Source organism: Pseudoalteromonas sp. NSLLW24, from assembly GCF_015864725.1.
GTDB classification, from domain to species: Bacteria; Pseudomonadota; Gammaproteobacteria; order Enterobacterales; family Alteromonadaceae; genus Pseudoalteromonas; species Pseudoalteromonas arctica.
The window spans coordinates 1-115,343 of sequence record NZ_JADYWQ010000001.1 but is presented as its reverse complement, the minus strand read 5'-3'; the positions used below and the strand labels follow the sequence as shown (position 1 = coordinate 115,343).

90 protein-coding genes, 4 tRNA genes and 1 rRNA gene (1 of these 95 running past the window's edge) are annotated in these 115,343 nt (G+C 38.9%); 41 read left to right on the top strand and 54 right to left on the bottom strand.

What is annotated here, in order from left to right:
- The 6 genes from I6E72_RS00475 to I6E72_RS00450 form a co-directional block, all read left to right on the top strand.
- Positions 1-1,486, top strand: partial view of a DUF3413 domain-containing protein gene (locus tag I6E72_RS00475; protein ID WP_007585701.1) — the 3' portion only. Its footprint begins 11 nt before the window's first position; 1,486 of the gene's 1,497 nt are visible here — the last part of the coding sequence; its start codon lies beyond the left edge, outside the window; the stop codon is at positions 1,484-1,486.
- Between the two features lie 91 nt (positions 1,487-1,577).
- Positions 1,578-2,057, top strand: coding sequence for a DUF4124 domain-containing protein (locus tag I6E72_RS00470; RefSeq protein ID WP_197101829.1), 480 nt, complete (start codon positions 1,578-1,580; stop codon positions 2,055-2,057).
- Positions 2,058-2,160: 103 nt separating this feature from the next.
- Positions 2,161-3,879 carry a bifunctional isocitrate dehydrogenase kinase/phosphatase gene (aceK, locus tag I6E72_RS00465; protein WP_007585698.1) on the top strand — a complete coding sequence of 573 codons (1,719 nt, stop codon included), beginning with the start codon at positions 2,161-2,163 and terminating at the stop codon, positions 3,877-3,879.
- A 16-nt stretch (positions 3,880-3,895) separates the two neighbouring features.
- Positions 3,896-4,834 carry a LysR family transcriptional regulator gene (locus I6E72_RS00460; protein ID WP_002961484.1) on the top strand — a complete coding sequence of 313 codons (939 nt, stop codon included), beginning with the start codon at positions 3,896-3,898 and terminating at the stop codon, positions 4,832-4,834.
- Between the two features lie 177 nt (positions 4,835-5,011).
- Positions 5,012-5,455, top strand: a complete 444-nt coding sequence (locus I6E72_RS00455; RefSeq protein ID WP_007585695.1) for a ferritin-like domain-containing protein — start codon at positions 5,012-5,014, stop codon at positions 5,453-5,455.
- A 314-nt stretch (positions 5,456-5,769) separates the two neighbouring features.
- Positions 5,770-6,165: an ExbD/TolR family protein gene (locus tag I6E72_RS00450; RefSeq protein WP_165735391.1), complete on the top strand. Its 396-nt coding sequence runs from the start codon at positions 5,770-5,772 to the stop codon at positions 6,163-6,165.
- A 72-nt stretch (positions 6,166-6,237) separates the two neighbouring features.
- On the opposite strand, the gene I6E72_RS00445 is transcribed toward I6E72_RS00450, so the two are convergent.
- Genes I6E72_RS00445 through I6E72_RS00435 form a run of 3 tightly spaced genes read right to left on the bottom strand, consistent with a single transcriptional unit; the run spans position 6,238 to position 10,925 of the window.
- Positions 6,238-9,273 (bottom strand): TonB-dependent receptor plug domain-containing protein, encoded by a 3,036-nt coding sequence (locus I6E72_RS00445; RefSeq protein WP_197110761.1) that lies wholly within the window; start codon positions 9,271-9,273, stop codon positions 6,238-6,240.
- Positions 9,274-9,282: 9 nt separating this feature from the next.
- Complete coding sequence (locus I6E72_RS00440) at positions 9,283-10,362, bottom strand: FecR family protein (RefSeq protein WP_197110760.1); 1,080 nt, start codon at positions 10,360-10,362, stop codon at positions 9,283-9,285.
- On the bottom strand, positions 10,359-10,925 hold the full coding sequence (locus I6E72_RS00435) for an RNA polymerase sigma factor (protein WP_002961494.1): 567 nt from the start codon (positions 10,923-10,925) through the stop codon (positions 10,359-10,361). The genes I6E72_RS00440 and I6E72_RS00435 overlap by 4 nt, the downstream gene beginning before the upstream one ends.
- Positions 10,926-11,033: 108 nt before the next feature.
- Here I6E72_RS00435 and I6E72_RS00430 point away from each other — a divergent pair, with 108 nt between their 5' ends.
- Positions 11,034-11,549: a DUF2937 family protein gene (locus I6E72_RS00430; protein ID WP_024590457.1), complete on the top strand. Its 516-nt coding sequence runs from the start codon at positions 11,034-11,036 to the stop codon at positions 11,547-11,549.
- Here the strand turns inward: I6E72_RS00430 and I6E72_RS00425 are convergent.
- Positions 11,529-12,416, bottom strand: coding sequence for a LysR family transcriptional regulator (locus tag I6E72_RS00425; protein ID WP_197110759.1), 888 nt, complete (start codon positions 12,414-12,416; stop codon positions 11,529-11,531). The two genes, I6E72_RS00430 and I6E72_RS00425, sit on opposite strands and share 21 nt — an antisense overlap.
- Before the next feature lie 122 nt (positions 12,417-12,538).
- On the opposite strand from I6E72_RS00425, the gene I6E72_RS00420 reads away from it, so the two are divergent.
- From I6E72_RS00420 to I6E72_RS00385, 8 genes are all read left to right on the top strand, one after another.
- A complete protein-coding gene (locus I6E72_RS00420) occupies positions 12,539-13,189 on the top strand; it encodes a peroxiredoxin-like family protein (protein WP_197110758.1) in 651 nt (216 codons plus the stop codon).
- Positions 13,189-13,956 (top strand): haloacid dehalogenase type II, encoded by a 768-nt coding sequence (locus I6E72_RS00415; RefSeq protein ID WP_024599132.1) that lies wholly within the window; start codon positions 13,189-13,191, stop codon positions 13,954-13,956. Before I6E72_RS00420 ends, I6E72_RS00415 begins: the two co-directional genes overlap by 1 nt.
- 220 nt (positions 13,957-14,176) lie before the next feature.
- Positions 14,177-14,785, top strand: coding sequence for a PilZ domain-containing protein (locus I6E72_RS00410; protein WP_197110757.1), 609 nt, complete (start codon positions 14,177-14,179; stop codon positions 14,783-14,785).
- A gap of 57 nt (positions 14,786-14,842) precedes the next feature.
- The gene (locus I6E72_RS00405; protein WP_101216178.1) at positions 14,843-15,898 is read left to right on the top strand and encodes an agmatine deiminase family protein; all 1,056 of its coding nucleotides are present in this window, start codon (positions 14,843-14,845) and stop codon (positions 15,896-15,898) included.
- Positions 15,895-16,788: a carbon-nitrogen hydrolase gene (locus I6E72_RS00400; RefSeq protein ID WP_024608294.1), complete on the top strand. Its 894-nt coding sequence runs from the start codon at positions 15,895-15,897 to the stop codon at positions 16,786-16,788. Before I6E72_RS00405 ends, I6E72_RS00400 begins: the two co-directional genes overlap by 4 nt.
- Before the next feature lie 59 nt (positions 16,789-16,847).
- On the top strand, positions 16,848-20,321 hold the full coding sequence (gene mfd / locus I6E72_RS00395) for a transcription-repair coupling factor (RefSeq protein WP_197110756.1): 3,474 nt from the start codon (positions 16,848-16,850) through the stop codon (positions 20,319-20,321).
- Positions 20,321-21,157 (top strand): peptidoglycan binding protein CsiV, encoded by an 837-nt coding sequence (locus I6E72_RS00390; RefSeq protein WP_197110755.1) that lies wholly within the window; start codon positions 20,321-20,323, stop codon positions 21,155-21,157. Before mfd ends, I6E72_RS00390 begins: the two co-directional genes overlap by 1 nt.
- Positions 21,158-21,176: 19 nt before the next feature.
- Complete coding sequence (locus tag I6E72_RS00385) at positions 21,177-21,431, top strand: DUF3862 domain-containing protein (RefSeq protein WP_197110754.1); 255 nt, start codon at positions 21,177-21,179, stop codon at positions 21,429-21,431.
- Positions 21,432-21,480: 49 nt separating this feature from the next.
- Here the strand turns inward: I6E72_RS00385 and I6E72_RS00380 are convergent, their stop codons facing one another.
- The 3 genes from I6E72_RS00380 to I6E72_RS00370 form a co-directional block, all read right to left on the bottom strand.
- Positions 21,481-22,833 carry a hypothetical protein gene (locus tag I6E72_RS00380; RefSeq protein WP_010554065.1) on the bottom strand — a complete coding sequence of 451 codons (1,353 nt, stop codon included), beginning with the start codon at positions 22,831-22,833 and terminating at the stop codon, positions 21,481-21,483.
- 104 nt (positions 22,834-22,937) lie between these two features.
- Positions 22,938-25,388 carry a TonB-dependent receptor gene (locus I6E72_RS00375; protein WP_007585660.1) on the bottom strand — a complete coding sequence of 817 codons (2,451 nt, stop codon included), beginning with the start codon at positions 25,386-25,388 and terminating at the stop codon, positions 22,938-22,940.
- A 615-nt stretch (positions 25,389-26,003) separates the two neighbouring features.
- Complete coding sequence (locus I6E72_RS00370) at positions 26,004-26,429, bottom strand: hypothetical protein (protein ID WP_007585651.1); 426 nt, start codon at positions 26,427-26,429, stop codon at positions 26,004-26,006.
- 339 nt (positions 26,430-26,768) lie between these two features.
- Between I6E72_RS00370 and ccoN the strand changes: the two genes are divergently transcribed.
- From ccoN to ttcA, 11 genes are all read left to right on the top strand, one after another.
- The gene (gene ccoN, locus I6E72_RS00365; protein WP_007585649.1) at positions 26,769-28,202 is read left to right on the top strand and encodes a cytochrome-c oxidase, cbb3-type subunit I; all 1,434 of its coding nucleotides are present in this window, start codon (positions 26,769-26,771) and stop codon (positions 28,200-28,202) included.
- A gap of 12 nt (positions 28,203-28,214) precedes the next feature.
- Complete coding sequence (gene ccoO / locus I6E72_RS00360; RefSeq protein WP_010554062.1) at positions 28,215-28,889, top strand: cytochrome-c oxidase, cbb3-type subunit II; 675 nt, start codon at positions 28,215-28,217, stop codon at positions 28,887-28,889.
- A 6-nt stretch (positions 28,890-28,895) separates the two neighbouring features.
- Positions 28,896-29,081, top strand: coding sequence for a cbb3-type cytochrome oxidase subunit 3 (locus I6E72_RS00355; RefSeq protein ID WP_010554061.1), 186 nt, complete (start codon positions 28,896-28,898; stop codon positions 29,079-29,081).
- The gene (gene ccoP / locus I6E72_RS00350) at positions 29,078-30,112 is read left to right on the top strand and encodes a cytochrome-c oxidase, cbb3-type subunit III (RefSeq protein WP_197110753.1); all 1,035 of its coding nucleotides are present in this window, start codon (positions 29,078-29,080) and stop codon (positions 30,110-30,112) included. Before I6E72_RS00355 ends, ccoP begins: the two co-directional genes overlap by 4 nt.
- A gap of 149 nt (positions 30,113-30,261) precedes the next feature.
- Entirely contained in the window at positions 30,262-30,753 is a 492-nt protein-coding gene (locus I6E72_RS00345; RefSeq protein WP_101216175.1) for a FixH family protein, read from the top strand.
- Positions 30,754-30,761: 8 nt separating this feature from the next.
- Complete coding sequence (locus I6E72_RS00340; RefSeq protein WP_197110752.1) at positions 30,762-33,137, top strand: heavy metal translocating P-type ATPase; 2,376 nt, start codon at positions 30,762-30,764, stop codon at positions 33,135-33,137.
- Positions 33,134-33,301, top strand: a complete 168-nt coding sequence (gene ccoS / locus I6E72_RS00335) for a cbb3-type cytochrome oxidase assembly protein CcoS (RefSeq protein ID WP_002963071.1) — start codon at positions 33,134-33,136, stop codon at positions 33,299-33,301. Before I6E72_RS00340 ends, ccoS begins: the two co-directional genes overlap by 4 nt.
- Positions 33,294-33,965 carry a sulfite exporter TauE/SafE family protein gene (locus I6E72_RS00330; protein ID WP_101216173.1) on the top strand — a complete coding sequence of 224 codons (672 nt, stop codon included), beginning with the start codon at positions 33,294-33,296 and terminating at the stop codon, positions 33,963-33,965. Before ccoS ends, I6E72_RS00330 begins: the two co-directional genes overlap by 8 nt.
- A gap of 69 nt (positions 33,966-34,034) precedes the next feature.
- On the top strand, positions 34,035-34,772 hold the full coding sequence (locus tag I6E72_RS00325) for an FNR family transcription factor (protein ID WP_101216172.1): 738 nt from the start codon (positions 34,035-34,037) through the stop codon (positions 34,770-34,772).
- Positions 34,773-34,875: 103 nt separating this feature from the next.
- A complete protein-coding gene (gene uspE / locus I6E72_RS00320; RefSeq protein ID WP_197110751.1) occupies positions 34,876-35,811 on the top strand; it encodes a universal stress protein UspE in 936 nt (311 codons plus the stop codon).
- Between the two features lie 170 nt (positions 35,812-35,981).
- A complete protein-coding gene (gene ttcA / locus I6E72_RS00315) occupies positions 35,982-36,896 on the top strand; it encodes a tRNA 2-thiocytidine(32) synthetase TtcA (RefSeq protein ID WP_197110750.1) in 915 nt (304 codons plus the stop codon).
- 82 nt (positions 36,897-36,978) lie between these two features.
- On the opposite strand, the gene I6E72_RS00310 is transcribed toward ttcA, so the two are convergent.
- From I6E72_RS00310 to I6E72_RS00265, 10 genes are all read right to left on the bottom strand, one after another.
- Positions 36,979-38,040, bottom strand: coding sequence for a hypothetical protein (locus I6E72_RS00310; protein ID WP_197110749.1), 1,062 nt, complete (start codon positions 38,038-38,040; stop codon positions 36,979-36,981).
- A gap of 55 nt (positions 38,041-38,095) precedes the next feature.
- Entirely contained in the window at positions 38,096-39,166 is a 1,071-nt protein-coding gene (locus I6E72_RS00305) for a hypothetical protein (RefSeq protein WP_197110748.1), read from the bottom strand.
- Between the two features lie 610 nt (positions 39,167-39,776).
- The gene (locus I6E72_RS00300) at positions 39,777-41,102 is read right to left on the bottom strand and encodes a methyl-accepting chemotaxis protein (RefSeq protein ID WP_197110747.1); all 1,326 of its coding nucleotides are present in this window, start codon (positions 41,100-41,102) and stop codon (positions 39,777-39,779) included.
- A gap of 193 nt (positions 41,103-41,295) precedes the next feature.
- Complete coding sequence (recD, locus tag I6E72_RS00295; RefSeq protein WP_197110746.1) at positions 41,296-43,350, bottom strand: exodeoxyribonuclease V subunit alpha; 2,055 nt, start codon at positions 43,348-43,350, stop codon at positions 41,296-41,298.
- The gene (gene recB / locus I6E72_RS00290; protein ID WP_197110745.1) at positions 43,347-46,925 is read right to left on the bottom strand and encodes an exodeoxyribonuclease V subunit beta; all 3,579 of its coding nucleotides are present in this window, start codon (positions 46,923-46,925) and stop codon (positions 43,347-43,349) included. Before recB ends, recD begins: the two co-directional genes overlap by 4 nt.
- Positions 46,912-50,211 (bottom strand): exodeoxyribonuclease V subunit gamma, encoded by a 3,300-nt coding sequence (gene recC / locus I6E72_RS00285; protein WP_197110744.1) that lies wholly within the window; start codon positions 50,209-50,211, stop codon positions 46,912-46,914. Before recC ends, recB begins: the two co-directional genes overlap by 14 nt.
- A gap of 160 nt (positions 50,212-50,371) precedes the next feature.
- Positions 50,372-51,433, bottom strand: a complete 1,062-nt coding sequence (locus I6E72_RS00280; protein ID WP_197110743.1) for an alkaline phosphatase D family protein — start codon at positions 51,431-51,433, stop codon at positions 50,372-50,374.
- Positions 51,430-52,557, bottom strand: coding sequence for an alkaline phosphatase family protein (locus tag I6E72_RS00275; protein ID WP_197110742.1), 1,128 nt, complete (start codon positions 52,555-52,557; stop codon positions 51,430-51,432). The genes I6E72_RS00280 and I6E72_RS00275 overlap by 4 nt, the downstream gene beginning before the upstream one ends.
- A 73-nt stretch (positions 52,558-52,630) precedes the next feature.
- Entirely contained in the window at positions 52,631-55,000 is a 2,370-nt protein-coding gene (locus I6E72_RS00270) for a TonB-dependent receptor domain-containing protein (protein WP_197110741.1), read from the bottom strand.
- Between the two features lie 202 nt (positions 55,001-55,202).
- The gene (locus I6E72_RS00265; RefSeq protein WP_007585611.1) at positions 55,203-56,246 is read right to left on the bottom strand and encodes an alkene reductase; all 1,044 of its coding nucleotides are present in this window, start codon (positions 56,244-56,246) and stop codon (positions 55,203-55,205) included.
- A gap of 236 nt (positions 56,247-56,482) precedes the next feature.
- On the opposite strand from I6E72_RS00265, the gene I6E72_RS00260 reads away from it, so the two are divergent.
- A complete protein-coding gene (locus I6E72_RS00260; RefSeq protein ID WP_007585609.1) occupies positions 56,483-56,872 on the top strand; it encodes a DUF2750 domain-containing protein in 390 nt (129 codons plus the stop codon).
- Positions 56,873-56,940: 68 nt separating this feature from the next.
- Here I6E72_RS00260 and I6E72_RS00255 read toward each other — a convergent pair whose 3' ends face one another.
- Positions 56,941-57,810, bottom strand: coding sequence for an alpha/beta fold hydrolase (locus I6E72_RS00255; RefSeq protein WP_197110740.1), 870 nt, complete (start codon positions 57,808-57,810; stop codon positions 56,941-56,943).
- Positions 57,811-57,917: 107 nt separating this feature from the next.
- Positions 57,918-59,243 (bottom strand): OprD family outer membrane porin, encoded by a 1,326-nt coding sequence (locus I6E72_RS00250; RefSeq protein WP_169043456.1) that lies wholly within the window; start codon positions 59,241-59,243, stop codon positions 57,918-57,920.
- Positions 59,244-59,901: 658 nt separating this feature from the next.
- On the opposite strand from I6E72_RS00250, the gene I6E72_RS00245 reads away from it, so the two are divergent.
- Positions 59,902-62,580: a CHASE domain-containing protein gene (locus I6E72_RS00245; protein ID WP_197110739.1), complete on the top strand. Its 2,679-nt coding sequence runs from the start codon at positions 59,902-59,904 to the stop codon at positions 62,578-62,580.
- Positions 62,581-62,650: 70 nt separating this feature from the next.
- Here the strand turns inward: I6E72_RS00245 and I6E72_RS00240 are convergent.
- From I6E72_RS00240 to I6E72_RS00170, 15 genes are all read right to left on the bottom strand, one after another.
- Positions 62,651-62,740, bottom strand: a tRNA-Ser gene (locus tag I6E72_RS00240).
- 175 nt (positions 62,741-62,915) lie between these two features.
- Positions 62,916-63,956, bottom strand: a complete 1,041-nt coding sequence (gene nadA / locus I6E72_RS00235; protein WP_010554042.1) for a quinolinate synthase NadA — start codon at positions 63,954-63,956, stop codon at positions 62,916-62,918.
- Between the two features lie 141 nt (positions 63,957-64,097).
- Positions 64,098-64,173 (bottom strand) — tRNA-Lys (locus tag I6E72_RS00230).
- Between the two features lie 63 nt (positions 64,174-64,236).
- Positions 64,237-64,312: transfer RNA gene (locus tag I6E72_RS00225), tRNA-Lys, on the bottom strand.
- 226 nt (positions 64,313-64,538) lie between these two features.
- Complete coding sequence (gene ybgF, locus I6E72_RS00220) at positions 64,539-65,288, bottom strand: tol-pal system protein YbgF (protein ID WP_024590479.1); 750 nt, start codon at positions 65,286-65,288, stop codon at positions 64,539-64,541.
- A 13-nt stretch (positions 65,289-65,301) separates the two neighbouring features.
- Entirely contained in the window at positions 65,302-65,844 is a 543-nt protein-coding gene (pal, locus tag I6E72_RS00215; protein ID WP_007580392.1) for a peptidoglycan-associated lipoprotein Pal, read from the bottom strand.
- Positions 65,845-65,878: 34 nt separating this feature from the next.
- On the bottom strand, positions 65,879-67,237 hold the full coding sequence (gene tolB, locus I6E72_RS00210; protein WP_101163332.1) for a Tol-Pal system beta propeller repeat protein TolB: 1,359 nt from the start codon (positions 67,235-67,237) through the stop codon (positions 65,879-65,881).
- Between the two features lie 9 nt (positions 67,238-67,246).
- Positions 67,247-68,173 (bottom strand): cell envelope integrity protein TolA, encoded by a 927-nt coding sequence (gene tolA / locus I6E72_RS00205; protein WP_007580388.1) that lies wholly within the window; start codon positions 68,171-68,173, stop codon positions 67,247-67,249.
- Positions 68,174-68,177: 4 nt separating this feature from the next.
- Positions 68,178-68,606: a protein TolR gene (gene tolR, locus I6E72_RS00200; protein WP_007580386.1), complete on the bottom strand. Its 429-nt coding sequence runs from the start codon at positions 68,604-68,606 to the stop codon at positions 68,178-68,180.
- The gene (gene tolQ / locus I6E72_RS00195) at positions 68,593-69,297 is read right to left on the bottom strand and encodes a protein TolQ (protein ID WP_007580384.1); all 705 of its coding nucleotides are present in this window, start codon (positions 69,295-69,297) and stop codon (positions 68,593-68,595) included. The genes tolR and tolQ overlap by 14 nt, the downstream gene beginning before the upstream one ends.
- A 1,142-nt stretch (positions 69,298-70,439) precedes the next feature.
- Complete coding sequence (gene ruvB / locus I6E72_RS00190; RefSeq protein WP_007580382.1) at positions 70,440-71,447, bottom strand: Holliday junction branch migration DNA helicase RuvB; 1,008 nt, start codon at positions 71,445-71,447, stop codon at positions 70,440-70,442.
- Between the two features lie 7 nt (positions 71,448-71,454).
- A complete protein-coding gene (ruvA, locus tag I6E72_RS00185; protein WP_002960647.1) occupies positions 71,455-72,072 on the bottom strand; it encodes a Holliday junction branch migration protein RuvA in 618 nt (205 codons plus the stop codon).
- A 2-nt stretch (positions 72,073-72,074) separates the two neighbouring features.
- Entirely contained in the window at positions 72,075-72,599 is a 525-nt protein-coding gene (gene ruvC, locus I6E72_RS00180) for a crossover junction endodeoxyribonuclease RuvC (protein ID WP_024612128.1), read from the bottom strand.
- A 130-nt stretch (positions 72,600-72,729) separates the two neighbouring features.
- Positions 72,730-75,231 carry an ABC transporter permease gene (locus I6E72_RS00175; RefSeq protein WP_197110738.1) on the bottom strand — a complete coding sequence of 834 codons (2,502 nt, stop codon included), beginning with the start codon at positions 75,229-75,231 and terminating at the stop codon, positions 72,730-72,732.
- Positions 75,221-75,934 (bottom strand): ABC transporter ATP-binding protein, encoded by a 714-nt coding sequence (locus tag I6E72_RS00170; protein ID WP_008137049.1) that lies wholly within the window; start codon positions 75,932-75,934, stop codon positions 75,221-75,223. Before I6E72_RS00170 ends, I6E72_RS00175 begins: the two co-directional genes overlap by 11 nt.
- Between I6E72_RS00170 and I6E72_RS00165 the strand changes: the two genes are divergently transcribed.
- The 5 genes from I6E72_RS00165 (at position 75,935) to I6E72_RS00145 (ending at position 81,688) form a co-directional block, all read left to right on the top strand.
- Positions 75,935-76,558 carry an arylesterase gene (locus I6E72_RS00165; RefSeq protein WP_197110737.1) on the top strand — a complete coding sequence of 208 codons (624 nt, stop codon included), beginning with the start codon at positions 75,935-75,937 and terminating at the stop codon, positions 76,556-76,558.
- Between the two features lie 110 nt (positions 76,559-76,668).
- Positions 76,669-76,745, top strand: a tRNA-Pro gene (locus I6E72_RS00160).
- A 358-nt stretch (positions 76,746-77,103) separates the two neighbouring features.
- Entirely contained in the window at positions 77,104-78,762 is a 1,659-nt protein-coding gene (locus tag I6E72_RS00155) for an Hsp70 family protein (RefSeq protein WP_197110736.1), read from the top strand.
- A gap of 75 nt (positions 78,763-78,837) precedes the next feature.
- Positions 78,838-80,949 carry a CDC27 family protein gene (locus tag I6E72_RS00150; RefSeq protein ID WP_197110735.1) on the top strand — a complete coding sequence of 704 codons (2,112 nt, stop codon included), beginning with the start codon at positions 78,838-78,840 and terminating at the stop codon, positions 80,947-80,949.
- Positions 80,933-81,688 carry a DUF1266 domain-containing protein gene (locus tag I6E72_RS00145; protein WP_197110734.1) on the top strand — a complete coding sequence of 252 codons (756 nt, stop codon included), beginning with the start codon at positions 80,933-80,935 and terminating at the stop codon, positions 81,686-81,688. Before I6E72_RS00150 ends, I6E72_RS00145 begins: the two co-directional genes overlap by 17 nt.
- A gap of 72 nt (positions 81,689-81,760) precedes the next feature.
- On the opposite strand, the gene I6E72_RS00140 is transcribed toward I6E72_RS00145, so the two are convergent.
- Complete coding sequence (locus I6E72_RS00140; RefSeq protein ID WP_007580368.1) at positions 81,761-82,009, bottom strand: hypothetical protein; 249 nt, start codon at positions 82,007-82,009, stop codon at positions 81,761-81,763.
- A gap of 90 nt (positions 82,010-82,099) precedes the next feature.
- The gene (locus I6E72_RS00135; protein WP_197110733.1) at positions 82,100-83,737 is read right to left on the bottom strand and encodes a cyanophycinase; all 1,638 of its coding nucleotides are present in this window, start codon (positions 83,735-83,737) and stop codon (positions 82,100-82,102) included.
- A 263-nt stretch (positions 83,738-84,000) separates the two neighbouring features.
- Here I6E72_RS00135 and I6E72_RS00130 point away from each other — a divergent pair, with 263 nt between their 5' ends.
- The 3 genes from I6E72_RS00130 (at position 84,001) to I6E72_RS00120 (ending at position 85,999) form a co-directional block, all read left to right on the top strand.
- Positions 84,001-84,588, top strand: coding sequence for a hypothetical protein (locus I6E72_RS00130; RefSeq protein ID WP_101216589.1), 588 nt, complete (start codon positions 84,001-84,003; stop codon positions 84,586-84,588).
- Between the two features lie 96 nt (positions 84,589-84,684).
- Positions 84,685-85,599 carry a zinc dependent phospholipase C family protein gene (locus I6E72_RS00125; protein WP_197110732.1) on the top strand — a complete coding sequence of 305 codons (915 nt, stop codon included), beginning with the start codon at positions 84,685-84,687 and terminating at the stop codon, positions 85,597-85,599.
- A gap of 1 nt (position 85,600) precedes the next feature.
- The gene (locus I6E72_RS00120; RefSeq protein ID WP_165735422.1) at positions 85,601-85,999 is read left to right on the top strand and encodes a hypothetical protein; all 399 of its coding nucleotides are present in this window, start codon (positions 85,601-85,603) and stop codon (positions 85,997-85,999) included.
- A 23-nt stretch (positions 86,000-86,022) separates the two neighbouring features.
- Here the strand turns inward: I6E72_RS00120 and I6E72_RS00115 are convergent, their stop codons facing one another.
- Both I6E72_RS00115 and I6E72_RS00110 read right to left on the bottom strand, forming a co-directional pair.
- Complete coding sequence (locus I6E72_RS00115; protein ID WP_197110731.1) at positions 86,023-88,293, bottom strand: putative bifunctional diguanylate cyclase/phosphodiesterase; 2,271 nt, start codon at positions 88,291-88,293, stop codon at positions 86,023-86,025.
- A 126-nt stretch (positions 88,294-88,419) separates the two neighbouring features.
- A complete protein-coding gene (locus tag I6E72_RS00110) occupies positions 88,420-91,269 on the bottom strand; it encodes a UvrD-helicase domain-containing protein (protein WP_197110730.1) in 2,850 nt (949 codons plus the stop codon).
- A gap of 282 nt (positions 91,270-91,551) precedes the next feature.
- Between I6E72_RS00110 and I6E72_RS00105 the strand changes: the two genes are divergently transcribed.
- From I6E72_RS00105 to I6E72_RS00095, 3 genes are all read left to right on the top strand, one after another.
- Positions 91,552-92,289, top strand: a complete 738-nt coding sequence (locus tag I6E72_RS00105) for a hypothetical protein (protein WP_197110729.1) — start codon at positions 91,552-91,554, stop codon at positions 92,287-92,289.
- Positions 92,290-92,403: 114 nt separating this feature from the next.
- Positions 92,404-93,327, top strand: a complete 924-nt coding sequence (locus tag I6E72_RS00100; protein ID WP_197110728.1) for a M14 family metallopeptidase — start codon at positions 92,404-92,406, stop codon at positions 93,325-93,327.
- 145 nt (positions 93,328-93,472) lie between these two features.
- Complete coding sequence (locus I6E72_RS00095) at positions 93,473-93,892, top strand: hypothetical protein (protein ID WP_169060058.1); 420 nt, start codon at positions 93,473-93,475, stop codon at positions 93,890-93,892.
- 25 nt (positions 93,893-93,917) lie between these two features.
- Here the strand turns inward: I6E72_RS00095 and ccoG are convergent, their stop codons facing one another.
- The 10 genes from ccoG to I6E72_RS00045 all read right to left on the bottom strand — a co-directional run bounded on the left by ccoG (position 93,918) and on the right by I6E72_RS00045 (position 107,304).
- Entirely contained in the window at positions 93,918-95,300 is a 1,383-nt protein-coding gene (gene ccoG, locus I6E72_RS00090; protein WP_197110727.1) for a cytochrome c oxidase accessory protein CcoG, read from the bottom strand.
- A 145-nt stretch (positions 95,301-95,445) separates the two neighbouring features.
- Positions 95,446-96,864: a sigma-54 interaction domain-containing protein gene (locus I6E72_RS00085; RefSeq protein ID WP_197110726.1), complete on the bottom strand. Its 1,419-nt coding sequence runs from the start codon at positions 96,862-96,864 to the stop codon at positions 95,446-95,448.
- Between the two features lie 93 nt (positions 96,865-96,957).
- Positions 96,958-98,262: an ABC1 kinase family protein gene (locus I6E72_RS00080; RefSeq protein WP_165722354.1), complete on the bottom strand. Its 1,305-nt coding sequence runs from the start codon at positions 98,260-98,262 to the stop codon at positions 96,958-96,960.
- A 68-nt stretch (positions 98,263-98,330) separates the two neighbouring features.
- Complete coding sequence (locus tag I6E72_RS00075; protein WP_197110725.1) at positions 98,331-98,885, bottom strand: DUF1439 domain-containing protein; 555 nt, start codon at positions 98,883-98,885, stop codon at positions 98,331-98,333.
- A gap of 366 nt (positions 98,886-99,251) precedes the next feature.
- Positions 99,252-101,933, bottom strand: coding sequence for a DUF349 domain-containing protein (locus tag I6E72_RS00070; protein ID WP_165722356.1), 2,682 nt, complete (start codon positions 101,931-101,933; stop codon positions 99,252-99,254).
- Positions 101,923-102,204 (bottom strand): YeaC family protein, encoded by a 282-nt coding sequence (locus I6E72_RS00065; RefSeq protein WP_007378333.1) that lies wholly within the window; start codon positions 102,202-102,204, stop codon positions 101,923-101,925. The genes I6E72_RS00070 and I6E72_RS00065 overlap by 11 nt, the downstream gene beginning before the upstream one ends.
- Before the next feature lies 1 nt (position 102,205).
- Entirely contained in the window at positions 102,206-102,532 is a 327-nt protein-coding gene (locus I6E72_RS00060) for a hypothetical protein (RefSeq protein WP_007580349.1), read from the bottom strand.
- A gap of 139 nt (positions 102,533-102,671) precedes the next feature.
- Complete coding sequence (locus I6E72_RS00055; protein ID WP_010554016.1) at positions 102,672-104,174, bottom strand: alanine/glycine:cation symporter family protein; 1,503 nt, start codon at positions 104,172-104,174, stop codon at positions 102,672-102,674.
- Positions 104,175-104,550: 376 nt separating this feature from the next.
- A complete protein-coding gene (locus I6E72_RS00050) occupies positions 104,551-105,678 on the bottom strand; it encodes a M14 family metallopeptidase (protein ID WP_197110724.1) in 1,128 nt (375 codons plus the stop codon).
- A gap of 183 nt (positions 105,679-105,861) precedes the next feature.
- A complete protein-coding gene (locus I6E72_RS00045; protein ID WP_010554014.1) occupies positions 105,862-107,304 on the bottom strand; it encodes a glyceraldehyde-3-phosphate dehydrogenase in 1,443 nt (480 codons plus the stop codon).
- Between the two features lie 174 nt (positions 107,305-107,478).
- On the opposite strand from I6E72_RS00045, the gene I6E72_RS00040 reads away from it, so the two are divergent.
- Complete coding sequence (locus I6E72_RS00040) at positions 107,479-108,279, top strand: DUF2989 domain-containing protein (protein ID WP_197110723.1); 801 nt, start codon at positions 107,479-107,481, stop codon at positions 108,277-108,279.
- Between the two features lie 239 nt (positions 108,280-108,518).
- Here the strand turns inward: I6E72_RS00040 and ihfA are convergent, their stop codons facing one another.
- The 5 genes from ihfA to I6E72_RS00015 all read right to left on the bottom strand — a co-directional run bounded on the left by ihfA (position 108,519) and on the right by I6E72_RS00015 (position 114,315).
- Positions 108,519-108,818: an integration host factor subunit alpha gene (gene ihfA, locus I6E72_RS00035; protein WP_002960690.1), complete on the bottom strand. Its 300-nt coding sequence runs from the start codon at positions 108,816-108,818 to the stop codon at positions 108,519-108,521.
- A 2-nt stretch (positions 108,819-108,820) separates the two neighbouring features.
- Entirely contained in the window at positions 108,821-111,208 is a 2,388-nt protein-coding gene (gene pheT, locus I6E72_RS00030; protein WP_197110722.1) for a phenylalanine--tRNA ligase subunit beta, read from the bottom strand.
- A 15-nt stretch (positions 111,209-111,223) separates the two neighbouring features.
- On the bottom strand, positions 111,224-112,204 hold the full coding sequence (pheS, locus tag I6E72_RS00025; protein ID WP_002960692.1) for a phenylalanine--tRNA ligase subunit alpha: 981 nt from the start codon (positions 112,202-112,204) through the stop codon (positions 111,224-111,226).
- A 345-nt stretch (positions 112,205-112,549) separates the two neighbouring features.
- Entirely contained in the window at positions 112,550-113,260 is a 711-nt protein-coding gene (gene hda / locus I6E72_RS00020; RefSeq protein ID WP_007580342.1) for a DnaA regulatory inactivator Hda, read from the bottom strand.
- Entirely contained in the window at positions 113,260-114,315 is a 1,056-nt protein-coding gene (locus I6E72_RS00015) for a DUF2066 domain-containing protein (protein ID WP_010554011.1), read from the bottom strand. The genes hda and I6E72_RS00015 overlap by 1 nt, the downstream gene beginning before the upstream one ends.
- Before the next feature lie 369 nt (positions 114,316-114,684).
- On the opposite strand from I6E72_RS00015, the gene I6E72_RS00010 reads away from it, so the two are divergent.
- Positions 114,685-114,828 (top strand): hypothetical protein, encoded by a 144-nt coding sequence (locus I6E72_RS00010; protein ID WP_165722358.1) that lies wholly within the window; start codon positions 114,685-114,687, stop codon positions 114,826-114,828.
- A gap of 305 nt (positions 114,829-115,133) precedes the next feature.
- Here the strand turns inward: I6E72_RS00010 and rrf are convergent.
- A 5S ribosomal RNA gene (gene rrf, locus I6E72_RS00005) occupies positions 115,134-115,248 on the bottom strand.
- Positions 115,249-115,343: the final 95 nt, after the last annotated feature.

The window sequence follows — 115,343 nt, the reverse complement described above, 5'->3', positions numbered from 1 at the left end:
GCAGCACAATCAGTTTTCATCAAAAGCGAGTCAGCTATTAAGCTGGGGCCATTGGTTTACTTTTGCCAATATTGGCTTGGCGCTATTTATTAGCTTAAGCTACTTATTTGCCGACTCGCCACCAACAAGCTTTATGGGCATTACTTATATGCTAGTAACGTGGTTAAGCCACACTAGTTTTATCGCCTTTTTAGCGTTTGTGCTGACGGTATTTCCGCTTAGTTTAATATTCCCCTACCCACGACATATACGAGGCATGGCGGCTGTTATAGCCACACTAGGCGCTTCACTGCTTACCCTTGATGCTTATGTTTACGTTAATTTGGGTTATCATCTAAGTATATCTGCCTTACCTGAGATTATTTCTCTACTGTGGCATCGCTTAACCAGTTCACCTGCTTTAACAACCATTTTAGCCAGTGGGATTGTATTACTTATTTTAGGCTTTCAGCTACTTGTGAGTAATTACACATGGCAACACCTTGAGCGCTTAAAACAATATAAATTTGCACGTTACGCAATTTCATTTTTAATAGTGTGTTTTTCACTTAGTCATAGTATTCATATTTGGGCTGACGCAAATTTAAACTTTGACGTAACGAAGCAAGACAATGTACTACCACTGTCATACCCTACTACCGCTAAAAGTTTATTGGCTAAAAATGACCTGCTTGATATAGAAAGCTATAAGCAAGCACATAACGTAAAAATTAATAACCAAAACATTAGTTATCAAATGCCAAGCCCGCTTGATAAGTGTGAAGACTACACACAAGCCAATGTAGATATTTTTGTATTTGAAACCCAGCAACAACTCGCTAAATTTGTTGCCGATAATAAAAACTTACACAAAACAGAGCAGTTTTTACAGCCAACTAATCACGACGATATGCTATTTAGCTTAGTGTATGGTTTGCCAGCTTTTTATAAAGCAGCAATTTTAAGAGATCAAACTCTTCCCGCATGGCAAAGTCAGCGCCGCAGCATTGAAGTAACCGGCGTGGAAGAACTTAGTTTTATAAATGATCAAGCACATAGTTCTAGCGCAATTAGAGTTATTAAAAGTAGCGATAACGCCGTTGTACGAGATGATAAAACACAGGTTTTTGCTTTTAGTCTTGCCAATAACAAGCAAGAAGTAGTAACAACATCAACTTTATATAGCTCCGACAAACGTATTTCTAAAGTAGATGGACTTATTCAACCTAGCGATTTAATTGCAACAAGTGTTGGCCAATATTTAAATTGTAAAGCCATTGCTAAGCAAACAATGCTGGGCGTTAATTTATACAAGAAAAAAGATGATATGGGCGTTAACTACTCTCAGGGTGTCGTTATAGCCTATAAAAAAGATAGGATTACCTTAATAGATTCAGATGGTAACTTTAAAAACATTTCCGCCGCTGAAGGTTTTTCTATTGAACAAGGTTTAGATATACCATTTTTAGTACAGAGTATTAAAAAGCTCAAAACCTTTACCCAATAGCCGTTATCCTAACCTAGCTTGCTATACCACCAAGCTAGGTTATAGTTTTATATTATTTTACTAAAAAATATAAAAATCAAGGACGGCATACATGTTTAAAACTTCTCGTTATATTCTCCATTCTAGCTTTTTACTTATCAGTTTTTTTAGCTTTAGCGATACCACTTACTACAAATGTGTAACAGAAAAAGGCACTGTCTTTTCTCAACTTCCCTGTGACGACGAAGCAACGACTTATAAAGTTAACACGACGGGTAATCAGTATTCTGGTCCTAAGGTTGACTACACTAAACAACTAAACGAACTTGAGCGTGAAAGGCTTCTATCTGGCTTACAGGCAGAGCTTCGCAGTAATAACCATAAACTAACAATACTTGATCGTAATAAGCAGCGTGCTGAATACAAACAACAAGAACGATTAAATCATATTCTAGCCGTTGAAGATAAAAAGCGTATTACCAAAGACATTACTAAAAAATTAAAAATAATTAATAAAGAGTACAAAAAAGATGTATTGGTTATTACTAAACAAATTAAAACTCTCGAAAAAAAGATAGCTCAATACCAATAAATCACTGTTAATTAGCAAGTAATATTTATCTTGGTTTTAAACTTAAAATAACATACCCTTAACACAATAGAGTATAAGCTCTAGGGACTATTAAGGAGTGCAAATGCAGCCTCGCCATATTGCTGAATTAATTTTAACGGGTTTTAAAAGGCACTATCAGCTATTTCAAAAAACAACGGCCAAAGCCCCTCTCGCCTTTGCAAAAAAAGATTGGCAAGCAATTAATGATATCAGCCGTTTGCGTATCAGCTATTATGATGATCGTGTTAACGAAACCACACAAGCGCTAAAAAAAGAAACCCCAACAGAGCAATTAGATGAAAGCCTATGGCTCGAAGTTAAAAAGATATATCAGCATTTTTTATGTTTCCACCCTCAAGCAGAACTCGCCGAAACCTTTTATAACTCTGTATTTTGCCGGCTGTACCATAGGCGCTATTTTCATAATGACTTTATATTTGTAGAAGCAACTTTGAAAGATGCTCCTTCAGTACCTGTTGAGGCCGAATATAGGACATACTTTCCAGTAGTTGATGGCCTAAAGCCAACAATAAAGCGCATTATTAATCATTTTGATTTTAAAGCCCCATTTGTAAATTTAGAGCGTGATATTCGCCTTCTTGTTAAAGCATTTTATAAACAAGCCCCCGATACACATCATCAACCTTGGCAAATGCGCTTTGATATTTTACACACACCTTTTTATCGTAATAAAGCAGCTTATATTGTTGGTCGTGTTGTTTCAAAAAGTGGGGTTCAGCCTTTTATAATCGCCGTGTTACACGATGAAGATAACGGATTATATTTAGATGCACTTTTAACTAAATCATCTCAAATGCGTGTCATTTTTGGCTTTGCCCGTGCCTACTTTATGGTAGAGACTCATGCACCTTCAGCACTTGTCCGGTTTTTGAATCAGCTTATGCCAAACAAAACACTTGCTGAGCTCTATAACGCAGTGGGTTTTCATAAGCAGGGTAAAACTGAGTTTTATCGAGAGTTTTTAAATCACTTATCTCACTCTAGTGATGAGTTTACAATTGCACCGGGTACTCCCGGTATGGTGATGATGGTATTTACCCTTCCCTCATTTGGTTATGTTTTTAAAGTAATAAAAGACAAATTTGGTGAAAGTAAGCCCTTCGGCCGTGATACCGTATTAAAGCGTTATCAACTAGTAAAAAACCATGATCGCGTTGGCAGAATGGCCGATACCATAGAGTATTCTAACGTCGTATTTCCTTTGGCGCGTTTTGATAGTAATTTACTTGCGCAATTACATAAAACAATTGGCTCATCAATGGTAATTGAAGGCGAATGGTTGATCATCAAGCATTTATATATTGAACGGCGCATGACACCACTCAATTTATTTTTAGAAAATGCTGATGAAGAAAGTGCCGCAGACGCGATTGAAGAATACGGGCAAGCTCTAAAAGAAATGATTGCCGTTAATATATTTCCTGGCGATATGCTCTTAAAAAACTTTGGTGTAAGTAAGCACAAACGTATTATTTTTTACGATTACGATGAAGTTCAATACCTAACAGATATGAACTTTAGAGCATTACCAAAAGCAAAGAGCTACGACGATTATTTAATGGATGAACAAAGTTACTCTGTTGCACCACAAGATGTATTCCCAGAGCAGTTATGTACATTTGTAATGCCTAATCCTATGTATAAAAAGTTTTTTCTCAGCACTCATCCAGAGCTTATAGATGTTAGCTTTTGGAAGCAGGCGCAACAAAATATAAAAAATGGGCAGGTAAGTCATATTTACCCTTACCCGACAGCACAGCGATTTATCCATCACTGGTAGACGCAAAGGACACACAATGAATATAAGTAAAATAGATTTAAATTTACTCGTTTATCTCGATACATTGCTTCGAGAATGCAACGTAACACGCGCTGCTAATCAATTGAGTATTACGCAGCCCGCAATGAGTAATGGCCTTAAACGTCTTCGTAACTTATTTAACGACCCTATTTTAGTTCGTACCAGCGATGGTATGGTCCCGACAGAGCGCGCTTTAGAGTTACAACCCGTTATTCGCGGCATATTAATGACGCTTGAAGAAACCCTAGCACCTAATCGAGAATTTGAGGCAAGCCAGAGTAAACGTGTATTTAGAATAATGGCCAGTGATTACGCTGCAAGTACGTTAGCGCCAAAGCTCTTAAGTAAACTACACGAAGAAGCCCCCGATACTACTTTAGATATACTCACACCAAGTGATGTAACCTTTCATGATGTAGAAAACGGTAAAGTAGATATGGCAATCAACCGTTTTGAAAACTTACCTCAGTCTTTTCATCATAAACGTATTTGGAAAGACAGTTTTTGCTGCTTAGTTAAGGCCGACAACCCTATTATTGAAAACTTTAGCCTCGACAGCTACTTAAAAGCACGCCATATATGGGTGAGTAAAACAGGTTTTGGTGTAGGCGTGGGCATGGACCCTAAAGATGTGCAAAAACTTGGTTGGGTTGACGAAGCACTTGCCCACTTTGGTAAACATCGTAATATTGCCACTTTTACGCGTAACTACCATGTAGCGATTCATTTAGCTAAAGAGAAAAATTTGATTGCGACCCTTCCTTCAAAAGCCGCAAATATATACTTAGATGATCCGGGGCTTAAAATTTTAGAGCCACCGTTTCCAATTCCTCCTTTTGAGCTTGATATGATTTGGAGCCCACTGTTACATCGCGATGCGAGCCATATCTGGTTACGCCAAAAAGTAGCTGAAGTAGCTGAAGAGCTAAAATAACTTTATTACACAATATAATGTAAAAATTGCTAGGTTAATACTTTCCTCATTAACTTAGCCCCTTTCTGAAATGAAATTAAACCAATAAAATCAAATGACTACATGAAAATAAAAACATGGAACATACATTGCTTTTATTAAATTGAACTATACATTCATTTAATAAAAGAGGTCATTATGAACACCCATCAAGGATCAGAAGTAAATCATATTACTGACATCATTCAAGTTATGAACAGCGGCATCGACTTTTATCAAAAAGCACAGGAAAAAGTTGAAGACCCTGCTATTGGCGCACTTTTTCAGCGTATGATAGATGCCCGAAAAGTGAGTGTTGAGCGCTTGCAGCCATATGCAATTAATGAAAAAGGCGAACGCGAAGATGGTTCATCTTTCGCAGTTGAAGCACGACGTGCATACACAGCCTTACTTACTACATTCACCTCACATAACGACAGCACGTATGTAAAAGAGCTTGAAGAAGTAGAAGATAAAACGCTTGTAGAAATTAAAGCCGCTATGGATAAACCACAACCGGCTGATTGCGAAGCTGCACTGGCTAAAACATTATTAACAATGCAAAGCTGCCATGCAGAAATGAGCCGTATGCAAAAGCAGTAAGCTTACATAACGCATAAATACAACCCAGCCTAGCGCTGGGTTTTTTATTGCCTCTAATACCAATCTGTATAAATCCTTAAGCAATTTAACGAATTAAATTACTCTATAACGATGCTAAATAGACCCCATATATAAGCAGATTGCTATAAACACCACCTTATTTCGCCACATTTTAAATACATAATAAATACAAAAATTTAATGTTATTAGAATGTTTATTTAACCACGCTTTATTTTTGCTGTGCTAATTTTGTTATTAGGTACCTAAAACCTTGCTGTGGCGCCGCAGCATTTAATTAAAAATAAGGTCCAATATGAAAAGTAAACTAAGTAAACTGCAAAATAATGCTGATGTAGATATGACCCCGATGTTAGACATAGTGTTCATATTACTAATTTTCTTTATTGTAACTACATCTTTTGTAAAACCTGTGGCTATTGAATTAAACCGACCACTCGACAGCCCTCAAATAGGTAAGCCTGTTAAAAATGCTTTATTTAGAATTGATGAAAGTAACGGAGTATATTTTTCAGGGAGGTTAATTGATTTAGAGCAAGTTACGTCTAATTTAGCGATGTTCGCGGCTAAATATGAAATAAGTTCGGTACTTATAACCGCAGACGAAAACAGTACACATAATACTTTAATGAGTGTAATGAATAATATTAAGCAATACGATGATTATTCAATAAGTTTGATTTCTAAATAAAACAGCCCAATATAAAACCAAAAAAAGGGCCTTACGGCCCTTTGAGTTAAATAACGAAAGGGAGGTTATTAATTAAAAACGGTATTCTGCGCCTATGTAGTAGTAAGCACCGTTAAATCCAAATGGAGCAGAACGACGTGAGTAGTCAAACACACCTGAGCTACTTATTACTGTGTTGCCACTAGCATCCACAATAGTACCTGAGCGAGAGTTACCTATTTCATTTTTATCTGGGTAAACATCAAACAAGTTATTTGCACCAATGTTTACCGACAAATCTTCAGTAACGAAGTAGTTAACTTTAACGTCAGTTAAAATTTCTGCGCCATACGTTTGACGTCCGCCATCTTCTACTGTGTACTCACCAAAGCGATTAAGTGACAGGTTAACTGTCCAATCATCACGTTGATAAAGTGCACTTAAGTTAATACGATCCTCTGGTTGCCACTCTTCTATAATAGAGATATCTTCCGCTGAAAATATATCGTCTACACTTACTGTCTCAAGGCTTGAGCCAGCAGGAGAAAATAACGATACAACATCTGTTTTAGTGAAGTTAGCTGCAAGTGTAAAATCAAGCGTACCGCCTAAACCTTCAGTGTTCCACGTTGCTACAAAATCAACACCACGAGTTTCAGTATCAGCACCATTTAAGAAAAACTGCCCTACGCCAGCCCCCGCACTATTTAATGCAGCATCAAGGCTTGTAGATAAACCTTTACCTAAGCGGTCACTAATTACAATACGGTCGTCAATATCAATTGAATAGTAATCAACGGTTACATTAATATTATCTGTAACGTTATACACAATACCTAAACTACGGTTTTGTGATTTTTCTTCTTTAAGCTTTGGAATACCTAAGCTTTGCGCAAGTGTTGAATCATTTCTAAATGTACCAACCTCTTCTGCAACTAAGTTACCATTAGTATCAACAACAAATTGCGTACTTACATTATTAAAGTAAAGCTGTTGCATTGAAGGTGCTCTAAAACCTGAGCTTAATGCACCACGTAGTGAAATATCGTCGGTTACAGACCAGTTACCAGCAAGCTTAAAGTTTACTGTATCACCAAAGCCTTTGTAGTTATCGTAGCGAAGTGCACCCGATAAAATTACATCTTCAATCACATAAGCTTCTGCATCTACATAAAATGAGATTACATCACGCGACTCATCAACTGATGACGCAGGAGACGAACCACCAAAACCTTGTGAACCACCTGATGCATCTTCAGAGCCAACACCACCACTTAAGCCGTTATAAATACTTACACCGTTGGTCGTATCGTAATCGCGGTATGCATATTCACTACCTTCTAAGATACGGTATTCGTCAGTACGAATTTCAGCACCCATCGCTAACGAATAATCATCAAAGTTTTGCGTAAAATCAATGTTGATTGTTTGCAGTGATAATTCCATGCCGTAAGCGTACGCTTCACGTGGGATAGTTGTACGAATATCAGCTGCACTTAAACCTTGGTCATAACGTAAAAAGTTAGCGTATGAGGCATTGATAGTGTCACTTGTCGTGTAATCAATGCTGTTTTCACCATAGGTGTATGATAAATCAAGGCTTGCATCGTTATCAAACTCAGTTTTATAACCAAAGTTGTACGAGATATCGTCGATAGTTGTATTAATTTTTGGTAAGAAACCTAGCGGAATCGTCGCATCATTATCTTGTAGTACTGGGTTACCACCTGCATTTGCATTATGACGGAAAAATGCAGCCGACTCATTTTCACGTGTTGAGTAAGTAATAAAGCCGTAAAGCTCGCCATCACCTAACTCGTAACCGGTATTAATTGTTAAACCAAACTGCTGAGAATCAGCATCACCAATTCTGAATGTATCACGATCGGCTGTCAGCTCACGCGGATCGCCAGCAAGTAAAGTGCCGTCACTTAGTTCTGTACAACCATAAAACTGACAAGAGCCATGTAAACCTGCACGGTTAGTCGGTGCACGGTCACGGTAATTGATAGTTGTATTTAAATAACCGTCATCACCTAGCGCAAAGCCTTTATTAAAATCAAGGTTAATGGTTTCGCCATCGCCTTCAGAATATTGACCGTAGTTAATAGCCGCTTTGCCACCTTCGCTACCATCCTTAAGCACAATATTAATAACACCTGCAATTGCATCAGAACCATACTGAGCAGCAGCGCCATCACGTAATACTTCAATGCGTTTAATTGCAGAGGCTGGAATTGCATTCATATCAGTACCTGCAGTACCACGCCCAACAGAGCCATTAATATGAATAATACTTGCTTGGTGACGACGTTTGCCGTTAATTAAAACCAATGTTTGATCGGGGCCTAAACCGCGAAGTGTCGCAGGTCTTAAAGCATCAGTACCGTCACTAATTGCAGAGCTTGAAAAGTTAAATGAAGGAGCGATAGACTGTAGCATACGACCAACTTCTGTTTGGCCTGTATTTTCAAGCGCTTCTGCACTTAAGATATCTACTGGAACGGGTAAATCTTCAACTGAACGTCCTGCTACACGGCTACCGACAATAGCAATTTTTTCAATTTTTTCTTGAGCGACTTCTTCTGCTGCGTTTACACCTTGCGAATTTACTGCAAGTAAAGCTGGTAATACTGCTGCACTGACCGCTGAAAGCTTCATCATGTTGTTATCATTCCTGTTGATTTGTTTGAGTTTTATACTCAGTAAACCATTTTGATCAACAACCGCATCGAGTTCAGTCCCACCTAATAATGCCTCTAGAGCATCTAGCTGAGTGTAAAATCCATAAACTGAATTTGCGTCATACTGCTTTGCCAACTCATAAGAAAACACCACGGTTTGCTCTGTTTGTTTAGCATATTCAATTAAGGCTTTGTCTGCTCGCTGCGCTTTTATATCAAATTGCACCATTTGCCCAGTGGTTTGAGTTGCTGCTTGTACACTCAAGCTAAAAATAGCCGGTACAAGCACACTAAATCCACTCAATAAATGCGTTTGGTTACTGCGCAACTTATATAAACAGCTGACAAACAAAAATCCTCTATGGTTTTGTTTCTTTTTTTTAATGTTTTTTTTACGTTCAATCTTTATTGATGCAACTTTATCTAACATTAGTTTGATTTGCATAACGTCTACTTATGATTCTGTATGGTGTTTTAGCGTTACTACATGCTCACCTAAACGCTCATGATCAATCGAAAAATTAGTTTGTAAACTTTCTAGTAAACCTTCAACGTCACCCGCTTTAAATACCCCAGCTACTTTAATGCTGGCAAGCTCGGCTGATGAAAGCTCAAAACGTGTTGCGGTATAGCGACTTACTTCATTTAAAGCATCGCTTAGCTCTTCTCCATTAAAAATAAGCATGCCATTTTGCCATGCCAAATCGCGTTGTACGTCGTTCATTGAAAGCTGGGTAATTGGCTTTGTAACACTCTGCTCTATAATTACTTTTTCGCCTGAGGTAACAATATTGGCATTAATTTGACGAATTTTTTGCGTGCTGTTATCTGCAAGCTGATAATCTTTAAAGTCATTTGCGTCAACCGCTACACTAGGGTCGGTGATCATCACTTTGCCTTCGGTAACAACAAGCTCTAAATCTGATGAGGTATTACGCTGTACATTAAACACGGTACCGAGTGCAGTAAAGCTTTTGTCGCCGGCCATAACACTAAACGGACGCGTGGCATCTTTTGCTACATTAAAACGCCCTTCTCCACGACTAAGTAATAACTGCCTGCGGCCCTTGCTATAAGCAACTTCTAGCAAGCTATTAGTATTAAGCTGCACTATGGTGCCATCTGGCAACACATACGTTGCTTGCTCGCCTACTTTTGTTTTGTAAATTTTAGTGTAATTAACTTTTGCAAGCTCTTGGTTATAGCCATTTTCTAAATTAATTAATAAGTAGCTGCATACCATTAACGCCGCAAATAAGCTCGCTGCAATTGAGTAAGAAAACATCCACTTATTTTTTGATGCTTTAGTATTGTTACGCTGAGGAAATAAATGACTTAATTCATTTAACACCGAAAGCTCATCCCAAAGCTGAGCAAGCTCGTATATAGAGTCTTGATGGGCGGTGCTTTGCATCATCCATAATTTAAATTGCTCTTTTTCATCATCAGTTAAACCACGATCAATTGCGCTTATCCAATCACATGACTTTTCTAAAATTAAATCTTTTGAATTAAATTGATGAACATTACTCATTCTGCGACCCTCTTAACTGATATAGGGTGTGCTTGAGCTTTAGGGTTTGTTTGAGGGCTTTGCTCATGTTCACGCATGTACAACATGGTTTGTAACAATCCTTTGGCAATGTGTTTTTCAACAGTGCTTTGGCTTAACTGCATTTGGTCTGCGATCTCTTTTTGGCTCATGCCGTAAACTTTTTTTAATATAAAGCATTTACGAATCGATGAGCTTAGTTGCTCAGTAGCTCTACAAAAAAGTAAAAAGCGCTCTTTAGATGTATATTCATCTTCAAGCTTCATTGATTTGAGTAATACGGGTAATTCGTTATCATTTTCTAACGAATCATTAAATTTGTTGTCCCACTTAGCTATATGGTTAAGTGCTAGGTGTTTTGCTGTTTTAAGCATGTAACTGCGGGTAAACTGTATATCTTGCTTTAAATCAGCTTCGTAGCTTTTTACAAAGGTTTCTTGCACAATATCTTCTACATCGTCGGGTTGAACAATGCGCGATACAAAACGTTTGAGCTGTTTAGATATATCAACAAATGTTGACGTGAATTTTACTTTTTTCGTCATCCTTAACATCCACCTGTTGTTATTTTTATTACCGACAGGTTACGAGTTTTTGATATAAAAACAAGCTCAAATGTTAATTCTGGGTTATTTAAATGGATAGGAAGATAAATGAGTAAATTTTTAGATTACATCAGGCTTAGTTTCTTTGCATTCGGTTTACTACTTGGAGTGCAAATTCCTGCATTTGTAAGCGATTTTGGCCAAGCATTATCAGCCCAATTAATTGAAGCTAATAATGCTATTGCGCCTTTTAAAAGCGATGCAGCTAAGTATTTTAATAATGATTTAAATAAGCTAATTAAACACTATAAAAATATTGATGATGGGATTGTGAATAAAGGTGCAAGTAATATCAGTACACTTTACACACGACAACAAGACTTACAAATCGCTGTAAATAGGTTTGCGCAATCTCCATATATTTTTACTATGATCAGTGGCATGAGCGATGTAAAGCAACAAGTGTGGCAACGCTTTGAAGGTCAAATCATTTTAAAAAAAGACTCTATTATAGCCGCCATTGTTGCAGCTATTATAGTTGCTTTACTTGCCGAACTTACTGGTTATTTGTTTTTAACTGGAGTAAAACGCTCATTTAAACGCTTATTCGCAGCTCAAAAATAGTGATTTCATAAAGTCATAAAATACGTCGGTTTTGCGGGTAGTTAAGCTATTTTGCGGACGCAAAAACCAAACTGGTGCATCATCTTGTGCCATGACACCGGGCATAACTTCAACTAAAATGCCATTTTTAATATCTTCATGAATAGCTATCATTGATTTAATTGCAATGCCATGACCTGCAATGGCTGCTTGAGTCATATTGTCGGAATTAGAAATAGTAAAGCGTGTTCTTGCATTAAAAGTATGTATTTTACCCTGCTCATCAAAAAGCTTTAATTGGCGCTGCCACGGCAGGCAAACCCAATAGTGTTCGCTTAATTGAGCTAAGCTTTTAGGCATACCATATTTTTTTATGTAGCTAGGAGCTGCGCAAAGTATACGTTTGTTGTTTACTATTTTTCGCGACAGTAAACCGGAATCATTTAATTGCCCTACACGAATTGCCACATCTTGTGCGTCATCAACCACATTTACAAAATGATCCGTAATTAAAAAATCAAGTTTTAGTTCAGGATAGGTCTGCTCTAACTCGTTAAGCCTTGGCATTACGTATTTCGAAAAAATCCAAGGGGGCATAGTCACGCGTAATAAACCACTTACCGATGAGCTACGTGCACCAATACTATGCTCAGCGTCGTGCAATGCCTCCATTATAGCGCCAACTCGCGTATAAAATATTTCACCTGCGGGAGATAACCGTACTCGTCGGCTATCCCTAAAAACAAGTACTGTTGCAAGCTCACGCTCTAATTTACTTAAGCGATGGCTTACCGTTGCAGGCGATAAACGCTGCTCGCGAGCAGCAGCAAGCACTCCTTTATTTTCAACTACTGCTATAAATGTTTCTAGGTCGCTTAAATTATACATAAAGATGCCATTGTGCACTTTTCAATGTTTAACATTTTCGAATGAAGCTTTCAGTTTTGCAATGTTTATTTAAATATGTAAAACACTATAATTGCAAATAGTCTAATTATTGAGGTTCAATCATGAGTTTAAAAGCGCAAATAGATGCCTATAACGTACAAAAAGATGCCAAGTTACCGGCTGACGTTTTAGCATTAATGAACACTACAAACGAAGAACTTATTGCACAGCATATAAAAGACAATGCGTTGCAAATTGGTCAAAAGGTAGAAAACTTCAGCCTAGCCAACCATAACGGCGAAAACATTGAGCTTGCAGATTTATTAAAAAAAGGCCCGGTAATTATTAGCTTTTATCGTGGTGGCTGGTGTCCATATTGTAATTTAGAGCTAAAAGCACTTAATGACTACTTACCGCACTTTAAAACTCAAAGTGCTCAGTTAGTGGCAATATCACCACAACTGCCTGATGAAACTCTCTCAACTGCACAAAAAAACGACCTTGAATTTGATGTGCTGTCAGATGTTAGTAATAAAGTAGCTGATCAATTTGGTCTATTGTTTACACTTGATGAACGTATTCAAGCGTTATACACACAATTTGGTATTGATTTTGAACACTACTACGGCGATAAAAGCTTTAAATTGCCGCTACCGGCTACCTATGTGATAAACCAAGAAGGTGTTATTACATATGCATTTTTAAACGAAGACTACACCCTACGCGCAGAACCTACTGATATTATGGCAGCACTTGAATCGGAGAATAACTAATGTCTATTTTAAAATCGTTAAAAACACTGACTCTTTCACTACTTGTAGGCACAAGCCTTGTATCTGGTTATGCAGTCGCTGATGAACCAAAAGAACAAGCAAAGCCCAAAGTGCTTATTTTTGATGTAAACGAAACCCTACTTGATTTAACGTCAATGCGTACCTCTATTGGTAAAGCACTAGGCGGACGTGAAGATTTATTACCACTTTGGTTTTCGACTATGCTGCACCATTCATTAGTAGATACAGTAAGCGGTAGCTATCACGACTTTGGGCAAATTGGGGTGGCGTCACTTCTTATGGTTGCTCAAAATAACAATATTGATATTACTAGTGAACAAGCTAAAACAGCTATTGTTACGCCTCTTTTAACGCTTCCTCCACACAGCGATGTTAAAGAAGGACTGGCAAAACTTAGAGCTCAGGGCTATAAATTAGTAAGCCTTACAAATTCTTCAAACAAAGGTGTAAAGGCACAGTTTGAAAGCGCTGGTTTAATGTCTTACTTTGATGCGCGTTACAGCATTGAAGATATTAAAATTTACAAACCAGACTTACGTGCTTATGAATGGGTACTTAAAAAGCTAAACGTAGCACCAAATGAAGCAATGATGGTTGCAGCCCATGGTTGGGATGTTGCTGGCGCAAAAGAAGCAGGCCTACAAACCACTTTCATTGCACGCCCAGGTAAAGCACTTTACCCATTAGCTAAAAAACCAGATCACGTTGTGAAAGATTTACATGAATTAGCCGCTCTACTTAAATAAGTACGCGCTGATGAATCAATACCCAAGCGGCCAATGTTAGGATGACATTGGCCGCTTTTTTATAACTACCCCTAAATATGTCTTAGTGTAATTATTTTCATAATCAGTATGTTAAAAATTGAATGTAAACAAAGCATTTAGCCCAGTATGAGTTATTTTATCTGCTAGCAATTTAGTACTCACAACGCTACTATTAAATAAATACGTGGTGGAGAACATAATGAATAGTGAAAGATTAGGTGAGTTTGAGCAGTACTTTCAAATTAATGAAAGTATAAGAGTGAATTTATTCGCTGTATCGAACGAACAAGTTCCTAAATCGCAGCTTGAGCTAGAAGACGACATTCCCCCACTATTTAGATTAGCAAATGAAGTAAGTGAACTTGAGCAAAGCTCGTTACGCCCACTGCGTAACTTGGGCGATATAGCACAAGAGCTTGCTACATTTTTACAAGCCCAGTCACGTAAAATAGATTTAATAATGAGCCATATTTTGGCCTCAGAACAAGCGCAAGATAATGCAATTCAATGTGATAGCTACGGCGGTGGCGGTATTCGCTTTACATCACCCGAAGTACACTCAATTGGCCAAGCGTTTAGAACAAAACTATTTTTGCACCACGAAGCCTCTGCGGTTTATTGTTACACCGAAGTTGTGGCAGTAGAAAAACAAGATAGCGAACATTATCAATACACCATGCTCTTTACCGCAATTAGAACCACTGACCAAGAACTTATTGTTAGAGCAAGTTTACATGCTCAAACCCGCCAACTTAAAAAACGTCAAGAACTTGATCAAAACCAAGCCGATCTAAACAGTGATAATTAGCTGACATCTTTATGTAAAATGCTAAACTAGCGTCATCTTAATTAGTATATAAAATTCATGAACTTTAGACTTTTACCAGAATGGGCCGAGCAAGACGCTGTTATGCTTACATGGCCTCATAAAGACACAGATTGGGCTGATAATTTAGCACGTGTAGAACCTGTATATATTGAGCTTGCTAAGCATATAACAACGCAGCAACAGCTTGTTATTGTGGCGCATAACAGTGCCTTAAAAATGCATATTACAGCATTGCTAAATAGCGCTAACATCTCTCTTAATCGTGTTCATTTTGTAGTAACGCCTACCAACGATACCTGGGCGCGCGATCATGGTCCGCTTACTTGCGCCGCTATTGATTCACCAGAGCAGTTAAAAGTATACGATTTTACTTTCAATGGTTGGGGCAATAAATTTGAAAGCGCATTAGACAATCAAATTAATCGTACTTTGGTAAAAGAGCTAAGTAGCACAAACAACCAATATCAAGCGCTCGATATGGTACTTGAAGGTGGCGGTATTGAAATAAACGAGCATGGTGTGTTGCTAACAACCAGCGAATGTTTGCTTAACAAAAACCGTAACCCAGATTTAAACCCTGCTGACATAGAAATACTTTTAAAAGAGCACTTGGGAGCAACACGTTTTTTATGGGTTGATCATGGCTATTTAGCGGGTGATGACACCGACAGCCACATTGATACCTTAGTGCGCTTTGCTCCAAATAATACCCTTGTATATGTGCAGTGTGACGATAAAACTGATGAGCACTTTAGCGCACTTGATGCAATGGAAAAACAACTAAAAGCCTTTAAAACTGCCGATAACACCCCATATAACTTAATTGAGTTACCGTGGCCAAAAGCCGCGTATGACGATGAGCAAACACGCTTACCGGCTACCTACGCTAACTACTTAATTATTAATAATGCTGTGCTTGTGCCAACGTATAATGATGCCAATGATGAACGTGCTCTAGCACAAGTTCAAAAAGCATACCCACAACACACTATTATTGGCGTTAATTGCCAACCAATTATTGAACAATTTGGCAGCCTGCACTGTATTACAATGCAATTACCTCGTGGATTTTTAGCTGGAGCAGCACAATGACAAGCCCTGCAAAATTAACCGTTGCGTTAGTGCAACAAAGCAATACCGATAACGCTCAGCACAATATGGCAAAATCAATGAGTGCCATTCGTGAAGCCGCTCAAAAAGGTGCAAAACTGGTTGTACTTCAAGAGCTACACCGAAGCCTCTATTTTTGCCAAACCGAAAATGTTGACGTATTTGATTTAGCCGAAACCATTCCAGGCCCTAGCAGTAACGCCTTAGGTGAGCTTGCTAAAGAGCTAAGCATTGTTATTGTGGCCTCTTTATTTGAAAAACGCGCTACGGGCCTTTATCACAACACCGCGGTTGTATTAGAACAAGATGGCAGTATTGCGGGTAAATACCGCAAAATGCATATTCCTGATGATCCAGGTTTTTACGAAAAATTCTACTTTACCCCTGGTGATATCGGTTTTGAGCCTATTCAAACCTCGGTGGGTAAATTAGGCGTGCTAGTATGTTGGGATCAATGGTTTCCTGAAGCTGCCCGCTTAATGGCAATGGCAGGCGCTGAAGTGTTAATTTACCCAACCGCTATTGGTTGGGATCCTAACGACGACATTGCTGAGCAAACTCGTCAAAAAGATGCGTGGGTTATTAGTCAGCGTGCCCATGCTGTTGCCAATGGTGTACCGGTAATTAGCTGTAACCGCGTAGGTCATGAAAGTGACCCAAGTGCGCAAAGCGATGGTATTGCGTTTTGGGGGAATTCGTTCATTGCAGGCCCACAAGGTGAATTATTAGCTGAGGCTAATAATACTGATGAGCAAATTTTAGTGGTTGAAATTGATCAAAAACGCTCAGAAAACGTAAGACGTATCTGGCCGTTCTTGCGTGACCGACGAATTGATCACTATAAAGACCTAACAAAAATATACCGAGACTAAGTAAACTTAACTCAAGATGGCTCTTACTTGCTAAGAGCCAACTATAAATGGAGTAATAAATGGCGTTTGAGCAATGGGCAGCCTTGCCTTGGGTAAAATCTCAAAAAGATAAAATTCAATGGGGCCAGCTAAGCGGAAGTGGTTTAAGTATTGCCATTGCTGAAGGCGTTAAACAACAAGACAACTTAGTCTTGATTGTTACGCCTGATACACCAAGCGCACTGCGCCTTGAAACAGAATTAGAATATTTATTACCCGATAACCCAGTAATGGTATTTCCTGATTGGGAAACTCTGCCATACGATCACTTTTCTCCCCATCAAGATATTATTTCAGCCCGTTTAGCCACTTTAAACACCTTAAAAAAAGAACAACAAAGTGTGTTAATTGTGCCTGTATCTACCTTAATGTTGCGCACAGCCCCGGCCTCGTTTATTTACGGTTCAACAATAAATTTTAAAGTGGGCGACAAGCTAGACACACATAACTTTCGTGACAACTTAGAACAAGCCGGTTATTTAAATGTTCAACAAGTAATGGAGCACGGCGAATACGCTATACGCGGCTCTATCGTTGACTTATATCCAATGGGCAGCCCGCATCCATTTAGACTCGATTTTTTTGATGACGAACTCGACACAATTCGCTTATTTGATGTAGAAACGCAGCGTTCTGATGAAAAAGTAGATAAAATTGAGCTACTTCCAGCGCATGAATTTCCTACTAACGACGCTGATATTGAACGTTTTAGAATAAGCTACCGCGAAAAATTTGGTGCAAGCTCGCAGCAAGATTCTGTATACATGCAAGTAAGCAAAGGTAACTGGCCTGCCGGTATCGAATACTACATGCCGTTGTTTTTTGAAAAGCTAGCAACTATTTTTGACTACTTGCCAGATACGACAACTGTTATGCAGCTGGGTGATTTAGAGCACGCGGCAGACACCTTTTGGCACGATGTAAATGTACGCTATGAGAACCGCAGAGTTGACCCACTTCGTCCATTACTTGAACCCAATGCGCTTTATCAGCCTATTGAAGAGCTGTTTTCTAATTTAGGCAATTTTGCACGTATTCGTTTATCTCTTGCAAAGCTTGGTACTAAAGCGGGCAATAAAAACTTAAGCGTTAGCGAGCTACCAGCGATTAGAATTGATCATAAGCAGCATGAACCTTATGCCGCGTTTATAAATTATGTAGCAGAGCAAAAAAAGAAAAAAGGCCGCATATTACTCAGTGTTGAATCCGATGGTCGTCGCGAATCATTACTGAGCATTCTAAAACCAAGCGGTTTAAAATTTAAAGAATTTGAAACACTCGAACAATTTACAAAAAGCGCGAGTGATGTAGGTTTAATAGTAAGCCCGCTTGAACAAAGTGTAGTACTTGGTACTAAGCCCAGCCTTTCTATTATTACCGAGCAAGAACTGCTAGGTATTAAAGTATCTCAACGCAGACGCCGCAAGCACAAGTACGAAGCCAGCCAAGATGCGCTAATCCGTAATTTAGCTGAGCTTAAAGAAGGCCAACCTGTTGTGCATCTCGATCATGGTGTTGGCCGTTACCAAGGTTTGCAAACAATTGATGCCGCAGGTGTAATTACTGAGTTTGTTACGATTACTTACGCAAGTGAAGCTAAACTTTACGTGCCAGTGTCTGCATTGCATATGCTGAGCCGTTACTCTGGCGGTGAAGAAGCTAGCGCCCCGCTGCATAAGCTTGGCTCAGATGCATGGGAAAAAGCAAAAAAACGTGCGGCTGAAAAAGTTCGCGATGTAGCAGCCGAATTACTCGACATTTATGCACAGCGCCAAGCAAAACCCGGTAATAAGTTTACTCTAGACGCCCCTGCATATCGCCAATTTAGCGATAGCTTCCCGTTTGAAGAAACTGACGATCAGCGTAATGCCATAGAAGCCGTATTAGGCGATATGCAATCAAAACAAGCCATGGACCGCTTAGTGTGTGGTGACGTAGGCTTTGGTAAAACAGAAGTGGCCATGCGTGCTGCTTTTGTAGCGGTTAACGATGATAAACAGGTAGCCATTTTAGTGCCTACCACCTTGCTGGCTCAGCAGCACTTTGAAAACTTTAAAGACCGCTTTGCTGATTTTCCTATTGAAGTAGGTGTACTTTCGCGCTTTAACTCCACTAAAGAGCAAAAAGACACGCTTGAAAAAATGGCGAACGGTAAGCTCGATATAGTTATTGGCACACATAAACTTATTCAGCATGACATTAAATTTAACGATTTAGGCTTACTCATTGTTGATGAAGAGCATCGCTTTGGTGTTCGCCAAAAAGAGAAAATTAAAGCCCTGCGTGCCGATGTAGACATACTCACGCTAACTGCAACGCCAATACCGCGTACACTTAACATGGCCATGAGCGGAATGCGCGATTTATCAATAATCGCAACGCCACCGGCTAAACGTTTAGCGGTAAAAACCTTTGTACGCCAACGCGATGTAGAACTAATACGCGAAGCTGTACTGCGTGAAATTAAACGCGGTGGCCAAGTTTACTTTTTGCATAACAATGTGGAAACTATTGACCGTGTTGCGCAAGAAATTAGTGAATGGGTCCCTGAAGCAAGCGTCACCTCAGCCCATGGTCAAATGCGCGAGCAAGAGCTTGAGCAAATAATGACTGACTTTTATCATCAAAAATACAACGTGCTGGTATGTACCACGATTATCGAGACCGGTATTGATGTACCGACAGCCAACACCATTATTATGGATAGAGCCGATAAACTTGGCCTTGCGCAATTACACCAATTACGTGGACGAGTTGGTCGAAGCCATCATCAAGCGTATGCCTATTTACTCACAGGTGACCCTAAAGCACTCTCTAAAGACGCGAGTAAACGCTTACAAGCAATCGAATCGTTGGAAGATTTAGGCGCGGGTTTTGCCCTTGCTACACACGATTTAGAAATTCGTGGCGCTGGTGAGTTACTTGGCGACGATCAATCAGGTCAAATGCAAACAATCGGCTTTAGTTTATATATGGAAATGCTTGAGCAAGCCGTAAATGCGCTACGTGAAGGAAAAGAGCCAACGCTTGAAAATCTACTTAAAAAACAAACCGAAGTAGATTTAAAACTGGCTGCACTATTACCTGATGATTACATACACGATGTTAATGCACGCCTAGGTATGTACAAGCGAGTTGCTAGTTGTGCTAACCTTGATGATATGGATGAACTACAGGTAGAACTTATAGACCGCTTTGGTTTACTGCCTGATGCCGCTAAAAACCTATTTAGCCTACAATTATTAAAAATGCAGGCAAGTAATTTAGGGATAACAAAAATTGAGGCAAATCCAAAAGGTGGTTACTTTGAGTTTAGCCAAGATACTAAGGTTAACCCTAGCTTCATCATTGGTTTGATACAAAGTGCGCCTAAGGTGTACAAAATGGATGGCGCAAATAAACTGCGCTTTGCAATTAGTGAAGCTAACGCTCGCGAACGCTTAAAAATGGTCACTGCAATGATTGCAGATTTCGAAAAAAAGGTTAGCCATTAATGTTGCTAAAAAAATCGCTAGTTATTTTATGCTGCTTGTTTAGCAGCACTGCATTTGCAGAACGCTGGTTTGAGGTTGAGGTGCTCGTATTTAAACAGCGCCCTGCTCCATATTTGCAAGAAGATTTTACACTTAAGCACAAAGCTATTGAGGATAAAAACTCTCTAGATTTAATGACCCCTCTTTATACAGAGCAAGCAATGCAAGCATGTATAGATGGTGATGAGCGTTTTCAAAAACGCTCTTTTACCGATTCATTAGTTAATTCAAACCCACAATCGGGTGTATGCGGTGACAGTACAAACTACCTAAAAAGCTACGATGAGCTACCTGTAACACCTCTAGCACCCGCTAAAGATGATATGCAGCAAACTTATTTATTAGCACCAGAACACCTGCAATTTAAAGCGCAGTACCGACAGCTAGATCGCAAAGGATTAACACCTATTCTACATACTGGCTGGCGCTTTGAAGGCGCAAGTAAATCGCGTGCACCAAGTATGCATTTAATAGCAGGTAAACACCTTAAAAGTGATTCCAACGTAACCCCTAGCTATTCAAATCCTGATTTTGTAAGTTTATTAAACTCACAACCTGAACTGTTTAACGACCCAAACCAATCAAAAGCAGAATGGGAACTAGACGGTTTATTTAAAATACACTTACGACATTATTTATACATTACAGCTAATTTTGATATTAGCCAAAAACTAGAAAATGGCGATATAGAGTCAGCCCGCTTTTCTCAGTTTAGACGTGTAATAAGTGGTGAAGTACATTACTTTGACCACCCACGAATGGGCATGATCGTCCAAATCAGAAAATTCAAACATTAATACTAAGTAGGATATAACAATGAAAAAACTCCTTATCATCGCAGCTACACTAAGCCTTGCGGCTTGTTCTAAGGTAAGTCTTGAGAGTTACGAAAAAATCAAAGTAGGTATGGACAAGGCTGAAGTTGAAACCATTTTGGGAAGTGCAGATAATTGTGTTGAAAAAACACTGCATACTAATTGTGTGTGGGGCGACGAAGCAAAAAATATCGAGATCACGCTAGTATCAGACAAAGTAACTTTATATAGTAAACATGGTTTAGCTAATAAATAAATTTAAAAAAGGGACTGATTTTATCAGTCCCTTTTTTAATTACTAAAATTCATTTTTTGGAGTAGATAAGCTCAATATTAACGATTTTACTACGATTTAACGTTATTTTATAGCGTTGGTAAAGTGTTCTATCTTCCTCTGTTAGCACAAGCACCATGTTAAGTTGGTAGCGCCGTTCAACCGCCTGCTTAGATATTTTATTACTATCTAAATGATATAACTTCCCTTCACCACGTTTTAGATAACGCGCAAATGGCGCAAGACTAAATTGTAGCGTGTGCTGCAGTGTATCGTAACCGGGTAAAAATTCTTTTGCACTAACACGTGTCTCACTTGCAAAGTGTAACCACTGCGCGGCTTGTTTATTTTGCTGACGACGCTTTGAAAAAATAGATTTCACTTCTTTAGGTATCTTTTTAAAGCGCATGTATTCAAGCCAAATTAGCTGACTCGCTATTTTGTCTTTGGTAATACTATTTTTAAAACTAAATCGCCACTTAGGTCGCCCTTGTACAATAGCTCGCCAGATCATACGTGTAATGTCTTCTTTAAATATTTCACGTAGCCCGTAAATAACCCCTAAAATTAAAATAAGCGTCGCGGTGACTTCAGTAAACGTTGAGCGGGCATTAAGTATCACAACCATCACAAATGCCATGATAACAGCTGTTACAGTGCCTTTAACTAATCGTTTAAGGTAGCTGTTAAGAAAACGCGTTTGGCGCTGTAATATAACGCCATGCTCAATTAAACGTTGTAACAAGCGCATTTTATTTGTTATTCGATTTGCGTCTTGCATGGTGGTTTCAGAATTGTAGCTTTTCTCTGCTCGGTACGTATTCTCGTTTTTACAAAACTGCAGTAAATCGTTACGCTCTTTTGCATAATCGCTACTACGTGGGCCTTCATCTAAAAGCTTTAAAAATGATTGCTCAACATGCCAACTTAAATAGTTGTCAGCATTGGTAAAAAATGGAAGTAGTTTTTCGTCATCTGGTGTGTAGCGACGCAGCTTTTTTAAAAGCCCTTCACTTTGTTCATATACTTCGTTAGCGCGTTTATAAAAGTCTTCTGCTTCATCAATTTTTAACGCGTCTTTAATGTCGGCATCAAGGGCTAAACGCACTTGGTAACAAAATAAATTAAGGTTTTGACGGTAATCTTGCTGCTCACCTTTGTTTTTACTAACAAAACGGCTTCGTACTAATGGCAAGTGTATATTGTTAGCGTTGTATGCTAAATGTGATTTAAAGTGGTTATTAAAGTAAGATTCTTCGGTAAGCGTTTGCGGATTAATCCCCATTTCATTAGGGATAGAAAAATACAGATCTATGCGCTGTTCAGAACGAGGAGTTAGCTCTGGTTCAATGACAAAAGATAAGTTTTCATCTTGTTTTAACAATCAGTTCTCCTTCTAAAATATCTTTTTAGTGTACTTGTCTCCTTTGTTTTGTTCAATAAAAAAGGCTCAGTAAATACTGAGCCTTAATACGATTAATGTGCTAGTTAAAACTTGTAGTTTACACTTGCAAAAACACGTGAACCAATTACATCATAAACTTCTGGAACAGTACCCATATCGTTACCACCTAATACTTTCTCAGGCTCTTTATCGAAAATGTTGTTCATGCCACCAGTAAATCGTAATGCATCATTCAAGTTGTAGCTCATTGAAATATCGTGGTAAATAACGTTGTCAGTACTAAAGTTTTCACCGTAGTAGTCACCATCCATTCCACGAAGGAATCTTGCGTTATAAAGGATATTTAATGAATCAGTTAGATCGTAATTAACTGAAAGGTTAGACTTTATTTTAGAGTAACCACCGATGTTGCCATCAATAGTACCTGTGTAATTAATGTCATCTTCTTCAAACTTAATTAAATAAGTTGTATCAAGGTTTATACGGTAGTTATCTGCAGAGTAGCTAATATTCCAATCAACACCTGACGTTTCTTGAGAACCTACGTTAGTTAGTGCTGAACTTAGGTTAGATAAGTCACCAGATTGTGTAATGTTTACTGATGAACATGATTCTGAGTCACCTGCAAAACAGCTATTCATTTCGTTTTGAACATCTAAGCGAGTAATCGCATTAGTAATATCAAACTTCCAGTAATCTAGAGTTGTTGATAAACCGTCAGCTACTTCCCAAACCATACCAAAAGTGAAAGAGCGACTTTCTTCGGCTTTAAGATCGTTATCACTTGTGTAGTTTACAAGTATTTGAGCATCTTGTTCGTTGCCCCATGGATCAGCTAGGTAATCGTACGAACCTGAGTTACCACCAAACAGTTCTGATACGTTTGGTGCTCTAAAGCCAGTAGCTAATACAGAACGAACCATAAACTCTTCAGTTACATTCCACGTTGCACCAAGTTTCCACGTTGTTTCGCCACCAAAGGTAGAGTAGTTATCGTAGCGAGCAGCACCTTCAAGGGTAACAGTCTCTAATACCGGCATAGATGTTTCAAAGTAGATAGACTGTACTGAGAAATCACCTTCAGTTGGATCTTGTTGTGCAGCTGTGCTCTCACCAAGCTGAGTAATTAGATCTGGTGTGTAGTAACCACTTTCAAAGCGGTTTTCTACACCGATTGCGTAACCAATATCACTTTCTGTTACTGCGCTGTAACCAGCTGAAAGAATAAATTGCTCGTTACCACCTTCGTTTGACTCAGTATAAATTGAATCGTTAGATGTTAATAAGCTACGATCTAAAGAATCACCGCTGAACCAAAGAGCTTGGTTTGCATAAATGCTTTCTTCAACTCGACTTGCATTAATTGAGTTTTGAACTTTATCTTTTGAGTCATTACGACCGTAAGTTGCACTTACATCCCAGCTTGCATCGTTATCTAATAAACCTTGTAATGCAACAGATACACGGTAAGTGTCAGTTTCTTGCTCATAAATACGAGGACCAGCATCAACCATTCTTCTTCTGTACTCTAAAGAGTCAGCAAGATCGCCTGTATCTGCGTCACGGAAGCTATCTGTGTAAGTTGAATCCAAGCTAGAAGTACTTAAATCAATACTTGCTGGTTGTGGTGCAAGTTGTTGATTAGATTCACGACGTGTATACATCAAATCAACATTAAATGTAGTGTCTGAGTCTAGCTCTTTGTCAAAACTAGTAAATAAGCTGTATAGCTCATTAGGTGTTTGAGCATAGCTTGATGTTGTGAAGTCGTATGAAGTAGTTCTATCTGCAAAAACACCATTACCCTGGTAAGTTCTGCCGCCCAGTGTTCCTTCAGGGATAAATGAAGACTCGCCAGGCTCTACAAAACGACGATCCGACTGAATTACTTCACCACGGTTTGAGTATTGAGCACCAACAACTAAGTTGCCATCGGCAATATTCATTCCGTGTAATAAACTAACACCGTAGTTATTGCCATCACCTTTTGTAGTGCGGCTTCCTTCAACGTTTAGCTCTGAACCTTCAAAATCTTTCTTTGTTATAATGTTAACAACACCAGCAATAGCATCAGAGCCATATACTGCAGACGCGCCGTCTTTTAAGATTTCGATAGATTTGATCATTGCTACAGGAATGGTATTTAAATCAACAGAAGAATCTGCGCCGGTACCTGAAGAAACCATACGACGACCATTTAATAATACCAGTGTACGTTGCGAACCCATACCACGTAAGTTAACTGTCGCAGAACCACCTGAACCATTATTACTTGAAGCGCCTAAGCTAATACCAGCAGCTGATGGCTGAGTAGAAAGTATGTCAGCAACAGATGTGAAACCACTTTTTGCAATGAAGTCATCACCGATAACTGTGATTGGGCTTGCTGTTTCCATATCAGTACGGTTAATACGAGAGCCCGTCACCTGAATTTTTTCAATTGATGTAGCTGCTTCGTCAGCCGCTAAAACTTGCACACTTGAGAACATTGGTATTGCTGCAATTACAGCTAAGCCAAGAGTTGATTTTTTCATGAAAGAACCCTACTTGTTGAAGTTTACCTTTATTGGTAATGCTCACTTGTTATAAGAATAGTGAGTCAGATGGGCAACTTAGGCGCTTTTAACTGAACGAAAACTTAACGCCAGTACGCTTTTTATCAACCAACAAAATAGAACAACTCTTTTGGGGACATACGTTACAACTTGTTTCATTGTTAACGAATAAATACATTTAAATATCAATAGCATAAACAATTTAAGATACTTAAATAACACAGTTGAAACCAAACTGGTCAACTTTGTAATTCAATGTAATTAATCGAATTGTGTACCAAATTCAGATAAATTAACAAGTTAATCACAGCAAATTATTAAAACCGCAAAACTAAATGTTAATTACTAACCGAATTTACGCATGTTTGGTGCTTAAATAGCTTTATCTGACTACTTTGCGGTTTTTTTGATTAGACTTTTTGTTCAGCCACAATTAAAACTGTGTCTTTATTGAATTAGTTTCATATTATAAAAACTTATATTGGCTACTTGATTCAAATAGCAGTTTTAGTGATCTTCTCGCTTAAATAATCGTATGGATAACAATGCAAATTGCTAATGGTAAATGGATTGCATGAAAGTTAGGTATTAAGCCTAATACGTTACATAAAAAGAGTAATTTAGTGTTTGTATTAAAGAGGTTGTATTATCTTTGACTGTTAGCTCTAAATTCCAGAGCATATTTTGCTCAGAACAAATGCCAACCATGGTATTACTCTGCCACAGGCCATTATGTTTTTTAAATTGCTGAGGAATGTAACCCATATACATAGTAATGCCTTTAAGCTTGGCATCTTCAATTGTAAGGTTTGTTGGCAAATCACTAAAAATAGTAAATGGAGTTTCGGGAGAAAGAGTTTTCTCGCTTAACCATACTTTAACATCATTTGAAAAAGTACAAGGCAAATTGGCTGTGCATGTGGCATTTTCTAGAAACTTTTCATCTGTATTTTTGGAAAAATCACATGCTGTTAATAAAAAAAATACCGCCGTGAATAAACTTAATCTATATATAAGCATAACAATTTCGCACTAAAGAAAAACAAATACTAATAATCGCGACTGCAAATAACAAGTGCGAGTGTTACTATTAAGCCAAATTAGGCACAAACTGTATCAAAAAATAAACAACAAGCTCACAAACATTGATTGATGTCATAATTTTATGTAATTGACCTATCTTTTTTAGGCCAAAAAATTTATCATTTCACCCGCAAAAAATAAGGGTTTCTCAAGTTTTTTTTCTGAAGCTTTCATGTATTGAAAGTTTTAGATAACACGCTTGAGAAAATAGTAGGCCCCACTTTTAAAGGTGGGTAATTCATTTCTAAACGCATTTATTGCAGCGGAAGCCAGAAAATGAGCCAAACAGTAGCATCACAAACTGAGTATAACTATAAGGTTGTACGCCAATTCGCTATTATGACAGTGATTTGGGGCATCGTTGGCATGAGTATTGGGGTTCTGATTGCTGCCCAATTAGCTTGGCCAGCACTTAACTTTGATACACCATGGTTAACTTACTCTCGACTACGTCCGTTACACACGAACGCAGTAATTTTCGCATTTGGTACTAGTGCACTTTTTGCGACGTCTTATTACGTCGTACAACGTACTTGTCAAACGCGTCTTTTCTCAGACAAACTCGCCGCCTTTTCTTTTTGGGGCTGGCAGCTAGTTATTGTATTAGCAGTAATAACGCTACCGTTAGGTATTACTAGCTCAAAAGAATATGCAGAACTTGAATGGCCAATCGATATTTTAATCGCTGTGGTTTGGATTGTTTACGCTATTGTATTCTTTGGTACTTTAATCAAGCGTAAAGTGTCGCACATCTATGTTGCTAACTGGTTCTATGCTGGCTTTATTATTACTGTTGCAGTACTACACATTGTAAACAGCATGGCAGTGCCTGTGTCGTTAACTAAATCATATTCAATCTACGCTGGTGCCGTAGATGCGATGGTTCAGTGGTGGTACGGTCATAACGCTGTAGGTTTCCTACTTACTGCTGGTTTCTTGGGTATGATGTATTACTTTGTACCTAAACAAGCAGGTCGTCCAGTGTACTCATACCGTTTATCGGTAGTTCACTTTTGGGCTCTAATTTCATTATATATCTGGGCTGGTCCTCATCACCTTCACTACACAGCGCTTCCTGATTGGACGCAAAGTTTAGGTATGGTTATGTCTATTATCCTATTTGTACCGTCTTGGGGTGGTATGATTAACGGTATTATGACGCTATCTGGCGCGTGGCATAAACTACGTACTGATCCAGTACTACGCTTCTTAGTTGTTTCATTGTCTTTCTACGGTATGTCTACGTTTGAAGGTCCAATGATGGCAATTAAATCTGTAAATGCGTTATCTCACTACACAGATTGGACAATCGGCCACGTACACTCAGGTGCACTAGGTTGGGTTGCTATGATTTCAATTGGTGCTATTTACCACTTAATTCCTGCGTTATTCGCGCAAGGTCGTATGTATAGCGTTAAATTAGTTAATACCCACTTCTGGTTACACACTGTAGGTGTTGTTTTATACATTGTTGCAATGTGGATTTCTGGTGTAATGCAAGGTCTAATGTGGCGTGCAGTGAATGCTGACGGTACATTAATGTACAGCTTTGTGCAGTCTTTAGAAGCGTCGCATCCTTTCTATATCATGCGCTTTGTAGGCGGTGTATTCATCGTAACGGGTATGTTAGTTATGGCTTATAACGTTTACCGCACTATTTCAGCTGAGAAAGAATCTCTGAAACTAGACGCGCAAGCACAATTAGCATAACGGAGTGAGATGATGAGCAAGAAAAATTCACAAAACAAACATGAAATAGTAGAAAAGAACGTTGGCCTTATGGCTATTCTGACTGTTTTTGCTATTAGCTTTGGCGCGTTAGTTGAGATCACTCCGCTAATGTTTCAAGACGATACAACTAAACCAGTGGAGGGTTTACGCCCTCTTAACGCTTTAGAAATGGAAGGGCGCGACCTTTACGTGCGTGAAGGTTGTTCTAACTGTCACTCACAAATGATTCGTCCTTTTCGTGATGAAGTTGAGCGTTATGGTCACTACTCTGTAGCAGGCGAATCAGTATGGGATCATCCGTTTTTATGGGGTTCTAAACGTACTGGTCCTGACTTGGCTCGTGTTGGTAAGCGCTACTCGGACGATTGGCATTATGCTCACTTAGTTGATCCACGTGCTGTGGTTCCTGAGTCAAACATGCCAGGCTTTCCTTGGTTAGCAGAGAATACGGTTGATACAAGCCTTACTCTGAAAAAACTACAACTTTTCCGTGATACTTTTGCTATTAACCCAGAAAACCCAAAACATCCGGGTTTAGGTTATGGCGATGATGCAGAGCTTCAAGCAGATGTTGATAAAGTTAATGCTATGAATGATGGCAAAGGCGCAACAGAAATCCAAGCTCTCATCGCGTATTTACAGCAACTTGGTACCCACTTGAAGTAAAAAATTATGGATTACGGAACATACAGAGGTATTTTGACTCTGGTAATTTTAGTATTGTTTATTGTGATTGTTGCATGGGCATATAGCAAGCGAAGCAAAACTCGTTTTGACAGCGCTGCTAATGCCATTTTTGAAGATGAAAAAAAACATGACAACACGCTCTCTAACGAGGAAAAGGAGTCTGAAAAATGACTAGCTTTTGGAGTATTTGGGTTATTGTATTAACCCTTGCATGCTTATGCATCATCTTTGGCTTATTAGTTTGGAACTTAAAAAACTATGCAGGCGTAGAAGAAGGTGAAAGCTGTGGACATGAATTTGACGGCATTGAAGAGCTAAATAATCCACTACCAAAATGGTGGACTTACATGTTTTTCGCAACTTTCATTTGGTCAGTATATTACCTTGCAGCTTACCCAGGTTTAGGCAACTGGGAAGGTTTAGGTAAATGGACTAGTTCTAATCAAGGTATTACCTCTTTAGCTGAATCTAAAAAAGCAGTTGCAGAGGCAAAAGCTGATGGTCGCTTTGTAAAACTTGATAAAGAATACGAAGCTGCAGAAGAACGCTTTGGTCCTACTTTTAATAAACTTGCACAAGTACCCGTTTTAGATTTAGTTAACTCTAAATTTGAAGGTGATGCAGCGCAGCAAGTAGCGCTTGATAATGGTAATAAACATGAGCAAACAGATGGCCAAGTAGCCATTGAAATTGGTCAGCGTTTATTCTCACAAAACTGTGCGCAATGTCATGGCTCTGATGCACGTGGTGGTACTGGCTTCCCTAACCTAACTGATAAAGATTGGTTATATGGCGGAACACCTGACAAAATTAAAGAAACACTTCTTTATGGTCGTATTGCAGCAATGCCAGCTTGGGGTCCTGCTCTTGGCGAACAAGGCGTTAAAGAAATGACAGCACATGTGCTGAGCCTTTCTGGTCGTACTGTTAACCAAAAAGACGCAGACGCAGGTGCCGCTAAGTTTGCAATGTGTGCCGCATGTCATGGTGCTGACGGTAAAGGGTCAGTTGCACATAACCTACCGTTTGGCGCGCCTAACCTGACTGATAACATTTGGTTATATGGTGGTTCTCAACGTGCTGTTGAAGAAACTCTTAACCACGGCCGTGCCGGTGTAATGCCTGCATGGAAAGACATTTTAGGTGAAGATAAGATTCACTTATTAACTGCCTATGTTTACAGTTTATCGCAAGATAAATAAGCACGCGGTTAATAAAATGTTTATAAATTAATTTATTTAATTCAATAGATTAATCCAGATCAAAAAAGCCTCCACTGTGAGGCTTTTTTTTAGTCTTTTACGTATAATTCCTATAAAATAACGCTTCCTAAACTAATTTTAGAGACACTATGCAACCTACTCCGTGGTATAAAAATTTTTGGCCTTGGTTTTTAATCTTCTTTCCGTTAGTTGCCATTATTGGCTGTATTAGCTTATTTATTACGGCAATAGGTAACGGTCCAGATATGGTTGTTGACGACTACTACAAAAAAGGTAAAGCAATAAACTTAGAACTGACTAAGTTTGAAAAAGCAAAAGCACTTTATTTACATGGCGAATTGAATGTAACCAACGACCGCGTAAGCTTTAAGTTCACAAAAGGCGACAGCAGTAACGTGCATGTATTAAAACTCTCGTTTTACCATCGCACCATCAAAGCGCATGACTTTGAAGCAACACTTACTCCTAATGCCAATCAGGAATTTACTGCATTACTTAACGAGTATACGCAAGGTGCCTACTCTGTATTTATTGAGCCAATAGATGGCAGTTGGAAAATGAAAGAAAATATAACGTTACCAACTGAACAAACCGTTTTAGTTACTCCTAATTATAAGTAGTAATAACTATGTCTAACTCTTGCTTTCATTGCCTTGAAAGTGTGCCAAACGGATTTAGCGCAAACGTTATAATTGACGATAAAGCTCAGCCAATGTGTTGCATTGGCTGCCAAGCTGTTGCGCAAAATATTGTTGATCAAGGTATGACCGATTATTATAAATACCGAACGGTTCGTGCTGGAAAGGTCGAACAGCTGGTACCTGAGCAACTCGCATTTATAAAAAGTTATGACAACGAAGACATCCAAGACGAATTTATAGCAACTAACGATAATATCTCAGAGGTATTATTGAGCGTTGAAGGTATAACCTGTGCCGCGTGTGCATGGCTTATAGAAAAACAACTCTTAAATTTAACCTCAGTTAAGCGTGTCGATGTAAATACATCCACCAACCGCGCGATGATTCAATGGGACAAAACCAGCACTCCATTGAGTGAAGTTATTACTTCCCTAGCTAAAATTGGCTACAAAGCCTACCCGTTTCAATCAGATGTTGAAGCTCAGCAAAAACAACAAACTGCCAAAGCCTATATTCGGCGCTTAGGTGTTGCAGGCTTAATGACCATGCAAGTAATGATGTTTGCGTTCGCCATGTACTTTGGCATGTTTTCAGGCATGGACAGTAACTTTGAGCAGTATTTTAGATGGATCAGCTTAGTACTGGCCTCTCCGGTTATTTTATACAGTGCACTGCCCTTTTTAACCAATGCTATAAATGGACTAAAAGCAAAACAGCTCAATATGGATTTACCCGTATCACTGGCTATTTTTGGTGCGTTTGGTGCAAGTTGTTACGCCACATTTATGCAAGTCGGCGAAGTGTATTTTGAATCTGTGTGTATGTTTACCTTTTTGCTGTTATTAGGTAAATATCTTGAATTTAGAGCGCGTTTAAAAGCCAGCGAGTTTACTGCAAATTTACAAAAATTATTGCCATTAACAGCCCGCACCATTAACGAAAGTGGCGAAGAGCTTATAATTGCAGCCAAAAAACTAAAACTTAATGACGTAGTGCTTATTAAAGCAGGTGAAACAATTCCTGCCGACGGCGAACTTATTAAAGGTAAAACTACGGTTGATGAATCAATGATGACGGGAGAACATCAACCCGTTACAAAGTTTATTGGCCATAATGTCTATGCTGGGTGCGTTAACCACGACGGCGTTATTGAAATAAAAATTAATAAAATTGGTCAAAATACGCTTTTAAACCAAATTATACGCCTGCAACATAACGCTTTAACCAAGCGCCCTAAACTGGTTGAAATTACAGATAAAGTAGCGCAATGGTTTATTGCGTCTTTACTTATATTTGCTTCACTTACAGCTATTGGCTGGTACCAAATTGCTCCCGAACATGCATTTTGGATCACTATTTCGGTTTTAGTTGCTACCTGCCCGTGTGCCCTGAGTTTAGCCATACCTACCGCACTCACATGTGCAGTGGCAACGCTTACCCGCAAAGGCGTATTAATAAAACAAGCGCATGTGCTTGAAACGCTCTCACAAATTACTTTATTTGCATTTGATAAAACAGGCACACTTACGCAAGGTAAATTTAGCCTTGATGAAGTAGATATAATCGATAAACAATATACAAAAGCGCAAGTGCTAGATATAGCAGCCATGCTAGAGCGTTATTCTGAGCACCCTATCGCCAGTGCATTTGATGAGTTTACGCCAGCTCACCGCAGTCTTAATAGCGTTGAAGTACATCCAGGACTGGGAATTAGCGCACAAGATGCAACTAATCATTACGCAATTGGTAAAAGTGGTTGGTTTAATAGCAAAAAATCGAATGCACAAGCGAGCTTGTATATAAATAAGCAAGTTGTTGCACGCTTTTACTTTGTTGATAAAGTAAAAAGCGATGCTAAAAAGCTTATAGACTCACTTCAATCGCAAAACTTAACCTGTCACATGTTAACCGGTGACGCGTCAGATGCTGGGCAAAAAGTAGCTAAGCAACTTAAACTTGAAAGTGTTCAATTTGGATGTTCTCCACAAGATAAACAAACCGCCGTTGAGCAATGGTCTTCACAAAACGAAGTGGTTGCTATGGTCGGTGATGGTGTAAACGACAGCCCGGTATTTGCTAGTGCGCACTTATCTATTGCTATGGAAACCGGTGCAGACATATCAAAAAATAGCGCCGATGTAGTGCTTCTTAATAGCGATTTAGCCTCCATTGGTCACTTACTTAATGTAGCAAAACAAACCAGACGTATTATTAAGCAAAATCTTGCGCTGTCTTTATTGTATAATGCTTCAATATTGCCACTGGCAGCGTTGGGCTTAGTTGCTCCTTGGATGGCTGTTATTGGCATGTCTGCCAGCTCGATTATTGTGATTAGTAATTCACTAAGGCTATTAAAGTTATGAGCATAATTTACATTTTGATCCCTATCGCCATTTTGTTCGTCATTATTGCTATTGGTGTTTTCTTTTGGGCTGTAAAAAGCGAGCAGTTTTCAGATTTAAACAAGCAAGGTCATAGTATTTTGTTTGAAGATGACAAAGAGCAACATAACAAAAGTAATGATTGACCCTCTTTATACCAGCGCATTTTTAATGGGACTAATCGGTAGCGGTCATTGCATTGCTATGTGTGGTGGTATTGCAAGCTCATTACAACTGGCAAGTGACAAACGTAAAACATTTACCTATTCATTTGCTTATAATATTGGACGCGCACTGAGCTATATGGCTGCAGGCGCACTTGTTGCTGGTATTAGCAGCCAATTTGCAAGGCAAAACACCTCCTTCTCTTTAGTACTTTCGTTCATTGCAGCTATTTTTATGCTCCTCGTTGGCGTGTATATAATGCGCTTGGGCCCTACTTTGCAATGGTTAGAGAAAATTGGTAAAACCTTGGTGTGGCAACACATTGTTAAGCTAAATAAATATTTAATGCCTATTAACTCTCCTTTTAAAGCCTTAGGTTACGGTGCTTTGTGGGGCTGGCTGCCTTGTGGTTTAGTATATTCAGCGCTTACATGGGCGATGACTAGCCCAAGTGCGTTAGACGGTGCTTTAGTTATGTTTTGCTTTGCTTTGGGTACTTTTCCCGCGATGATCACATTAGGCGTTACCGCTCAAAAACTAAATACTATTATTAACCATCCATGGACCCGAATTGTATTAGGCAGTGTTATAATTTGGTACGGTATTTACTTATTGATTATTGCAACAGACAAGCTGGTACATTAATCTTCAGGACGTGTTAACCTCTAAATATTATTTTTGCAGCAATGTATAAAAATTTAAACGGATTAAATTATGGATTTCTCTCAAAGCCGCACTAAAGGTAATTGTGCTATTAGCTGTAATAACTGCAGTATTAGTCAATTGTGTTTGCCATTTTCACTTAATGGCCAAGAAATGGATAGACTTGACGAAATCATTGAGCGAAAAAAACCGCTACATAAAGGTGATTACCTATTCGAATCAGGTGCACCTTTACACGCTATTTATGCAGTTCGTTCTGGCTCATTCAAATCGTACACGTTATCGGAGCGAGGTGATGAGCAAATTACCGGCTTTCATTTAGCGGGCGACCTAGTTGGTTTTGACGCAATAAGTAAAATGACTCATCCTAGTTTTTCGCAAGCACTTGAAACGTCAATGGTATGTGAAATCCCATTCGATACTCTTGATGAACTATCAGGAAAATTACCTAAACTTCGCCAACAAATAATGCGCTTAATGAGCAGTGAAATTACATACGATCAAGAAATGCTGCTATTACTCAATAAAAAATCAGCAGAGGAACGCTTAGCTAGTTTTATTTATAACTTGTCGGAGCGTTTTGGTGAGCGTGGTTTTTCGCGTAAAGAATTTAGATTTACAATGACTCGTGGCGAAATTGGTAATTACTTAGGTCTAACTGTAGAAACGATTAGTCGTTTATTAAGTCGTTTTCAAAAAGCTGACTTAATTAAAGTAGAGGGTAAATTTATTACAATTTTAGATAATGATGCCTTGGCTAAAACAGCGGCGATAGTTAAGCCTCGCTAAATTAAATAGTTTGATTTAGAACAACAATTTATATGCTACCCCTTTAACTGTTTTATATTTACGTTACACTAAATGTACACCCGTTAGGTAAATGGAGTAGCATATGAACACTATTAAACGCATTATTGCGGTTATTGACCCCACCAAAGATGATCAACACGGTTTAGCACGTTCAATAGATTTAGCTAAAAAATCTGGCGCAAGTATTACCGCCTTTATGACGGTTTACGACTTCTCTTACGAAATGACTACTATGCTATCTGGCGATGAACGCGAAGCAATGCGCGATGCCGTACTAAAAGATCGCCAGCTATGGCTAAACGATTTAGTTTCTCCTTACAAAGATATAAATATTGAAACCCAAGTGGTTTGGCATAATCGCCCTTACGAAGCCATAATAAACACTGTAATTGATAAAAAGTACGATTTAGTAATTAAAGGCACACATCAACATGGTGCACTTAAATCAGTTATTTTTACCCCGACCGATTGGCACTTAGTACGCAAATGCCCCGCTCCGGTATTATTTGTAAAAGAAATGGCATGGCCAGCAAACGGTAATATTTTAGCTGCAGTAAATGCAGTAAGTGCAGTAAGTGAAAATGAAGAACATATAGCACTTAATAAACGCGTTATTAAAGACGCACAATTTTTATGTGAACTTGCCAACGCAAAACTTAATTTAGTTAATGCCTACCCTGCAACTCCTATTAATATTGCCATCGAAATTCCTGAGTTTAATCCAGGACTTTATAACGAATCAGTTAAAAAGCATCACCATGAATCAACTAATGCACTTGCTGCAGAGTTTAATTTAAACCCAGAGCAATGTTTTATTGAAGAAGGCCTGCCAGAGGATGTAATTCCCGCTGTAGCTAAGCGCCTTAAGAGCGAATTAGTTGTTATTGGCACTGTTGGCCGTACTGGCTTAAGTGCCGCTCTTGTAGGTAATACAGCAGAGCATGTAATTGATAGCCTAGACTGTGATGTACTGGCACTCAAACCCGATGGTTACGTTAGCCCTATGGCAAAGGATTAATTTTAAGCCTTATGTACAAGTTATAAGCGAGTTATTTTTACGTGTTAATAAGGCATGTTTAAATCAATTTTAATTACATCCTAAACTCGCATATTCAGGTGGTTTGGGTATAATACGCCCCTTTATTTTTAGCAAATAACTTTGCTGTATTGTTTTACTAGGGGGCGTAATTGTCACACTCAGATCAAGCTAAAGCTCAATTTAACTTAAATAAGCTGCAAAAGCGTTTACGTCGCCAAACTGGCCAAGCCGTTATGGACTTCAATATGATTGAAGAAGGTGACCGTATAATGGTATGCCTTTCTGGCGGCAAAGATAGCTACACAATGCTTGAAATGCTTCAACATTTAAAACGTGTAGCACCTATAAAGTTTGACCTAGTTGTTGTAAATCTTGATCAAAAACAACCTGATTTTCCTGAGCATGTTTTACCCCAGTATCTTGATAAATTAAATGTTGAATACAAAATTGTAGAAGAAGATACCTACAGTATTGTTACCGATATTATCCCTGAAGGTAAAACAACGTGCTCACTTTGCTCACGCTTACGTCGTGGTATTTTATACCGCACAGCAAAAGAGCTAGGCGCTACTAAAATAGCCCTTGGTCATCACCGTGACGACATGATTGAAACATTGTTTTTAAATATGTTTTACGGCGGGAAGCTAAAAAGTATGCCGGCTAAATTAATGAGTGATAACGGCGAGCATATGGTTATTCGCCCACTTGCATACTGTAAAGAAAGCGACATAAGCCAATATGCATTTGTACAAGGTTACCCTATCATTCCGTGTAACCTATGTGGCTCGCAAGAAAACTTACAGCGTAAACATACAAAAACAATGCTCGCTAAATGGGATGCGGAGCACCCGGGTCGTATTGAAAGCATTTTTACAGCAATGCAAAATATAGTGCCTTCACATTTAGCTGATGCCGACTTGTTTGATTTTAAAAACTTACAAACAGGTGAAGTAATTGATGGTGGCGACATAGCCCTTGATAAACCAGACATTCCTAAAGTGCCTGTTACTAATGAGCTTGATGAACAAGAAGCGCCAAATGTAGTTACTATAAATCTAAGCTAACATATCTAAGCTAACAAATTTAAGGGGGTTGTATTTATGTACAACCCCCTTAAATTTACCAATTCAGCACTGCGTTCTATTTTTAACTCTCAGCTAAACCTTGTAAAAATTCCAAACTTAACTTTTCTTGTGCATTAGCCTGATATGGTAATTGCTGCAAGCTATCGTACGAAAAATCGTTAATATCAAAATGACTTATTTCACTATTCCCAAAGCTGTTTCGCTCACCTGGGCTTGGCGACATTCTCTCAATAACAAAGTCGCTTAAGCGCATATCTGTAATGCCTTGTGGTAACACGGACCAATGAGCTTTCAAATTAAGAGTTTGGCTTCCCTTCGTTAACCGCTCTTTAGATACTAAATGAGCAAGTGGTGTATCGCCACTGTATAAATTAGCCCTAACACGATACAAACCACTTTTTACTACCGCTATGTTAGCTGGCAAAATCATGTTTTCGTTTTGTGCATAAGCAGTTTCAAAACCTGTTAAAGTTGCACTAGGCGGCATATATTGAATTTGCGCAACCACTGGAACTTTTTTACCGGCAACATCACCCTCTACAAACACTTGTAAGCTACGAGGATAATCTTCATCCTCTTCAAATGTAATAATTGCTTCACCGTCACGCGCATTGCCTGTATGGGTATTTAACACTTCTTTTGTATCTGTATTTGCAAGCTCAACAACCACTTTTCCAAGCCCTTGAGCGCTTATCTTTATTGTTATTTCTTCTGGGTATACAAAACGGTATTGCTTAAGACTTAACGTTAAAGCATCGCCACTTTCATCAATAGGGCTCGATACCGGGTAGAATTGATTTGGCTTTAATCGATCTTCATCTAATGGACTCAATGGCTGAGAATAAGGAGGAAATTTAAGTGCACTTTCATATTGCATAACCACTTGCTGCGCTGCTTTTGTTAAGTCTTCATTAAACGCGATTTGTTTTTTTGATTGTATTTTTTTTGCCGTAGGTACATCTATAGGGATCACTTTTACAGGCGATAAATCAGCTACGCTCGCACTGTGTTTAACCTGAGGTGTTATTGGCTCAGCAATTTTATGAGCATCATTTTTACCTGTAAACCATAGCGAGAATAAAATAGTGCTAATAATTAAAGCAACGACATAAAATTTTTTCATTTTTATATTTCAATCTTTTATAAGGCGTATAGTTTTTAACTACACGCCTTGTATGTTATGGAATCACATTATAAATAAGTGCTGATGCGCTTAAATTATTTGAATCCTTAATATAACGATATTGTTTTTTCCAAAACCAACTACCTGTAGTTTTATCAAACGTATCAAAACCTACAGTGTCACCTTCCACATTTACGTTATTCATGGCTATTGTTACATTACCTTTTCGCTGCGCGTTATGTATTTCGTTATGGCTATAACTGTCACTCATCATCATTGGATAATGGTTTGGCATAAAGCTACTTACTGCATCACCTTGCGATTTTAAATGGCCATTTGTATCAATACTGCTGCTACAACTTCCAAACGAGCCAGCCGAACTGGCACCACATGAAGAGTGCGATGCAACAACCGAATCATCATTGCCTTTTAAAAAACCACCCGTTAAACCCAAATATGCATTTCCATCGGCAACAAAGCGTAAACGAGGTGTACGTGCATCAGGAAATGGAGATATTTTACGTGCATTATTCACTTTTAAATCGTGTAATACACCAACGGCCTCGGTTACATCACTTCCTAGCCACCATTTGAGTGCTGCATCGACCGCAAAGTTCCATGATGCGCCAGTTAAAGCACTAACAGCTACGTCAGCCAGCTCACTTCCACCACCCGCGCCTGCTAAATCAAACGTAGCAACAATATTAAGCGGCTCTAAGCCTTCGTTTTCTAACCAGTTTTCTTGATTATCAATAATATGGCGTGCAACTAAGTCTCCTGTTGAATGTGTTACAAATACACAGCCATCACTGCATAAATTAGAGCGTGAAATTTGCTTTAGCTTTGGCCACACCCAATCGGTAGCAATTTTACCTTCAATACGTTCATAAGCAGGCCAATCAATTCGCTCATCTGCACGATTATTCCAGTACGATTGCCAATATGTTTCACCATCATTGATTACATCACTACCCGACTTATTTGTTATTTGCGAAGTTTGTAAGCCATGAATTAATATAATTTTGTAGTCTTTACTCGCTGCAGAAAAGCTCATTAACATAGCTAACCCCGCACCAATTAGGTGGTTTGGCTTAATTAATTTGTGTGTGCGCTTTGTGTTGTTCATACAATTCCTTAATGTTGTGTACTTAATATTTTATTATCATTTAAGGTATTCATGTTGGTTTACATAAGCTTGTCAGCTTAGGTGTTCACTAGGGTCTGTTGTTCTTTGCGGATTAAAATTTGTTCAAACTAGAGGCTATTTAATCACGGCGCGAGATTTGTAACCTAGTGGGCTCGGTAACTGCTCCTGCGTTACTCTACTGGCTTACATCCATGTAAGAATAAGTAAAAACCGAGCAACAAAGAGTAAATAGCCTCTAGGAAGTACCCTTTGGGCAGCGTCTGTTTGGCATTAATGCTACGTTATCGCCTATTTATGGGGAACAACCACACTACTTAGGCTCTGACTTGCCTAAATACCAAACAGACTGCTGCAAATTTAACCTTGAAAGATCAACAGACTCTAGTATTAGGAACAACGAACAAAAATGCAACAATTTATTATCATTTAGAGAAGAGAAGAAACTTATTTCATACTGATTAATGAGTTAATAGAGGTATAGTTGTTAAATTCGAAATTATTAGATGGGTTTCATGGGGTATATTGAGGGTAGTAAGATTAAAGCGGATACCATTGAAAGTGCCCGCTTTAGAATAAGGACGAAGCTAATCTAACCGTTAGCTTTAAGTTCACTGGTAAATTGTCCAATCGCATTTACAACTTCTTGTGCACCTTGTTGGATCTCTTGCATCACTTCACCAGATTCTTTAGATAACGCCAAGCCTTGCTCTGCCTTCTCTTTACCTTTTTCTATTACAGCCACCGTATTTTGGGTTTGTGATTGGTTGCGCTGTACAACTTCTACAATTTCTTCTGTTGCTTTTGAGGTACGCGATGCAAGCAATCGAACCTCGTCTGCAACCACAGCAAAGCCTCGCCCCTGCTCGCCAGCTCTTGCCGCTTCAATTGCGGCATTTAATGCTAATAAATTTGTTTGCTCAGCAATACTACTAATGCTTTGTACAATACTCGATATTTGTTGCGACTGCTGATCAAGCGCTGAAATTTCATTTGCAGCTTGCTCCATGTTAATAGCCAGCTCAGTCATTACTGCGACTGTATCTTGTATAACGCTCGCGCCTTGCTCTGCTTTTTTATCAGTTTGGGTTGAGGTGCTATAAGCAATTTCGGCAGCTTGTGATATCGCAATTTCTTGATTTACTTGATCAGTGATAACAGTTGCAAACTTCATTACTTTATAAAGCTCATTCGCGTCATTTGAGATTGGGTTATATGACGCTTCTAGCCAAACAATGTTGCCATGTTTATCTACGCGCTTAAAGCGCTCAGCAATAAACTTACCTTCTCTTAATTTAGCCCAAAATTGCAGATATTCTTGGGAGTTGTACTCTGAAGCCTCACAAAATGTGCGATGGTGCTTTCCTATTAATTCACTTTCTTGATAACCCATTGCAGCTAAAAACTGATCATTTGCTTTTAACACATGGCCCTCTAAATCAAATTCAATTACCGCCATAGAGCGATATATCGCTTTAATAGTGTCGCTTTGCTCGCGAGAAGCCGTAATTGTTTTTGTAAGCACACTCCCGAATATAGAAAAATAGAGCAACTGATCTTGCTCCCCTTTTACAGGATGTACTATTAAACGTAACCATTCAGCTTTGCCATCGCTGCGCATAACTTGTAATGCACCGCCCCAATGCCCTTCTTTTTTTATAGCTTGCTGTAGGCTTTTAAATTCTGAAGATTGGCGAGACGAATCTGTAATAAAATCGTCAAAAGAATTATTAGTTAGATCATCTTCACTGTAGCCTAGGTTTTCTAAAAACTTATCATTGGCGTGCGAAATTCGGCCATCATAAAGAATGTTTAGTACTAACATCTCTCGGTAAAGCCCTTCCCATACTTGTTGTAATGGGTAAAGTTCAGCTTTTAGAGAAGCTATTTCGTTTTGTTTATTTTTAGAAAAAAACATTAATATCCCTACTAATACATTCGATATGAAATGAAATTAATTTTATTATAGAAGATATCATTTATAACGCGATAAATAATAAGAGCTTTAATTACTAGATTCAGAAAGTTTTAAAATAGCCAATACATAAACACTGGTATCTACAAATATGTGGATACATCAATAAAATAACTTCTATGTCCCAGCAGAACCTTTAATTCTCAAACTTTAATCTTTCATACAATCCAGACGCTCTCGATACGCTTTTATTCATTGCTAATTGCAGTACTTTTTCGTCAGCCACCAGCTCAAACTTATTTTTAGCGCGGGTTATTCCCGTATACACTAATTGCCTGTTAATACCCATGCGCGCTTGTTTTAGCGGTGGCAGTACCATGGCTGTGTAGCTAAACTCTGAACCTTGTGATTTATGAATAGTCATTACATAGACTTTATCGTGCGCAGGGAGTCGTGCTGGCGAAAATGCTCGTTGATTACCTTGCTCATCAATAAATATGGCTTTGAGCTGATTACTTTCATCGGGCATTAAAATACCAATATCGCCGTTAAATAACTTAAGCTGGTAATCGTTTTGGCTCACCATAATAGGCATACCCGTATAGTGATGAGTATTAGGGCTTACGGTAATTAAACCTTGCTGTTGCAATACGCGCTCTATTCGCTGATTTAAGCTATGAACGCCGTAATCGCCCTCTCGTACCGCAGCTAAAAGCTGATAACTAGCAAAAGCAGCATGCACCTGTGCAACACTTGCACCTTGAGCTATTAAGTTAAGATACTTTGCATAATGACTTGCTGCACTTTTAACGAGCTTTTCAATCGGTTTTGCTACAAAGTCGTAATCTAAAATTACATCGTTAAAACGCCCTTCAGTACTTTCTTGCTCTACGTAATTTAAAATACCGGTGTTATTGGTGTTTACCGCAAGTGCGAGTTGACCAATACCGCTTTGTGCGTCAAATCGATAACTGTGCTGTAAAAAGGCAATGCAATCTGCAAGTTTAAATTCACTCACGCTTTGCGATACGAGTTTAGGTTTATTATTAAAACATAAACTATTTAGCTCATCACAACGTGCTTGCGAGTAGCGTGGCGTTTGCCCAAGTGTTAAACCTTGGCATAAATCGCTCATTACACTGCCGGTATCTACCGAGGCAAGCTGATCTTTGTCACCTAGGAGTATTAATCGCGCGTGCGCAGGAAGTGCTTCTATTAATTTAGCCATCAGCGATAAATCGACCATACTGGCTTCATCAATAATTAGTACATCTAAATGCAGCGGATTACTTTTGTTATGTCTAAATTTATTAGTAAACGGTTTTACGCCCAATAAGCGATGAATCGTTTGAGCGCTTTGCGGGATCAGCGCTTTTATATCATCAGGAATCGTTGTGAGCTTATTTTTAGCGCCCAAAATAGACTCACTTAAACGTGCAGCGGCTTTACCTGTAGGGGCCACCAGCTTAATACTAAGGGGTGCTGTTTCATAAAGTGACTGCAAAATAGCCAGCAACTTAGTCACTGTGGTAGTTTTACCTGTACCTGGGCCACCCGTGATCACACTAAAGCCTTTGGTGGCCGCAATCGCACACGCCACTTTTTGCCAATCAGTTTCAATTGTTGAATCAGCAGGAAAATAGGTATTTAAAAGTTCAGCCAATACTTCATTATTAATATTGAGCTTTCGCTCCCTCATGCTTAGTAATCTATCTGCGAGTGTTTGCTCATAACCGGCAAGGCGCGCAAAATAAAGTCGCTCGTTAAACAGTTGCAGTGGTTTATTTTCGCCTACGCTTTCATGATTTTGTAAATAACTAAGCGCTGTGTGTACATTAAAATCATCACTAAACGGGCTTAGCGTACTGGGTACATTGCCATCGAGTTTATTAAAGTCACTTTTGCGCAAGTTAAAAGGATTGCTCCAGTCAACCTCATTTAAGGTTAGGCAGCTATGCTGGCTTTGCTGCGATAAGCACAGCAATAAAATAATATAAAATAGTTCATTGTGAGTTTGCTCAATGTCATTAGCACACAGTAATTCTGCGAGCTTCACATCAACTACACGCAGTCGGTTTTGCGCTAATAAATACTCAAGTAACGGGACCTCTGTAATCGCATTATTTAACACAATGTCCTCTAATGGGGCATCTTGCGCTACATTTTTTGAAGTAAGAGGCTCTGCGGCTTCATTATTAAGTGTCTCGTCTATATCGTCAAACAAGCCAGGTTGCTCATTTAAATCGCTCATAGCATGGCTCCTTGGCTAAATAAGCCATCTAAAATAATCACTTGTTCTTCAGTTAGCTTTTTAAAGTACACGCCTTGCCCTGTAGGCATTCCACGTAAAAACGTGTAATACACGCCGCCTAAATGGGTTTCTATCGAGTAATCAGCTATACGTTGTTTTAATAAACGATGCAGCGCTACCGTGTAGATTAAATACTGTAAATGATACTGATGACTGCTCATTGCTTGCTCAAGCATATCGCCTTCGTAATCACTTGGCGTACTGCCTAAGTAATTAGACTTATAATCTAAAATATAATATTTGCCTTGATAGCAAAATATTAAATCGACAAAGCCTTTTAACAAGCCTTTTACTTGTGAAAATTCAAGCTTACTTTGCGTAAAGCCAAAATGTTTAACCAGCATTTCGTTTAGCTTAGGTGCACTTAAGCTCTCAAGGGGTAAATTAAATTCCATTTCGACTAGGCAATCATTGGGTGTAAGCACACCTAATGAAAGAAGGCTATTTTCTAGAGAGCTTTTATCTAGGGGGCACGCAAGAACATCGAGTACCCATTTTTCAGCCACTTCTCGCCATTGCTCACCTATGTGGTACTTTTCAAGGCTGCGCTTAACTACCTCAGATAAGTTTTGCTCGGAATTAGTTGGGTGAACTATCGGGCTAATAAAATCTATTTGTTCAAATATTTCGTGCAAACAGCTACCTGGCTTTGGCCCTTTAGGAAAACTATAAGGTGATGGCAGCTCGTCCTCTTGCACTGCAAACTCGTCTTTTTCGTGATCTTCATCACTTCGCCCTGGGGCTAATTGGTCGCTATGCTTTTTAAAGCTTAACGCACTAAAGCTGGTTGCTCGCCAGTTACGCTCAATATTTGCCGTTACTCTATTAACACTTAATGTTTGCTGCGCAATTTTACTATTACTAAAACAAAGCGTGCCCTGCTCTAATAACGTTTGCGAGGTAAATTGCTGATAGCTCATCGCGCTATTAGCGTCGCAAAACTCACTTAAATGCGTGCGCCATGTTTGGCTACTGGCAAGCTCAAGCCCTGCAAATAAAACATGCCCAAGTGCACTACTTTGCATAGCCAAGCGGCTACTTTGTCCTTGCCCAATGTTATAAACACCAAGCGCACAAAAATGTACGGCGCGAGTAAGCGCTACATAAAGCAGGCGTAAATCTTCAGCTAAGCGTTCTTGCTCTGCTTTTTGCAGGGCATCTTCGTCTTTACTTAAATCGTAAACTAGCTTGCCATTATTATGATAAAGCGCTTCTTTTGTTTCGCGATAGCCACTGGCAAACGGCATAAATACCAGTGGATATTCAAGCCCTTTTGAGGCATGCATAGTGACAATCTTAACTAAGTTGGCGTCACTTTCTAGGCGCACTTGTACTGTTTCACCGTCTTGTTGGCTTACCTTTTGTGCAAACCAGCGCAGCAAACGCAGCGTGCCTTCAAGCTCTATTTGTTTTTGCTGAAGTATTTCGCCCAAATGCCTAAAATCTGTCAGCCAACGCTCAACGTTATACCCTAAACCTTGCCATTTAGCGCTAAGCTGGTTATGGCTCATTAAGCGCTCAAGCATGGCCATAGCACCTTGCTTGTTCCAAATGTGGCTAAGCTGTGCAAAAAAGTTTAAATGCTCTTGCCATTTATTTTCATCATCAGCGAGTGCGTGTATTTCGTTATAACTTAAACAAAATAATGGACCAGCTAAAACACCGCGCAGCAGTGACTCATCATATTGTCCATGCAGCGCTGTTAAAAAGTTAAGTAGGTGATGGCTAAGCTCTTGGCTAAAAACGCTTTCGCGCGATAAATACACGCTGGCTATTTTGGCTTCGCTAAGCGCTTTTTTCATTATTTGCGCTTCAACACGGTCGCGCACTAATATACAAATATCGGCAGCGCTTACAGGGTTACTGCCAATGCACGCGTCCCCCTGTTTTGCTTTTTCAAGCAGGGTCACTATTTTATTAGCAAAGTGAGTGGCTAAATGTGCTTGCCCTACACCTTTGTTGGTTGGTTTGTTTTTTTCGTCTGCGACTTCATCCACAAATACATTAAATTCGAATGCGGTCGCGGGTTTGCCATCAATTAAAAAAGAGTCTTCCGCTTTTTTACCTTTCGCAGCCACTGCGTTAAACGGTATGGCGTCGTTATAAATAAAGCTGTTAGCGTGTTTGCCAAATAAACTATTAACGCTATTTACTATATCGGTGCTTGAGCGAAAGTTAGTACCCAGCGTAAATTGCTGATCAGTCTGTACAGCTTCTTTTGCGCCAATATACGTAAAAATATCCGCGCCCCTAAAGCCATAAATAGCCTGCTTGGGGTCGCCTATCATGGCAAGCGTGGTATTTTGTTGCCCATAAATTTTACTAAAAATACCGTACTGAATCGGATCGGTATCTTGGAATTCATCAATCATGGCAACCGGAAACAACTGCGCAATTTTTTGCGCTAGTACGTCGCCTTGCTCGTTATTAAGCGCACTGTGTAAATTGGTCAATAAGTCATCGGGGGTGATCACACTTTGCTCTTGCTTGCGCTTAACTATTGCGGCTTTTACCCAGCGTGCTGCATGTTGTATAACCGCTATTTTGAGCCCTTGGTTTATGGTGTTATTAAGTGCGGCAAGCTCGTCAAACTGACTCAGTAATGGATGCACAAATAATGGCTGATTTTTTTTATAATTGCCTGCATCGCTTAGGTTTTCTGTACTCCACACTTCAAACGAATACTTGCTAGTGCCAAATTCAAAAAACAAATCGCCGCCTAAACAAAATGTCTCAAGCGCACTAAGGCTGCCTTTTCGTGCTGGCGTTTTAGACCCGCTTAAACCCGAGCCTTTAATAGCACCTATAAACTCTTGCTCTAATACCGCTTTTTTAAATGCGGGTACACAGGTTATGTACTCGTCGCGGGCTTTCCACACATCGTCTAATTTTATTTGTGGTGTAATGTGCGCATTGGCTTTATTTAAAATGCTCGCCACTTGAGCGAATAAAGCCTCTGGTGCGGCAAATACATCTAAAATAGCATCGGTGCGCTCTTTGTTAAGTGGGTATACAAACGCACGCCAAAAATCTTTAATGGTTTCGAGCAGTATGTCGCGCTCATCTAAAATAAATTCGAGATTAAACGCCACACCCGACTCAAACGCATGTTGTTTTAGCATCCGCTGACAAAAGCCATGAATGGTAAAAATAGCGGCTTCGTCCATTGATTTAGCAGCTGCATCGAGTAAATCAAACGCGCGGTGCTTATCATCAATTTTGGCAATTACGCCTTCAATGAGTTCGTCATTTGGGTCTTGCCCAAGCAATGCGTCGCGCGCAGCAATAATTCGGCTGCGTACGCGGTCTTTAATTTCTTGGGTGGCGGCGTCGGTAAAGGTTACTACCAAAATTTGCTCAACACTGAGCGGCGTATTTAACTCACCTTCTATTTGCATACCTAGTAAGTAACGTAAATACAGCCCCGTAATTGTATAAGTTTTACCAGTACCCGCACTGGCTTCTATTAAACTTTGACCAATGAGCGGCATAGTAAGAGGATTAAGCGCTTGCATGGTCACTCTCCTTTGCGTGTTCAAATAAAGGCGTGAGCAATTTATCACTCCATTTTATAAATTCTTCTTGGCAGTCGTTTAGCGATTGCACCGTTAAGCGAATATACGGGTTTTCGCCCTCGCCTCGCCCTATGTATTGCGGGCTAAATTTGCTCATTGCTTTTGTTATATCGCCGCCGCTTTTAACGTATTCATAACCACTTACCGGAAAAAATGGCACTGGCTCTGCGCGCAGCGCTTTGTATAACTCAAACCAATCAGCTAATAGTGCATCGGCATCAGCTTTATTAATTGGCGCAAAGGTAATTTGCTTATCAAGCCCAAGTAACAATGTTTCTACTTGTTGACCCATACTTTGCGCTGCGAGGTGATAAATAAAGCCTTTAATTAAATCTTTCGCTTTAATACTCGCGCTGCGATAAAACACTTGTTTTTGCAAATAAACATGATTGAGCCAGCCCTCTATTTTGGTGCCTTCAATGGTAAGCAAAACTTCTATTGGCTCACTTTTTCCGCCTTTAATGTGCTCTTTTACTTGCCCTGCAAGCGTATCAACTCGGTGCTCCATACTCTCAAATATGAGGCTGCCTACATTGGCTTGAGGTAACTCACCCCGCTGCAGTATTTGCTCGGTACTCAGTGGTTGCTCGTTTATATTGGCTTTAAGTATTTCATCAAGGTAAAAATAACGGCGCAGTGCATCTAGGCTAAATGGTTCTTCGTCTTTTGCTACTTCGTTAAATTGTGGCAGGCGTAAACCTAGTGTTTGTTGATAAAAGCTCTCTTGTGCGCTGCACACACTTCTAATAAACACGTCTAGATCAAGCTGCTCTGGCACAGTCACATCAAGTGCAATAACCGGCTGTGGTTTAATTGACTCACTTGGCAGCCAAATTGGATTGTAACTGTGGTTACTCAGCACAGTATTAGCTTGCTCATCGGCTAAATAATAATGGCTATTAAAGGGCTGTAAATGCTGCTGATTAATTAGACATGCGGGCAGCGTTTTTTCACTCTTTTCGTTTAATACAAAACTACGCCCAATATATTCTAACAGCTCACTTACAAGCGTTGATGGCATGCGCGGTTGGTTATCAAAACACGAGCGACCAATGTAACTCATGTATAGGTTGTCGCGGGCACTCAATAGCGCTTCTAAAAATAAGTAGCGGTCATCTAATTTACGTGATCGGTCACCTTTTTGCTTTTTAGAATAAGGCACTAAGTCAAAACCAATGGGCTGTACGTTACGTGGGTAGTCGGCATCGTTTAAACCCAGCATGCATACCACTTTAAATGGTACGGCGCGCATGGGCATAAGCGTACAAAAATTGACTTGCCCAACTAAGAATCGCTGCCCTACGCCTTTTTCTTGAATGCCTTGTTTAACTAAGTAACTAACAATACGCTGCGAAACCACTTTGCTGTAATCGCCGTTGTCGTGGTGTTTTTGTAATTCTTCGAGCACGTTTTGAAGTACTAATAAATCCCAGCTGTCATCGCTTTCACTTTCGTATATAGCGTTTAGTAGCTCGCTTAAAATATGCGCTTTATTAGTGAGCGTATCGTAGGGCGTTAGCTGCTCTTTAAAGCTTTGCAGTACATCAATAAAGTGCACGAGCTTATTGAGTGTATCGAGCGCCATGCCTTCTACTTCGTCAGCGCTGTAAATACCGTTAAACGGGCATTGTTCGTCGCGCATAGCAATACCAAGCAGTAAACGGTTAAGCCCATGTTGCCAGGTATTTAAATCGATAGCTGGTAAATCAAAGCTTCTTTTATGCGCTGCGTTTATACCCCATTTAACCCCAACACGTTCAAGCCAGTATTGAATTTGCTCGTATTCGTGCGCTTCAAGCCCAAATTTTTCGGCTATTTGCGTAACTTGTAATAAATCGAGAATATCCGACACACCAAAGCGCGAAAACGGTAAGTTAGCTAAACTCGCAAATGAGCTAAGGACGGGCTTTTCTTGCTCTATGGCTAAATCGGCCAATGCGTAAGGAATAAAGCGGCTGCCTTGTGCTCCGCCAAATACGGCTTCAATGTAAGGGCTGTAAGTGCCTACATCGGGCATCATGACGATTATGTCTTTGGGGGTAAGCGCTGGGTTTTGATTAAATAAGTTAAGTAAGTAGTCGTGCAAGCGCTCAACTTCTCTGAGCGGAGTATGGCAATCGCTTAGCGTAATGCTGGTGTCGGTTGCGCTGATTGGTAATTTACCTTCGTCGTTTATAAACCACTCTTTGTTATCGGTCAGCGATTCACCTTTAAACGCAAGCTGATAAATCTCGCTTTGTACTTGCCCTAGTAAGGTGTCGTCAAACACATCAATAAAACCATCAATCCAACGGGCATCTAACTGTACAAGTTGTTCAAAATAGTCGCGACCTAATTTACCCCACGACGATAACAACGGATTACCAATAAAGTAGTATTCTTCATCTGGATTGGTTTGTTTTTTTTGTTGTGCTTCCACCAGCGGCATTTTGGCGTATTTAGCGCTTATTTTAGCTGCTGTTTTTTCATCTATAATATCGCCCCAGTAATGCTCACTTGGGTTAAAAAAGAATAATATAACCTCGGTTTTTTTACTCAGCGCTTCAAATACGTCTAGCTGGGAACTGGCAATCGCCGATATACCAAATAAGCTAATGCGTTGTGGCAGTAAGCTATTATCCATGGTTTCAAGTGCTGCAAGTAACTGCCCTTGCATATTAGCGCGATGAAATTGGCTTTGCCCAAGCTCTTGGCTTAGTTTTACAATGCGTCGCCATAAGTCAGGTTGCCATGGGGCAATGGTTACATCCACGTCATCAAGTTCATCTTTTCCGCTATCCCATGTGGCTATCCAGTGCGGTCGGTACATTAAATATTGGTCGTACACATCGGCTATTTTTTCGCACAGCGCAAAGGTCTTTTGCCCGTCAATATCGCCCTCTAAATAGGTTTTTAGCGGTAAATATAGCGGCTCATCAATACAGATGGGTAAAATGGCAAACAGCTTCCAAGCAAGGTTGGGCTTATTAAATGCCGACTCTTTAGGGACATTTGGCAGTAATTGCTGATACAACTGCCAAATAAAGCTCGACGGCAGCGGAAAATCTACCTGCGCCGCAACCCCTAAGTTTTCGCTCAAACCTATTTTTAACCACTGCGACATACCCGGCGATTGCACTAGCACTACTTCTTTGTCGAACGGGCTTTGCAATGGGTTTACTTTTAACAGCTGGTGGAACTGCGCTTGCAGGGCTTCCATCCGGTTTGATTGAATAATATTTAGCATATAACACTGACCTTGCTTGAGATAAAACCAGTGTAAGATATTTTCAATATTAGGGGTAGCGCAAACGGGTAATTGGCTTTAATAAATCAGAGAGTTAAGAACTAACTTACAGATTTTATACGCACAGCATCTATTTTATATACTGTGCGTAGTAGTGAGTTTATTTATAAGGGCTAATACTTGATAAACTAAAATCACTTTGCATTATTACTTCGCCATCAATGCCTTTTAATTTAAGTGAAATAGTGGGGTCAATTTGCTGCCAGTCTATGCTTAAATCACCATAATTTACGTTATGAGTAAAATTCCCTACTCGGTGTTTGTTAGGGCTTACATCTTTCCACTTTTCAGTTAAGCCAGAGCTGGTCATCTCAATTAATGGGTAATCAAGGTTTTGCTGATACTTTGATATTTCACCCCAGTGCGTATCGCCGCTGATGATCACTACCCCATTTACCTTATGCTTTTTAATCAATGCAAATAAACGGTTTCTATCTTCAGGAAAGTTTGCCCATGACTCCCAACCTGTAAAATCGGGTAAAAGCTGTAAGCTTGAGGCAATCAATTTTATTGCAGCAGGCTTTTTAAGCTCTTGTTCAAGCCATTGCCACTGGGCTTCACCTAGCATTGATGCGCCCTTTACTTCACTGGGACTATACGGGCCTTGGTTATTTAACTTACGCTTAGTGTAGTATTCAAGCTCACCTACATGGTTTAGCGCATCACGGTTCCAACGTAAATCAGGCATTATTACTTGTATGGTTTGCTCATTTTCACCATACATGTACGAGGTATAAATTCCATCAGGACGAGTGCGACGCGCTGAGTTTACAGGTTCATCCCAAAAATTAAGCATAATTTGGCGTGATTGCTCTTTATGCGGATACTCTTTACCTGCATCGTTTTGGCCATAATCGTGGTCATCCCACATAGCAATAATAGGCGTTTGCTCTTTCAAGATTTTAAAACCCGCCTTTGCCCCTAAAAGTTGGTATTTATCGGCAAGTATATCCATATCGTTGGTATCGCCGTAAATATTGTCACCCAAAAATATAAACAAATCCCCCTGCTCTTTGTTAATTGCATTAAATATGGGTATGTTTTTATCTTGATGCCCACACGAACCAAATAGGATTTTAGATGGTGCGGCATTAACACTCGCGCTAATAACCAAACTCAGCACCAAGGCAGATAGGGTTAATGGTTTTAATAGGTTCTTCATTTTAAAATATCGCTAATAGCAGGCGCCATATTTGAATTTATTTCATTTGGGTTCTGCCCAAGAGCCTTTAAAACGGTAGCCGCTATTTGCGCTTGTTTAAGCTCATTTTCAGTTTTAATTAAGCCACGTCCTTTTATTGCGGGGCCAATGGCTGCAAGCCAAATATGTTCAGAGCCAACAATTCCTTCTGGGTAGGTATTTTCACCTAACTCTAGCTCAGCAAGTGCACGTTTAGAGCTGTGATGTTGCCAATCGTTGGCATTATTGCCACGGCCGTGATCAGTAGTAATAATTAGTGTGGTGTTATTTTTATAACCCGCTGTAGTTTGAATAGTTGCCCATAAGTCTTTTATAAAGGCGTCACTTTGCCTTGCCGATTTAAGGTATTGATCGTAATGTCCATCATGCGCAAAGTCATCGGTTTCGCCTAAACTTATCACTAACAACTTAGGCTTTTTAGCCAACATATACGCTTTAGCAAAGCGATATGTAAAACTATCTAGTCGTACGTTATACCAAGGACTGGGAATTTCATTTTGTAGCGCATTTAACAGCGGCGCATCGGTGAATAAATTCTCTTCAATTGACATAAAACCTGCATTTACATACACGTTACTGCGCTTAGTATTTACAATGTATGGGAATACATCCCAACTACCAAATAAGGCAGTGCTATCTTTAAACTCAGGTAACTTATCTAAACGCTCTAAAATAGTTTTATTTGGGTTGAGCACTTTGTTGTTACTATTTATATTTTCGTCAACTTCACCGGTGAGTATTTCGTTATAACCAGGGTATGAAAAATACCACGGGTTACTTACCGACATAGTAGAGCCGTTAGCTCTATCGCCAATAATTACGCCTTGTTTAGCCACTACTTGCGTTAAAAAAGGCATAAGTAATTGCTGGCGCTCATTTGCTGTTTTTGCCCAAAATTGTCTCTTTAATTGCTCAGGCTTTTTAACAAAATCAGTATTATTAATTAAGCTATTATCAGCCCCATTAAATACTTCTTGCCAGCGTACTCCATCAAGCGTTATCAGCACTACATTTTGCGCTGCTGTTGCAAAGTTGCTCGCTAATACACTTAAGCTAAATAGTGTTACTTTTATAATTGTTTTCATCGCGTTTGCGCCCTTTCATATAATAAAGCCCACCAATGATGGGCTTTATTTTAATTCAATTACTAAAACCTAATTAAAAGTCAGCGGTAAATGTAACTGCTGCGGTGCGAGGCGCACCAATGTAATAAGTAGCGCCGTTACCGGTACCACCTGCTAAGTAGCTTTTGTCAGTAACATTATAAACAACAAACGATACGTCAATGGCTTTAAACGGGCCGGCATCTACGTCAGTTGAATAACCTGCATTAAAATCAAGTACTGTGTAGGCGTCTACTTTATTGCGCGTGCGAGTGTCTTCGTCTTGCCATGCGCCTAAGCGCTCACCGGTGTATTTAGCCGATAAACCAACACGAAAGCCATCGCTAAAGTAATCGGTAGATACCACAAATAAATCCTCTGATGAATCTATTATGCTGTCGCCTTTTCTAAAGCTTGGTGCTACCTCATTACCACTTTCATCTCTTAATATTACGCCTTGTGAATCGTATGCATTTGGATCATCGGATGAATACTCAGAACTGCTATTCGTATACGACGAGTACACGCTCCAGCTTGGTGTTAGCATATAGCTTGCTGCAAGCTCGAGCCCATTTGAGTCAATACCCCCTACATTTACGTACGAGCCATTTGTACCAATCGTGTAATCAATGCCGTCTGTGCCACTACCAGGGGCAATAAAGGTAATGCGGTTATCAAACTTAACACTGTAAGCCGTTGCTGTAAGAGTTAGTCTGTCAGCTTGATAACGTACACCAAAGTCGATGTTGTCGGCAGTTTCTGGCTCTATGTTTGTAAGCGTTGAGCTGTCTCGCTCAAGTACACCGTCTTTTATTGCTGAAAAATTCTCGCTGTAACTGGCAAATAATTCTGTGCTGTTATTTAGCTGATACAATACACCCCCGCTAAATAACACGTCTGAGTCGCTATCTACTTTATCTGATCTTTCGTTAGCAAAGTGGTCGTACTTTTGTAATTCAACTAAATATTGTTTTGCACCAATATTTAATGTTAAGTCACCAAAATTAATCGAGTCTTGTAGGTACCATTTGAATGTATCGGTATCAAAAGTGTTTTTGTATTGTGTCCAGTAAGGCGTGCTATCAAAGTGATGATAGATACGCGCGTCAATTACTTTGTGCCAATCACGCGATTCATCACGTTCGCTTTGCTCATACCAAAAGCCCGCTTCAATATCGTGATCACCAAATGTAGCTTGGTAATTTGCCGTTACACCTAAACGATCTTTGTTGTAATGCGTATGGCGGTAAGACATAACAGGCGTTGCTGTTGCATCGTAACACGCAGGATTTAAACCAGGACCCGACTCCCATGGCCAGCTCAAACTTTGCGTACAATCGGCATTTGGTGCAAGCGGATTGCCTTCACTATCAGCAAAACCATAAGAGCCTGCATTAGTACCGCCCTCGGTTGTTGGTTCGCCATTTTCATCAACAGGCGTTGTTAAGTAAGGTGGGATCCAATCGCCGCGACCTGAATTTTTATGGTAATAAGGGCTAACGGTTAATAATGAAGTTGGCGAAATCGCGTATTCAAATTTTAAATAGCCTAAGGTATTTTCACGAAGCGTTCCCCACCCTTCTGCAAACATTTGGTCAAAGTGCGGAACTCCCGTCCAATTCCATGTTAGCTGATCCCACTCTGGTGTTTGTTCAAACTGCTCAAGGCTTACGCTGTTATAGTTTGTCTCGCTTACATCGTCGTAAGATAAACGACCAGTGAGCGTTAAATCGTCAAAATTAGATACAAACTTAAGCTCTGCGTGTTGGTTGTCTTTACCGCCATTACTGCCTGAACCAATCCAGCGGCTTGTATCTGTTTGCGAGTAACTTACGTACGCTTGTGTGTTATCAAAAACAGTGCCTGTTTCGTGTTTAAAGTAATAACGCGTGGCATCGTGACTCCCTGAGGTATAAGCAAAAGTAGTGCCCTTTTCAAGGCTTGGATCTTTACTTACAAAGTTGAATGTACCGCCTAGCGCTTCAAGTGAAGCCGATTTAATATCAGACGTACCTTGACCTACTTCAACCGTTGCAAGGTTTTCGCTATCTAGGTAACGGTTAGCTTTAGCACCACCGCCATAATTAGAGCCACCATTGGGAATGCCATCAACGGTCATACCTAATTGTTGTTGGTTTCCATCAATACTAAAACCACGCATGGTGATTGTAGTAGACCAATCGTCGCCACCAAATGCATCACCTTCGTTTATGCTAATACCTGGTAAATTATCAATAACTGATAATATGCTCGATACCGAACTTTGTTGCTCAAGCATTGCAGGCTCAATAACATTGTTAGCGTAGCTCGTTGGTTTAGCAACCACGGTTACTTCTTCTATGGTGTTGTCGTTAGCATGAACAGATGTTGATACAGCCATGGCAATAGCCATGCTCAAAAGCGATTTGTTTTTTAAAGCGTACATTGTTGTCCCGTTTGATTTTAATTATGAAATATGAAAACGCGGACAGTATGAATTTTAAATATGACAACCAGGATGAACTTTATTTACATAAAAATTAAACAAATATGGAAGATTCATGGCGGAAATATGTACAAAAAAAGACACCCAAAGGTTTAACTTTGGGTGTCTTAATTATTTTCTAGAACTTATTACAAATAGTAATTTATTTCAATTGTGCAAGCATTTCATCGCTGTATGGTACTAACTCTTCACCGTTTGCAATTTTGCTAATGTAATCTGGGTTTGCAATAAGTGGGCGACCAATAGCGATTAAGTCAAACTTAGCATCGTTAATAGCTTCTTTTGCTGACTCAAAACTATAACTACCTACGCCTACTAATGTACCTTTGTAGCCTGCTCGTAAAAATTCAGAGATGCTTTTGCCTTCAAGCGAGTCAAAGCGCATGCTGTCGTCAAAAATACCGCCGTGTAAGTACGCTAATTCTCTGCTTTCAAGTTCTGTTAATAAGTAATCAAATACCGCTTTATCGCGGCTATCTTCGCTCATATTAAAGTAAGCACCCGGTGTTAATCTAAGTGCAGTACGATCACTGCCTACAGCAGCAATAACCGCATCGGTTACTTCTAGTGCAAAACGCGACATGTTTTCAGGCGTTTGACCATATTCGTCGCTACGTGTATTTGCAGCGTAATGTAAAAATTGGTCCACTAAATAACCGTTAGCACCGTGAATCTCTACCCCATCAAAGCCTGCTTCAATTGCGTTTTCAGCAGCTTTTGCGAAATCAGCAACTAGACTTTTAATATCATCAGTAGTGGCTGCTTTTGGTGTGATGTATGTAAGCTCACGCATACGAGGGACAGAGCCTTCAACGCCAATTGCTGATGGAGCAAGTACATCGCCATCAAAAAAGTGAGGGTGTGCAACACGGCCAACATGCCATAGCTGTGCAAACATTTTGCCGCCATTAGCGTGCACAGCGTCAGTTACTTTTTTCCAACCTTGAATTTGCTCGCTGGTAAATAAACCCGGAGTATTTGGGTAACCTTGTCCATCTGGACGAATAATAGTTGCTTCACTAATAATTAAACCGGTTTCGGCACGGCGAGCATAATATTCAACCATATCTTGTGTTGGCACTAAGTTATCGTCAGCCATACAACGCGTTAATGGCGCCATAAGTACGCGGTTTTTAAGCTCAATCGTGTTATTTAATTTAAACGGAGCAAGTAGATCAGTTGTCATTTTTCAATCCTTCATTAAGTATATGCTTACTACAATGTGGCCTTTTTACAAACATTCAAGCTTATTTTGAATGATCGCTCAAATTAGTGAGAAATTATACTGATCAATCTACAAATTAGATCTGCATTGCTGAAATTAAATAGCAACTTTTCAACACTCTGTCATATAACTCGATATACTTGTGTGCATATAATTTAGATATATTAATATCAATAGTAATTAAGAGTGAGCTAATTATGACAACGCCAAATTTAAGCGAAGAACACGCAGTAATTTTAGGACTTGGAGCAAAAAAACGCCTAGCCTATATGTTCGAAACCGTACAACAGTTCAAGCAAGTATGGATTTTAAACGATGATGATGGCTGCGTTATGCTTGCCAACGAAGATGACGACTGTGTGCCAGTTTGGCCAACTCGCGAATTTGCAGAAGCATGGGCAACTGGCGAATGGGCTGGCTGCAGCGCTAAAGCAATCCCACTTGCTGACTGGTTTAGTCGCTGGACACCGGGTCTTGAGGAAGATGACTTACTTATTGCTGCCTTCCCTACAGAGGAAGATGATGGCACGATATTGTTTTCAGATGAGTTTGAAAAACAATTAAAAGCGCCAAAGCAAAAATATTAAGGTTCAAAGCCTAAATACTCAGAGTTCTAAAATTTATAAACGCGGCACTTAATTTAGTAGCCGCGTTTTTATTGGCAATATCTAAAATTCAAATAAGCCTGTGTAATTGCATCTGGATTTTCTACTTGCGGATAATGCCCAAGCTCTACAAACTCTTGTACGCGCGCATTGGGAATAAGCTTTTTATAGTGCTCAATCATATGCTTACCAGAGATGGGGTCTTCTGCGCCTGCTATAAACGTAAGTGGTATATTGCTATTTATGATGGCACCAACCCAGCGTGCTCGGTTTTGCTGCCTCTGCTTTATATAACTAATGAGTTTGGGCATTACGGCTAAGCCATCTTTATAAACTAGCAGCTCCCAAAGTGTGTCTACCACTTGTTTTGAAGGCGGTGTACTTTTACCAAAAATAGTAAGTAGATTATTGGCAAATTTTTGTTTATTCATTAATTTTGGCACTATCCAACCTAGCTTTGAAAGTAAAAGCTTTTGTATAAATAAGGGTTTATGCACCTCAGGAAATAACCCACCATTTAAAAAGCACACACTGTTTATTTTAAAGTCACTTTGGCTAACGACTTGCCTTGCTAATAACTCTTGAGCCACAGTATCGCCATAGTCATGAGCTAAAATATGTATATCATTAATATTTAACGTTTTTAAAAATTGAGTATATAAGTCGGCTTGTTCAGTAATTTTATAGCCTGCATTTTTAGGTTTATCTGACAAACCAAAACCTAGCATATCGAGTGTAATTACAAAATAATGTTCACTAAGGGTTTGCCACATACCTTCCCAGTCCCAACTAGCACTTGGAAAGCCATGTATTAAAAGCAGCGCAGGCTTAGTTATATCACCAGCTGTTTTAGTAAAAATTTGATGGCCACTAATTTGAGTAAATTGACCCTGTGATTGCCACTGTTGAAGAGAAAACATATATTAGCTTAATTTTTATTATTGATTTGTTAGTTTTATCATAAAGATAATGAAAAAAGGAAACAAAACCAATGCATAAAATTTGCATTGGCTTATTAAAAGTCATGTTAAAATTTAATAGTGTAATCTACATAAACTCGATGGTCAGCTCTATCGCCTTTAACACCATCAACACTGCCTGATTTTTCGGTTGTATAATCTACAAATAACCAACGTAAGCTTAAGCCTTTTATTTTCTCAACTTTATAGCGAGTATCTACAGCCCAATATTTTTCGTCGGCTGTACCACCTAACTTACCCAATGCAGAGTTTTCAGCATCGCTGCCGTCTGTGTAGTAAAATTTAGTTGTTAAGCCAGGCGATACTGCTTTCAAATCAATTCCTAAACGAGCTTGCCATGATGTTTCATTTTGGTTTGTTAAATCGGCACCAATTAATGAGCGAGTTGGAAATGGGTTTGTACCATGGTCGCCACTGAAATTATCTTCAATCCAAGCATCACTTACTTTAGTAAATGCCGCACCTACACTCCAAATATCTTTTTTCCAATCAGCATCTAGGTAATAGGCAAATCCATCGTTTTCACTTTTAGTTAAACCTGTTAATGCACCAGATGTATCTTCATCATCTAAATCTCCGCCCTCTGCGCCTGTTACAAATAAATCACCATCATCTTGTGAGGTAAATATGCCAGTTGAAAGGGTTAACTTACTTTGCTCAAGCTTAATGTCGTAACTGATTTTTAATCCGATTTTACTTAAATAATTGTGCGAATTTAAATATTCAGCCTCTAATATTAGATTGTCTTTTTTATGCGTAGCACCTACGCCCCAAATTACGCTAATAGCACCAGTTGCCGATTGATCGGTAGAAAAGTCTTCCCATCTATCATCGTGTCGACGGCTCCATTTATCGTAAACGTAACCGTATAATTTAGTGTTACCAATTTTGTAATCGCCAAAAACGCCTCTAAAAGTATTAGGAATAGCCCGACTCCCAGAGCTTTTAAGCAACATACTTTTGGTTTTTTGCCCGCCCACTTTAACGTGACCGTTGTTGCCCAATTTAAAATCTAAAAAATATTGCCCAAATTTAGAAAAGCTATCGTCAACTCCACCGCTCTCATTACCTGCTGGCAAAATATTACCTGCGGCTGAACCCGTAGAATTAATATCCATCACGGTGTAAGTCGATACACCCACACTCACTAAATCGTTTATATAACCCGATGTGTAATTGAGCTCTATACCTTGAGCAAAAGTTGAATCGTCACTTGCGTCGTTATCGTAGTCGCGGTCAAAATAAATTGATCTAAGTTTTATATTAAATTCATCTTGTTCTGTCAGCCCATTAACAGCGGCATACGAAGGAATAGAAATACATGTTAATACTGCGCCTGTTGCCGCAAGTAATTTAGATACTCGGTGAGCCATAGTTATCTCCGTTACCTTGTTTTGTTTAAGTTTTCACTGTGCAGTGCATAGCAGCGTGTATTTTTTCGACCTACACGGCAAACAAGTCATAAGGTAATTACATTTTAAGTAATCACGTTTTCTTTCACGCTACTAAAATATAGAACAATATAAGTTTTTAATGTTTTAATTTTCATATTATAAAATATTAAGTGTTTGTTTTGTTTCGGATGAATTATAAAAGTAAGGTGAGCATCGTCTCTTGCTCGCTCGAACCTATACCGATAGTTCCCTTTAAAAGCGTCATAATATTGGTTAAATTTTACTTTATTTAAACTTAACAAAGTAAAGTTATAAGCAAAAACTAAAAGCTATCCGTTGTTTTTTGAGCACCTAATATTCACTAAAAAATCGATAAATATAAAAATCAGCACCTTTAGCTAATACTTTTGTTGTTCGCTATAAAGTAGCAAAAAACATAAAAATTATTATATTTATATACATGTTCGTCTTATCTTGGTGAGTAAAATCAACTTTTTATATTACATCCACTCTAAACCTTTATAAAATATATATATTCTAATTAATAACAAAGTTGTATCCTGAATAATAAGTGCTATATTTATTTCGATGATAAAACAGATATACTGTCAGTATATTAATAATAAAGGATGAGTTAATGTTTTCAGGACGACCGGTTAGTAAAAGGTTATTAATCTCGGTGCTTACTCATGCTATTTTTTTCATCAGTGGTATTGTATTAACTTACTTTGCCCACGCTGCACATCAAGATGCTGTTAATAACAAAATAAATGAAGCCCTCAACAACCGCCTTTCTTCACTCTCAACAGGCGTTACTAGCAGATTCGCCTTATATAAATATGGGCTATACGGCTTAAAAGGATTTATACACGGCATTGGCGTTAATAATTTAAGCTACCAAACAATTTCTAATTACTCTAACAGTCGCAACTACGCCCAAGAATTCCCTGGAGCAAATGGTATTGGTTTTATAAGAAAAGTGAATGCCGAAAACTTAGCTCAATTCTTAAAAACTGCAAAATCCGATCGACCTAACCAAATATTCAAACTAAATAAACTAGCTAACGAAAGTGATGAGCACTTTATTATTCAGTATATATTTCCTGAGCAAAGTAATTCACGGGCTCTAGGACTCGATATTGCATCGGAAAGTACACGTAAAAAAGCAGCATTAAATTCTGCAATTAATAACCAAGTTCAATTATCGGCGCCAATTACGTTAATCCAAGCGGATAACAAATCGAAACAAGGCTTTTTAATTTTACTACCAGTTTATAAAAATATTATTATTCCAACTGATAAAATCCAGCGTTTAGAGCAATTAATTGGATGGACTTACTCCCCTTTATTAATAGACAATATTTTAGACTCTCTTTCCCAAGCTGATGAAAATAAGCTAGTCATTAGCGACATAGGTAACAACGTTAAAACTGACTTTTTTAGCTACGGCATTAAAAGCAACTCGGCTGATTATCAGTTAAATAAAGTAATTAAAGTGATGGGAAGAACATGGGAAATCACACTTAGTGCTTCAGACACATTTATTGAATCACTACACTTACCGAGTAAATATCAAGCTATTGTCAATGGTGTTTTTTATACCCTTATTTGTATGTTTATAACTTTAATAATTCAGCTGTTTTTTTACCGTAGAGCACAAAGAACACAGCGAAGAATTATCAAAGCTAAACAAAATAAGCATATGCTGCAGCAAACAAATTTAAAATTAGAAAAAGAAGTAAAATTACGTACTAAAGAAATTGCCGATATAAGTATGCTTCAACAAAGTATTTTAAACAGTGCCAGTTACTCTATTATTGCGACCGACATAAATGGCTTAATTACTTTGTTTAATCCCGCCTCTGAAAAGTTATTAGGCTATAAAGCGCAAGACGTTATTGGAATTGAAAATCCGGGTATTTTTCATTTAAAAGAAGAAATTATAAAAAAAGCCAAACAGCTTAGTGCAGAGTTAAATGAACCTGTTTTCCCTGGTTTTGAAGTGTTTATCTTAAAAGCAACTGCTACAGAGCCTGATATCAATCAGTGGACATACATTTCTTCTACAGGCGAGCACATACAAGTTAATATAAGTGTTACCTCTTTATTAAATAACGAAAATGAAATTGTTGGCTATTTGGGTGTAGCATACGATTTGACCGAACAAATTAATCACGAACAAGCTCTCGGACATGCTAAAGAATTAGCTGAACAAGCATCACAAGCTAAATCTGAATTTTTAGCAAATATGAGTCACGAAATACGCACACCTATGAATGGCATACTAGGTACATTACAGTTACTGCAAGAGCAGCCATTGAATGAAAAATCAAAAGAGTATTTAAAAAAATCACTTTATTCGACCCGCTCACTCACCACTATTATTAATGATATCCTCGACTTTTCTAAAATTGAAGCTGGGAAGCTTTCATTAGAATATAAATCATTCGACCTTTTTGAACTTATTCACCACTTAGAGTCTGATCTTGGCCTGCAAGCCAGTGATAAAAATATATACCTTAAATTTATAATTAATATTGAGCATAAGTACTGGGTGGGCGACCCCGTTAGACTCAGACAGATATTTTTAAACCTAATATCTAATGCGATTAAGTTTACGTCGCAGGGTGGCGTTACAGTAACGTTTAGGCTAACCGACGAAAACAAAATATGTTGTTGTATATCAGACACCGGAATTGGAATTTCTGAGCAGGCTATAGAGCGATTGTTTGAGCGCTTTGAACAAGCAGAGCAATCAACTACGCGTGAATATGGCGGTACAGGTCTTGGCTTACCTATTACTAAATCATTAATAGGTTTAATGAGTGGCGAAATTAAAGTAACAAGCCAATTAGATTCAGGTAGTCAGTTTTATGTGTACTTACCATTAAAACAAGCACAGATTGATGAAAGCACATTAATAACAAAAAATGTTGAGCTTCCTGACCTATCTGGAAAAACTATTTTATTAGCTGAAGATAATAAAATAAATCAGCTTGTTGCATCTGCGATGCTTGAGCCTACAAAAGCCAGCATTATTATTGCCAACAATGGGTTAGAAGCAATCTCATTATACGAGTCACACAAGCCAGACATCATTTTTATGGACATTCAAATGCCTAAAATGGATGGTCTTCAGGCATGTAAAAAAATTAAGGCGCTTAATAGCGAACAAATTGTTATCGCATTAACCGCTAATGTTTTTACAGAGCAAAAAGAAATATACAGGCAGTTATTTGATGGTTACGTTTCAAAGCCAATTGAAAAACATGAACTTGTAGGCATGTTATCAACACTCTATTTAGTTAATAGTTAGTCATTGCGAAGGCATTAAAAAACCCAGTTACTAATACCTTTCAATATTAGTAACTGGGTTCTAAGAATAATGGTGGAGGGAGAGGGATTCGAACCCTCGTTAGGGATAAACCTAAACACACTTTCCAGGCGTGCGCCTTCAGCCACTCAGCCATCCCTCCACAGTGCTGCAATTGTGTAATGCAACAGCGCGCTATAGTATGAAATAGACCCTTAAGGTGCAAGGCATTTTTAAATATGAGCCTTTAAATGCTTACTAATCAAGCAACACATACCTATAGGCACAAAAAAACGGCTAAATCTAAGACCTAACCGTTTTAATTTATACTTTTAAAATTACTTAGCCATGCTCGCAGTAAATTCAAGCATGCGATTAAGCGACTTAAGTGCGCCTTCGCGTAAACCCATATCAACGAATACTTCTTTACCTTTAGGGCTTATGAGGGCTTCCTCAATCGCTTTTAAGCCATTCATTGCCATCCAAGGGCAATGTGCGCAACTTTTACATGAAGCGCCCTCACCTGCCGTTGGAGCCGCAAAAAACTCTTTATCTGGACATAGTTGCTGCATTTTATAAAAGATCCCGCGATCGGTTGCTACAATAAACTTTTTATTGTCCATTGTTTGCGCAGCTTTAATTAATTGGCTCGTAGATCCAACCGAATCGGCAAGTGCAACAATTTCTGCTGGTGACTCAGGATGAACTAATACGCCTGCATCTGGGTGTAGCGCCTTCATATCTTTTAAGGCTTTAGTTTTAAATTCGTCATGTACGATACATGCACCATTCCACATAAGCATATCAGCACCGGTATTTTTTTGAATATAACTACCAAGGTGCTTATCTGGGCCCCAAATGATTTTTTCGCCTTGCTCATCAAGGTGCTCTACTATTTCAAGTGCACATGATGAGGTTACAATCCAATCTGCACGTGCTTTAACAGCCGTAGAGGTGTTTGCATACACAACCACTTTACGGTCAGGGTGCTCATCACAAAACGCTGAGAACTCGTCTATCGGGCAACCAATATCTAGCGAACACGTCGCTTCAAGCGTTGGCATTACAACCGTTTTATTTGGTGTTAAAATTTTGGCTGTTTCGCCCATAAATTTCACGCCCGCGACGATGATCATATCTGCATCGTGACGTGCACCAAAACGTGCCATTTCTAGCGAATCGGCAACGCAGCCGCCGGTTTCTTCTGCAAGTGCTTGAATTTCAGGATCGGTATAATAATGTGCAACAAGTACTGCATTTTTATCTTTTAGTAATTGTTTTATACGCGCTTTATATTCGCCTTGCTCGTCATTTGTTAACGGTGCTGGCTTAGGGGGGAAAATATAACCTTCAGGCATAATAGTTTGAGCTAGACTCATGTTCTCGACCACTTATCTACAGTGCATTAATTAGGGCGAATTATACGAGAATATAAACATAAATAACAGCAAACTAGTTAAGCTGTTTATAAAAAATAGAATGGGAATTTAAAAAAGAATATAAAGGAAAGCATTAGAGAGTGGTGGGTCATGATGGATTTGAACCATCGACCAATTGATTAAAAGTCAACTGCTCTACCAACTGAGCTAATGACCCGCTCTAATATAAATCTGCTTTGTAAAAAGCTGCGTAAATCCGCCGATTAAAACTTTCAAAGAATGGTGGGTTATGATGGATTTGAACCATCGACCAATTGATTAAAAGTCAACTGCTCTACCAACTGAGCTAATAACCCGCTCTTTTTGTCGCATTTCGAGTGGGGTAACCATTCGTTTGCTGCGGGCGCTTATAATACTTATTTATAAAATGAGTGCAACCGAAATTGTCTCTTTTTTTAAGTTTTTATGTCTAGATGCACAAAATTAAACCGTTTGTGCTCAAACTACATGCAAATCCAAGATTCTTCGAGAGTTTCCATGTAGTTTGCTCGCCCTAACTAGAAATTTAATCGCTAGTGAACTTTAGTTTCCTAAACGATCAGTTGCTAGTTTTGCAGCGGTTGTACTTGGGTATTGATTGATAAGATCGCTCAATATTTTTTGCGCTTGCGCCGCTGAACCTTGATCTTGTAAAAGTGTGCCTAACTTTAGCATCGCATCTGGGCGTTTATTAGAATTTGGAAATTCGTTCACAACGACTTTAAAGTGCTCTACTGCTTTTACACCATCATTTTTAATAGTAAGCAACTGCCCTAACCAATAATGCGCATTAGACGCATAGACAGAGTTTGGGTAGGTAGTTAAAAACGTTTGAAATTCAGGAATCGCTTGGTCATAGCGTTTATCTTTCATTATTAACGCAACAGCGCGCTCATAGGCTTCGTTTTCAGATAAGTCACTGCTATAGGTCTGTGCATTGCTTTGTTGCGTGTAATCAGTTGCGGGAGCTGCTGCTGGCTGTGTATAAGCCTGGCTCACGCGGTTTTCAATCTCTTGATACAACTCACGCTGACGCTGCAGTACTTTTTCAAGCTTGTAGCTTTGCTCTTCGGTTACACCTCGAATTTGGCTTACTTCGTCTTGTAACAAGTTAAGCTGTTGCTGTAACTCAACTTGCAAAAAGTTACGCTGTTGCATCATATTCTCAAGCGACGCTAATCGCTTCTCAATACTTGATTGTGAACTCGCAGCTTCTGAAACAGGAGCGGGAGCAGCCATTAACTGGGTGCTCCCGCTCAATATCATGGCTGCCAAAATAATTTTCGGCTTCATAATATCTCTTATCTTAGTAAACTAGTACCGCACGGCGGTTTTTAGCGAAAGCTGATTCAGTGCGAGACTTAACCATTGGCTTCTCTTCACCGTAGCTTACCACTGACATTTGGCTAGCTGAAACACCTAAGCTTAATAAGTATTTTTCAACTGCTTGGCCACGGTGCTCACCTAGTGCAATATTGTACTCTGGAGTACCGCGCTCATCTGCATGGCCTTCAATTAATACTTTAACTGATGAGTTTTGAACTAAAAACTCAGCATGTGCACGAAGTAAGTCTGCGTACTTGCTTTCAACTGTCGCAGTATCAAAATCAAAGTAGATTACTTGCTCTTGACGAAGTGCTTCGTACTTTTGACGAAGTTGCTCTTCTGCTTGTTGCTCAGGAGAAATTGTAGCAACTTCAACCGTATCAGTGTTAGTTGATTGCTCAACAACGCCTTGATTTGATTGGTTTGCAGCACCTTCATCAATATCTGAAGATGAGCTACAAGCTGCTAATGTCATTACTGGCACAGCAATTAGCAGGCCTTTAAGTATTTTGTTAAGTTTCATTGAGTAGATTCCTATTTTGAGTAAACCAGTAATATTACTGTAAGTATGGCGACCAAGCTGGTGCCTTTACTTGTCCGTCTAGCACAGGTAACCGTGCCTTAAAGCGGCCGTCCATCGATACTAGCGCAAGTACCTGTTTATTATTATGAAGCGTGCTATATATAATCATCGAACCATTTGGCGCTATGCTCGGTGATTCATCTAGACGTGTTCTCGTTAATACTTGGAACGCGCCTGTAGCCAGCTCTTTCTTAGCAAGATGGTACTGCCCGTTGGTACGGTTAACCATCACTAATTCTTTTCCATCTGGTGTTATTGAACCAGCAAGATTCATATCACCATCAAAGGTGAGTCGTTGTGACCTACCTGTTTTTAAATTTAACTTATAAATCTGAGCATTACCACCCCTTTCAGATGTAAACACAATATCTTGACCATTAGGGTGCCAAGATGGCTCAGTATCTATGCTACGGTGATTTGTTAAGCGTGTTTCTTTACGTGTAGCTAGGTCAAGCATGTAAACTTCTGTTGCACCCGTCTTGTCCTTAGAAAGCACTAACAATAGCTTTTTACCATCTGGCGAAAACTGCGGTGCACCATTAATACCACGGTAGCTTGCTATTATTTCGCGTTTACCTGTGTATATATCTTGAATGTAAATTTGGCTTTGACGGTTTTCAAACGTTACATACGCTAACTTAGTACCATCTGGTGACCACGCTGGCGACATTAAAGGCTCTTTTGAGCGAAGTAATACTTGCTCATTAAATCCGTCATAATCTGCAACAACTAACTGATAAGGCTTATCATCATTATCACGTACTATTACATAGGCAATTTTAGTTAAAAATGCGCCTTTTTCACCAGTCAATCTTTCATAAATAACGTCACTGATTCGATGAGAGTAACGGCGAAAACCACTTTCACCAATAACACTTTCACGCGCTTCCAAAATATGATCTTGGCTTTTAACTAGCTTACCATTACTCATCATTTGTGTGTTGCCACCGGTAATTTGGCCGCGGATCACGTCAACTAACTCATAACGCACTAAGTAACGCCCATCAGTTTGCTGCTCAACTTCGCCCACTAATATCGCTTCCACACCTTTATTAACCCAAGATGCGTAATCAATTTCGCTATCTTTGGTTGGCTGTTGTGGCATCTGCGCTACATCTACAGGTTTAAATTTACCACTGCGCATTAAATCGGCAGCAATAACACTGCTTAATTTTTCAGGGATCGGGCCAACACCTTGGTACTTAAAAGGTACTATAGCAATGGGCCTTGCACCGTCTACACCCTCAGTTATTACAATTTCAAGTGCTGCATTAGCAACACCCACAAACCCAAACAGTAAAACTAAACAGGCTATTTTTATTTTGTTGAACATATCATTCCTTTAAAATTCTGGCTTGATTGTTAAATTAATATTCTTAAGTTGTTCGAATACGTCTTTATCTTTAGATACCGGTAATGTGTCGGCCATGCGCACTGCTCTTAATGCAGCTTCACATACCAACTTATCGCCACCTAATGATTTAACTTGCGTTACTAAACCATTAAAACCTAAACGAATATTTACTCGGCACTGTTGGTTTTTCATTTTTTCATCAATCAATAAGTTTTGCTGAATACGCGCCATAATTAATGCACGGTACTTATCAACTTCGCTTACCACTTGTTGTTGACGTATTTTACTACGGGCAGCCTGCTCTTTGGCAAGTTGCTCTTGTAACATTTGCTCTTGCATTGCTTGCTGGCGTTTACGTTCTGCCTCGGCTGCACGCTCTTTTGCTTCTTCTTCACGTTTTTTACGTTCAGCTTCTGCTTTTTTAAGTGCGTCTTCTTCGGTTTTACGCTTATCAGCAGCAGCTTTTGCTGCACTTTCAGCTTCTTGCTTTTGCTTTTCGGCTTGCTTAGCTTTAGCGCGCTCTTTTTGCTCAATGGCACGTGCTTTTTTAGCTTGTGCTTGCGCCTCGGCTGTTTCTTTTTCTTTAGCTTTACGTTCTTGCTCTAGCTTTTTAATATGCCTAGATTCAGATTCGCGTTGCTTACGTGCATTGGCCGCTCTGCGTTCTAAATCGCGGATACGTTTGTCTTCAGCACTTTTTTTATCTTTTTCTTTCTTTTGAAGTTCAGCAATTTTTTGCTCAACTTGTTTTTGATCAACTGTAACGGCTGATACTGCTTTATCTGGCGTAGGTATAGCCGAATTAAGCGTTACCTCCATTACTTTAGGTGCTGGCGGATGAATGTTTGCAGACGCATACAAAAAACCACCAATTCCTAAATGAAGTACTATCGATTTTACTACTGAACTATTCATACAGCTACTTCCCCTCAAAGGATTCAGTCATTAATCCTACTGATGGTACGCCTGCATTTTTCAAAAAATCCATTAGTAATAATACTTCTTGATACGACACCTTACCCGAGCCTTTAATCATAACTGGCACGTCAGGGTTTTTCATTAACTGTAATTTTATAACCGCAGCAACATCAAGTGCTTCCATAGGCTCTTCAGGATCAGTACCTACGCTTACATAATATTTACCCTCTGCATCAATTGAAGCAATAATGGGCGGAGTATCTTTAGTATCAACTAAATCAGACTCTTCCATTTTAGGTAAATCAACTTTTACACCGTGTGTAATAAGCGGTGCTGTTGCCATAAATATAATAAGTAATACCAACATTACATCAATGTAAGGTACTACATTAATTTCTGCGACCGGACGGCGCTTTTTACGCTGATACATTCGCTTGTGCCTCTATTTGTGTAGCTGCTTGACGGTGTAAAATATTAGCAAACTCTTCCATAAAGTTAATATAGTGAGACTCAAGCTTTTCAACACTGTTTGAAAAGCGGTTATAAGCAATAACGGCCGGAATTGCCGCGAATAAACCCATAGCAGTCGCAATAAGTGCCTCTGCTATACCGGGTGCTACCATTTGTAATGTAGCTTGCTTAACTTCACCTAGTGCAATAAAGGCATTCATAATACCCCACACTGTACCAAACAAACCGATGTACGGACTAATAGAACCTACCGTTGCTAAAAACGATAAGCTAGATTCAATTTTTTCAATTTCACGAGAAAGCGCAACACGCATAGAACGATGCGTCCCTTCCATAACAATACTCGCACTTTGAAATGTATTCTTTTTATGACGAGCAAACTCCTTAAAGCCTGAAGTAAATAAGGCTTCAATACCTTGAGACTGACCGCTGCGTGACGATATTTCGTTATACAATTTACTTAGATCAATACCAGACCAAAATTTTTGCTCAAATTTCTTAGCATTTGATAGTGCATCTGATATTGCTTTTTTACGCTGAAATATAATTGTCCACGACATTACAGACATGGCAACTAGCCCTAACATCACTAACTGAACAAGCAAGCTTGCTTCTAAAATTAGGTCTAAAAAATTAAGCCCTGATCCCACGTTAAACTCCTAAGTAATTTCAAAATACGGCAAATTGGTTAATTTGTGTAAATATGACCGTTTATACGGTCAAAAGTTGCATCTAGTGTATCTAGTCCATTTCAAGCTGACAACGGTATTGCTATGAATAGGCAACAAAAAACGTTAAAAAACAGCTTTAGTTGGCATTTCCCTTTGCCTCAGTATTTTATTTAATCTTTTAAATAAACTCGCTAACTATAAATATGCGTAAATATATAAGTAAAACGTCATAAAATGCGCCGTTTATTCAAAATAAGAGCATAAACACTCAAAACCTATAAGCCTTACCTTCACGTAACAGTAAAACTAATACCGAGCCACATCAAAAGAAATTACTTAAGCTAGAAATTTCATTAACTTATAAATTTAACGATTAATTAACGCGCAAGATTCAAACAACAATAAAATTCACCGAATTAGTTTTTCTAATCTGAAAATACAAATTTTCTAGTTTGAACAAAAAGATGATCTTACGTATTATTCTCCCATACCGAACTAGCGCACCGAATGAGATAGTTTCATTAAGCCAAGTTCTTAGTAATAGGATATTTTATCGTATTACATTGTTTTACTCTTTCTGGATAAAACCAAATTCAGTAAAACGTAGTTCCCTGGATTACTTCCTTCAACTTGTTGTTTGCCCGCATTTTTTGCGGGCTTTTTTTTGCCTGCAATTTGGTGCGCTACATATTTTATACCAACCTGCATAAATCTTTGATCAATTTAACGAATTAAATTGCACTATAACGTCGTTAAAAATTTTTTATTTAGAACAACTAGATACAAAAACTTTTGCCTAGTTCTAGCGTAATTTTCTTAACGTTAAGTAGACCCCATATATAAGCAGATTGGTATTATTTATAAACTAATAATTGCCCTACCTATTTTACAATAAGTAATCCGGTTACTAGTTTGAATGGTACGCAGGATAGCTTCGCGAGTCTTAACGCCCTGTGAATTAACAGTTAACTATAAAGCGTATAGGTATTTTGAAATAACATTTGCAACAGTGTGCTGAGGTTTTGGGTAAAATACCAGCCGTATAAATATTTGAAAGAAAGGGATACTAAGTCAATTACCTGCTGCGCAATAAACCACAGCAAGTAATGTATATGATGAGGCTAGTCTTTTTTAGGAAGTAAACCAAAGTGATGATATGCACTGTCAGACACTATTCGACCACGCGGAGTACGCTGAATAAATCCTTGCTGAATTAAAAACGGCTCTATTACATCTTCTATTGTTTCACGCTCTTCACCAATAGCTGCAGCTACATTGTCGAGCCCTACTGGGCCGCCCATAAATTTTTCAATTATGGCGAGTAAATATTTGCGATCCATATAATCAAAACCACTTTTATCTACGTCAATCATATCAAGCGCTTGCTTAGCTACTTCGGCATTTACTGTACCGTCAGATTTTACCTGTGTGTAATCGCGTACACGGCGTAATAAACGGTTTGCAATACGTGGTGTACCACGTGAACGTTGTGCAATTTCGGTTGCGCCATCATCACACATTTCTAAACCAAGATAATGTGCAGAGCGCCCTACTATGTGCGACAAATCTTCTACAGAATAAAACTCTAATCGCTGCACAATACCAAAACGGTCACGTAGTGGCGATGTTAGCGAGCCTGCTCGCGTAGTGGCACCAATAAGTGTAAATGCAGGTAAGTCTAATTTAATAGAACGCGCAGCTGGGCCTTCACCAATCATTATATCAAGCTGGTAGTCTTCCATTGCGGGATACAGTATTTCTTCAACTTGCGGGCTTAGCCTGTGTATTTCATCAATAAACAGTACATCGCCTTCTTCTAAATTAGTAAGTAACGCAGCTAAATCGCCTGCTTTTTCAAGTACAGGGCCGGATGTTGTTTTAATACTTACGTGTAATTCGTTGGCAACGATATTTGCAAGCGTGGTTTTACCAAGCCCTGGTGGGCCAAATATTAATAAATGATCGAGCGCTTCACCACGGGTTCGGGCAGCTTCAATAAAAATTTCCATTTGCTGCTTAACATGAGGCTGGCCTCTGTAGTCGGCTAAAAGTTTTGGTCTTATTGCACGATCTATAGAGTCTTCATTTGTTTTTTCAGTCGCATCAATTAAGCGATCCGCTTCAATCATGGGTTACTCACAACATTGATTTTAAAGATTCTCTAATAAGAACCTCAGTAGACATATCGGGTTTGCTTATCGATTTTACTGCTTTTTGAGCTTGTGGCAATTTATAACCTAATGCAAGCAGTGCCGATACGGCATCATCGGCTGCGTTATTAGCTATTGTCGCATCGCTCATTGGCTCTATTACTGCGCTGTCGCTAAATGGCGTAAATAAATCATTACCCCAATCTTTTAATCTGTCTTTCATTTCGAGTACTAAACGCTCGGCTGTTTTTTTACCTACACCCGGTAATTTAACTAGCGACGTTGAGTCTTCGTTATTTACACAGCTTACAAATTGCTTTGCCGACATGCCCGATAAAATAGCTAAGCCAAGTTTTGGCCCAACGCCATTTGCTTTTAATAGCTCTCTAAACAAGGCGCGTTCAACTTTATTATTAAAACCAAATAATAATTGAGCATCTTCACGCACTACAAAGTGGGTGTAAACAATCGCGTTTTCACCAATTTTTGGTAAATCGTAAAAACAGGTCATTGGCATTTGTACTTCGTAACCGACACCACTTACTTCGAGTAATATTTCTGGTGGCTGTTTTTCGACTAAAATACCATTTAAGCGGCCTATCATAGTTATTTCCTTAAACGTCCTCTAACGATTTTGCTTGCGCTACCCGCTAGTTTAATTAAATTTTGTTCTGAGTGAGCGTGGCAAATCGCAATAGCGAGTGCATCAGCTGCATCGGCCTGTGGCGTACCTGGTAGTTTTAAAATATTTTTTACCATGTGTTGCACTTGAGTTTTATCAGCGCCACCGTTACCTACTACTGCTTGCTTAATTTGCCTAGCTGAGTATTCAAATACGGGCAAGTCGGCCATTGCAGCACCTACAATAGCAGCGCCTCTAGCTTGGCCAAGCTTTAAAGCAGAATCGGGGTTATGCGCCATAAATACTTTTTCAATGGCAAAGGTTTCTGGCGAAAACTGCTCAATAAGCTGTGTAATGCCTTGATAGATCATTTTAAGCCTAACCGGAAAAGGATGATCGGCTAACTTAATACAACCACTGCCTAAGTATGTAAATTTAGAACCTTGGTGGGCAACAACGCCATATCCGGTCAAACGTGAACCAGGATCGATCCCTAAAATAATGGCCAAACAGCACTCCATTGTTATTATTTTTAAATTACGCTAATAATGCCAGAGCACTGTATAAATTACCAGTACAAAGAAAAACAAAAATGCCCACGTGTTAGGTGGGCATTTGAAGGAGCATGTTAGTTTAAGCTTACCCTAGGGCACGCACTAATCCTTGGGTATTTTGTTTAAGTGTTCGGGCAATCATTAAATAGCCTAAACCAGCCACAAATACACCGCCAGCTACCGGACCAATAATCCATATATGCGGATGTAACTTACCTGCTAAATCAAACATTTGTTGCTGCACAATTAAAAGCGCTATATCACTAAAAAATGCAGCAACTAAGCCAGCTAAACCGCCGAGTAATAAAAACTCGTACAAGGTCGCGTTTTTAATTAATCGGCTTTTAGCGCCAAGCGTTCGCAGTATGACAATTTCTTGCATACGCTCACCTAAACTAGCTTGCACTTGCGATATAAGTACAAGCGCGCCACACAGCACAACAATTGCAAGTACAAAGCCAATAGCGAGTGATACTTGCGAAATAGTTGTTTGTATTTGCTTAACAAAGTTATCAATATCAATCGCTGTAATAGTAGGGTAAGTACGCAATAACTGGCTAAAGTCACACTTTTGATCTGGATTTATACGTACCGACGAAATATACGTTGCCGGAAAATCTGCAAGTACATCTGGGCTTAAAATAATAAAAAAGTTAGGTTTAAGCGTGGCCCAATTAACTTTGCGCACACTGGTGATTTTAGCATCGAACGACTGCGAACCAATTAAAAATGTAAGCGTATCGCCTATCTCAACATCTAAACGCTCAAGCATCGACTCCTCTACTGAGGCTTCAGCCATCGCATTTTCACCAAACCACGTGCCTTGTGTTACTTCATTTTGGTCAGGCACATCTTTAAGCCATGTAAGATTTAGCTCGCGGCCAATACCTGCACGTGCTTCTTCGTCTTTTTTCTCGTTGTCTTGCAGCGATACTGAACGTGCTACCAACTCGCCATTCACCGCATTTACGCGCCCACGAATAGTGGGATAAAACTCTGATACTTGAATATCTTTTTGAGCTAAATATTCATTAATTGGCTCAAGCTCATTTTGCGTAATATTAACTAAAAACGCATTAGGCGCATCGGCAGGAAGTTGCGACTGCCAATCAGATATCATGTCGTTTTTAAGTACCACTAAAAACAGCAGTAATTTAATCGCTAACGAAAAACTAATTAACTGTACCGCGTTCACATTTGCACGCTTTTGAATAGATGCAATTGCAAGCGACCAACTGTTACCTGGCTTAAGCCCTAATTTTCGACCGCCACCAAATATTAATTTAGATATCAAAAACAACACACCAATTAGCGCAAGCGTTGAGGCAAACAAAATAAGCGTTATTTTTATGTTGTTACTAAATAACCACATTAATAAAAACACAGTTAGCGCACTCATGCCTAAATGCACACGACTTACTGCCAACTTGTCACCTAAGTTACGGCGCAGCACTCTAAGCGGTGGAATATCAAATAAATCAAATAACGGTTTAATAGAAAACATAACGGCACAAATTACGCCAGTACTTATAGCCACCAGCCAAGGTTTAAAGCCACCTAAAGGTAGCTCTGTGCCCATACTTTTTGATAAGTAACTTGTTGCTATTTCTTGCAAGCCATAACCAATTAACAGCCCAATACTTACCGCCATTGCACATACAAGCAATAAATGGAGCATGTATATTTTGCGGATCATTGAACGGCTACCGCCTAGCGTTTTCATCATCGCTACTGGGTCGTATTGGCGTTCACAATAACGTTTTGCTGAAACGGCTATAGCCACTGCGGCTAAAATAATACCTAATAGGCCGGCAAGTAATAAAAAGCTCTCTGCACGGTTTAAACTATTTGAAATAGGTGATTGACGGTCTTTAACGCCGTACCATTGTTGGTTTTCTTTCATTTGTGGTTTAAGCCACTCGTAAAAGCTATTTATATCGGCCTCACTACCTGCATAAAGTTGGCGATAATAAACACGACTACCTGGCTGCACAACTTCGGTTTTTGCCACATCGTCAATATTAATAAGCACGCGGCGGCTGCTCGAAAATACATTAAATGGCGCATCGGGCTCTTCTACAATAACTTTTGAAACATTAAATAATGCAGCGCCAAGCTCTACTTGCGCGCCTATATCAATATTTAGACTGTAAAATACTGATTCACTTAGCCACACATTACCAGGCGTTGGTCCGCTATTAGCAACCTTAGTTTCACCTGTTAAGGTATCTTTAACTTTTAACTGCCCTTTTAACGGGTACGCACTAGATGCCGCTTTTACCGAGCTAAACTGCATTTCATCATCGGCAAACAACATAGTGTCGAAGTACACCATTTGCGCCGTTTTTAAATTTTGGCTCTGTGCTTTAGTAATAAAAGCAGTGTCCAGAACATGGTCGCTTGCAAGTACACGGTCTGCTGCAATAAAAGCACTGCTTTTTTGCGCAATACTTTGCCCTATTCGCTCAGTAACCATAGACAGTGTAAGCACGGTTAAAACAGCAAGGGCGATAGCTGCGCTTATAACTGTTAGCTCACCACGGCGAAATTCTCGCGAAAATAACTTAAGCGCTAACTTAACCCACATTAGCAACGTCCTCTACTTGGCTTTTTACCAGTAAACCCGCTTCTATTTGAATAATGTGCTCACATTTTTGTGCAAGCCCTTCATCGTGAGTAACCAAAATAAGCGTAGTGCCGTGTTGCGTGTTTAAATCAAATAATAACGACTCAATCATTTTACCGTTTTTGCTGTCTAAGTTAGCCGAAGGCTCATCAGCAAACAATATTTTAGGTGTACCAATAAATGCTCGCGCAATAGCAACACGCTGTTGTTCACCGCCAGAGAGTTGCGACGGGTAATGATCAATTCGATGGCTCAAGCCTACTTTTTCAAGTAATGCAATTGCTTGCTCTTTTGCATCACTTTCGCCAGCAAGCTCTGCTGGTAGCATAACGTTTTCAAGTGCCGTTAAGCTTTGTACTAACATAAACGATTGAAACACAAATCCAATTTTAGCCGCGCGCAGTGCAGCACGCTCTTCTTCATCTAAATTGTGTAATGGCTCGCCATCTAAAAATATTTCGCCGCTGCTTGCGGTATCCAGCCCTGCTAATAAACTGAGTAACGTTGATTTACCAGAGCCCGACGTGCCAACAATAGCAACAGACTCGCCATGCTTGACATTAAAGCTGATGTCGCTGAGGATGGGCAGCTCACCTTCAAAGGTAGAGACTACTTTAGACAAACCATTAACCTGAATTATATTTAATTGAGAAAGCGCTGACATATGACTCATTCAATCCTTCGTTTAGTATTCATTTTATTTTTAGTTATCAAACCGCTGAGCGCAGCAGCCGACAACACGATTTTAATACTCGGTGACAGTTTAAGTGCAGCCTACGGACTTCAACAAGAAGAAGGCTGGGTAAAATTGTTACAAGATAAATACGATGACGAACAAACCGACATTGAACTTATCAACGCCAGTATTAGTGGCGAAACATCTGGTGGAGCCCTACGTCGTTTAGATGCATTGCTTGAGCAATACGAACCCACTCATGTACTTATTGAGCTAGGTGCTAATGACGGTTTACGTGGTTTTCCAGTCAAAAAAATGCAAACAAACTTAACGTCTCTTATTCAAAAAAGCCAAGCAGCTAATGCGATGACCGCCTTAATGGAGATTTACATTCCCCCTAATTACGGTCCGCGTTACAGCAAAATGTTTACAGACACTTTCTCACGCGTTAGCGAAGAAACAAATGCGCATTTAATGAACTTTTTTATGCTCGATGTTGCTGGTCAACCTGAGCTAATGCAAAACGATAGTTTACACCCTAACAAAAAAGCTCAGCCATTAATACGAGATGAGATGTATGACTCGATCAAAAAGTGGTTAAATAAAGACTAGCCAATTAATACACCGCAAGAGTGCCTTTTTAGGTCTCTTGCGTAATAAACACCCAAACAAACAATCGCTTATTGATTTTTAAAAAAATACACGTACTATTGCATACAAATCGGTATGTGGCGCAGCTTGGTAGCGCACTGTCATGGGGTGGCAGGGGTCGAGAGTTCGAATCTCTCCATACCGACCAATTAATTCCCTTAAAAGTAACAATCTTCGTTAATCTAAACCCAACCATCAGTAAACTTTACTTCCAGTAATTCGATAATACTCTATATCTAGATCCATATTTTTTTGTTATCAACCTTAATACTAATCTGCTTGCACCTCTCCAATATGTATTCTTTTAAAGACCTCTTTGCTCTCATCAAGAACCGCTACCTATTTTAATAAAATAAAGTTAAGCGTATAATTTTCAATCAGATATTAATAATAGGTTTTTAATTAAACTGTATAATGGCATCGATGTAAAACTAAGTTGAATTTAAGGCTCTGTATTAAGTAACTTAGCATAGCGATGATTTAAGTCATTCAGTAAGGGAAATAAAATGAAAATAGGGATAGATCTCGGTACAACTCATAGCGTAGTGGGAATATGGCAAGATAACGCGGTTAAGTTAATTCCAGATATGGAGGGTAATGTGCTCGTTCCTTCAATTGTTGGCTTGTCGGAAGACAATTATATTCTTGTAGGCCAAGCAGCTAGGGATCGATTAGCAACCCACCCCGCACACACAATTTGTGAATTTAAACGTTTTATGGGCACTGATAAAACCTTTTCATTGGGCGAGCAAGATTATAGCGCAACTGAACTATCAGCCATTTTATTAAAAAGCCTTAAAGAGCAAGCCGAACATTATTTACAAGAGCCTATTACTGAAGCCGTTATTTCGGTACCTGCCTATTTTAACAATAAACAACGCCAAGCAACGCAACAAGCGGCTTTACTTGCAGGCCTTAAAGTTGAGCGACTACTTAATGAACCCACAGCCGCAGCACTCGCTTATGGGCTCGATAATAAAGACTGTGAGCAAACTTACTTAGTACTGGACCTTGGTGGCGGTACATTTGATGTGTCGGTTATTGAGGTATTTAACGACATATTTGAAATACACGCCTCATCGGGTGATAACTACTTAGGCGGTAACGACTTTACGAACGTTATTGAAGAAGATCTTTATAAGAAAAACGATTTGTACAAAGGTTTTTTCTCAGATAGTGAACTACGTAATATTTGGTCGTTGTGCGAGCGTTTAAAGTGCCAATTAACTAACGAGTCAACAGCCAGCTTTAATTTTGAATATAAAGAAAAAACTTATTCATATACCCTCACTCTGGAAGATTATCGTACATTGTGTAGCGAGTTAATTGAGCGAATTAAGTTTCCTATTAACCGTGCGATGTCTGACGCTGACTTAACACTTGAAGACGTTGATGGACTTATTCTTGTTGGCGGCGCTACGCGTATGCCTATTTTTCAACAGCAAATTAGCCGTGTGTTTTCACGCATACCGCAAACTCAATATAACCCTGACCATGCTATCGCTACTGGTGCTGCAATTCAGGCAGGTATGAGCGCACGTGCTAAAGAATTGAAAGACGTAATAATGACTGATGTTTGCCCATTCACTTTAGGCGTGGAGGTAAACAACAAACATGGTCAGTCTGAGTTTTTGCCTATTATAGAACGTAACGCGACGATTCCTGTCAGCGAAACTCGTTCTGTTTATTCAGCTCACCCTGAACAAGAAAAAGTACTCATTAAAATTTATCAGGGTGAACATTATCTCCCTAAAGATAATGTGTTTTTAGGCGATTTAGAAATAAATCTTGAGCCGTTAAATATAATACAAGAGTTATATTTAACATATACCTACGATCTTAATGGTGTACTTGAAGTTGAAGTAACTAATGTTGCAAGTGACAAAAAATACCGCACTTATCTAGGCGAAAATGAAGAAAGCTTGAATGAAAGTGAGTTACGTGAACGTTTTTCACGACTTAATGCACTTAAGGTTTTGCCTAAAGACAAACTTGTAAATACTGCATTTAAAGCAAAGTTAGAGCGTCTATTCCAAGAAAATCTAGGCGATAAAAGGCGAGAGATTGGCGAGGCGATTGGTCAATTTATGGAAGTGTTAGAAACACACGATAACCACAAAATAGAGCGTATGATCGAAAATATAAAGCGCTATCTTAGTTATTAAAATTAACTATTAAAGTTAACTAATAAAAAATAGTTTCAGTTAAAAAATTACATGCATTAAATAAAGAGTGAAGTAATGAACCATTGGAAAATATTAGGCATTGAAGCCACAACAGATAAACGCCTTATTAAACTCGCTTATACAGAGATTCTAAAAAAAACATCGCCAACAGAGTTTCCCGAAGAGTTTAAAGATTTACGAAAAGCATATGAGTTAGCTATTAAAGAGGCTAAACGACCTGCTAAAAATGAAGACAAAGCACCCAATCAAGTATTTGAAGATGAGCACGAAAAAAAAGGCGTTATTAACGAGTCATTTTTTGATGAAAAAGAGCCCTCTCCCGCACCTACAGAAGTTGAAATAGTTAAGCCTCAACCTATCGAGTTAAATTGTGTTCGCTCTATTTCAGAGCTGCAAGCAGCACTCAATGAATTATATTGTAATGTGTTATCTCGCAGCGATGTTGAACAATGGAAGTTATTATTTTCGTCGCCATTATTTTGGGATGTCGATCAAAGTCAGCAAGTCTCATTTACTTTAATTGATTTCTTTTCAGAGAATTACTTTTTATCTGCCACGGTATTTAAATTTTTAGATGAGAGTATGAAAATCTCTAGTGAGTTAGTAACCAATAAAAATAATCACTACCGTGAACTTGCTATTGCACTGCATCATTATATTCAGAGCCTACCACTGCGAATCGATGCCCTATCTAACATTGATCACAATATCAGCTTTGAACAACTGCAGCAGCATCTTCAGTTACGTAACTTAATAGAAGAGCAATGTATATATTCTAAGCTTACAGCTGAGCAGCTAATTACGCTTATGCAGCGAATCAATTTGGCATTTTATAATGACGAATCACTTTATCTTTATGTTGCTAACTATTTATGGACATTGGGTGCATACACAGAAGTTAGTAAGTTACTTGCCTCATTGCCAGAGCCTACAGATGCAAGCATAGATCAGCTGCGAGATTTACAAGCACACGCAGAATTTAAGCTTAAAAACTATGATATAGCACTCACTATTTATCTTGCGCAGCGAGAACTTATGAAAAGTTTTTATGCGATGAATATGACTAAAGAGATTGGTCTGTGTTATTTGCACCTTAAAAATTATGAAAAAGCATATACGTATTTAAACTCTTATTTTTATACTAGCCCTGAGGATATAGACCTTCGCTCTGCTTTGATTATCGCCCGTCGATACTACATAAATGATCTTAAAAAAAATGAGGAAAGTAACGCTCTTAAAATAGCGACGTTACAATTTGAAAATGGTCGCTACCAAGATGCCTTAATAACGACTCAAACATACCCTCTAATTTTTCAAGCTGATTGCAATTATTTACAGGCTTTATGCCTTGCTAAGCTAGAACGCTTAGATGAAGCATTTGACGTTTTTATCGCCTTTATGAATCTACATTTACAAAAACAGATAGATCCTTGGCCACTACTGGTTGATTTATTTATATATTGCCCAGACTCAATTGATTTCAATTTGATAATGGAAACTATCGCAAAAAAAATACAACCATCTCCTAACAAGTTTTATAAAACCCCTCGCGTGCTAGGCTCTGTACAAGAGAATATATACTCACAATTAGAACTCAAAACATTAGATCTTCCAGCGACTGATCATGATGGAAAACCCAATAAACCCATGGGTTACGCCCTCTATGCTGATTTAGACTATAAACAGCAATATGCTTGGGCAATGCTACATGCGTTAATGGCTAAATTGGCAAACTTCGAAGATAAAGCGATTGTGAAGCAAATAAAACAAGCCGCTATTTATGCGATTAAGCAAGCTATGCCAAAAATCACACACCAACCAAGTTGGAGCTTAAAGTTTATTCACATAGCTTTTGATATAGATGATTTTGATACCTGTATTAAGCTCGCAAACATCACGATTAGCGAGTTTTCTAATTTACCTCAAACCTACTATTACAAAGGGCGATCGCTAGCTGCCTTAGAGCAATATGATGCAGCAATACCTATATTAATATTAGCCGCAGATAAATACGGACATCAGAGGCTTGGGATATACTCACTTGAATTTGCAGTGGAGTGTTGTGAAAAGCTCGTTGAACATGGACAACCAATGCATCCTAATTACAATGATATATGCCTAAAACTGCAAACAACAAAGGAGATTGTAGATGCACAATCAAAGTGAAGTACCTTGTGTAATTACGGATGATGCGACCTTAAGTCCAGAACAAAAATTATGGCTTATTAGCCTCTCAGGCCACCTTTCAATGCAAAATGGCTATTCATTGAATACCTTAAAGCATCACAATAAAAACTACACTGACGAGTCAGTTGCTAACGGTAATTTAAGTATTTTAGATAATGCTTATGGCGTTACAACAAAAGAAGAATTAATTGAAACTTTAAATGTTTTTTATAACACATCAAATAGCCAAGTTTTCATGAGTTGTATGGCTGAACTCACCAGAAATGATTTATTAGCAAGATACTACATTGAGAATAAATCTACTGCCTATCAAAATACGCCTATAGGTATTATGTCGGACTGGGCAGGAATACATAAATTCTCACTGGCTCGTTGTGGTATTAGAGCTTTTGATATTGGCCGCTATGCTTTTTTATGTCGTTGTGGTGTTAGCGTCAATTTTTTAACCGAAGAAGAAGCATGGCATTACCTTAAGCCTATTGGAAAACTGGCACAAACCTTATTTATTAGCTGGCAAGAATATGCAACTAGTTATGTAGTTGGTCGGGGTATATGGCAAAAGATTACAACTCAAGAAACGTACAGCGAGCCAAACCCTGACTTTAATTTTAGCCATGATTTATTTGAAAAAATAAATGATACGGCTGCTACATTGCAAAGTATATTAGCTGATGACGAGCACCCATGGTGCCAACTAGATTGGGAAATGGACTTTTAATTTCAATACTTTGATTTATAAATACTTACTGAATAACGCATTTTACAGTGGCGTTATTCAGTAAAGTTAATATTAGTGCTTGCGCCCTACACCATTTCGTACCATGTCTTGCCCTGTTTGGAATACGTCTTCTGTAATCATGCGTGCTAAAAGTAGCTTTTGATTATCGTCAAACACAGCAACAAAACGGCTGCCATCTTTGTTATTAGTAGCCATACCAACACCGGCAACACCTTTAAGTCCAAAACCACCGTTTTCGACATCTATTAAAAAGCTTTCTAGTTCGGCTAAAGTATCAATTACGTCATTTTCATTATTCATTTTAAAACTCTTTTAGTAAGGCCTTGATCATTATGGTGGCTATTTTATAGAGAAGAGCCAAAAACTTAAACCCTTGGCTCAGGTTAGTAACTAAATAGACTTTATAGCTAACTCTAAATTGCTCAGCGCACAACCAAACTCTTTTGCATTAACGCGATGATATTGCGTGTCACTCGTTACTGTAAGGCTAATTATAAACTCATCTTGTTGAGCTACCGCACTTTGCTCTTGGCTTAGGCACATAGCTTGAGTAAGTGATCGCAGTTTTGAATTTGTTAAAATTGAGCCAAAACGCTGCACTGGCAGTGGAGGTATTTTTATAGCGGGTAACGCTTCATCTATTGTGCGCTTGCTTAGAGTAAACGTGTTATTGGTAATTTCAATTACACTGCTTGTAGGCCAATACGAGTAGCTATAGCTCTTGCTCTCAGGTTGTGCTTTACCTTGGTTAGCTAAATGCACTACACCACTTTTGCCTATTACGGTTATTAAACTGCCTTCTGGCGATTTAATAACAACCAAAGCCGTATTTTCATCAATACCAAAACCATGTTGAATCTCTGCTTTAGTCTTTTTTACTTCATTTTTATTTAACGCTGCTGCAAGCCTAAATGTACGGTTTTGTTCGCTAAATTGAGTATCTAGTACACCAAAGTTAAAACTGCCCAGCCCACCAGCATTAGTGTTATTTTCATTTTTGCGAAGTGCCTCAAGGCTTGTCGTATTTGTAAGCATGCCCGTCACTTTACTTTGGATTGCTGCGCCCGCGCCTTCACCTACAATTACTGGGCGAGTTTGCAATGCTTGCGTCCACGGGTATGGATTATTGTTTTGATCAAATAATACCTTGTGAGTTAATGCTGCATTACCGCTATTAAACATCACACCGGTACTATTTTTAATAAGTGATACAAGTGCATTAGTGCCACTTTTGCATAAAGCGTATTCGGCCTTTGTGTACTCTGGATAAATTGCTTCCCGGTTATACACATTCATTAATGTATTTCTGAGAGCGGGTAATTCATCGCACGAGTTACTCGTAATCGCTTTAGCAAGTGCTGGCGTTAGTGCTAACCATTGAGTGTTTATATTTGATTGTGCTAAAAGACTCTGCGCTACATCTGCCGACTCATAAGGGTCGCGGCTCGATGCCGTAATAGCAAGCATGGTGGGTTTTGCGTTATTAACTTTTAAACTGCCCGACACAAATTGTAAAATACTATTAGTCGCGACCTCAATATTAAAATCGGTATTTACTTGCTCTTTTAAGCGCTCACCGTTTTTATCAAGTAGCGGCACTTCTAGCATATCAAATACAAAGTTGTACTCTTGCTGAGTCAGGCTTTCTAATTGCTGGTTATTTATATCGCGCCATAGCCATAATAAATCTGTTTTAGATACACTATTTGACGATTTACCTAGCAAGGTTTTAAGTGTTTTTAATACAGCCGTTTTTGCCTCAACGTTATTATTAGGCCAATGCTGCGTGATGTTTTTTATTTGAGCGCTGCTAACAGCATATAAATTATGTGACTTACCATCAATAGCAGTCTCTTTTTGGCAATTGTTAAGCTTTTCGCTAGTACAGGTAGTAAGCTCTGACCCCACTAAAATTAAAGTTTGGTTTTGCTCTTGAGCCACTGCATTTATTGAATATCCAACACCAAACAATGCCACTAACATACCTAGTAACTTCGGCTGTTGATCACGTAAAAATGCACATATCATAATGTAAACTCTAATATAAATTATAAAACTAATGTGTTGCAGTTTAACAGCTAGCCACTTGAGCCTAAATATATTTTTATAAATGTTAAATAATTCAAGCCCCCTGAAAAGCGATAGCGTTAAGCACTTCATTTAAATAAATTGTTTAGTTTACATGCTTGCCCTTATAAATATTAACTAAACAAATTTAAACAGAGCATTTATTGATCAAATTCATTGTTTAAATTACGGTGGTGAATTATTTTATGTAACTGGGGTGAAATATGGACTTCTCTAATGAAGAGATAAATTTTTTTGCTGAGTTATTCAAACCAAATACAAAACAACGTTCCCCTCGCGACCATATGCTTACAATGAAAAGCTCTATACCCGCGAGTATTGCTCACCTTTTTACCCACGCTAATCTAACTTTGCTTGCTGAAGTTGCTAATTACCAACTTTGGTTTCCCTTGCAATTAAAAATTGATGAGTTAGGTGTAATTAACCCCACTTTGAGCGCACCAGAAGTAATTGATACAAAGGGCACTCAACGTAGTTGGCGCTGGAGTGAGCTAAATATTAAAAGCCAAGGTTTTAATATTGAATCGATTTCCAGTACTGGAATATTTTTAAAACCATTAAAAAGTGGAGAGAGCTTAAAAAAATTACAGCACATGAGCTTTACCTTACCCAACAAAGAAAGCATATCGATAGATGTAGAACCCGTTAGGCAAAGTAGCCTAGGGATTGCAGCAAAAATAACTCAGATTCATAGCGGACAAGAGCAATTACGCGCCTATTTGTTTGAAGAACATAAACGTCAATATGCTAAGCTGTACGAAGATGGACAACTAATTGAACAGTTAATTTAGTCTCTTTTAAACACTCACAAGCACTTCACTTGGCTTTATTTAACCCCCTCTCAATGTTAATCTGCCCCCCTATTTATAAATCATAAGGATATGACAATGCCAGGTGCTTTTGCGCACATCACTGCCGTTAATATTGCAACGCAAACCAAGTCACTCGCTAAAATGGATATGCCTAGAAAGGCAAAACTTATTTTAAGCCAACGCCAAGCATACCTTGAACTAGGCTGTGTAGCCCCCGATTATCCTTACTTAGCAGTAGCGCAGCCTAGCCAAAATGCGTGGGCCGACCTAATGCACTATGAGCACACAGGCGATTTACTTAAAGCCATGATTGAATACTGCAAAACACTTGAAAGTGAAGCATTTGAAAAGTGTTTTGCTTGGTTATGCGGTTATATGGCCCATGTTGCTGCGGATATAACGGTGCATCCGGTTGTTGAATTAAAAGTAGGCCCGTATGAGCAAAATCAAACGGCGCACCGTACCTGCGAAATGAACCAAGATGCATTTATTTGGCAGCGTTTAAATTTAGGTGAGTTAGGTTATGCTGACCGCGTGCAACAAAATATTGGATCTTGTACTAACAAAGACGATAATTTTGATACCGATATTGCAAAAATTTGGCAACATGCTTTATTAACGGTTCACCCAAGCTACGCTGCACAACACGCTCCTAACTTTAATTCATGGCATAACGGTTTTCAGCTTGTAGTAAATAATGTTGAAGAAAGCTATCGATTATTTGCCTGTGCACGCCATGTTGCTGCTGATTTAGGTTTGTTTTATCCTCGCCCAAACGAAGTAGACTCCACTTTTATTGAACAACTAAAAACGCCGCACGAGCCTATGCATTACAACGATATTTTTGACTTTGCCGTTAGTAATATTCAGCACTACATAACCGTTATTGCCAATGCCGTATTTTTAGATACTGATTGCAGTGCAATTAAAAATTGGAACCTAGATACAGGCTACGATGAACACAACACGATGACGGTATGGAGCAAATAAAATGAAACACTTACTTTGTATAAGCCTCATAGTATTACTTAGCGGTTGCTACACTTCAAAAAATAACAATCCAGAAGCGATGGCAGACTTAGCCTCGCAATTAAAAGATATTGCTACAGCCGTTGATGGCACATTAAAATTTAGTGAAACATCCTATTCAACAACTGATGAGTTATTAAAAGCTGCTGTTAATAACGATTTAAGCAAACTTGCACCCTTTGGGGAATACACGCTTATTGTAAACGTACAAGATGATAACGCAGTGCTACTCTTATGTGATGCCAATACTGCTTTAATTGAAGATGCAGGCTGTACTGCTCAATCAGATATACAGCATTGGGGAGCTGAGGCTATTCATCAGTGCGAAATAACCATAAACGCCCAACAGCTCTGTAATTAGGTAGTAAAATACCCGCTATACATTTAAAGTTGAGCCGTCATCTCTTTAGGGTTAAACACTAAGCCATGGCGGCTAACATGCTCTGCAAAATTTTCGGCCGGCATTGGTTTCGCAAAGTAAAAGCCCTGAAATTCTTTACACCCCATTTGCGTCATTATTGCTACTTGCTCTTGGGTTTCTACTCCTTCGGCTACACACTTAATATCAAGCTCTTCACACATAACGTGCACCGCTTTAACTAAACTTTTTTGACGCGTAGAGCTCGTTACTTGGCTTATTAATGAGCGATCTAACTTGAGCTTGTTAATAGGGTAATCGGCAAGGCGTGCAATATTAGAATAACCTACCCCAAAATCATCGACCGAAATAGTAAAACCCCACGATTGCAGCGTTTGCATAAGCTTTAGCGAATGCGCTTGGTTTGCCTCAAGAGAGGTTTCAGTCAGTTCTAACTCAATTTGAGGTGGCTTTACGTTAAAGTCGGCAAGGTATTTAACCAGTTTTGACATAAAATCGGTTTGGCTAAAATCAATTAGAGATATATTTATTGCCACCGGCACACTCGGTAAACCCGCCTTGGTCCAATCGGCAATTTGAGCGCACACCTTTTGAATAATCAGGTCGGTTAGCCGACTAACCATTCTGTATTCTTCGGCAATAGGAATAAATACCACTGGCGACACATTACCCAGTATTGGACTGTTCCAACGCGCTAAGGCTTCAAGCCCTATACATTGACCCGTTGCATCTACTTTAGGTTGATAGTGCACCGACAAATCGCCCTGCTGAAGCGCTTCATCTAATAACATTGAAATTTCGTATTTTTCGATAAAAGCTTGTGATTGTTTTTCGTTATAACCACTAAGGGCCATATTACAATTTGCTAGTTTAAGTGCTTCGCATGCATTGCTAAGTACTGTTGCGCTGTTTTTTCCATGATCAGGATACTTTGCAAAACCAAATAAAAATGATTGCTGACACTTAGTACCAAATACATTATATGTTTTATCTAATGTATTTTTTATTTGCATTAATAGCTTATCTTCTAGCTCGTTTTGCGAGTTTGCGCCAATTATAAAAGCAAGCTTTCCTACTCCTATATGAGCACACAGAAGGGGCCCATCTGGCATCGCTTTTAAACGCTTGTACGCGTTAATAAGTAATGCTTGAGAGTCGGCTTTAGTGAGCTTCAAATTTAAGTATTCACTATTTGCACTTTGCGCAACAACGATATAAAAACCTTTTTGGTATTTGCTTGTTAATCTGTCGCATTGCAGCTCAAACCATTCTCTATTAGGTAGTTTGGTTTGCGAGTCTCTAAAGCGTAAACGTTTATTTTCTTGTTCCATCATCGATAAATTTTGTTTAATGAGCTGCTCTTGCGTGCAATCGTAAAAGTCGTATACACGGTAGTTTGTACTCATTGTTATTTGCTGATAACTGGCTTTAAAATAACTTTTTTTGTACTTCACAGTTTTATTTTGAGCATTAGAGTCGTCAAAGACTAAGGCCGGAAATAAATGAGAAAGATTAACGCTTCCTTCTTTTAATTCTTTTTTTATACCAAACATATCAATAGCATGTTGATTAAAATCAGTAATGACAAGATTTTCGTCAACAATAATTTTGGCTTTATTTGATTCGGTGAACAGGCTTCGATAAAGCTCATTTTTATCTTTAAGGTGTGTATTAGCGCTTATCATTGTTTTGTTTAAACGCTTAGCAGCCACAATTGTGCGCGCCACAGCAAGGGGAATACAAATGTTAAAAAATAAAAATATAAGCCCTGTAATGTATAAGTCAGCGTCGGGAAGTTGTTGAGCTATGCCCGTTAAACCCGAGACATCAACGTTATTGATGATCATATAAAACGGCGCAATATTTATTACGCCATAAGCAAGGGCTGTTCTATAACCAAGTAGCATAAGTGCTATTATCGGGCAGGAATACATATACATAGAGCCCACTTTAGCAAGCTCTAGGTCTGTTAAAAATAAGTTCATTGACACGCTAGCAGCTACAATGGCTATTAAAAGTGCATGAGCGCTAAAGTGATAAAAACGCTTACTTGCTATAAGTAAACCACATGCAGTAGCAAGAAAACTGCTTGTTAATACAACAATATAAATTAAGTTAAATTCAATAGCGCTTGTGTACGTGTGGCACGCCACAGCAAAACATAACACCATTACTAATGATAGAATAATGCGCAGTGCACTTATTCGCCAATTAGCAACCTGACCAGGGGCTGAATAATGGTCATTTAATAAAAAGAATCTATTGAAAAAATGCATAATAAACAACAGTTAAAGCTCATTCTTCTATTAGACATTGATAGCTTGTTAAAATCAATCTAATGAATGTAATTTCTATTTACATAGTTCTATAAAATAGACAAGTGTAAACCTACCTGTTAGCCGTTAAACAATCATTTTTCGTGTGTTTTTACAGTTATCTTCTTTAAGAGCGAAACCACTGCACCCTAAAAATTCACCGTGCTTAGATTTGCGTTTACGCATTTCGCGACCACACTTTTCACAAATTGGGTGCTGCGTTTTACACTCTGTATTCACACATTGTGAGTACGTGTTTTTATCAATCGATGGGCCACTACAGCTTTTACACACTCGTAATTTAGTTTCGCAAATTTGCGTATTAGTACAACTATAATAATCACCATATTGACCCGTTTTTGGCACTATTAAACCGTCGCTGCACGTACTACACTCTCTTTGCTTTAGTTGCGACTTATTAAACAACGTTGAAGCGATTTGAATGGGATAATTGTCATTTACTAATTCTTTTACAAACGCTGAGCATGCATAAGGGTCTGCAATTAAATACGCTTTATGTTTAGCGCGAGTAATACCTACATAAAGCAAACGCCTTTCCTCTGAGTGAGTGAATTCATCTTGCTCTGGTAATAACGCCTCCACCAGCACATTATTTTGATTATCGCTAGGAAACCCTAATTTACCTTGTTCAAAACCAATAATAATACAGTAATCGGCTTCAAGCCCTTTGGCACTATGCAATGTCCAAAAATAAAGAGAGTTTGTATGCTTTTTATCTTTTAAATGCTGCTGCACGCTATTTAACATGTATCTATATCGACTAAGTATGGCAATGCTCGCTGATGCATCATTTTTTTGAATAGTGCTTATGCTCTGTTGTACTTTCATTTCTATCGATTTAGTACCTTGGTATAAATCGTCTAATAAAATAACTTGTGGTGTGGTTACTTGTGTATGTGTGCTGATCTGCTTTTTATATTGCTCAGGGTTTTGCATTACAAAACGCCCTGCTACATCACTAATACTATTGTTATATCTAAATGTTTTTTGCAACATAGTAAGTGAGTGGCTGCCCACTAATTCATTAAAGCGTGTAGTAAGCGCTAAATTACCACCCGAGAACCGATAAATTGCTTGCCAGTCATCACCAACCGCAGTAAAGCGTATTCCGTTACCATGTTTTAATATGGCATTTATGAAAGCCATACGCGCGCTTGATATATCTTGAAACTCATCAACTAAAATGTGGCTCCACACAATATTAAAATCTCCGCTTACTATCGCCTTTGTTGCTTGAATAATCATGTCGTCAAAATCAATGGCACTTTGCGCGTTTAGTTCATTTATATAAGCATCATGAATTTGTACTAACAAGTTTGCATATTGCTGGTAATTTTTAATACCGCTTTGCTTAATGCGCAGTGCTATTTGCTTATTACTTAATTGCTCTACCCGAATAGCTTGTAAGCATTTTATGTACTTATCAATCCCTTGCTGTAACTGCCCTGAGTTATTTAATGTATGAAAAATCTCATCGTTACTTAAAGGTGTTAATTCAACATTATGCTGCTTTAATTGCTTTGTGAGGGTTTGCTCTAGCTTTCCTTCTACCCAGTTGTAATGAAAGGTCTCGAGTAAGGTGGTGCCATTTTGTTTATGCAGTTTGCGCTTAAATGCAATTTGCTCGTTATAGTGTTTTTTATCTATATCGGCACGTGTATTTCCTTGCCTATCAATGCCAAAGTGCTCTAGGTAAATATCATATTGAGGTATATAAAAGTCTGGTTGGTATTGCCCACTTAACTCTGCGCCTTGGCTAAAGTGATAATTCACCTCATAACTGTGCGGTACGCAATTCAAATGTAGCCAGTTTGAAATTAACACCTCCTGATAACTTTTTACTTTATGACCCGCAAGGCTACGGTATTCGTTATCGCGTACGTACCGCTCGTACTGTGCATTATCTTTAAAGCTAAATATATCAATCGGCTCATGGAGTAAATCTACAAATGCTTTTAAAAACTGTGGCTCGGTTTGTATTTTTTTACTTACCCACCCAGTTAACCAACTATTTAATTGAACTGGGTCAGTTGCAAATTTTGACAACTCGATTGGCTTTTTAGCACTTTGTAATAATTTAAGCCCAAGCGCATGAAATGTTAAAATAGTGGGTGCTTTGGTATGCAATTTTGCATGCGTGGCGCGTTTAATAAAGCGCTCTTTAAGCTCATTTGCTGCTGTTTTATTATAGGCCAGCACCAAAATTTGCTCAGGCTTGGTAATATTGCATGCTATTAAATCTAAAGACTTTGCTACCATCACAGATGTTTTACCTGTGCCTGCTGCCGCTAATACTAAATTTTTATCGTTATCGCGTATTACCGCTAAGCGCTGCTCTGTTGTTAATGGATTTGACTCTACTTGATTAAAAAAGTCATTTTTAAGAGTTAGTTGTTTTTTTTCATATTTATGGCGCAACTGTGCAATTGCATCGTGAGTATTGGGCGTAGTGCTCAATATATTTAAAAATTTAATACTACTTGGCGATAAGTGTTGTTGCCACACACTTGTACTTTTAGCGTACTGCTTGGTAAGCAAAAACACATCATTATTAAGTGTTTTTACGGAACTATCACGTAAAAACTCATCTAAAGCATAACGCTTGAGCGAAATCTTTGCGTTATTTACCTTTTGCTCAAGCAGGGCTGAAAACCGCGTGTTAAGGGCCGTATTTAAAGCGTTCGCTTGTGATTTGTTTAAAAAGCTAATTGATGTATTACTACTGTCGCACAAATTAATTTTGGCGCTAAATAAACGGTTTTTAAGTATTGAGTAATTATAAAAGTCTTTAATTAAAAATGTCCGTTCGGGAGCACCTCTAAAATGCACAACAAGGCGCTCTTGTTCAATAGCTACGTGTTTAATACGGGTAAAAAAACGGCCTAGCCAACTTGGAGTAGCAATATACTGCGCCATAATACTCAATATGAAGATATGCTTTACCTTAATTGTAACATACTCTTTTGTAATACATTTAGCGCTAAATCGGTGCTTACTTAGTAAACAATTCAATTGGTAAGTTAGTTTTTAAATCTGATGATTAATATTTTATTTACAACCATTAACAAATTTAAACATTTATAGATAGCGTGTTGTGTAACAATGCACATATACAAACTTACACTTCATATAATTGTTAGGTATATCCCCAATTAAACAATTATTTACAGCCTAATTAAGTGGTTTAAAGGAGCTAACATGCTTAAAAAATGCATTACCACAACGGCTTTAATTTTAGCATTATGCGCTTGCACGTCAGAAACAGAGTCGGATTTAGTAAAAACAAAAGGTATTTGGGCAGGTTTTGAACTAGTTTCTGACGGTAACCGCACGCGTGTTAACGCAGAACTAAATGCAGGCGATGCTAATGGCTCTAACATTGTTTTAAGCGATAGCGACTCATTACAAGCTGTTGTTGATAGCACTGCTATTGTACTTACAAAAGATACCGACTTTTTAGACATTGATTACCAAGCGTATATAAACGCCACTGACGATAACCAACAGTTTGATATAAAATTTAAACGGGACGATGGTATAAATGCTAATTCGAGCGTGGAGTTGCCTTTAAATTTTATTATTTTAACCCCAAGTAACAATCAAAATTTTGATATTAATAGTCCCCTTACAGTTCAGCTAGATGGCACTGATCCTAATAGTACTAGCCAAGTAGAACTGAGCAGTAGCTGCACTAACAATAATAATGAAACACTTTTACAATCAACGCTTTTTGCGCTTAACACTTCGCACCTTGAAATAGATCTGCAAAGTTTAGATATGTTTAGCAGCTCGCAAGTAGATAAAAGTAAAACGTGTGGTTTAACAATTAGTGTGAAACGCGATCGATTCGGTAGTATTTCGGGTGAATACGCAAACCAAAGCTATATTAAATCCCAGCAATCGCGCGCTATAAAAAATATGACTTTAACGTTTTAATTTGCACGCTAATTTACTCAGCGTTAAGCTACGCCTTTATTAAGTAACTCTACCAATTGTAATTGCCCTCCTTATTTATAGGAAAGCTAATAACAATTGATATAAAGGTTTATTATGACTAACAGCACATACCCTATTGGCACATCTGGACAAAAATGGAATAACAACGATAAAGCCCAGTGGTTAACACGCCAAAACATTAAACGCAGTTACCAAAACGAAGTCGTAACGCTAATTAATGACCTTAAGAGCACCTTAGATATAGAGCAATACGGCGAGCTTAATTACACCGCTGGCACTTACCCATTATATATATTAAAAACGCCTAACTTTAATGCTAATAAACCAACTGTTTTAATCACCGGTGGTGTACATGGCTACGAAACCAGTGGCGTACATGGCGCACTTAGGTTTGCTAAAACATCGGCTATGCAATATTGCGAACAGTTTAATATTATTGTTGCCCCCTGCATTAGCCCTTGGGGATATGAGACTATAAACCGCTGGAACCCAGACGCTATTGATCCTAATCGCTCATTTTACGAGGGTAGCCCAGCTCAAGAATCAGCCGCTATTATGGCGTTTGTAAAATCATTAGGTACTGACTTAATCGCTCATATTGATTTACACGAAACAACAGATAGCGATAACAGTGAATTTAGACCCGCACTCGCTGCGCGTGAAGGCACTACAAATACTAACTGGAACATACCTGACGGGTTTTATTTAGTTGCAGATACCAAAAAGCCTGAGCCGGAGTTTCAAAAAGTCATTATAGAAAGCGTTGCAAAGGTAACTCATATTGCACCGAGCGATGAAAATAACCAGCTAATAGGCGTACCTCAAGAGCAATTTGGCGTGATTAACTATGCAGCACGCGATTTAGGTTTATGTATGGGCTTTACTGATGCACCCTATGTAACTACTACAGAAGTGTACCCAGATAGCCCAACAGCCACCGATGAAGAATGTATTTTGGCACAAGTAGCCGTTATAACGAGCGCGCTAAATTACATTACAACCTCTACAAAAGATTAACCACTGTTCAGGAGCGGGTACTCATTAAATTAAGTACCCGCCAAAAAAAAGAAACAACCTGATAACAAAAAACAACCCAAAAGAACTGGTTTTATTGAATTTAAAGGTATAAGGTTAGCCTTCCCTCAAATTCAAGGAGTATACATTGGGGTTTAAAAACAAATATGGACAGGTAAGCCTCTATACTGAAAATAACGTTGTTATCGCTCACTTTTCGGGATACATCACCTCAGGGCTTCTTCGTGCGTTTAAAATTGAACTATGCGAAAAAATAAAGTCACTCAAAAATCAGCCTTGGGCCTATATTAGTGATTCTTTTGATGTTTTGGCTGCAACGCCTGAGGCAGAAAAAGAAATGATAGATATTAGCCATTTAATGAAAGCAAACAACTGCCTAAGTAGCGCGTTTGTACTCACATCAGCTATCGCTATAAATCAAATGAAGCGCATTTTAGAGTGTGCAAAAAGAAACGTTAATTTTAGTGAGTGCCTATTTACCGATTTAGATAGCGCTAAACAGTTTATTTCTCACAACTTAAAAAGTAAGCAAGGCCAACTGATATAAAATAATTGACCTTGCTTTATCAATCTTAGTTTTTATAAAACTGACTGTCTTTGGTTATCGTAATGCTGGCGTTTTCTTGCGCTGTTACAATAAATTGTAACTTACTCACTTTACGCTCAATATCGTAACCATCGGCTGTTACAGTAACGGGGACTCTTTTCATCGTCCCAGGCTGTACAAGCGTAGCTCTCGGACTTGAGAGCGTAGCCCCTGGCAAACCCTCTATGGCAATACTGTAATGCAGTGCTTGCTGCGTTTTATTAATAATAGTAAGTGTATAAGGGTTTTCTACAAGGCCCTCGTAGTTCACTCTATAAAGCGCATTCCTATCTCGTAGTACTGAGGCTTCTATTGGTGTACGTTGCAGCATCCATGCAAACATAGAAATGATTAACAAAGCTGTTAATGCGCCGTACCCTACTAGCTTTAATCTAAATGGATTGGTTTTTTTACCTTCCATTTGTTTTTCACTCGCGTATTTAATTAAGCCTTTTTCGTAACCAAATTTTTCCATGGTATCGTCGCAGGCATCAATACATAAGCCACAGTTTATACATTCATATTGCAATCCATTTCGAATGTCTATTCCTGCAGGGCATACCTCTACACACAAGTTACAGTCTACACAGTCACCTAAGTTAAGCTCTTTTAGATCAGCTTTGCGTTTACGTGGTCCTCGGCTTTCACCTCGCTCGTTATCATATGTAACAAGCAACGTATCTTTATCAAACATAACAGCTTGAAAACGAGAATACGGGCAAGCAATAGTGCACATTTTTTCGCGTAAAAACCCTGCATTGCCATAAGTACAAAAAGCGAATAAAAACACCCAAAAGCTCGTTATACCTGACCACTCAAACGTAAGCATTTCCATATACAAACTTTTTGCCGGAATAAAATATGCCATAAACGAGGTGGCGGTTAAAACTGAAATAATAATCCACGCACTGTGCTTAGTTATTTTTTTGCGCCAAGTGCTTAGCGTCCACTGTGATTTATCTAATTTAATTCGCTGATTTCGAGTGCCTTCTATGCGTTGCTCTACCCACGAAAACATGAGCATCCATATAGTTTGCGGGCACGTATAACCACACCAAACCCGACCAAGCCAGTTAGTTACAAAAAATAATGCAAAAGCCCCCACCATAAATAGCAGGGCTAAAATCATAAAATCTTGAGGAAGGAGTGTTAGACTAAAAATAGTAAAAGTTTGCGTTGCCACATCAAGCAGCACAGCTTGTTGTCCGTTATATTGGATCCACGGTATTGCAATAAAAGTTAGCATTAACAGCCAACCTAAATTACGGCGTATGCGCTGAAAAAATCCTTTTTGCTCGCGGATATAAATTGGCCCTTCGGTGTTATAGGGCTTAATGATCATGTCTTCTTCTTTAATATCAAACTTCATAGTACTTGCTTCATAATGACGGGTATTATGCAAGTATTTGCAACTTTCAGACCAAGCTGAAAATTTATTTACATCATTGATATTAAACAGTTTATTTCAACGCAGTAAAATAAAATTCGTGATATTAAACGCGCTGCGCGATATATCACGAATTTTTAGCAATCCCTAACTTTCGCATTTTTGAGCGTAGTGTACTCTCAGGTAAGCCCAATTTAACTGCTGCCCCTTTATCACCTGATATTTGCCAGTGCGATAACGCGAGAACAGAGGTTATATGCTGCTTTTGGGCCTCATCAAGCGTAAGTGAAGGGTTAATAACTACTTCACCACCCGCTTGCAAAGGCTGACTTAGCTGAAGTATCGCCTGATTAGATAAAATAGCTTCGCGTTCAAGTACATTTTGCAGCTCTCTAATATTGCCTGGCCAATTGTAGGCTTGCAGCTGTGTAATTGCTTTTTTACTTAGCCCTTTTAAGTGTTTACCCAGTCGTTTATTTATCTGCGCAATTAAATTAGCGCATAAATAAGGAATATCCTCTTTTCGATCTTTAAGGGCGGGTACTTTTATAGGAAATACATTAAGCCGATAATACAAATCAATTCTAAACGCGCCTTTTTGTACCATTTCCCACAGGTCGCGGTTAGTCGCTGCAATCACTCTAATATTTACTTTTAGCGTATTGCTGCCACCCACACGTTCAAACTCTTGTTCCTGCAGGACTCTCAGTAATTTACTTTGCGCCTCAAGTGGAAGCTCTGCTATTTCATCTAAAAACAAGGTGCCTTTATCAGCAAGTTCAAAACGCCCTTTACGGCGTTCATTTGCACCTGTAAACGCGCCTTTTTCATGGCCAAAAAGTTCCGATTCTAGCAAACTTGGGGTAAATGCGGCGCAATTTACTTTTATAAAAGCTTGTTCGCTACGCTTGCTTAGTCGATACAAATTACGAGCTACTAATTCTTTACCCGTGCCATTTTCGCCAAGTATAAGCACTGTGCTGTCGGTTTCACTTACCAGTTTTATTTGATCTAACATGGTTTGAAATATATGACTTTGTCCAACTAGCCCTGAGTCTTGCCAATCTTCGTTAAGTTCTGCAATTAAGTAGTTGTTTTCATCTTTTAGCTGCTCACTTAAATGCTTTACTTGCTCAAGTGCCTCTTGCAGTGCATTTTGTGTTTGCTGTTGCAGTGATATGTCGCGAAATACCGCTACAGCACCAATTAACTCATCATTTTTATAAACAGGTGTTGAGGTGTATTCCACTGCAAATGAGCTACCGTCTTTACGCCAAAAAACTTCATTTTTAACTTCACGACGTTTTCCGTCAAACATGGTGCAATATATTTGGCATTCATCAGCGGGATAAGGTGTGCCATCAGCATGAGTATGGTGATGATATTGGTGTATTTTTTTACCTAATAACTCGTCTGCTCGCCAGCCTGTCATGCGCTCAGCGGCAGGATTAACAAACACCGCATTACCCGACAGGTCAAAACCGTATATGCCCTCACCTACTGCGTTTAGCAATAATTTAGGATCGTTTAAAAATTGTTTTATCATAAATGCACCTCGCGAAATATCGCGAGCATTATGGCAATTTTATACATTAAGTGCACTCATTACTTAAAATGCACTTACGTGTAAATTAAAACGCTATAAATAGTGCTGAAATAGCGTTTTTACATCTATTTTTGCACCTAGCCTTGCGGCAATTAAATAAAGTCCTGCAAGTTTTCGGTGAATAAATAGCGCATCAACGGGCGGTGTATGCCATTGCTGAGATTGCCCACTAAGAGCAAGCCCTGCATTTTTAATTTTGAGCGCGAGTTCGCTATTTTTAAAATCAAACTCCCCTTCTGCTCTCAGTGGCTCGCACGCCATTAAGAATAAATCAATGACGTTGTTTTTATACTCCTCAAATAAGTCATTTTTAAAATAACCAATGTGTGAAGCCGCTCTAAGTACACCTTCTCTGTTGTTTTCACTACCCGCTTTAAATAAAGCTAAATAAGCGCGGCTAAGCTCGGTTGATATTTCTCGCGTTGCACCAAAATCAAATAAAACAATTTTTTGTGTATCAAGCTGATAATGAAAGTTGGCAAAGTTAGGGTCGGTTTGAATTAATTTAAATTCAAACATTTCTTTAAAAAACAAATCAATAAGTTGCTCTGCAACAAAGCTTTTTTGACTATCTGGTAGCTCTGTAATGCTCTCAATAGGTTCTGCTTTTATATATTCCATAGTTAGCACGTGTTGTGTGCTGTGCTCTGGATATACGTTGGGTACTTTAAAGTGGGGATTAGTTGCTAATGCATTTTTATAACGTATTAAGTACTGAGCCTCCCGCTTATAATCAGCCTCAGCTAATAACTGTGCCTTAGCCTCACCAATAAGTGGTTTAATATTAAGATCTTTTGGCAATAAGCGAGAAATCGTTAATAAAGAAATAACGTTATCAACATCACTTACTACACTTTTAGCAATACCAGGGTATTGAATTTTAACAGCAAGCTGATCGCCATTTTCTTTATAAGCTAAATGAACTTGCCCTATAGAAGCCGCTGCAAAAGGTCTTAACTCAATATGAGAAAAACGCGCTAGCCACTCATCCCCCCATTGCTCTTTTAACACTTCAACAAGCTGCTTATGAGGCATTGGATTCGCGTCTGAGCGTAGTAAAGCAAGTAACTGAGCCAATTCAGGACTAAGTAAATCACCGGCATCCATTGAAAGTAATTGCCCGAGCTTCATTGCTGCGCCACGTAAATGAGATAGCTGTGTGGCTAGTTTTTCAATGTTTTTAGGTTGTAGTAGTAAGCTTTTATTGTCCCAACCTTTACCCGTTAACGCGCTCTTAGCGCCATCAACTAACATGTTGGTAGCAACACCTGTTGCGAGTGAGCCTAATTTTGCAAAGCGAGAAAGCCGAGAAGTGGGAACAGTACGAGGAGCCGCCATAATATTAAAACCTAATTAGCCTGAAAGTCAGGCTAATTAATACGTATATTGTAAGTAGGTAGATCTACTTATAGACGAGGTACTAGCTTAATTGCACCTTCAACCACTTTCATATCAAGTGGAAGTTTACTAAGTAGCATCATTTTAGGGTCATCCATATTTAATGTATAAACAGGGTTAACCGCTAAAAAAGCATTAATCACATCCATTGCTTGGCTATCAAGTGCACCTAAATTACCTTTGAAACCACCGGCATCAACACTCGAATCAAGTAATTTAATATTACGTAAAAACACTGCTTTTTTCTCACTGTCGTAGAATGGGCTACCTTCAATTTGTAGCTTTAAACGCACTGGGTATTTAAGTGCGAATGCATTAATTTCAGCGCTTGAATCGGCACCAAGAACAACAACATCGCGGTTATCAGGTCCAATATTTACACTTAAGTCGTTTACATCAAACTGAACCGGCAAACCCATTAAGCTTACTTTTTCACTTAACTTTGGTAATTGCTTACCCAGTACAGACTCAACCTCAGAGTTAGTAAATGAATATACTGATATGCCTTGCGTGGTATTACAGGCAGTTAAAAATAACGATGCAATAATAACTAAAATTCTCATGAGAACCCTTTTGTTTATAAATTAGTGATACATAAAAAAGCCGCTATTAAAGCGGCTTATTAAAATAGTAACCAGCATATATTACGCTGGTTCTAGGGCGTGTTGACCTTTGTGGATTGAAATTTGTTCAATCTAGGGTCGATTTAATCGCGGCGTGAGGTTTGTAACCTAGCGGGCTAAGTCAAAACCGAGCAACAAAGAGTTAATCGTCCCTAGAAAGAACCCAAAGGGCAGCGCATGTTTGGCATTTATGCTGCGTTATCGCCTATTTATGGGGAATAACCACACTACATAGACTCTGCCTTGCCTAAATACCAAACAGTCTGCTGCAAATTCAACCACGAAAGGTCAACACGCCCTAGTGCATTAAGCTGCAAGTGTCGCTTTAAGTCGCGTTAGTGTGTCAGGTTCAACTGAACCGTCACTGAGCGCTAATAACTGTTTTAAATAATAGTTTAAATCAGCATGATCGCCACGATGTTTGTCATCTAGCATGGCTACTTGTTCTGCCATTCTAAGTGACTTATCGGTTGAACTTACGTTCGCTAGTATTTCCATGCGAGTAATAAGTTGCTCTTTACTTAATGTTGTTTTAAGCGGTGCTTGATACTGACTTGGTAACGCTTCATTGTTTTCAAGTGCTGTAATTAACGCATCTAGATTAGCTTGCTCTGATTTGCTTGTAAGCAATGCAAGTTTATCGTCAATAGCTGCTAGTAGCTTAGTAACTTTTGGCGCTAACGATCTAAATTGCGTGTACCCTTTCACTTTTGTTTCTAGGTCGTGCAACTGTGCTCTTTGATTTACATCGCTAAGTGCTGCTTCAAGCTCAGCAAGTTCTGCAACTGCTTGTTTATCTGACTCATTTTGATCAAGTTTTTGCTGCTCAAATTCACTACTACGTTTAGTAAATGTTTCATCGTTAAATTGACGAAATTTTTGCCATAACGCATTTTCAGCTTTTAAACCTGCAAAACCAATTGTTTGCCATTGCTGCTGCATTTGCTTCAACTCTTGGCACGCAGCGGCTAAATCATCGCTTTGTGATAATTGCTGCGCTTTTTCTACTAATTCATTTTTAAGTACGGCATTACTTTTATGAAATGCGTTTAATAAAGCCAGTACTTGTTGTTGCTCGCTTTTATAACGATCGTTTAGTGTACGGTATGTTTTAGGATCAACTTTACCTACACTGCGCCACGCTTTGTTTAAACGATTGTATTGGCTTTCATATTGCTTCCAATCAAAGTCATCCTCAGCCGTAGGCTGTAAATGAAGCGCGTGCATGTCGCTAATAATACTTTCGCGTTGTGCTTTTGAGGCCTCGCGTTGTACTTCTTGCTCTGCAAAGTAACTACGACAAGGTGCAAATAACAGCTCGATTTTTTCATCAAACTGCACGCCTTGTTGCTTTTCTTCATCTGTATCTAAACGACCTAACTCATTCCAACGTTTACGTAGCACTTTTACTTGCTCTGCGCGTTGTTGTGGGTCAGTACACTCTTCACTTACTAATGCACTTACTTCTTCTAATAAAGCTTCACGCTTTGGTGCTGCAGCGTATTTTTGCCAATCTTTAGCATCTGCAAGTTGCGCTTCAAGTTCCGCTTTTATATTTACAAGCGGCTGTTGATATTGCTCAGTGAGTGTATTAAATAACTCTTCAAACCCTTTAAATACGCCAAAGGCAACATTAAAACGACCTTCTTCAATTAGGCGTTTAACATCACGAGCTTTGCGTTTTGCTTGGCTTTGGTTTTTTTCAAGTGGCTTAACTAGCTCACTCATTGGTGCTAAAAATTGCTTTTTATGCGTATTTAACTGTGTTTTAAAGGTACTTTGCAGTGCACCATCTAAAATATTTAAATGACTACGCGCTGCTTTAAAACCATTATTAAATTCAGTTAGAGTTGCATCGTATTGCGCTAAATCTTCTGCTGGCTTAATTTCGCATAATGCTGCAAAAGCGAGTTTGTACTCTTTAATAGCCGTTGTTAGCTCAGGTAATTTAGCAACTTGAGTAAATAGCTTTTCTAACTTGCTTACAGCCAGTTTAGATTGCGTATTATTAGCAAGTTCTGTTTCGCTAATAGCTTGCTTAGCTTGCGCTACTTTTGCATCAAGCCAATCTTGTTGAATTTGCTCTGGTGTTTCAAGGCCTAGCTGTAAGGCGTTTTCTATTTCTTCACTTAACGCTTCAACAGTTGCAAGCGCTAGCAATTGGCGCTGTTGTAGCGCTAATTTTTGCTGCTCTTTGTCGTGTATCGCTTTTAGCTGTTCAATGTGTGCATCTAACTTAGTGGTAATCGAAATATATTTTTCGTCAAGAAGCTTAACACGCTCATCACTTAGCCATTTGAGCTCAAGTGCTTGCCACTGGGCCATTAATTCGCCGGCTTGTGGATTTACAACACCAAAATCTGTTTTTTCACGTAAAGCATTTAACTTAGCTAAAATAACACGTGTTGCACTTTCAACCTGCAGTGGCATTTCTATTGCTAAACGCTCATTTTCAATATGCGTTTCAAGTGCTGCTTTTGCACCATCCTTTGCATGCTTTACTAATGGCTTAATTAATTGATGGGTAATAACAAGTTCAACTAATTGAGTTTGTAGCTCTTCGCTACCTTCTTTAAATGCTTTTTCTACTAGTTTTGGATTTGCTAAACGTTTTAATAATTTAACGCGTACTTGCAGTTCTTTTTCTGCAAACGCTAACTTTTCGAGTGTTTTAACGGGTGCAAAACGCTCTATGTATTCGTTTTTAATTTGCGGTGTTAGTGCACTTTCGCTATTTAAAACAGCATTAGATATTTGAAGCTCTGCTATATCTTTTAATGCTTGATCTTGTTTATACGCTTTCCACCAAAGTGGTAACTCGTTTACTTTTTGTAGTGCTTTGCGGCGTATTTCAGCTGAGCTGTCTTCAAGTGCTAACGTGTTTAATATGGTTGCATCACGTTCAATGTCTAATTTTTCGATAGCATCAAGACGTACTTGTTGCTTAGGGTGTTTCCATTTCGGTGTAAAAAGGTGCTTAAAGATCATGTTCACTAAACCTAGCTATTTCGTTGTCTGATTTAAATTCTTTTTGTAGTTGAGCTTTTGTCTTTTGGATCATTTCACCATTAGCACCAATCGTAAATTGCTCGTTTGATTGAGCCACTTTTGCTTGATACAACATAACCAACTGCACTGTTTGTTGCTTTTGCTCGTCTGATAAAACGGTACCGTCTGGCCATTTGCCAGTTGATGCACCGTATTGTAAGCGTTCGAATAATTCGGGAGTAATATTTTGTACAAGATTGTCGATATTCATGTCATTTTTTCTTTTTTAGAGTCACTAAAACAATTCGGTTTATAAGATACCAAATACACCCTACGCCAATAGCCGCAGTATAAGCATACCACTGAAGCGTTTTTTCTTGCGGTTGTAAAAAGTACAAACAGAAAAAACCACCTAAAAATAAGATAAGCGCCAAAAAGGAGTGATTTATAAACATCTGCTTTTTTTTAATTCGCTGTTCGCGCTGAAGTTGCAAAACTTGCTCGTCGTTTAGCTCTGCAATGTTGCTTTCGCAATGCGGACATTGCTTATGTTTATCTGAAATTGATTTTGCACATTTTGGGCAACGAATAATCGCCATACTTCTCTCCATACTACGCATAAAAAAAGCGCCTTTCGGCGCCTTTATTGTACTTGTTTTATTTCTCGTTGTCTTTTTTGAATTCAAACCAATAACTAATTTTGGGGCGATAATTTTCTAAGTTGCCCACTAAGTTTAATCACTCTGCGTCTTTTGACTGCTTCTCTAAGCGTTTTTCCCAGAACGTGGCGTTTTTAATGCCTAATTTAACTGGATCAAATATGATCTTTCCGCCTTTTTTCTTCTGTTCTTCATAATCGCTCAAACATAACAAAGCAGGCTTAGCTACGAAGAAAATAGCTAAAATACCTAGTATGTTGATCCAGGCCATTAAGCCAACGCCAATATCACCAATAGTCCAGATATAACCTGAATTGTTTACCATGCCGTATGCAACCATAAACATAATCACAAACTTCACGATAACAAGCGGAATACTGCCTTTAAAATAACGATTTAAATAAGCAATATTAGTCTCTGCAATAAAGTAATAAGCAAGTATTGTGGTAAAAGCAAAGAAGAACAATGCGATGCCAACAAATGCCTGCCCAAAACTACCAAATACACTAAATAGAGCCATTTGCGTAAAGGCTGCTGAACCCACTTCAGTGGCTGCATCAACATTTTGAACAATAAATTGCCCTGCTGGTAACTCACCCACAATGTTGTATTGCTGCGTTATTAAAATCATTAATGCTGTTGCAGTACACACAAAGATGGTATCAACGTAAACAGAGAAAGCTTGTACTAACCCCTGTTGAGCAGGGTGATCAACTTCTGCAGCGGCTGCTGCATGAGGCCCAGTACCTTGGCCTGCTTCGTTAGAATATATACCGCGTTTAACGCCCCAACCAATAGCAGCACCAAAACCGGCCTGCGCAGTAAACGCATCACTAATAATTAAATAAAATATATCACCCACTTTATCTAAATTTAAAAATACTACGATTAGTGCCAATACTATGTAACCAAGCGCCATAAATGGCACTACTATTTGCGTAAAGTTCGCAATACGCTTTATTCCGCCGAAAATAATAAACGCCAAAACAATAAGGATAATTGCCAAAGCGACCAATTTAAAGCTGCCTACGTCACCAAAGCTAGTAGAAACCATATTGCCATCGCCAAACACTTGAGTAAACGCATTACCTACCGCATTTGCTTGTACGCCTGGCAGAAAAACACCACATGCAATAATTGCCGAAACAGCAAATAAAACAGCTAGCCATTTTTGCCCTAAACAACGGTCAAAATAATACGCTGGGCCGCCACGATATTGCCCGTTTTCTTCTGTTTTATAAATTTGGCCTAAAGTAGATTCTGCATATGCGGTACTTGCACCTAGAAAAGCAACAACCCACATCCAAAAAATAGCACCTGGTCCACCAAAACCGATAGCTGCTGCAACACCTGCGATATTACCAACACCGACTCGTCCAGACAACGATACTGCAAGGGCTTGAAAAGATGAGATACCTTTATCAGACGTGTTTGGACTAAATAATAACTTACACATTTCTTTAAAATGTCTAACTTGAGCAAATCGAGTTAATACTGAATAAAACAAGCCTGCGCCTAGGCATAAATAGATGAGTGCATTACTCCAAACAACATCATTAACAGCGCTTACAAAAGCTTCCATGGATATCCTCTATAGTTATATTTATTATTTTTAATTACGAGACTCTGCTTTAGCTACTACGCAACATAAGTTTCACGAAATAAGGTTTTACCTCTCCCGTCCCGACTCATTATTTAATTAATCTTAACTTAAGTACCCCAACTTTGTTAACACTTAATTTTCAAAATATCTAATTACGTAGCTATTGCAAGGCACTGCATCAGCAGTATTTAAAGGAAAGTAGATTGATTTGTACCGATACGGTGATGATACGCGGCGAAGAAACGTTAAAAACGTTTTGGAATGAAGTTGCTATATGATTATTATTTTTTGTAAAAGGGGTTTTACTAAAAGCAAAAAGGGCATCAAAACTATTGATACCCTTCAAATAAACGTTTTATCTTAAATTATCAACAACATTAACAATTGCCGCTAACGTATCTTGACCAAATTGATACGAACGACGGTCTGACCAGCCATAGTCTGGATCAGGTAAATCGTTGTTGTCTTTAAATGGCATTTCAATTGTGTACGTTAATGCTTTGAATTCTTCAGCAGTAGCTGATGAACCTACCGTAAGGTTAGCTTGGCCGGGCTCATCTTTTGGATAGCCATGCTCATCTTGAAACTCTGGAGTAATAGTTAAAAGCGCAGCTTTAAAGCTATCTTCAAGGCCTTTAAGACGAGCATCGTAACTTGGAATACCTTCGCTGCCTGCCACAAAGTTATACGGAATAGCTTCATCGCCGTGTATATCTAAGTGCATATCTAAGCCAGCTTCGCGCATTTTATTTAGTACTAGGTAAACCTCAGGGCTATTTTCCATGCTTGGTGTCTGCCATTCACGGTTTAAGTTAACGCCTTTAGCATTAGTACGGAGATGTCCGCGTGCGCTGCCATCTGGATTCATATTTGGCACAACGTAAAATACTGCTTTTGATAGAAGCGCAGCTGCATGTGGGTCTTCGTCATCAAGAAGTTTGTGCAGTAGACCTTCAACATACCATTGGGCCATTGTTTCACCTGGATGTTGACGTGCTGTGATCCAGATATTTTTCTTATCTTCACTTGGCTCACCAATTTTAAGCACACTCATATCGCGGCCATCGAGTGTTTCACCAAGTGTTATTAATTGGCAAGCACCTTGGCTTTGTGCCCAAGACAATAAATCTAAATGGCGGTCGTAACTGTATGGCGCAAAGTAAGCAAAATACACGCTGCCGCACTCTGGTTCAATTTCAAAGCTTAATGTGCCATTTTTATAGCTTGATGGTACACGAAACCATGTTTGGCGGTCATATGATGCAACGGCTTGATACCCTTCCCAACCATCTGGGTAAGCTGATTTATCAAGCTCATTAATATTTAACTTATGCAATTGGTAAGGCGTTGTTTCAAGACGAAAGTGAAACCACTGATAAAATTCAGACTGGTGATCTTTATTAATTTCTAATTGAATATTTAAAGGATCGGTGGCTTCAATAACTTTGATATTACCACTGTCGAAATTGCTGCTGATTTTCATGAAAAAACCTTTAGGTTGAATAAGTTTATCTGTTTATTAATTCACAGAACTGACATTATTTTGTAAATAGTAAAACGAATGTGCATTTTCTTAATTAAAGCCTATCACAAGGCATACGCTTTAAAAATAATACACGACCAAAAAAGCCAGCAACATGCTGGCTTTTAAGTCACTGCAAATAAATTAGCGAGGTAAGCTTGGGAATGACACTTCGGCCATATCCCGCATACAACGAACTACTTGGCAGCTGTAACCAAACTCATTGTCGTACCATACATATAAAACAATACGGTTATCTTCAACAATCGTTGCTTGTGAATCAACAACACCTGCGTAACGGCTACCTACTAAATCGGTAGAAACAATTTCCGTTGATGCTGTGTAATCAATTTGGTCACGTAAGTCTGAATGAAGTGCAGTATCGCGTAAAAATGCGTTTAGCTCTTCAACTGATGTGCTTGTTGCTAAGTTAAGGTTCAAAATAGCTAGCGACACATTAGGTGTAGGTACGCGGATTGCGTTACCTGTTAATTTGCCTTCAAGCTCTGGTAATGCTTTTGAAACCGCTTTTGCAGCCCCTGTCTCAGTAATTACCATGTTAAGTGCTGCGGCACGGCCACGGCGCTCTGCTTTGTGGTAGTTATCAATAAGGTTTTGATCGTTCGTGTACGAGTGTACAGTTTCAACATGGCCATTATTAATACCAAACTTATCGTTTAGTGCTTTAAGCGTTGGTGTAATTGCATTGGTTGTACAGCTTGCTGCACAAACAATTTTATCTTCAGGTAAAATATCTTTGTTATTAACACCATATACGATGTTTTTGATATTACCTTTTGCAGGAGCTGTTAATAATACTTTTGCAGCGCCCTTACACTCTAGATGCTGGCCAAGGCCCGCTTCGTCTTTCCAAATACCGGTGTTATCAACAATTAATGCATTGTCGATACCGTATTGAGTGTAATCAATTTCGCTAGGAGAGTTAGCGTAAATAACCTGAATGTAGCTACCGTTGGCTTTAATTGCGTTACGTTCTTTATCAATAGTGATTGAGCCATTGAATGGACCGTGAATTGAATCACGACGCAGTAAGCTTGCACGCTTTTCAAGATCACCCTCTTTACCGCCACGCACAACAATAGCGCGCAAACGTAAATCTGAATATGGACCTGATTTTTCAATTAATAAACGCGCTAGTAAACGACCAATACGACCAAAACCATACAATACAACATCGCGTGGTTCTTTCGCTGGTAAGTCAGCTATTTCTGCAAGTTCATCTTTTACAAATTCTTCTACTGAGCGGCCTTTTGCAGCTTCAGTGAACAAATAACTATATGCAAGCTTACCAATATCAATACGTGCAGAGTTTAATTCCATTTTGCTGATAGCTTCTAAAAATGGGAAGCTTTCACGCAAACGTAATTTAGTGCCTTCAAACTGAGCAACGGTTTTGTGAGATTTGATAATATCGATAGTACTGGCATTTACGAGAGGACGGCCATATACAGCGATTTCGATACCACGATTACGGTAAAGTTTACCAATGATTGGTTGCATGCTTTCTGCGTAATCTTGGCGCTCTTGCCAACTATTTGTGTATTCTAACTCGTGAGATGAGGTCATTTTATTTACCTAAGTTTATCATTTTGAACGGATAGCCTTTAAAAATGCACTATATTTTGAGAGTAATGCACTTCAGGCAGGGCTATTCTAATTTAATCTGAAGTTATTCTCTACTGTTAGGCGTTAAATGATTGCGTTAGAATAACAAGGTAGATATTCATTTGGGGTTAAGGGATGCTTAAAAAAGCAAGTGTACTATTGGGTTTGCTAACGTTGACAGGGTGTGAAGAGGCGTTAACACTCGCACAAGTGTGCAAAGAAACACCTGGCTTTTGTAGCGACTTAAACAAAGACAGCCACTGCAAGGATGGGCGTTCTGATGTAATTATCAAACGTTACATAGAATACAAAGACCCTACTGATGAAAATAAATACCAATTACTCAAAGACTTTGAATCTTATAACCAATGTATAACTGTGGCTGCCAAAATTGAACATATTAAGTTAAAAGCTAAAAAAACGTCACGTATTGACGGTCAATTAACGAGCATTAAAGAAATGACTCGGTTATACCAAGATACCCAAAATACGAACCATCCAGGTTTGCTCTACTACCAATGGTCACGAAATAATAACCAAAACGCACTGACTAAATTATTGGCGATAGAAAATGACAAAAGTGTAACGCAAAGTGCCGAAATGCAATTTTTTTTAGCATCGTACTATATTAAGTTCGACGATGAAAAAACCATCGATTTGCTTTATAAAACTTTAGAGCTCAATAAAAAAGACAACGTACCGAATCCTGAAGTGTATACATCACTTATTAGTCTTTTTTATAAACATGATAAATTTAAGCATGCATATATATTTTCTAAAGTAGCGCAAATGTCGGGGATTGAAAATATTGACGTGTTTGAAATTGAGCAGCAATTAATAACGAATGGTAAAAGCTTAGACAGCCTAGATGTACTTGCAGAGCAAACATTTCAGCAAATAATGGCAGGTGATTTTGTATCTCCTCGAGAGTTTTAATTTATAATCGCAAAAATAACCTAATACCAATCTGCTTATATATGGGGTCTATTTAACGTTAAGGAAATTACGCTAGAACTAGGCAAAAATTTTTGTATCTAGTTGTTCTAAATAAAACATTTTTAACGACGTTATAGTGCAATTTAATTCGTTAAATTGATCAAAGATTTATGCAGGTTGGTATAATTTAATAACTAGGTTATTCAGGCAAATAAAAAGGCAGCTTACGCTGCCTTTTTTTATTTTGCTTTGCTTGTGCCCACTTCTACGCGGGTTTTAAGCTTTTGACCTGGTCGAAAAGTCACCACACGACGTGCCGAAATAGGAATATCTTCGCCTGTTTTCGGGTTGCGGCCTGGTCTTTCTTTTTTGTCTCGAAGATCAAAGTTACCAAATCCAGAGAGCTTAACCTGCTCGCCTTTTTCTAGCGCTGAGCGGATTTCTTCAAAAAACGCTTCAACTAAATCTTTGGCATCTTTTTTATTGATCCCGAGCTTTTCAAATAGGTGTTCAGCTATGTCGGCTTTAGTAAGCGCCATATCTAGTCCCTCAACGATGCATTAAACTGTTCGGCCAATTCGGCCACCACGTTATCAACTACTAGATTGATATCTTTCTCTTCGAGTGTTCTATCAACCGCTTGCAGTGTTAGAGCAATCGCCAAACTCTTATAATTTGGCTCAATACCTTTGCCCTTATACACATCGAATAAGTTTAGGTCAACCAATTGATTTCCGCCAACTTTTTCGATCACGCTTAAAATGTCGCCAGATTTAACGCTGTCTGCCACTAAAATCGCGATGTCGCGGCGATTTGAAGGGAACTTAGACACCCCTTCTGCTTGCGGTAAATTTCTTTTTTCTATTGCTGACATTTCAATTTCAAAAACAAAAGTTGCGTTGTTGATATCTAACGACTTTTGAGCTTGAGGATGTAAAGCACCAAAAAAACCAACCTTTTTGCCATCAACATATATTACTGCTGATTGACCAGGGTGAAGTCCATCTGACTGCTCGGCTTTAATTTCAAAGCGAGTAATGTCATTGGTAATTGCAAGTAAGGCTTCAACATCACCTTTTAAATCGTAAAAATCAACGTTACGTTTTTCTTCAACCCAATGTTCACCATTTACAAGACCCGTAATAACGCCGCCAATAACCGGTACTTGGTAAACACCATTTTCTGCACTTTCGTCGCTTATAAATTTAAGACCATGTTCGAATAAACGAATGCGAGGCTGTTGGCGATTTTGGTTATACGCTACAGACGCTAATAAACCCGGCATTAAACTTACACGCATTGCAGACATTTCAATTGAAATAGGGTGCGGTAATACCATTGCTTTACACTCTGGGTGTAAAATAGCTTGTGCTTTAGGGTCTACAAAGCTGTATGTAATTGCTTCTTGGTAACCACGAGTCACTAACGTATTACGGAACTTGCTAAGTGCAATAGTTGCTTCGTTATGTGTCGTCATTTTAAGTTTTGCAGTTGGTGCAACATTTGGGATGCTGTTGTAACCGTAAACACGTGCTACTTCTTCAATTAAATCTTCTTCGATGCGAATATCAAAACGGTAGCTTGGTACGTCGGCACTCCAGCTTTCATTTTCTACTTTAACATCAAGACCTAAACGCGTAAGAATATCGGTTACTTTAGCATCTTCAATATGATGACCAATAACACGGTCTAAACGTGCACGGCGAAGACGTACTTCAGTCACTTTTGGTAATTTGTCAGCCGCAACAGCTTCAACTACAGGACCTGCTTGACCACCTACAATCTCAAGAAGAAGTGCTGTTGCACGTTCCATTGCATCATGTTGTAGAGCAAAATCAACACCGCGTTCATAACGGTGTGAAGCATCAGTGTGTAAACCGTAGCTACGTGCTTGCCCTGCAATTGCTACAGGATTAAAAAATGCGCTTTCAAGTAATATATCAGATGTTTTATCTGTAACACCTGATTGCTCACCACCAAAAATACCTGCAATTGCAAGTGCTTTGTTATGATCGGCTATCACAAGTGTTGTGTCGTTTAATTTAGCGGTGTTACCGTCTAATAAAACAAGTTCTTCACCTGCGTTTGCACTACGTACTTTAATACCACCTTCAATCGCATTTAAATCAAACGCGTGCATTGGGTGACCAAGTTCAAGTAATACATAGTTAGTAACATCAACTACTGGGTCGATTGAACGTACGCCACTGCGACGTAGCTTTTCAACCATCCAAAGCGGTGTTTCTGCATCAAGGTTAATGCCCTTTATCACACGACCAAGGTAACGAGGACATGCATCTTCATTAACTAGATCAATTGATACTTTGTCATCAATTGTTGGAGTAACCGCAGGGATATCTAATACATTTACGTCAATGCTATTTAAAACACCTACTTCGCGTGCTAGACCTTTTATACCTAAGCAGTCACCACGGTTTGGTGTTAAATCAACATCTATAATATTATCATCAAGACCTAGGTAATCACGTAAATCAGTGCCTACTGGTGCATCGCTTGGCAATTCCATAATGCCGTCGCCTTCTTCGCTAATACCTAGCTCAACAAAAGCACATAGCATTCCGTTTGAAGGTTGGCCGCGTAGTTTGGCTTTTTTAATTTTAAAGTCACCAGGCAGTACAGCGCCCACAGTTGCAACAGCAACTTTAATACCTAAACGACAATTTGGTGCACCACACACGATATCAAGTAGCTCATCGCCACCTACGTTAATTTTGGTAACACGCAGTTTATCTGCATCAGGGTGTTGCCCACATTCAACAACTTCACCTACAACTACGCCATCAAATTTGGCAGCAGCAGGCTCAACGCCATCAACTTCTAGACCAGCCATTGAAAGCTGTTCCGAAAGAGCTTGCGTATCAATAGCAGGATTAACCCACTCTCTTAACCACTTTTCACTAAATTTCATTTTATTGTTTCACTCTTAACGGAACTGGTTCAGGAATTTTAAGTCATTTTCGAAAAATGCACGCAAATCGTTTACGCCATAGCGCAACATAGTTAAACGCTCTACACCCATACCAAAAGCAAAGCCGGTGTATTTTTCTGGGTCAATGCCCACAGACTTAAGTACATTTGGATGTACCATGCCGCAGCCTAGTACTTCTAACCACTTACCGTCTTTACCCATAACATCTACTTCAGCCGAAGGTTCTGTAAACGGGAAGAATGAAGGACGGAAACGAATTTCCATATCTTCTTCAAAAAAGTTACGTAAAAAATCATGCAAAATACCTTTTAGCTCAGTAAAGCTAACATCGGTATCAACCATTAAACCTTCAACCTGATGGAACATAGGTGTATGTGTTTGGTCGTAATCGTTACGGTATACGCGTCCAGGTGAAATAATGCGCAGTGGTGGCTGCTCAGTTTCCATAGTACGAATTTGCACGCCACTTGTTTGTGTACGTAGTACTAATTTAGGGTTGAAATAAAAGGTATCATGATCAGCACGTGCTGGATGGTGCTCTGGAATATTTAGCGCATCAAAGTTATGAAAATCGTCTTCGATTTCTGGACCAGATTTAACTTCAAAACCTAACTCACCAAAAAAGCTTTCTATGCGCTCAATAGTGCGCGTAACTGGGTGTAAACCGCCAGTAGGCATAACACGCCCTGGTAGAGTTACATCTATAGTTTCAGCAGCTAGTTTTTCTTCAAGTGCTTTACTTGCTAGCAACTCACGCTTTTCGTTGATAGCAGCTTGTACATCTTGTTTAGCTTGGTTTATAACTTGGCCTGCTTCTTTACGTTCTTCAGGTGCTATTTTACCTAACGTTTTAAGTAAGCTAGTGATTTCGCCTTTTTTACCAAGATAATTAACCCTGATATCTTCTAACTGCGCTATTTCACTGGCACTGGCTACCGCCTCAAGTGCTTGCGCTAATATGTTTTCTAAGTTCATTCGATACCTGACCTTTCACAGAAGGTGATTGCTTAAGAGCGTGTTGGCCTTTCAAGATTGCTTTACAACAGTGTGGTTGGTTATTAAATAAGGTTAAGCATTGGACTGTAGTTTCCTACATAAGTGATGCAATAACGCTAAATAAAGACCAAACACATGCAGTTTGAAGTGTTTATCTCGGAGGCTACGTTCTTTGTTGTTCGGGTTTCGCATATAAATACTACGCTAAAGCCCTCACGACGCGATTAAAGCACTCTTAAGTTAAACAAATTCCAATCAGGAAAGGTAAACACGCTCTGATAATAGCTTATGATAACTGAAAGAAGGGTCTAGATTCTAGACCTACTACAGCTTTAACGTTGATTTTATAAAAGGAATAGTTAATTTTCGCTGTGCTGCCATAGATGCATGATCTAATTTGTCGAGTACATCTAATAAAGCACGCATATCACGGCTTAAACGGGTTAGTAAAAAGCGTGCACACTCATCACTTAATTCAAGGCCGCGCATATGAGCGCGCTTAACAAGTGCTTGTGCTTTATCATCATCACTCATAGAACGAATTTGAAAGGTTGTTCCCCACGTTAAGCGAGACTCTAAGTCAGGCAGCGAGATATTAAGCATGCTAGGAAGTAAATCGGCAGTTACTACTAACATTTTTCCGGGTTCGTTAAACCGGTTAAAAAAGTTAAATAGTGCTTTTTCCCATGCATCATTGCCTGCAACTAAATGCACGTCATCAATACATAGAACATCAAGTGCTTCTAAACCGTCTAATACCATAGGTCCAAAGTCAATTACTTCGCGCATAGACAGCAGCATATTAGATAGGCCACGCTCTTGTGCTTTAATGCAGGTTGCATACAAAAGGTGAGACTTACCCGAATCACCTAACCCACATAAATAAGTATACTGAAACTTTTTAGCTAACTTCGAAAAGCTATCTTTTAAATGGTTAACCTCTAACGAATCTTCCCCACCAAAGTACGATGCAAATGTTTCGTCATCCGGCAAGGTAACCGGTAATGCCATTTGCATCGGCTCAGAAGTTAGCATTATGGCGTTATCCATTGATACTCTAAGCTATTTTTATCAACAACATGATAAAAAGCGCGTGGATCCTCATAATCTTTAAATGAGGAGTCTAACCCTAGCCCTTTTTTAAGATCACTTAGGTTACCAGTGTGGTTTAGTTTAAATTCTACAAATTCTGGTGTTTTACGAACAATTTTAACTTGCGTAACAACGCTTAAGTTCAATAATCTTTGTTTTGCTAATTCAACATCAACAAAACTTTGCGTGCCTTTTAATGTTAGCGTGGCCGCGGCTTGTTCATAATAAGCATTTGGATCAATAGCGTACTCGCTTGCAAGGCCTCGAGCTAAGGTATCAATCATTTGACTCACTATTTGCTGCTTATCGCCCGTTAATCTATTTGAATCAAATTGATCATCATTAGTAAAACGCCAATCTAAAATCCAATTTTCGCTATCCGCTTCTTTATACATTCTTGCTGTAATACTTCGCTCAGCACTGTAGCGTCTAGAGGCCTCTTCTACTGGTTCTGAAAAGTTACCCCATACCTCAGGAATACCTACTAAACGTCTATCTTGTAAATCAAGTAATGGCACAACGACAGGCAGACCACGGCGTCCTGCTTTGTCATAAATTAACTGCTCTAATTGCGGGTAACTTTCTTGTGTTACTAATTCTCTGCGCCAATTGTCTTCAATACCTAACCATATTGCGACTAACGGGCGTTGTACTCCCCATAAAGGTAAGTTTAACTCTTTGATTAACGCATTGATCTTTCGAGCTTCAAATTTAACAACAAGTTTCAACTGTCCATTTGCTCTCTCGTCATATTCAAACTTAAGCATATAATCAGAAATATCTTTAGTGCGTTGCTGTGCTAATTTATTTTGATCCGCAGTTTCATCACCGCTTACTTTCACTAAAACATTGAGCAAAGCTTTACGACTCGCAGCTAATCGAGTGTCTCGTGTTTTGTCATCCACTTTTAAAATATCTTGATATAGATCAGTTACTTCAACTGCCGACGCAGAAAAACAAAATAAAATGGATATGGCGCTAATTAATAATCTATACACAGGCTGTTAGTTCTTGGTTTTAAACTGATTTGATCCTAAATCAAAGACAGTAACAAAGCAAAATTAAATTTGTTATCTAAGGAAATGAAAGTAATTAGCTTTTATAGAAAGTAAAAAAGATTAAATATGAATAAGATAGTTGAGTGAGTTGTACGCTATTCACCTACATTTAACTTTACTACACTTTTCAAAACGCGAACCTCTCGGGTTTAGTTAGATCATGAAGGTATTTAATGTAAGTACTTGATGATGTTATGGTTAAGATTATTCGTTATTGGCTCGCATTTAATCTTTCTTCAGGCGTAAAAAATCGTTAGATACGGGCTCTCTACAATTTGATGTCGGTGGGCTACGCAGTAGGATGTCGTAGTGCCCACAGCGGTAGAAAGTCACAGTGAAAATGCTATTGTATTAGCCGACTGGGGTATTGAGGGTTTTTGTTGTGATTCTAGCGTCGGGAGTCGCTACGCTCGCCCGACCTACGTGCTAGGTGTTGATGTGGGTGTGTATTAATTGCGCGCATTTCACTTTTCTGTAGACGTAAAAAAGCCCGAATCGTTAAATTTGGGCTTTCTACAATGTGAAGCTTGTGTAATGTCACGATACCCACAGCGGTGGAGAGTCACGTAGAAAATGCTACTGTATTGGCAGAATGGGGTATTGAGGGTTTTTGTTGTGATTCTAGCGTCGGGAGTCGCTATGCTCGCCCGCCCTGCGTGCTAGGTGTTGATGTGAGTGTGTATTAATTACGCACATTTCACTTTTCTGCAGACGTAAAAAAGCCCGAATCGTTAGATTCGGGCTTTCTACAATTTGAAGCCTGGTAATGTCCTACTTTCACATAGCAAATGCTACACTATCATCGGCGCTGTTTCGTTTCACTACTGAGTTCGGCATGGAATCAGGTGGGTCCAAAACGCTATTGTCACCAAGCAAATTTGGGCGTTAATCCGTATCGCTACGCACTAACTGAATTTGGAAAATATCTGATAATATTTTTTAAGTCTTTCTAAGTAATATCTACTTTA

What these genes read in the sequence shown, in the direction of transcription:
- I6E72_RS00470 (WP_197101829.1), top strand. Translation starts at nt 1,578, where the DNA reads ATGTTTAAAACTTCTCGTTATATTCTCCATTCTAGCTTTTTACTTATC.
- aceK (WP_007585698.1), top strand. Translation starts at nt 2,161, where the DNA reads ATGCAGCCTCGCCATATTGCTGAATTAATTTTAACGGGTTTTAAAAGG.
- I6E72_RS00460 (WP_002961484.1), top strand. Translation starts at nt 3,896, where the DNA reads ATGAATATAAGTAAAATAGATTTAAATTTACTCGTTTATCTCGATACA.
- I6E72_RS00455 (WP_007585695.1), top strand. Translation starts at nt 5,012, where the DNA reads ATGAACACCCATCAAGGATCAGAAGTAAATCATATTACTGACATCATT.
- I6E72_RS00450 (WP_165735391.1), top strand. Translation starts at nt 5,770, where the DNA reads ATGAAAAGTAAACTAAGTAAACTGCAAAATAATGCTGATGTAGATATG.
- I6E72_RS00445 (WP_197110761.1), bottom strand. Translation starts at nt 9,273, where the DNA reads ATGCAAATCAAACTAATGTTAGATAAAGTTGCATCAATAAAGATTGAA.
- I6E72_RS00440 (WP_197110760.1), bottom strand. Translation starts at nt 10,362, where the DNA reads ATGAGTAATGTTCATCAATTTAATTCAAAAGATTTAATTTTAGAAAAG.
- I6E72_RS00435 (WP_002961494.1), bottom strand. Translation starts at nt 10,925, where the DNA reads ATGACGAAAAAAGTAAAATTCACGTCAACATTTGTTGATATATCTAAA.
- I6E72_RS00430 (WP_024590457.1), top strand. Translation starts at nt 11,034, where the DNA reads ATGAGTAAATTTTTAGATTACATCAGGCTTAGTTTCTTTGCATTCGGT.
- I6E72_RS00425 (WP_197110759.1), bottom strand. Translation starts at nt 12,416, where the DNA reads ATGTATAATTTAAGCGACCTAGAAACATTTATAGCAGTAGTTGAAAAT.
- I6E72_RS00420 (WP_197110758.1), top strand. Translation starts at nt 12,539, where the DNA reads ATGAGTTTAAAAGCGCAAATAGATGCCTATAACGTACAAAAAGATGCC.
- I6E72_RS00415 (WP_024599132.1), top strand. Translation starts at nt 13,189, where the DNA reads ATGTCTATTTTAAAATCGTTAAAAACACTGACTCTTTCACTACTTGTA.
- I6E72_RS00410 (WP_197110757.1), top strand. Translation starts at nt 14,177, where the DNA reads ATGAATAGTGAAAGATTAGGTGAGTTTGAGCAGTACTTTCAAATTAAT.
- I6E72_RS00405 (WP_101216178.1), top strand. Translation starts at nt 14,843, where the DNA reads ATGAACTTTAGACTTTTACCAGAATGGGCCGAGCAAGACGCTGTTATG.
- I6E72_RS00400 (WP_024608294.1), top strand. Translation starts at nt 15,895, where the DNA reads ATGACAAGCCCTGCAAAATTAACCGTTGCGTTAGTGCAACAAAGCAAT.
- mfd (WP_197110756.1), top strand. Translation starts at nt 16,848, where the DNA reads ATGGCGTTTGAGCAATGGGCAGCCTTGCCTTGGGTAAAATCTCAAAAA.
- I6E72_RS00390 (WP_197110755.1), top strand. Translation starts at nt 20,321, where the DNA reads ATGTTGCTAAAAAAATCGCTAGTTATTTTATGCTGCTTGTTTAGCAGC.
- I6E72_RS00385 (WP_197110754.1), top strand. Translation starts at nt 21,177, where the DNA reads ATGAAAAAACTCCTTATCATCGCAGCTACACTAAGCCTTGCGGCTTGT.
- I6E72_RS00375 (WP_007585660.1), bottom strand. Translation starts at nt 25,388, where the DNA reads ATGAAAAAATCAACTCTTGGCTTAGCTGTAATTGCAGCAATACCAATG.
- I6E72_RS00370 (WP_007585651.1), bottom strand. Translation starts at nt 26,429, where the DNA reads ATGCTTATATATAGATTAAGTTTATTCACGGCGGTATTTTTTTTATTA.
- ccoN (WP_007585649.1), top strand. Translation starts at nt 26,769, where the DNA reads ATGAGCCAAACAGTAGCATCACAAACTGAGTATAACTATAAGGTTGTA.
- ccoO (WP_010554062.1), top strand. Translation starts at nt 28,215, where the DNA reads ATGAGCAAGAAAAATTCACAAAACAAACATGAAATAGTAGAAAAGAAC.
- I6E72_RS00355 (WP_010554061.1), top strand. Translation starts at nt 28,896, where the DNA reads ATGGATTACGGAACATACAGAGGTATTTTGACTCTGGTAATTTTAGTA.
- ccoP (WP_197110753.1), top strand. Translation starts at nt 29,078, where the DNA reads ATGACTAGCTTTTGGAGTATTTGGGTTATTGTATTAACCCTTGCATGC.
- I6E72_RS00345 (WP_101216175.1), top strand. Translation starts at nt 30,262, where the DNA reads ATGCAACCTACTCCGTGGTATAAAAATTTTTGGCCTTGGTTTTTAATC.
- I6E72_RS00340 (WP_197110752.1), top strand. Translation starts at nt 30,762, where the DNA reads ATGTCTAACTCTTGCTTTCATTGCCTTGAAAGTGTGCCAAACGGATTT.
- ccoS (WP_002963071.1), top strand. Translation starts at nt 33,134, where the DNA reads ATGAGCATAATTTACATTTTGATCCCTATCGCCATTTTGTTCGTCATT.
- I6E72_RS00330 (WP_101216173.1), top strand. Translation starts at nt 33,294, where the DNA reads ATGATTGACCCTCTTTATACCAGCGCATTTTTAATGGGACTAATCGGT.
- I6E72_RS00325 (WP_101216172.1), top strand. Translation starts at nt 34,035, where the DNA reads ATGGATTTCTCTCAAAGCCGCACTAAAGGTAATTGTGCTATTAGCTGT.
- uspE (WP_197110751.1), top strand. Translation starts at nt 34,876, where the DNA reads ATGAACACTATTAAACGCATTATTGCGGTTATTGACCCCACCAAAGAT.
- I6E72_RS00310 (WP_197110749.1), bottom strand. Translation starts at nt 38,040, where the DNA reads ATGAAAAAATTTTATGTCGTTGCTTTAATTATTAGCACTATTTTATTC.
- I6E72_RS00305 (WP_197110748.1), bottom strand. Translation starts at nt 39,166, where the DNA reads ATGAACAACACAAAGCGCACACACAAATTAATTAAGCCAAACCACCTA.
- I6E72_RS00300 (WP_197110747.1), bottom strand. Translation starts at nt 41,102, where the DNA reads ATGTTTTTTTCTAAAAATAAACAAAACGAAATAGCTTCTCTAAAAGCT.
- recD (WP_197110746.1), bottom strand. Translation starts at nt 43,350, where the DNA reads ATGAGCGATTTAAATGAGCAACCTGGCTTGTTTGACGATATAGACGAG.
- recB (WP_197110745.1), bottom strand. Translation starts at nt 46,925, where the DNA reads ATGCAAGCGCTTAATCCTCTTACTATGCCGCTCATTGGTCAAAGTTTA.
- recC (WP_197110744.1), bottom strand. Translation starts at nt 50,211, where the DNA reads ATGCTAAATATTATTCAATCAAACCGGATGGAAGCCCTGCAAGCGCAG.
- I6E72_RS00280 (WP_197110743.1), bottom strand. Translation starts at nt 51,433, where the DNA reads ATGAAGAACCTATTAAAACCATTAACCCTATCTGCCTTGGTGCTGAGT.
- I6E72_RS00275 (WP_197110742.1), bottom strand. Translation starts at nt 52,557, where the DNA reads ATGAAAACAATTATAAAAGTAACACTATTTAGCTTAAGTGTATTAGCG.
- I6E72_RS00270 (WP_197110741.1), bottom strand. Translation starts at nt 55,000, where the DNA reads ATGTACGCTTTAAAAAACAAATCGCTTTTGAGCATGGCTATTGCCATG.
- I6E72_RS00265 (WP_007585611.1), bottom strand. Translation starts at nt 56,246, where the DNA reads ATGACAACTGATCTACTTGCTCCGTTTAAATTAAATAACACGATTGAG.
- I6E72_RS00260 (WP_007585609.1), top strand. Translation starts at nt 56,483, where the DNA reads ATGACAACGCCAAATTTAAGCGAAGAACACGCAGTAATTTTAGGACTT.
- I6E72_RS00255 (WP_197110740.1), bottom strand. Translation starts at nt 57,810, where the DNA reads ATGTTTTCTCTTCAACAGTGGCAATCACAGGGTCAATTTACTCAAATT.
- I6E72_RS00250 (WP_169043456.1), bottom strand. Translation starts at nt 59,243, where the DNA reads ATGGCTCACCGAGTATCTAAATTACTTGCGGCAACAGGCGCAGTATTA.
- I6E72_RS00245 (WP_197110739.1), top strand. Translation starts at nt 59,902, where the DNA reads ATGTTTTCAGGACGACCGGTTAGTAAAAGGTTATTAATCTCGGTGCTT.
- nadA (WP_010554042.1), bottom strand. Translation starts at nt 63,956, where the DNA reads ATGAGTCTAGCTCAAACTATTATGCCTGAAGGTTATATTTTCCCCCCT.
- ybgF (WP_024590479.1), bottom strand. Translation starts at nt 65,288, where the DNA reads ATGAAGCCGAAAATTATTTTGGCAGCCATGATATTGAGCGGGAGCACC.
- pal (WP_007580392.1), bottom strand. Translation starts at nt 65,844, where the DNA reads ATGAAACTTAACAAAATACTTAAAGGCCTGCTAATTGCTGTGCCAGTA.
- tolB (WP_101163332.1), bottom strand. Translation starts at nt 67,237, where the DNA reads ATGTTCAACAAAATAAAAATAGCCTGTTTAGTTTTACTGTTTGGGTTT.
- tolA (WP_007580388.1), bottom strand. Translation starts at nt 68,173, where the DNA reads ATGAATAGTTCAGTAGTAAAATCGATAGTACTTCATTTAGGAATTGGT.
- tolR (WP_007580386.1), bottom strand. Translation starts at nt 68,606, where the DNA reads ATGTATCAGCGTAAAAAGCGCCGTCCGGTCGCAGAAATTAATGTAGTA.
- ruvB (WP_007580382.1), bottom strand. Translation starts at nt 71,447, where the DNA reads ATGATTGAAGCGGATCGCTTAATTGATGCGACTGAAAAAACAAATGAA.
- ruvA (WP_002960647.1), bottom strand. Translation starts at nt 72,072, where the DNA reads ATGATAGGCCGCTTAAATGGTATTTTAGTCGAAAAACAGCCACCAGAA.
- I6E72_RS00175 (WP_197110738.1), bottom strand. Translation starts at nt 75,231, where the DNA reads ATGTGGGTTAAGTTAGCGCTTAAGTTATTTTCGCGAGAATTTCGCCGT.
- I6E72_RS00170 (WP_008137049.1), bottom strand. Translation starts at nt 75,934, where the DNA reads ATGTCAGCGCTTTCTCAATTAAATATAATTCAGGTTAATGGTTTGTCT.
- I6E72_RS00165 (WP_197110737.1), top strand. Translation starts at nt 75,935, where the DNA reads ATGACTCATTCAATCCTTCGTTTAGTATTCATTTTATTTTTAGTTATC.
- I6E72_RS00155 (WP_197110736.1), top strand. Translation starts at nt 77,104, where the DNA reads ATGAAAATAGGGATAGATCTCGGTACAACTCATAGCGTAGTGGGAATA.
- I6E72_RS00150 (WP_197110735.1), top strand. Translation starts at nt 78,838, where the DNA reads ATGAACCATTGGAAAATATTAGGCATTGAAGCCACAACAGATAAACGC.
- I6E72_RS00145 (WP_197110734.1), top strand. Translation starts at nt 80,933, where the DNA reads ATGCACAATCAAAGTGAAGTACCTTGTGTAATTACGGATGATGCGACC.
- I6E72_RS00140 (WP_007580368.1), bottom strand. Translation starts at nt 82,009, where the DNA reads ATGAATAATGAAAATGACGTAATTGATACTTTAGCCGAACTAGAAAGC.
- I6E72_RS00135 (WP_197110733.1), bottom strand. Translation starts at nt 83,737, where the DNA reads ATGATATGTGCATTTTTACGTGATCAACAGCCGAAGTTACTAGGTATG.
- I6E72_RS00130 (WP_101216589.1), top strand. Translation starts at nt 84,001, where the DNA reads ATGGACTTCTCTAATGAAGAGATAAATTTTTTTGCTGAGTTATTCAAA.
- I6E72_RS00125 (WP_197110732.1), top strand. Translation starts at nt 84,685, where the DNA reads ATGCCAGGTGCTTTTGCGCACATCACTGCCGTTAATATTGCAACGCAA.
- I6E72_RS00120 (WP_165735422.1), top strand. Translation starts at nt 85,601, where the DNA reads ATGAAACACTTACTTTGTATAAGCCTCATAGTATTACTTAGCGGTTGC.
- I6E72_RS00115 (WP_197110731.1), bottom strand. Translation starts at nt 88,293, where the DNA reads ATGCATTTTTTCAATAGATTCTTTTTATTAAATGACCATTATTCAGCC.
- I6E72_RS00110 (WP_197110730.1), bottom strand. Translation starts at nt 91,269, where the DNA reads ATGGCGCAGTATATTGCTACTCCAAGTTGGCTAGGCCGTTTTTTTACC.
- I6E72_RS00105 (WP_197110729.1), top strand. Translation starts at nt 91,552, where the DNA reads ATGCTTAAAAAATGCATTACCACAACGGCTTTAATTTTAGCATTATGC.
- I6E72_RS00100 (WP_197110728.1), top strand. Translation starts at nt 92,404, where the DNA reads ATGACTAACAGCACATACCCTATTGGCACATCTGGACAAAAATGGAAT.
- ccoG (WP_197110727.1), bottom strand. Translation starts at nt 95,300, where the DNA reads ATGAAGTTTGATATTAAAGAAGAAGACATGATCATTAAGCCCTATAAC.
- I6E72_RS00085 (WP_197110726.1), bottom strand. Translation starts at nt 96,864, where the DNA reads ATGATAAAACAATTTTTAAACGATCCTAAATTATTGCTAAACGCAGTA.
- I6E72_RS00080 (WP_165722354.1), bottom strand. Translation starts at nt 98,262, where the DNA reads ATGGCGGCTCCTCGTACTGTTCCCACTTCTCGGCTTTCTCGCTTTGCA.
- I6E72_RS00075 (WP_197110725.1), bottom strand. Translation starts at nt 98,885, where the DNA reads ATGAGAATTTTAGTTATTATTGCATCGTTATTTTTAACTGCCTGTAAT.
- I6E72_RS00070 (WP_165722356.1), bottom strand. Translation starts at nt 101,933, where the DNA reads ATGATCTTTAAGCACCTTTTTACACCGAAATGGAAACACCCTAAGCAA.
- I6E72_RS00065 (WP_007378333.1), bottom strand. Translation starts at nt 102,204, where the DNA reads ATGAATATCGACAATCTTGTACAAAATATTACTCCCGAATTATTCGAA.
- I6E72_RS00060 (WP_007580349.1), bottom strand. Translation starts at nt 102,532, where the DNA reads ATGGCGATTATTCGTTGCCCAAAATGTGCAAAATCAATTTCAGATAAA.
- I6E72_RS00055 (WP_010554016.1), bottom strand. Translation starts at nt 104,174, where the DNA reads ATGGAAGCTTTTGTAAGCGCTGTTAATGATGTTGTTTGGAGTAATGCA.
- I6E72_RS00050 (WP_197110724.1), bottom strand. Translation starts at nt 105,678, where the DNA reads ATGAAAATCAGCAGCAATTTCGACAGTGGTAATATCAAAGTTATTGAA.
- I6E72_RS00045 (WP_010554014.1), bottom strand. Translation starts at nt 107,304, where the DNA reads ATGACCTCATCTCACGAGTTAGAATACACAAATAGTTGGCAAGAGCGC.
- I6E72_RS00040 (WP_197110723.1), top strand. Translation starts at nt 107,479, where the DNA reads ATGCTTAAAAAAGCAAGTGTACTATTGGGTTTGCTAACGTTGACAGGG.
- ihfA (WP_002960690.1), bottom strand. Translation starts at nt 108,818, where the DNA reads ATGGCGCTTACTAAAGCCGACATAGCTGAACACCTATTTGAAAAGCTC.
- pheT (WP_197110722.1), bottom strand. Translation starts at nt 111,208, where the DNA reads ATGAAATTTAGTGAAAAGTGGTTAAGAGAGTGGGTTAATCCTGCTATT.
- pheS (WP_002960692.1), bottom strand. Translation starts at nt 112,204, where the DNA reads ATGAACTTAGAAAACATATTAGCGCAAGCACTTGAGGCGGTAGCCAGT.
- hda (WP_007580342.1), bottom strand. Translation starts at nt 113,260, where the DNA reads ATGCTAACTTCTGAGCCGATGCAAATGGCATTACCGGTTACCTTGCCG.